The sequence below is a fragment of the Neotamlana sedimentorum genome, from assembly GCF_000943565.1.
Taxonomy (GTDB): Bacteria; Bacteroidota; Bacteroidia; order Flavobacteriales; family Flavobacteriaceae; genus Neotamlana; species Neotamlana sedimentorum.
Genome location: NZ_JTDW01000004.1, coordinates 230,686 through 346,028 on the forward strand (window position 1 = coordinate 230,686; position 115,343 = coordinate 346,028).

Annotated in this window: 94 protein-coding genes, 1 tRNA gene, 1 pseudogene and 1 CRISPR repeat array (2 of these 97 only partly in view); of the genes and pseudogenes, 56 read left to right on the top strand and 40 right to left on the bottom strand. The window is 32.1% G+C overall.

Annotation, left to right across the window (positions count from 1 at the left end):
- The 4 genes from PW52_RS05945 to PW52_RS05960 form a co-directional block, all read right to left on the bottom strand.
- On the bottom strand, window positions 1–1,101 hold the beginning of the coding sequence (locus PW52_RS05945) for a T9SS type A sorting domain-containing protein (RefSeq protein WP_044632011.1). 1,437 nt of this gene lie to the left of the window's left edge; only the first 1,101 of its 2,538 coding nucleotides appear in the window; its start codon is at window positions 1,099–1,101; its stop codon lies off the left edge, out of view.
- A 104-nt stretch (window positions 1,102–1,205) separates the two neighbouring features.
- Window positions 1,206–1,958, bottom strand: coding sequence for a LytR/AlgR family response regulator transcription factor (locus PW52_RS05950; protein ID WP_044632012.1), 753 nt, complete (start codon window positions 1,956–1,958; stop codon window positions 1,206–1,208).
- A 6-nt stretch (window positions 1,959–1,964) separates the two neighbouring features.
- On the bottom strand, window positions 1,965–4,781 hold the full coding sequence (locus PW52_RS05955) for a sensor histidine kinase (protein ID WP_240475152.1): 2,817 nt from the start codon (window positions 4,779–4,781) through the stop codon (window positions 1,965–1,967).
- A 211-nt stretch (window positions 4,782–4,992) separates the two neighbouring features.
- Complete coding sequence (locus tag PW52_RS05960) at window positions 4,993–5,355, bottom strand: DUF4870 domain-containing protein (RefSeq protein ID WP_044632014.1); 363 nt, start codon at window positions 5,353–5,355, stop codon at window positions 4,993–4,995.
- A 205-nt stretch (window positions 5,356–5,560) separates the two neighbouring features.
- Here PW52_RS05960 and PW52_RS05965 point away from each other — a divergent pair, with 205 nt between their 5' ends.
- The 4 genes from PW52_RS05965 (at window position 5,561) to PW52_RS05980 (ending at window position 8,986) form a co-directional block, all read left to right on the top strand.
- The gene (locus PW52_RS05965) at window positions 5,561–6,316 is read left to right on the top strand and encodes a T9SS type A sorting domain-containing protein (RefSeq protein ID WP_082050850.1); all 756 of its coding nucleotides are present in this window, start codon (window positions 5,561–5,563) and stop codon (window positions 6,314–6,316) included.
- A 318-nt stretch (window positions 6,317–6,634) separates the two neighbouring features.
- A complete protein-coding gene (locus tag PW52_RS05970) occupies window positions 6,635–7,402 on the top strand; it encodes a DUF3108 domain-containing protein (protein ID WP_044632247.1) in 768 nt (255 codons plus the stop codon).
- Window positions 7,403–7,406: 4 nt separating this feature from the next.
- Complete coding sequence (locus tag PW52_RS05975; RefSeq protein WP_205618121.1) at window positions 7,407–7,916, top strand: FUSC family protein; 510 nt, start codon at window positions 7,407–7,409, stop codon at window positions 7,914–7,916.
- 65 nt (window positions 7,917–7,981) lie between these two features.
- Window positions 7,982–8,986 carry a M28 family metallopeptidase gene (locus PW52_RS05980; protein WP_205618122.1) on the top strand — a complete coding sequence of 335 codons (1,005 nt, stop codon included), beginning with the start codon at window positions 7,982–7,984 and terminating at the stop codon, window positions 8,984–8,986.
- Window positions 8,987–9,105: 119 nt separating this feature from the next.
- Here PW52_RS05980 and PW52_RS05985 read toward each other — a convergent pair.
- A tRNA-His gene (locus PW52_RS05985) sits at window positions 9,106–9,181 on the bottom strand.
- A gap of 72 nt (window positions 9,182–9,253) precedes the next feature.
- Window positions 9,254–9,976, bottom strand: coding sequence for a bacillithiol biosynthesis deacetylase BshB1 (bshB1, locus tag PW52_RS05990; protein ID WP_044632017.1), 723 nt, complete (start codon window positions 9,974–9,976; stop codon window positions 9,254–9,256).
- Between the two features lie 298 nt (window positions 9,977–10,274).
- On the opposite strand from bshB1, the gene PW52_RS05995 reads away from it, so the two are divergent.
- Both PW52_RS05995 and PW52_RS17075 read left to right on the top strand, forming a co-directional pair.
- Window positions 10,275–12,113 (top strand): SLC13 family permease, encoded by a 1,839-nt coding sequence (locus tag PW52_RS05995; RefSeq protein ID WP_044632018.1) that lies wholly within the window; start codon window positions 10,275–10,277, stop codon window positions 12,111–12,113.
- Window positions 12,114–12,124: 11 nt separating this feature from the next.
- The gene (locus PW52_RS17075) at window positions 12,125–12,814 is read left to right on the top strand and encodes a DUF2490 domain-containing protein (RefSeq protein ID WP_052823402.1); all 690 of its coding nucleotides are present in this window, start codon (window positions 12,125–12,127) and stop codon (window positions 12,812–12,814) included.
- Window positions 12,815–12,817: 3 nt separating this feature from the next.
- On the opposite strand, the gene rlmF is transcribed toward PW52_RS17075, so the two are convergent.
- A complete protein-coding gene (rlmF, locus tag PW52_RS06005; RefSeq protein ID WP_044632019.1) occupies window positions 12,818–13,696 on the bottom strand; it encodes a 23S rRNA (adenine(1618)-N(6))-methyltransferase RlmF in 879 nt (292 codons plus the stop codon).
- A gap of 103 nt (window positions 13,697–13,799) precedes the next feature.
- Here rlmF and PW52_RS06010 point away from each other — a divergent pair, with 103 nt between their 5' ends.
- The 3 genes from PW52_RS06010 to PW52_RS06020 all read left to right on the top strand — a co-directional run bounded on the left by PW52_RS06010 (window position 13,800) and on the right by PW52_RS06020 (window position 16,050).
- The gene (locus PW52_RS06010) at window positions 13,800–14,459 is read left to right on the top strand and encodes an HAD family hydrolase (protein WP_044632020.1); all 660 of its coding nucleotides are present in this window, start codon (window positions 13,800–13,802) and stop codon (window positions 14,457–14,459) included.
- A 184-nt stretch (window positions 14,460–14,643) separates the two neighbouring features.
- Entirely contained in the window at window positions 14,644–15,402 is a 759-nt protein-coding gene (locus PW52_RS06015; protein WP_205618123.1) for a GIY-YIG nuclease family protein, read from the top strand.
- Between the two features lie 33 nt (window positions 15,403–15,435).
- A complete protein-coding gene (locus PW52_RS06020) occupies window positions 15,436–16,050 on the top strand; it encodes a class I SAM-dependent methyltransferase (RefSeq protein WP_044632022.1) in 615 nt (204 codons plus the stop codon).
- 17 nt (window positions 16,051–16,067) lie between these two features.
- On the opposite strand, the gene mscL is transcribed toward PW52_RS06020, so the two are convergent.
- On the bottom strand, window positions 16,068–16,514 hold the full coding sequence (mscL, locus tag PW52_RS06025) for a large conductance mechanosensitive channel protein MscL (RefSeq protein WP_044632023.1): 447 nt from the start codon (window positions 16,512–16,514) through the stop codon (window positions 16,068–16,070).
- A 149-nt stretch (window positions 16,515–16,663) separates the two neighbouring features.
- Here mscL and PW52_RS06030 point away from each other — a divergent pair, with 149 nt between their 5' ends.
- A complete protein-coding gene (locus PW52_RS06030) occupies window positions 16,664–17,263 on the top strand; it encodes a SatD family protein (RefSeq protein WP_044632024.1) in 600 nt (199 codons plus the stop codon).
- The gene (locus tag PW52_RS06035) at window positions 17,260–17,976 is read left to right on the top strand and encodes a DUF3307 domain-containing protein (RefSeq protein ID WP_044632025.1); all 717 of its coding nucleotides are present in this window, start codon (window positions 17,260–17,262) and stop codon (window positions 17,974–17,976) included. Before PW52_RS06030 ends, PW52_RS06035 begins: the two co-directional genes overlap by 4 nt.
- Here PW52_RS06035 and PW52_RS06040 read toward each other — a convergent pair.
- The 3 genes from PW52_RS06040 to PW52_RS06050 form a co-directional block, all read right to left on the bottom strand.
- Window positions 17,973–18,701 carry an FkbM family methyltransferase gene (locus PW52_RS06040; RefSeq protein WP_165586763.1) on the bottom strand — a complete coding sequence of 243 codons (729 nt, stop codon included), beginning with the start codon at window positions 18,699–18,701 and terminating at the stop codon, window positions 17,973–17,975. The genes PW52_RS06035 and PW52_RS06040 overlap by 4 nt on opposite strands.
- A 131-nt stretch (window positions 18,702–18,832) precedes the next feature.
- Window positions 18,833–22,027 (bottom strand): cytochrome c biogenesis protein CcsA, encoded by a 3,195-nt coding sequence (gene ccsA, locus PW52_RS06045; RefSeq protein WP_044632027.1) that lies wholly within the window; start codon window positions 22,025–22,027, stop codon window positions 18,833–18,835.
- Window positions 22,028–22,181: 154 nt separating this feature from the next.
- Complete coding sequence (locus PW52_RS06050; protein WP_044632028.1) at window positions 22,182–22,571, bottom strand: group III truncated hemoglobin; 390 nt, start codon at window positions 22,569–22,571, stop codon at window positions 22,182–22,184.
- Between the two features lie 58 nt (window positions 22,572–22,629).
- Here PW52_RS06050 and PW52_RS06055 point away from each other — a divergent pair, with 58 nt between their 5' ends.
- The 12 genes from PW52_RS06055 to PW52_RS06110 all read left to right on the top strand — a co-directional run bounded on the left by PW52_RS06055 (window position 22,630) and on the right by PW52_RS06110 (window position 34,412).
- Window positions 22,630–23,397 (top strand): Rossmann-like and DUF2520 domain-containing protein, encoded by a 768-nt coding sequence (locus PW52_RS06055; RefSeq protein WP_044632029.1) that lies wholly within the window; start codon window positions 22,630–22,632, stop codon window positions 23,395–23,397.
- Window positions 23,378–23,908 carry a KdsC family phosphatase gene (locus PW52_RS06060; RefSeq protein ID WP_044632030.1) on the top strand — a complete coding sequence of 177 codons (531 nt, stop codon included), beginning with the start codon at window positions 23,378–23,380 and terminating at the stop codon, window positions 23,906–23,908. The genes PW52_RS06055 and PW52_RS06060 overlap by 20 nt, the downstream gene beginning before the upstream one ends.
- Window positions 23,909–23,911: 3 nt before the next feature.
- Window positions 23,912–24,229: a hypothetical protein gene (locus PW52_RS06065; protein WP_044632031.1), complete on the top strand. Its 318-nt coding sequence runs from the start codon at window positions 23,912–23,914 to the stop codon at window positions 24,227–24,229.
- A gap of 3 nt (window positions 24,230–24,232) precedes the next feature.
- Window positions 24,233–25,147 carry a geranylgeranylglycerol-phosphate geranylgeranyltransferase gene (locus PW52_RS06070; RefSeq protein WP_044632032.1) on the top strand — a complete coding sequence of 305 codons (915 nt, stop codon included), beginning with the start codon at window positions 24,233–24,235 and terminating at the stop codon, window positions 25,145–25,147.
- A complete protein-coding gene (locus PW52_RS06075; RefSeq protein WP_044632033.1) occupies window positions 25,147–25,737 on the top strand; it encodes a Maf-like protein in 591 nt (196 codons plus the stop codon). Before PW52_RS06070 ends, PW52_RS06075 begins: the two co-directional genes overlap by 1 nt.
- 26 nt (window positions 25,738–25,763) lie before the next feature.
- A complete protein-coding gene (locus PW52_RS06080; protein WP_044632034.1) occupies window positions 25,764–26,702 on the top strand; it encodes a hypothetical protein in 939 nt (312 codons plus the stop codon).
- Window positions 26,703–26,712: 10 nt separating this feature from the next.
- The gene (locus PW52_RS06085) at window positions 26,713–27,252 is read left to right on the top strand and encodes a mechanosensitive ion channel domain-containing protein (protein WP_044632035.1); all 540 of its coding nucleotides are present in this window, start codon (window positions 26,713–26,715) and stop codon (window positions 27,250–27,252) included.
- Window positions 27,253–27,282: 30 nt separating this feature from the next.
- Window positions 27,283–28,350: a magnesium/cobalt transporter CorA gene (corA, locus tag PW52_RS06090; RefSeq protein WP_044632250.1), complete on the top strand. Its 1,068-nt coding sequence runs from the start codon at window positions 27,283–27,285 to the stop codon at window positions 28,348–28,350.
- A gap of 84 nt (window positions 28,351–28,434) precedes the next feature.
- The gene (locus tag PW52_RS06095; protein WP_044632036.1) at window positions 28,435–28,902 is read left to right on the top strand and encodes a hypothetical protein; all 468 of its coding nucleotides are present in this window, start codon (window positions 28,435–28,437) and stop codon (window positions 28,900–28,902) included.
- Window positions 28,903–28,995: 93 nt separating this feature from the next.
- Complete coding sequence (locus PW52_RS06100) at window positions 28,996–31,521, top strand: PIG-L family deacetylase (protein ID WP_044632037.1); 2,526 nt, start codon at window positions 28,996–28,998, stop codon at window positions 31,519–31,521.
- A gap of 118 nt (window positions 31,522–31,639) precedes the next feature.
- Complete coding sequence (locus tag PW52_RS06105) at window positions 31,640–33,445, top strand: sodium:solute symporter family transporter (protein ID WP_044632038.1); 1,806 nt, start codon at window positions 31,640–31,642, stop codon at window positions 33,443–33,445.
- Window positions 33,429–34,412 carry a Gfo/Idh/MocA family protein gene (locus tag PW52_RS06110; protein WP_205618124.1) on the top strand — a complete coding sequence of 328 codons (984 nt, stop codon included), beginning with the start codon at window positions 33,429–33,431 and terminating at the stop codon, window positions 34,410–34,412. The genes PW52_RS06105 and PW52_RS06110 overlap by 17 nt, the downstream gene beginning before the upstream one ends.
- A gap of 6 nt (window positions 34,413–34,418) precedes the next feature.
- Here the strand turns inward: PW52_RS06110 and PW52_RS06115 are convergent, their stop codons facing one another.
- On the bottom strand, window positions 34,419–35,972 hold the full coding sequence (locus tag PW52_RS06115) for a bifunctional ADP-dependent NAD(P)H-hydrate dehydratase/NAD(P)H-hydrate epimerase (RefSeq protein WP_044632039.1): 1,554 nt from the start codon (window positions 35,970–35,972) through the stop codon (window positions 34,419–34,421).
- Between the two features lie 336 nt (window positions 35,973–36,308).
- On the opposite strand from PW52_RS06115, the gene thrA reads away from it, so the two are divergent.
- The 3 genes from thrA to thrC all read left to right on the top strand — a co-directional run bounded on the left by thrA (window position 36,309) and on the right by thrC (window position 41,050).
- The gene (gene thrA, locus PW52_RS06120) at window positions 36,309–38,753 is read left to right on the top strand and encodes a bifunctional aspartate kinase/homoserine dehydrogenase I (protein WP_044632040.1); all 2,445 of its coding nucleotides are present in this window, start codon (window positions 36,309–36,311) and stop codon (window positions 38,751–38,753) included.
- A 74-nt stretch (window positions 38,754–38,827) separates the two neighbouring features.
- Window positions 38,828–39,751 carry a homoserine kinase gene (locus PW52_RS06125; protein WP_205618127.1) on the top strand — a complete coding sequence of 308 codons (924 nt, stop codon included), beginning with the start codon at window positions 38,828–38,830 and terminating at the stop codon, window positions 39,749–39,751.
- Between the two features lie 6 nt (window positions 39,752–39,757).
- Complete coding sequence (gene thrC, locus PW52_RS06130) at window positions 39,758–41,050, top strand: threonine synthase (RefSeq protein WP_044632041.1); 1,293 nt, start codon at window positions 39,758–39,760, stop codon at window positions 41,048–41,050.
- 69 nt (window positions 41,051–41,119) lie between these two features.
- Here the strand turns inward: thrC and PW52_RS06135 are convergent, their stop codons facing one another.
- Complete coding sequence (locus tag PW52_RS06135; RefSeq protein ID WP_044632042.1) at window positions 41,120–41,770, bottom strand: SDR family oxidoreductase; 651 nt, start codon at window positions 41,768–41,770, stop codon at window positions 41,120–41,122.
- A gap of 324 nt (window positions 41,771–42,094) precedes the next feature.
- Between PW52_RS06135 and gcvT the strand changes: the two genes are divergently transcribed.
- The 7 genes from gcvT to PW52_RS06170 all read left to right on the top strand — a co-directional run bounded on the left by gcvT (window position 42,095) and on the right by PW52_RS06170 (window position 50,037).
- Window positions 42,095–43,177 carry a glycine cleavage system aminomethyltransferase GcvT gene (gene gcvT / locus PW52_RS06140; protein WP_044632043.1) on the top strand — a complete coding sequence of 361 codons (1,083 nt, stop codon included), beginning with the start codon at window positions 42,095–42,097 and terminating at the stop codon, window positions 43,175–43,177.
- On the top strand, window positions 43,177–44,091 hold the full coding sequence (locus tag PW52_RS06145; RefSeq protein WP_044632044.1) for a glutaminase: 915 nt from the start codon (window positions 43,177–43,179) through the stop codon (window positions 44,089–44,091). Before gcvT ends, PW52_RS06145 begins: the two co-directional genes overlap by 1 nt.
- 26 nt (window positions 44,092–44,117) lie before the next feature.
- Window positions 44,118–44,942 carry a sugar nucleotide-binding protein gene (locus PW52_RS06150; RefSeq protein WP_044632045.1) on the top strand — a complete coding sequence of 275 codons (825 nt, stop codon included), beginning with the start codon at window positions 44,118–44,120 and terminating at the stop codon, window positions 44,940–44,942.
- Window positions 44,943–44,992: 50 nt separating this feature from the next.
- The gene (locus PW52_RS06155) at window positions 44,993–45,283 is read left to right on the top strand and encodes a 4a-hydroxytetrahydrobiopterin dehydratase (RefSeq protein WP_044632046.1); all 291 of its coding nucleotides are present in this window, start codon (window positions 44,993–44,995) and stop codon (window positions 45,281–45,283) included.
- Window positions 45,284–45,356: 73 nt separating this feature from the next.
- Window positions 45,357–46,097 carry a YebC/PmpR family DNA-binding transcriptional regulator gene (locus PW52_RS06160; protein WP_044632047.1) on the top strand — a complete coding sequence of 247 codons (741 nt, stop codon included), beginning with the start codon at window positions 45,357–45,359 and terminating at the stop codon, window positions 46,095–46,097.
- A gap of 253 nt (window positions 46,098–46,350) precedes the next feature.
- Window positions 46,351–47,337: a Gfo/Idh/MocA family protein gene (locus PW52_RS06165; RefSeq protein ID WP_044632048.1), complete on the top strand. Its 987-nt coding sequence runs from the start codon at window positions 46,351–46,353 to the stop codon at window positions 47,335–47,337.
- A 102-nt stretch (window positions 47,338–47,439) separates the two neighbouring features.
- Window positions 47,440–50,037, top strand: a complete 2,598-nt coding sequence (locus PW52_RS06170; protein ID WP_044632049.1) for a zinc-dependent metalloprotease — start codon at window positions 47,440–47,442, stop codon at window positions 50,035–50,037.
- A 156-nt stretch (window positions 50,038–50,193) separates the two neighbouring features.
- Here PW52_RS06170 and PW52_RS06175 read toward each other — a convergent pair whose 3' ends face one another.
- Genes PW52_RS06175 through PW52_RS06205 form a run of 7 tightly spaced genes read right to left on the bottom strand, consistent with a single transcriptional unit; the run spans window position 50,194 to window position 55,962 of the window.
- On the bottom strand, window positions 50,194–50,745 hold the full coding sequence (locus PW52_RS06175) for a 1-acyl-sn-glycerol-3-phosphate acyltransferase (RefSeq protein ID WP_044632050.1): 552 nt from the start codon (window positions 50,743–50,745) through the stop codon (window positions 50,194–50,196).
- Window positions 50,746–51,828: an iron-containing alcohol dehydrogenase family protein gene (locus PW52_RS06180; protein ID WP_044632051.1), complete on the bottom strand. Its 1,083-nt coding sequence runs from the start codon at window positions 51,826–51,828 to the stop codon at window positions 50,746–50,748. It abuts the gene before it with no gap.
- A gap of 45 nt (window positions 51,829–51,873) precedes the next feature.
- The gene (locus PW52_RS06185; RefSeq protein ID WP_044632052.1) at window positions 51,874–52,491 is read right to left on the bottom strand and encodes a CatA-like O-acetyltransferase; all 618 of its coding nucleotides are present in this window, start codon (window positions 52,489–52,491) and stop codon (window positions 51,874–51,876) included.
- 1 nt (window position 52,492) lies between these two features.
- Window positions 52,493–53,197 (bottom strand): HAD family hydrolase, encoded by a 705-nt coding sequence (locus tag PW52_RS06190; RefSeq protein ID WP_044632053.1) that lies wholly within the window; start codon window positions 53,195–53,197, stop codon window positions 52,493–52,495.
- On the bottom strand, window positions 53,188–53,916 hold the full coding sequence (gene kdsB / locus PW52_RS06195; RefSeq protein WP_044632054.1) for a 3-deoxy-manno-octulosonate cytidylyltransferase: 729 nt from the start codon (window positions 53,914–53,916) through the stop codon (window positions 53,188–53,190). Before kdsB ends, PW52_RS06190 begins: the two co-directional genes overlap by 10 nt.
- Window positions 53,917–53,955: 39 nt before the next feature.
- Complete coding sequence (locus PW52_RS06200; RefSeq protein WP_044632055.1) at window positions 53,956–54,531, bottom strand: DUF4126 domain-containing protein; 576 nt, start codon at window positions 54,529–54,531, stop codon at window positions 53,956–53,958.
- A gap of 3 nt (window positions 54,532–54,534) precedes the next feature.
- Window positions 54,535–55,962: an ATP-dependent DNA helicase gene (locus tag PW52_RS06205; protein ID WP_044632056.1), complete on the bottom strand. Its 1,428-nt coding sequence runs from the start codon at window positions 55,960–55,962 to the stop codon at window positions 54,535–54,537.
- Between the two features lie 130 nt (window positions 55,963–56,092).
- On the opposite strand from PW52_RS06205, the gene PW52_RS06210 reads away from it, so the two are divergent.
- The 3 genes from PW52_RS06210 to rsmD are packed head-to-tail and all read left to right on the top strand — an operon-like array spanning window position 56,093 to window position 58,183.
- Window positions 56,093–56,830 carry a hypothetical protein gene (locus tag PW52_RS06210; protein WP_205618125.1) on the top strand — a complete coding sequence of 246 codons (738 nt, stop codon included), beginning with the start codon at window positions 56,093–56,095 and terminating at the stop codon, window positions 56,828–56,830.
- Window positions 56,814–57,641, top strand: coding sequence for a DUF3822 family protein (locus PW52_RS06215; protein ID WP_044632057.1), 828 nt, complete (start codon window positions 56,814–56,816; stop codon window positions 57,639–57,641). The genes PW52_RS06210 and PW52_RS06215 overlap by 17 nt, the downstream gene beginning before the upstream one ends.
- Window positions 57,641–58,183, top strand: coding sequence for a 16S rRNA (guanine(966)-N(2))-methyltransferase RsmD (gene rsmD, locus PW52_RS06220; RefSeq protein ID WP_044632058.1), 543 nt, complete (start codon window positions 57,641–57,643; stop codon window positions 58,181–58,183). Before PW52_RS06215 ends, rsmD begins: the two co-directional genes overlap by 1 nt.
- 326 nt (window positions 58,184–58,509) lie before the next feature.
- Window positions 58,510–59,315: a CRISPR direct-repeat array (repeat unit 46 nt; unit sequence GTTGTGAATTGCTTTCAGTTCTTTATTTTTATGGATAATTCACAGG).
- A 175-nt stretch (window positions 59,316–59,490) separates the two neighbouring features.
- On the opposite strand, the pseudogene cas2 reads toward rsmD, so the two are convergent.
- From cas2 to PW52_RS06245, 5 genes and pseudogenes are all read right to left on the bottom strand, one after another.
- Window positions 59,491–59,834: pseudogene (gene cas2 / locus PW52_RS06225) on the bottom strand (CRISPR-associated endonuclease Cas2).
- 175 nt (window positions 59,835–60,009) lie between these two features.
- The gene (gene cas1, locus PW52_RS06230) at window positions 60,010–60,903 is read right to left on the bottom strand and encodes a type II CRISPR-associated endonuclease Cas1 (RefSeq protein WP_044632059.1); all 894 of its coding nucleotides are present in this window, start codon (window positions 60,901–60,903) and stop codon (window positions 60,010–60,012) included.
- Window positions 60,896–65,218, bottom strand: a complete 4,323-nt coding sequence (cas9, locus tag PW52_RS06235; RefSeq protein ID WP_044632060.1) for a type II CRISPR RNA-guided endonuclease Cas9 — start codon at window positions 65,216–65,218, stop codon at window positions 60,896–60,898. The genes cas1 and cas9 overlap by 8 nt, the downstream gene beginning before the upstream one ends.
- A gap of 620 nt (window positions 65,219–65,838) precedes the next feature.
- Window positions 65,839–66,186, bottom strand: a complete 348-nt coding sequence (locus tag PW52_RS06240; protein WP_044632061.1) for a VOC family protein — start codon at window positions 66,184–66,186, stop codon at window positions 65,839–65,841.
- A gap of 7 nt (window positions 66,187–66,193) precedes the next feature.
- A complete protein-coding gene (locus PW52_RS06245; protein WP_044632062.1) occupies window positions 66,194–66,814 on the bottom strand; it encodes an L-threonylcarbamoyladenylate synthase in 621 nt (206 codons plus the stop codon).
- A gap of 44 nt (window positions 66,815–66,858) precedes the next feature.
- Here PW52_RS06245 and PW52_RS06250 point away from each other — a divergent pair, with 44 nt between their 5' ends.
- On the top strand, window positions 66,859–67,722 hold the full coding sequence (locus PW52_RS06250) for an alpha/beta hydrolase (RefSeq protein WP_044632063.1): 864 nt from the start codon (window positions 66,859–66,861) through the stop codon (window positions 67,720–67,722).
- A gap of 7 nt (window positions 67,723–67,729) precedes the next feature.
- Here the strand turns inward: PW52_RS06250 and PW52_RS06255 are convergent, their stop codons facing one another.
- The 3 genes from PW52_RS06255 to PW52_RS06265 all read right to left on the bottom strand — a co-directional run bounded on the left by PW52_RS06255 (window position 67,730) and on the right by PW52_RS06265 (window position 72,539).
- Complete coding sequence (locus PW52_RS06255) at window positions 67,730–68,410, bottom strand: hypothetical protein (RefSeq protein WP_044632064.1); 681 nt, start codon at window positions 68,408–68,410, stop codon at window positions 67,730–67,732.
- A 98-nt stretch (window positions 68,411–68,508) separates the two neighbouring features.
- Entirely contained in the window at window positions 68,509–70,845 is a 2,337-nt protein-coding gene (locus PW52_RS06260; protein WP_044632065.1) for an ATP-dependent helicase, read from the bottom strand.
- 149 nt (window positions 70,846–70,994) lie between these two features.
- Window positions 70,995–72,539, bottom strand: coding sequence for a DUF748 domain-containing protein (locus PW52_RS06265; RefSeq protein WP_131453980.1), 1,545 nt, complete (start codon window positions 72,537–72,539; stop codon window positions 70,995–70,997).
- Window positions 72,540–72,612: 73 nt separating this feature from the next.
- On the opposite strand from PW52_RS06265, the gene PW52_RS06270 reads away from it, so the two are divergent.
- The 3 genes from PW52_RS06270 (at window position 72,613) to PW52_RS06280 (ending at window position 75,948) form a co-directional block, all read left to right on the top strand.
- Window positions 72,613–74,178 (top strand): FMN-binding glutamate synthase family protein, encoded by a 1,566-nt coding sequence (locus tag PW52_RS06270; RefSeq protein ID WP_044632067.1) that lies wholly within the window; start codon window positions 72,613–72,615, stop codon window positions 74,176–74,178.
- 128 nt (window positions 74,179–74,306) lie between these two features.
- Window positions 74,307–75,311, top strand: a complete 1,005-nt coding sequence (locus PW52_RS06275; protein WP_044632068.1) for a T9SS type A sorting domain-containing protein — start codon at window positions 74,307–74,309, stop codon at window positions 75,309–75,311.
- Between the two features lie 115 nt (window positions 75,312–75,426).
- Window positions 75,427–75,948: a DUF7935 family protein gene (locus tag PW52_RS06280; RefSeq protein WP_044632069.1), complete on the top strand. Its 522-nt coding sequence runs from the start codon at window positions 75,427–75,429 to the stop codon at window positions 75,946–75,948.
- Window positions 75,949–75,951: 3 nt separating this feature from the next.
- Here the strand turns inward: PW52_RS06280 and PW52_RS06285 are convergent, their stop codons facing one another.
- Entirely contained in the window at window positions 75,952–76,860 is a 909-nt protein-coding gene (locus PW52_RS06285; RefSeq protein ID WP_044632070.1) for a patatin-like phospholipase family protein, read from the bottom strand.
- Window positions 76,861–77,047: 187 nt separating this feature from the next.
- On the opposite strand from PW52_RS06285, the gene PW52_RS06290 reads away from it, so the two are divergent.
- Both PW52_RS06290 and PW52_RS06295 read left to right on the top strand, forming a co-directional pair.
- The gene (locus tag PW52_RS06290) at window positions 77,048–82,858 is read left to right on the top strand and encodes a T9SS C-terminal target domain-containing protein (RefSeq protein ID WP_044632071.1); all 5,811 of its coding nucleotides are present in this window, start codon (window positions 77,048–77,050) and stop codon (window positions 82,856–82,858) included.
- A gap of 10 nt (window positions 82,859–82,868) precedes the next feature.
- A complete protein-coding gene (locus PW52_RS06295) occupies window positions 82,869–83,870 on the top strand; it encodes a PorP/SprF family type IX secretion system membrane protein (protein ID WP_044632072.1) in 1,002 nt (333 codons plus the stop codon).
- On the opposite strand, the gene PW52_RS06300 is transcribed toward PW52_RS06295, so the two are convergent.
- Window positions 83,871–85,853 (bottom strand): M1 family metallopeptidase, encoded by a 1,983-nt coding sequence (locus PW52_RS06300; RefSeq protein WP_044632073.1) that lies wholly within the window; start codon window positions 85,851–85,853, stop codon window positions 83,871–83,873.
- A 72-nt stretch (window positions 85,854–85,925) separates the two neighbouring features.
- Between PW52_RS06300 and recG the strand changes: the two genes are divergently transcribed.
- The 3 genes from recG (at window position 85,926) to PW52_RS06315 (ending at window position 91,281) form a co-directional block, all read left to right on the top strand.
- On the top strand, window positions 85,926–88,082 hold the full coding sequence (gene recG / locus PW52_RS06305; RefSeq protein WP_044632074.1) for an ATP-dependent DNA helicase RecG: 2,157 nt from the start codon (window positions 85,926–85,928) through the stop codon (window positions 88,080–88,082).
- A 115-nt stretch (window positions 88,083–88,197) separates the two neighbouring features.
- Window positions 88,198–90,366: an endonuclease MutS2 gene (locus PW52_RS06310; RefSeq protein WP_044632075.1), complete on the top strand. Its 2,169-nt coding sequence runs from the start codon at window positions 88,198–88,200 to the stop codon at window positions 90,364–90,366.
- A 21-nt stretch (window positions 90,367–90,387) separates the two neighbouring features.
- Window positions 90,388–91,281, top strand: a complete 894-nt coding sequence (locus PW52_RS06315) for a polysaccharide lyase family 7 protein (protein WP_044632076.1) — start codon at window positions 90,388–90,390, stop codon at window positions 91,279–91,281.
- Between the two features lie 69 nt (window positions 91,282–91,350).
- Here PW52_RS06315 and PW52_RS06320 read toward each other — a convergent pair whose 3' ends face one another.
- Window positions 91,351–92,907: a thiol-activated cytolysin family protein gene (locus tag PW52_RS06320; protein WP_044632077.1), complete on the bottom strand. Its 1,557-nt coding sequence runs from the start codon at window positions 92,905–92,907 to the stop codon at window positions 91,351–91,353.
- A gap of 308 nt (window positions 92,908–93,215) precedes the next feature.
- Between PW52_RS06320 and PW52_RS06325 the strand changes: the two genes are divergently transcribed.
- The 3 genes from PW52_RS06325 (at window position 93,216) to PW52_RS06335 (ending at window position 96,929) form a co-directional block, all read left to right on the top strand.
- Complete coding sequence (locus tag PW52_RS06325) at window positions 93,216–95,096, top strand: tetratricopeptide repeat protein (protein ID WP_044632078.1); 1,881 nt, start codon at window positions 93,216–93,218, stop codon at window positions 95,094–95,096.
- Between the two features lie 18 nt (window positions 95,097–95,114).
- Window positions 95,115–95,534: a thiol-disulfide oxidoreductase DCC family protein gene (locus PW52_RS06330; protein ID WP_044632079.1), complete on the top strand. Its 420-nt coding sequence runs from the start codon at window positions 95,115–95,117 to the stop codon at window positions 95,532–95,534.
- A gap of 210 nt (window positions 95,535–95,744) precedes the next feature.
- Complete coding sequence (locus PW52_RS06335; RefSeq protein ID WP_044632080.1) at window positions 95,745–96,929, top strand: hypothetical protein; 1,185 nt, start codon at window positions 95,745–95,747, stop codon at window positions 96,927–96,929.
- A gap of 10 nt (window positions 96,930–96,939) precedes the next feature.
- Here the strand turns inward: PW52_RS06335 and PW52_RS06340 are convergent, their stop codons facing one another.
- The 3 genes from PW52_RS06340 to aroC all read right to left on the bottom strand — a co-directional run bounded on the left by PW52_RS06340 (window position 96,940) and on the right by aroC (window position 100,354).
- On the bottom strand, window positions 96,940–97,746 hold the full coding sequence (locus PW52_RS06340; RefSeq protein ID WP_044632081.1) for a sulfurtransferase: 807 nt from the start codon (window positions 97,744–97,746) through the stop codon (window positions 96,940–96,942).
- 6 nt (window positions 97,747–97,752) lie between these two features.
- A complete protein-coding gene (locus PW52_RS06345; protein WP_044632082.1) occupies window positions 97,753–99,078 on the bottom strand; it encodes a dicarboxylate/amino acid:cation symporter in 1,326 nt (441 codons plus the stop codon).
- Between the two features lie 214 nt (window positions 99,079–99,292).
- Window positions 99,293–100,354: a chorismate synthase gene (gene aroC, locus PW52_RS06350; protein WP_044632083.1), complete on the bottom strand. Its 1,062-nt coding sequence runs from the start codon at window positions 100,352–100,354 to the stop codon at window positions 99,293–99,295.
- Window positions 100,355–100,538: 184 nt separating this feature from the next.
- On the opposite strand from aroC, the gene PW52_RS06355 reads away from it, so the two are divergent.
- Window positions 100,539–101,411: a UDP-2,3-diacylglucosamine diphosphatase gene (locus tag PW52_RS06355; RefSeq protein WP_044632084.1), complete on the top strand. Its 873-nt coding sequence runs from the start codon at window positions 100,539–100,541 to the stop codon at window positions 101,409–101,411.
- On the opposite strand, the gene PW52_RS06360 is transcribed toward PW52_RS06355, so the two are convergent.
- Entirely contained in the window at window positions 101,400–104,312 is a 2,913-nt protein-coding gene (locus PW52_RS06360) for an FAD-binding and (Fe-S)-binding domain-containing protein (RefSeq protein ID WP_044632085.1), read from the bottom strand. The genes PW52_RS06355 and PW52_RS06360 overlap by 12 nt on opposite strands.
- Window positions 104,313–104,448: 136 nt before the next feature.
- Here PW52_RS06360 and PW52_RS06365 point away from each other — a divergent pair, with 136 nt between their 5' ends.
- The 3 genes from PW52_RS06365 (at window position 104,449) to PW52_RS06375 (ending at window position 107,383) form a co-directional block, all read left to right on the top strand.
- Complete coding sequence (locus PW52_RS06365; protein ID WP_044632086.1) at window positions 104,449–104,952, top strand: outer membrane protein; 504 nt, start codon at window positions 104,449–104,451, stop codon at window positions 104,950–104,952.
- Between the two features lie 78 nt (window positions 104,953–105,030).
- The gene (locus PW52_RS06370; RefSeq protein WP_165586764.1) at window positions 105,031–105,639 is read left to right on the top strand and encodes a hypothetical protein; all 609 of its coding nucleotides are present in this window, start codon (window positions 105,031–105,033) and stop codon (window positions 105,637–105,639) included.
- A 10-nt stretch (window positions 105,640–105,649) separates the two neighbouring features.
- Window positions 105,650–107,383 carry an FAD/NAD(P)-binding protein gene (locus PW52_RS06375; protein ID WP_044632087.1) on the top strand — a complete coding sequence of 578 codons (1,734 nt, stop codon included), beginning with the start codon at window positions 105,650–105,652 and terminating at the stop codon, window positions 107,381–107,383.
- Here the strand turns inward: PW52_RS06375 and PW52_RS06380 are convergent.
- From PW52_RS06380 to folE, 3 genes are all read right to left on the bottom strand, one after another.
- The gene (locus tag PW52_RS06380; protein WP_044632088.1) at window positions 107,380–108,906 is read right to left on the bottom strand and encodes a GH3 family domain-containing protein; all 1,527 of its coding nucleotides are present in this window, start codon (window positions 108,904–108,906) and stop codon (window positions 107,380–107,382) included. The genes PW52_RS06375 and PW52_RS06380 overlap by 4 nt on opposite strands.
- 68 nt (window positions 108,907–108,974) lie before the next feature.
- On the bottom strand, window positions 108,975–109,238 hold the full coding sequence (locus PW52_RS06385; RefSeq protein ID WP_044632089.1) for a hypothetical protein: 264 nt from the start codon (window positions 109,236–109,238) through the stop codon (window positions 108,975–108,977).
- Between the two features lie 52 nt (window positions 109,239–109,290).
- Window positions 109,291–109,878 (bottom strand): GTP cyclohydrolase I FolE, encoded by a 588-nt coding sequence (gene folE, locus PW52_RS06390; RefSeq protein WP_044632090.1) that lies wholly within the window; start codon window positions 109,876–109,878, stop codon window positions 109,291–109,293.
- A 145-nt stretch (window positions 109,879–110,023) separates the two neighbouring features.
- Here folE and PW52_RS06395 point away from each other — a divergent pair, with 145 nt between their 5' ends.
- Window positions 110,024–110,683, top strand: a complete 660-nt coding sequence (locus PW52_RS06395; RefSeq protein WP_044632091.1) for an ABC transporter ATP-binding protein — start codon at window positions 110,024–110,026, stop codon at window positions 110,681–110,683.
- A 59-nt stretch (window positions 110,684–110,742) separates the two neighbouring features.
- Window positions 110,743–111,948, top strand: coding sequence for a GAF domain-containing sensor histidine kinase (locus PW52_RS06400; protein ID WP_044632092.1), 1,206 nt, complete (start codon window positions 110,743–110,745; stop codon window positions 111,946–111,948).
- Window positions 111,949–112,080: 132 nt separating this feature from the next.
- Here PW52_RS06400 and PW52_RS06405 read toward each other — a convergent pair whose 3' ends face one another.
- Complete coding sequence (locus tag PW52_RS06405) at window positions 112,081–112,884, bottom strand: hypothetical protein (protein ID WP_044632093.1); 804 nt, start codon at window positions 112,882–112,884, stop codon at window positions 112,081–112,083.
- 208 nt (window positions 112,885–113,092) lie between these two features.
- On the opposite strand from PW52_RS06405, the gene PW52_RS06410 reads away from it, so the two are divergent.
- The gene (locus PW52_RS06410; RefSeq protein WP_052823403.1) at window positions 113,093–113,563 is read left to right on the top strand and encodes a hypothetical protein; all 471 of its coding nucleotides are present in this window, start codon (window positions 113,093–113,095) and stop codon (window positions 113,561–113,563) included.
- A gap of 41 nt (window positions 113,564–113,604) precedes the next feature.
- A complete protein-coding gene (locus PW52_RS06415) occupies window positions 113,605–114,378 on the top strand; it encodes a TIGR02757 family protein (protein ID WP_394331356.1) in 774 nt (257 codons plus the stop codon).
- A 50-nt stretch (window positions 114,379–114,428) separates the two neighbouring features.
- On the opposite strand, the gene PW52_RS06420 is transcribed toward PW52_RS06415, so the two are convergent.
- A protein-coding gene (locus PW52_RS06420) for a M61 family metallopeptidase (protein WP_044632094.1) crosses the window boundary here: on the bottom strand, window positions 114,429–115,343 show its 3' end. 981 nt of this gene lie beyond the right edge of the window; only the last 915 of its 1,896 coding nucleotides appear in the window; its start codon lies beyond the right edge, outside the window; the stop codon is at window positions 114,429–114,431.

The window sequence follows — 115,343 nt, forward strand, 5'->3', positions numbered from 1 at the left end:
AACGGTTAGTATACAATTTTCACTATAACTTGATTGATTATCTTTAGTCCAACCAGCATCATACTGACTGCTGTTTGCTGGTGGTGAAAAGCCTGCATCAACTTGAATACAATTTAAATTTGGATTACTGTACGCTTTCATATAGATGAAATTGCTATTATTTCCGTTTGAGATTAATAAGGTATCTAATGGACTATTTTCATAACAAAACAATTCATTAATACTTGTATTTAAACGAATATCTAAACTTGTTAAATTATTAAAACCAACATGCAAACGTGTTAATGATAAATTATTACTAACATCAATAGTAGTTAAGCTGTTACTAGGCACATCTAAACGCGTTAAATTAGTAAAAGCTTCAATACCTGTTAAATCTGCAATACCAATACCGTTCATAATCAATTCGGTAGTAGCTTGTGCTTCAGCCACTGTAATTTCAGTATCATTATTTAAATTGATACTACCATCGTTTACTAAAAAACTTTTAAAATTAGCATCTGGAATGTTTACAATTTGGTTTAACGTAGCACAGTCTTCACTATAAAATGCGGAGTTACCTTTGGTCCATCCTTGACTGTAAATACCAGCTTCAGCAGGAGGTGTGATACCAGCATCTATTTGAATGCATGATAAGCTATTACCATAGGCTTTCATCCAATTGATATTAACGTTATTACCATTTGCAATATTTAATTCATATAAAACACCATTATTATGACATTGAATATCTGTAATTTGTGTATTTGCACTAATATCTAGAGTTTCAATTTGATTAGCAGCACAGTGAAGACGTGTTAAGGCAAGGTTATTACTAACATCTAAAGCTGTTAAATTATTGCTATAACAATCTAAACGTGTAATATTTACAAAGGCTTCAATACCTGTTAAGTCTGAAATTGACAAACCATTAATTAATAATTCTCCTGTAAAAGCCTGTGCTTCAGCCACAGAAATTTCTGAATCACTATTAGTATTAATTGCTGTATCTCCAACAAGATAAGCTTTAAAATTAGCATCGGGAATATTAACATTTTGTGCATGTGTACTAAACCATGCAGTTGCCATTAAAAAGGAAAATAAGAGTAATTTTTTTTTCATTGTAGTTGAGATTTTTATGATTAATCAACTACAAAACAAACGCAATACGTAAGGTTTTTAATTTGCTTTTTTCTGAATAGCTCTAATTTCTTTCTGAATGAAAATCACATAAACGTTTCCTTTATTACCTCTAAAAATTGGTCGCGTTTAGATCTTGAAATGGGGATGCGTTTTTGATTGTTCATTAGCAAATAATCGCCATCGTCTTTAACCAATTCATCTACATATTTTAAATTGATTAAATATGATCTGTGACATTTAAAAAACATCGCGTTGCGTTCTAATTGCTCAACAAAATGTTTTAATGGTTTACAAATCGTTTTTTGTTTTCCATTAATAAGTTGTACGTTGGTATACATACCATCTGCCTCAAAATATACTATATCGCTATGTGAAGCGAATAGGATACCTTTTGGTATTTCTAATGCAATTTTATCTATGGAAAGTTGTTTTAAAGAGTCGCGTAACTTATTTAACTGGTCATTTAAATTATTGGCTTTTATCGCTTCTTCGGCTTTAGTAACTGCTTCTTTTAACTCGTTGGTATCAACTGGTTTTAATACATAATCTACTGCCGATAATTTAAAAGCTTCAATAGCATATTGATTATAGGCTGTTACAAATATAATTTTAAAGTCTATGATGTTAGGAAAGTATTCTAAAATATCTAAACCTGATTGATTTGGCATTTCAATGTCTAGAAATACTACATCTGGTTTTAATGTTTTTATTACATCTACTCCAGATGCTAAATCTTGAGCTTCATTAATAGAGGTAATACTTGTGCAATGTTGGGTTAACAAATTAGACAGTAAATGTCTGGCGCGTTTTTCATCGTCAATAATTATCGCTTTCATATATTATTACATTGGCATCATTATAATTACTCGAGTGCCTGATGGTATATTTTTGTCTGTAACTAAATCTTTTGTGATAATGGTAATATCACGTTTTAGTTTGTTTTTATATAAATATACTCGTTCTTGGTTTGCCCGAGTAGCAAAAGGTTTATGCTGTTTATTAGGGCGTTTTAATTTCTCTGATTGTTCTCGCCCAATACCATTATCTGTTACCGTTATTTGCAACCTATTATCTAAAATAATTTTTGCTTCAACCTGTAATTGCCTATTATTTGGTTTATGTAACAAACCGTGTTTTAAGGCATTTTCTACATAAGGTTGAATAAACAATGATGGTACTTTTATTTGTTTTGTATTCAACTGATTATCGACAGATATTTTGTAATCTAACTCATCTTCAAAACGTACTTTTTCTAATTCTAAATACAGTTTTAATGCATTTAGCTCTTCTTCTAAAGAAATTTCGTTTTGCTGACTGTAATCTAAATACATTCGGATTAATCGGCTAAACTTTACTAAATACGAACTTGCTAATTCTTTTTCGTTTGAAACAATATAATCTTGAATGGAATTTAAGGCATTGAAAATAAAATGCGGATTCATTTGCGAACGCAGATTTTCTAGTCTTAAATTCGTTATTTTTTTATCGATTAAAATTTTATCAATTTCTAAAATGCGCTGTTTTTCCTTTTGCTTTAAACGATTTATAAAGTACAGCCATATTAAACCAAAAATTGACAACATTATTAAACCATAAAACCAATACGTTTCCCAAAAAGGTTTGCTAATTATAAATGTTATTGGCGATGCATAAACATAACCTTTGGCGCTACTATTTTTTGCTTTAAGCTCGAACGTGTAACTACCATTAGCCAAACTATTAAAATTAACAAAATGTGTGTTTTTGGGTATATTTTGCCAACTCGTATCTAGTTGTTTAACCCTGTACTTATAATTTACTAGTTGGTTAGATTGAAAACCATTAGAATTAAACTGAATTTCAATTTTATTTAAATCATGTGGTAATTTATAGGTTGGTTTAAGTAGTGTATCTCGGTCATTTATCTTTACGCTTTCTATTTTTACTCTTGCTGTTTTAAATGATTTAAATAATCCTTCATGTTTTGGAAGCAAATAAAACGACGTTGGCAAAGTAACTACTATTTTGTTTTTAAGTATTAAAAAGTTATTTACGGCAGTATTTAAACCATCTTGAGCACTTAAAAATTTTAATGTTTTTGTGTTTATATTGTACTGAAACAGTCCAGAATCTGATGAAATCCACAATAAATTATTATCATATTTTAAATTATTTATATGAAGGTTTTTGGGTAAACCAATTTCTAATTTTGATAGTGTATTATTTTCAAGTTTAAGCAAACCATTGTGCTGTGTAGCTAACCAAATTATTTTTTCGTTATTTGATGCAATAGCGTTAACTAATAAGTTTTTAGAATTATAGTTTATTTCTTTTGATTTGAAATTTTCTAAATTATAAACAAAAAATCCATCAATATAAGATACAAACAGACTATTCTTACAAACTGCAGAGGCTTTTACTCGACTTGAACGGAGCTCTTTTTTGTGATCTAAACTATATGGTTTTTTATAAACAATACCTTGCCGGTAGTTACCGTAAAACAAAGTACTATCATTAATTTTAGAAAAGCTCTTTGCTACAGAAAAGGTATATGTTACATCTTTTATTTTAAAAGACTTTAAATTCACAATAAACGATTCTGATGAATTTATGCTTACAATTAATTGTTCGGTTTTATCATCAAAAAATAAATTTCCTATAATTTTTTTTCCAGGTAATTGAATGGTTTTATACAGTTTATCTTTGTTATAAAACAACAGCTTACTATTGTTTGTACCTAACACAAAATTATTATCGTGTAAAGCAGCAGATGCAGTTACTTTATTTTTATGTTCTACTTGCCTAATATTTAAATTTGGTGATACAAAAACACCATTATCTAAAGTTGCAAACCAATAATTTTTATTAAAATCTATTTGAATGTCTGTAATAGATTCTGATTTAAAAAGCTGTTCTTTAAATATTAATGATTTTCCTGTTAATTTAAATATATGCACACCAGAATTAGTTAAAAACCAGTACTCATTGTTAAAACTTAAAACATTATAAATAGTTTCATTTTGCAACTGTTTTGGGGTTTCTATCTTAGTGTAAGAGTCATTTTGTTTATCAACTAGGTATATTACATTACCATTAGAACTTTTATGTGTAAAAAACACAACATTGTTAAAAGCAAAAAGTTTTGGTGATTGAATGAGTTTTGAAGTAGTTATTTCAATAATTTTTTTAGCTATTCCGTTTTTAAATTTATAAACTCTATGACGTTTTAAAGCACCCTCTAAATTAATAACAAACGTATAGTTCGCATCATTTACAGTTGCATTACTAATACACATGCCATTAAAAACTGGTGAGATATTTTTAGAATCTTTATTTATATCATAAATACCTGATTCTGTGAATATACGAACACTTTTTTCTAAAACCTGATAAGAAGCTAATTGACCTTTAACGAATTTACTAGCATCGAAAAATAATTTTAAACTATCGTTTTCAACATAAAAAAATTGTCCGTAAATGTTATTACACCAAAGTTTTCCTTCGTGATCAAATTGTAGTTGAAATATTGAATTTGATTTTTTTTTAGGGTTATCAAAATTATGATATGTTTTTCCGTCATATCGATACAATCCTTTATCTGCTGCTAACCATATGTAATGGTCTTCATCTTCAGCAATATCATAAAATTCAAAATCTGGAAGTTGAGAAATACTTCCCATATTTACAGATACCGGATTTTGAGCCTGTAACACAAAGCAAAAAAAACAAACAAGTATATAGTTAAAACAATAGCGCATAATTACTAAACAACAAACTTAACATTTATGTAAATACTGGTACTTGCATTTTGCTGTAAGTCCTTATTTTTTTTCTAAATACAAAAAACGCCTACAATTGTAGGCGTTTAATATCTCTTAATATAAAATAACACTAACTAATAAAATTAAAAGATAATGGGTAGCTAGGTAATTCGCCGTTACTAGCTTTTATGGTGTTTATAATTGGCATAACAAAAGCCAAAATGCCGATAAAAATAAATGTTAATATACCTAAACCAAATAGTAATATTAAAGGAATACTTAATACAGAATATACAACAATGCTTAACTGAAAGTTAATTATAGATTTTCCATGAATATCTAAACCTTCTACGTTATCTTTTTGTGTTGCCCAAATTATTAAAGGTACAATTAACCCTCCAAATCCAGTAAAGCAAGTAAGTAATTGAGATAAATGTGTTAATGCTAATAATTGGTTGTCAGTTCGTTTTAAAGTATAATAGTTCGTTTCCATGATTAATTTGTTTTATATCAATATGACGTATAGATATATTTTTTGTTACATTTTTTTTAAATTATAAAAATAATAACTGGTTAAGTACAGTTTATCGATAATTTATATACTATAAATCTTACAAAACAATTAATTTTTTACATTTTATCGATTTTTTAAACATTTTATCGTTGTTATTTTATATTTTCGTATAAAATCTAGCGATATGTCCCAAAATATATATGTCTACATAATTTTTGCCTTTATAAGTACAACCAATATGTTTGCTCAGGCAAATAGACAAGATAATAGAATTAAAATGTGGCTTTCCTTTACAGACCCGAACCAATATATGCGAATAATTGGTTTAGGTTATATAAAAAATACAACACATGATTATGATAATGGTTACGACGCTAAAGCATTTAACGATCATAAGAACGAAATGTATTGGGTTATGAATAATGATAATTTATGCATAATGGCTTTACCTGAATTTGATGAAAACGAAACATTACCTTTAGGCGTAAACATATATACTTCTGGAAATTTCAAAATTGGACTAAACAAAACGGAAAACTTCCCTAAGAATATAAATGTGTTTTTAAAAGATAATGCAACTAATTTAAGTTATAATTTATCTGAATCACCCGCAGAAGTTTGGATTAACGAAACAATTGATGTGTCAAGATTTAGTATTTCGTATCAAGAAAAAAGTTCTCTCTTAAATGTAGTTACAAATGAAGATATAGAAAATATTGACTTAATATATTTAAAAGATGAAGCCGTTTTACAAATACAAAATATTGAAAAACAAAGTTTTAAACACTTAATTATTTACAATACTAGTGGGCAAAATGTTTTAAGTGTTAACAGCAATATTACTTCGCGTATACCTATAAATACATTAAAAAATGGTCTTTATATTTTAAATATAGGGACTCCTATTGGCACAAAACGCTTCAAGTTTATTAAACACTAATAATTATGAATCGTTATTTTTTATAAATTATATCAAATAAATATCGAATATTTTCGAATCATACAAAAGATATTTATTCTTTAAGCAGAGATTTAATTAAACATATTGTTAATTAAATTTACTTGTATTTCTTACATTTATAAAACCATACATTTATAACCTTTAAGCAAAAAAACAAGAATATAAGAATCGTTACAAAACTTCTTTATAGTAAAATACTTTATTCTTTAAATTAAAAATTAGATTATTTATCTTTTGCATTGTATTTTCGGCACAATAAATGTGTTAACAACCGTTATTAACCCTAAAATGTACTTTATGTTACGATTATCTTTTATTTGCCTATTTATGTTTACCATTGCCGTAAATGCCCAAAATACAGCAGTTGGTTTTAACGAAAAATTAGTATATACGGCTTCTTATAACATGTCTGGTATTTTAACCGATTTGGCTCAAATTAACATGGAAACTAGTCCTGTTAAAACATCGAAAGCAACTTTATTGCGCTTAAAATGTACAGCTACCACTTACAGCAAATGGGATAACTTTTTTAAAATTAGAGATTTATACGAAAGTTATGTAAGCCCTAAATCGCTTACACCATATTTATATAATCGTTCTATAAACGAAGGCGGCTATTTCAAAAAAATGAAATACACCTTTAGTCATAAAACAAAAACGGTTAAAACAGTTCAAACCAAAAGTAAAAATAGAGTAGAAAACAAAACCGTATCGATTAATTCTGGAACTAAAGATATTATTTCAACACTTTATTCTGTTCGCTTGCTTGATTATGCATCTATGGCAAATGGCAATACAATAACACAAAATATTATTTTCGACCGAAAAGAATATAATGTTCAAATAACTTATTTGGGTAAAGAAACTATTTCTACTGCTATTGGCAGTAAATCGTGTTATAAAATTGCAATAGGATCTGCTGACAGCAACGTTTTACAAGGAAAAAACAGTAATGTGTTATGGTTAACTGCCGATGCTAACAAAGTGCCTGTTTACGGAAAATTTAAAATCCCTGTGGGTAATGGTGAATTAAAAATTAAATCGGCATCGGGCTTAAAAAATTAAGATAATGAAAAAACTACTAACCATCTTAGGCTTAATTGCCGCCATTTTTACCGTTATTTTTTCGGTGTTACCAATTTCTAATTTAGCTGTAATTCCTGGAATTATAGCACTCGCATTAGTTGGTTTTGCGTACTATTTGTCCAAAAAATCGGGTGAAATAAAAAAAATTATACCATTTACGTTAATGTTAACCGGTTTAGCGTTAATATTAACTATATATAAAGCGATCTTTACCGAAACAGTTATAGAAGACACCAAAGTTTTAGAAGAAACAGAAATTAGACTTGAAGAAGAGGCTATTGAGGAATTAGAAGAACTCGATATTGAAGAGTTAGAAATTGATGAATCTGAACTTGAATCTATTAATATTGACGAAAGCGACATTGAAGTTGAAGCTGAAGATCTAAAAAATATTAATATGAATGAAAATGTTGATATAGATGAATTGGAAACTATAGAATTCGAAGACGTTGAAATTGATGAAACTGAGCTAGAAAATCTCGAAATTGAGTAACCCGCAGCCCATGTTTTATTAATGTATTGTTTATTTATGATATATTTGCATAAACCTTTATAATATTGAAAAAAATAGCACTATTTGCATTTATTGCATCGACTATAATCTCTTGTAGCTCTTCACAAAACAAGACAAAGAATGTCCACCAAGTTGAAACTTTTGCCAAAACCATAAGTGCAGAAGAATTAAAAGAGATGCTTTACATTTATGCGTCCGATGAATATGAAGGACGAAAAACAGGAGAACCTGGACAAAAAAAAGCCATCGAGTTTATAAAAAATTTTTATGTTGAAAATGGTATTCCTTCGCCTATCTCCGAAGATGACTATTTTCAAGAAATTCCAGAATCATATTTTCACCATGGCATTAAAGCTTCAGAAAATGTTTTAGCATACATTGAAGGTTCCGAAAAACCAAACGAAATTGTTGTAATTTCGGCACATCTAGATCACATTGGTATTTCAAGCGATGGCGAAATAAACAACGGTGCCGACGATGATGGCTCTGGTACAGTTGCGGTTTTAGAAATTGCTGAAGCTTTTAACGAGGCTAAAAAAGCAGGAAATGGCCCAAAACGTTCCATTTTGTTTTTACATGTTACCGGAGAAGAACTTGGACTTTACGGCTCTAGTTACTACACCAATGTCGATCCTGTTTTTCCTCTAGAAAACACTGTAGTTGATTTAAATATTGATATGGTTGGTCGTGTAGATGCTAAACATGAAGGTGGTGAAAATTATTTGTATTTAATAGGGTCTGATAAATTAAGTACAGAATTGCATCAACTTTCCGAAGAAATTAACAAAAAGTACTTTAATTTAGAATTCGACTATACGTATAATGCCATAAACGATCCTAATCGTTTTTATTACCGATCAGATCATTATAATTTTGCGAAAAACAACATTCCTGTTATTTTCTATTTTAATGGTACTCATGCCGATTACCACAGACCAAGTGATACTCCAGATAAAATTAATTACGAATTTTTAGAAACAAGAACGCGTTTAATTTTTACAACCGCTTGGGAAATTGCAAACAGAGAAGAACGCTTAAAAGTAGATTAACTTTATTACTTAAAATAAGCAAAAGCCTTTTATAATTTTTATAAAAGGCTTTTTTTACGTTTTTACTGACTCTTATAAACAAAAGAAGCCCCTCCAAAAAAGGAGAGGCTTTTTAATTTGGGTGGAAGATCGGTCTCGAACCGACGACCTCCTGAACCACAATCAGGCGCTCTAACCAACTGAGCTACAACCACCATTTAATCGCATTATTTAATGCGAGTGCAAATGTAATTTATTACTTTGTATCTACAAAAAAAATTTCCAATTTTATTTCAAATTGTATAAACTATTTACAGCAACGTAGCGCTCAACTGTAAAGCCTTCTGCGTGTTCTACTCCTATTAATCTTCCTAAGTCTCTTGCTCTATATATCACACTATCAGTAAAATTCTTGCTAGAAATAGGTGTTGCAGGCTCTTTGCTGTTAGCGTTAAAAAATTGTGTTTTATAAGCTAAAACAGCTTCCATTTTTTTATCAATAAAATTTGTTACATCCACAACAAAATCGGGTTTAATATCCTTCCATTGTATATAATGATAAACGTGTTTAGGTCGCCAAGGCTTTTGTACTTCGTTTTCTTCATCAAGTTTAGTTTCTATTTTTACTAAACCACTTAAAAAGCAGGCATCACTAACAAGCTTACTGCCTTTGCCATGATCAATATGACGATCATCAATAGCATTACAAAGTACAATATCGGGTTTGTACTTTCTTATCATTTTAATTATTTCAAATTGATGTTTTTTATCGTTAATAAAAAATCCATCAGCGAAAGCTAAATTCTCTCTAATTACAACTCCTAAAATATTTTTTGCATCTTCTGCCTCCTCTGCTCTAGTTTTTGCTGTACCACGAGTTCCTAACTCTCCTTGAGTTAAATCTATAATCCCTACTTTTTTACCTTCAGAAATTTCTTTTGCTAAAGTTGCTCCGCATCCTAACTCAACATCGTCAGGATGTGCTCCAAAGGCTAAAATATCTAACTTCATATTCTTATTTTTAAACTTGGTATGCAAAATACAAACATGTACACTTTTAAATAACAATTTAACTTAAAAATAAACAGAATTTTAACCTCTTATAATTTATAATATTTTTTCTTTTGATTTAATTAAATTAAAAATGCTCAAAACTAAAACGTAGTAGTTTTAATAATCTTTAATTTAATCACCCTAAAAACATTAATAATTTAAAAATTAAAGCTTTTAACAAAGCATGATATTAGTCAGTTTTAATACAAACTCTCTATAGTAATTTTACCCTGTAATTAATACAAAAATTTCAGGTATGTATTTAATGTTGTTTATTTTAGTTGTAACTATTAGTTTGTTTGTTTGGGGAAAATTTACGCCAGATATTGTGGCATTAATTTCCATGATAAGTTTATACCTTACAGGTATTTTAACTCCTAGTGAAACGCTAAGTGGCTTTAGCAACCCAACGGTTATTATGATTGCTGCTCTTTTTATTATTGGTGAAGGTATTTCGCAAACAGGATGGACTGCCGTTGCAGGTAAAAAGTTTATTGAATGGGCAGGTAAAAGTGTTCCTAAATTATTAGTTATTGTTAGCTTAGGCGCTGGTGTATTATCTGGTTTTGTTAGTAATACCGGTACTGTTGCTACATTAATGCCACTTACAATTTCTTCGGCTTGGAGTATTGGTACACTCCCCTCTAAAATGCTTATGCCTGTTGCTTTTGGATCTAACACTGGTGGGTTATTAACTTTAACAGGAACACCTCCAAATATTATTGCTAGTAATGCCTTAGTTGAAAATGGATTTGAAGGCTTTTCGTTTTTTGAATTCGCCCTTATTGGTTTACCTCTATTAATTATTGCTCTAATTTATTTTAGATATGTAGCTTACAAGATTTTACCAAAAAACAAAACCAATAATAAGCCTGTAAATATAGAGTCTACTTTACACAACTGGATTAAAGCCTACCAAGTTAACGATGCTTATTACAGACTTAGAATTCGTTCTGTTTCTCCTTTAATCGACACTAAACTAAAAAAATGGAAATTAGAGAAAAATTATAACGTATCGGTAATTCGTTTAAAGCGCAGACATCCAAATATGCTTAAAGGCATTCCGCAATACGAGGAATTTCCAGATTTAAATACAAACTTGAAATATCATGATATCATTACTGTAAAAGGAGATACTGAAGCTATTAATAAATTAATGATTGAATTTAGTTTAGGATTATTGCCTCTAGAGCCAGAAACCGATGAGTTAAAAAACAATTTAATTAATCAAGAGGTTGGTATGGTTGAAGTTATTGTAAACCCAAACTCAATTTTTGTTGGAAGAAAATATAAACTAGGCGATTATTTTAATCGATTTGGTATACAATTATTAGCAGCTTCTAGAAACAATAAGCCACTTACCAAAAAAGAATTTACTGTTGAGGCTGGCGATTCATTTATTTTAAGAGGAAGTTGGGATAGTATTGAAGAATTAAAAAACCAACATGGAAATTTAGTTATTTGTGGAAGCCCTGAAGGTATGGCAAAAAACGTTGAAAGTCTTAATCACAAATCTTACATTGCGTTAGGTGCGCTATTATTAATGATAGTTTTTATGGTTTTTAAAATTGTACCAGGATCTATTGCTGCTTTAATTTCGGCAGGAATAATATTACTAACAGGTTGTATTCCTATGGCAAAGGCCTACAAAGGTATTAGCTGGATTAGTGTTGTAATGATTGCTGCCATGATACCAATGGGTATTGCACTACAAAAAACAGGAACCGCACAAGTAATAGCAAATGCTTTAGTAGATTATTTGGGAGCCATTCACCCTGTTGTTTTACTAGGTGGTGTATTTTTATTAACAACTACATTTAGTCAAGTTATTAATAACTCTGCCACCGCTGTATTAATGGCACCAATTGCAATTCTTGCAGCTAATTCTTTAAACTTATCACCAGAACCTTTTATGATTGTGGTAGCTATAAGTGCTTCAACTGCATTTTTAACACCAATTGGCACAACAACAAACGCTATGGTAATGACGTCTGGTGGTTATAAATTTATGGATTATTTAAAAGTTGGGGCACCTTTATTATTAATATTCTTAATTATATCTATGCTATTAGTACCTGTTATTTGGCCATTTTAACACCCCTAATCATGAAAAAACATATAATTTTAAGTGTCGTATTCATTACGATAAGCACAACTTTTGCCCAATCTCCAGTAGAAGACAAAATAGGGTCTTGGTTTACCTATGGCGCTAGTTACAGACTTACAGACAAAGTTAGTATTAGCAATGTGGTTCAATCTTGGCATTATGAAATTCCTGATAATTTCAACTTTTTGTTTACCAGCTTAGTTTTTAACTATCATGTAAATTCAAAATTAACAGCTTCGGCTTCTTATGGTTTTAATGATATTGATAGCGGATTTAACAAACCTGGAACACATACCTACGAAAATAGATTTTACGAACAATTAGGATACAAACAAACTATTGCAAAATTACCTTTTGATTTAAGAATTCGTCTTGAACAACGTTTATTAAATAAACCTGAACCAACTGAAAATGTTTTACACCACAGAACACGTTATAGATTAGGCACTAAAATAAAATTAAATAACACCTTTTTTATACGATTACACAACGAGTTTATTTGGACTATACAAACCAATAAAAATGATGGCTTTACAGAAAACAGAGCCTATGGGGCTTTTGGTGTAAATGTTTTTAAATCGGCAAATGTACAAGTAGGTTATTTAAACAGAAAAGTAAAAGGGCTAGATTTACACCGTTTACAATTAGGATTTTTTTATAAAATAGATTTTAGGAAAACCAATAATTAAATTTTATTGAAATGTCCACGCTATAATTCTAGATAATTTATGGCCTTGTCCCATATTAATAATTTTTACTTGAGTAGCTTTTATTTTTTTTAAAGAAATTTCTAAACCCTTAAGTAACTCTTTTTTAGATACTAAAGATGTAAACCAAATGCAATTATCTTTAAAACCTGTACTCTCATAAATATAATTATGAAGAAAAGCCTTTTCGCCACCTTCATACCAAAGTTCGTTATGTTTACCCGAAAAGTTTCTCGTTAATTTCTCTTTTGTAGTCTTTAAATTATTTTGCTTTCTTGTGGTAGCATCAATAGCTTCTTTTTCTGATTTGTAAAAGGGCGGATTACACATAGAAACCGAAAATCTATCTGATGGCTTTATTACACCATCAAGAATATGCTTTACTTCCTTTTGATACCTAAAGGAAATTTTTTTTGATAAATTGTTTGATGCAACAATATGTTCCGCACTTTCTAAAGAAGATTTATCAATATCGGTTCCTACAAATTGCCAATTATATTCCGCATAGCCTAACAATGGGTAAATACATGTTGCTCCAGTACCTACATCTAAAACCAAAATATTTTTAGTAATGTTATGGCCTATTAATAAATCATTTAAATAATGAATATAATCAACTCGTCCAGGAATTGGCGGGCATAAATTATCATCTGGAAATTCCCAATATTCAATATGGTAACCGCTAATTAATAAGGCTTTATTTAAAAGTTTTACAGCCTTAGGATTAGCAAAATCTATAGTTTTTTTATTGTATTTATTTACATAAACAAAAGTGTTTAACTCCGGACAAACCAAACATAAAGCATCTAGATTATAACCAGCTTTATGCTTATTATTCTTATGTAATTCTGTTTTCGTTTTAATTTTTTAAAATATTTATTGGCTAAAGTGCTTATATAATTTTAAAACACCAAAAGAAATTTAGGAAGCCTTTTCAATTTCATATATATTCGTTAAAAAAACTATTATGCTTAAAGCCGTAATTTTTGATATGGATGGTGTTATTATTGATAGCGAACCTTTACACCATAAAGCTTACCATAAAATGTTTAATGATGTTGGCGCCAATGTATCTAAAGAGTTATACGAATCGTTTACAGGACAATCTACACTTAACGTTTGCAAAAAAGTATGTGAAGTTTTTAATTTAAATGAAGCTCCAGAAACACTGGTAAAGCTTAAGCGAAAACATTACAAAAATATTTTTGAAAATGATGACGCACTACAACTTATCGATGGTGTTTTAAAGCTAATTAAAAATTATCATGCCAATGGTTTAAAGCTTGTTTTAGCTTCTTCGGCATCAATGCCAAGTATAAATCAAATATTTGAACGTTTTGATTTAAATCAATACTTCTCGGCTAAATTTAGTGGTGCCGATTTAAAACAAAGCAAGCCACATCCAGAAATTTTTATAAAAGCCGCAGAGTCTACAGGTTTTAAAAATGAAGAGTGCCTAGTTATTGAAGATTCTACTAATGGCATAAAAGCAGCTAATGCTGCAAATATTTTTTGCGTTGGTTACGATAGTTTACATTCAACAAACCAAGATTATAGCACTGCCAATTTAGTTGTAACTAGTTTTGATGCGATTGCTTTTGAGAAGTTACGTGAGGTTTTGGATTGATTTTTATAACTTTAACTTAATTAAACTATTTTTTCAGTTAATTCATTTTATCTAAAATTCATAAATGGGAAAAAAATTAACAGTTTATATGATTGATGGAACAGCATATGGTCCACGATTAAGTGAAATCGGAAATTGGGTTGGCAAAGCCATTTACAGTCCACGTGCATCAGTTAATAAAATAATGAACAGAAGTGAATTTGATAATCCTGGTATTTATTGTTTAAAAGGAGATCCTACAGATGATGCTTTTGATGAGAAAATTTATATTGGAGAAGCTGAGAACATAAAAACTCGTTTAAAACAACATTTAAGTGATCCAAATAAAGATTTTAAAGAGCTTATATTTTTTGTAAGTAAAGATGAATTGCTAACAAAAACACAGATAAGATATTTAGAATCTAGACTTGTACAATTAGCAGTTGAAGCTAAAACCGCACAAATTGATAATGGAAATTCTCCTAGTTTACCAACTTTACATGAGGCAGATATTTCTGATATGGAATATTTTCTAGAACAAATCAAGTTAATCCTTCCCGTTATGGGATTTAAGTTTCTTATATCATCCACAATTAAACAATCTACTGAGGCTGAAATTGAAAAATCTAAGTTCACTCATGAAACCTATTACATTAAGACAAAAACCTTTAAAGCTTCTATGAAAGAAACCGACCAAGGTTATATTGTTCTTAAAGGAAGTGAAGCTAAAAAGAATCTATCTAATTCTTGTACCGAAACTTATAGAAACATGAGAAGAAAATTAGTTGAAACTGAAATAATGCAAGAACATAAAGATAAATTAATTTTTGTTGAAGACACCATATTTAATAGTCCTAGTGCTGCCTCTAATATGATTTTAGGAAGAAATTCGAATGGATTTACTGAATGGGTAAATGCAAAAGGACAAACATTTAGAGAAGTTCAGGAAATTACTAATGCTTAAAAAAGTTAACCAAAAAGGTTAGGAAACTATCACATGGCAGAATTTTGGGAATCCATTTTTAAAAATAACGATAAAATGTGGGGCGAAACACCTACAGATAACGCCAAACATGTACTCAATATTCTGGAGAAGCATAACGTAAAAAGCTTACTAATTCCAGGGTTTGGATATGGTAGAAATGCTAAAATTTTTTACGATAAAGGTATTAATGTTACTGGCATTGAAATTTCTAAAACTGCCATTAAAAGAGCTCGTAAATATTTTGAAAATACTACAATTATACATCATGGCTCTGTTACTAATATGCCGTTTGATAGCATACTTTATGATGCCATATATTGTTACTCGCTCATTCACCTTTTAAATGAAGCTGACAGACTAAAGCTTATAAAGGATTGCTACACACAATTAAAACCTAGCGGTATTATGATTTTTGTAGCTTTATCTATTAACGATAAGCGATTTGGTTTGGGTGAAAAAATATGCGAAAACACTTATTTTTCACCCAATGGTTTAAATTTATATTTTTATAACGAAGACTCTGTAAAAGAAGAATTTGGGCGTTATAATTTATTAACGGCCAAAGAAATTAATGAACCCGTTATAAATCCAAATGAAAAACATTGGATGATAATGTGTAAAAAATAAAGCCATCTTCTACGTTTCTACTTTTTACTTAGTTTCAATAATTTATTCTGCTCCTCCATTAAATCCGTAAGTTTAGATAATAACTCAATATCTTTTGGAGTAACCACGGTTTTATCTTTAGTGTCTTGTGCTTTATTTCTTAATTTATTTAAAAACTTTACAATTACAAAAACAGTAAATCCAATTATTATAAAATCTATAATGGCCTCACCAAAAGCACCATAACCTATAGCTACTTCTTCGGTTTTTATTGTTCCATCTACATTATTTACGGCATCTTTTAATATAATACGCTTATCTTGGAAGTTTACACCATCGGTTAATAAAGATAAAGGTGGTAAAAATACTTTTTTAACTAAAACATCTACAACTTTGTTAAAGGCGGCACCTATTATTATACCTATGGCCATATCCATCATATTTCCTTTTACAGCAAATTCTTTAAACTCATTAAATAACTTCATATACTTATATTTTAATTTATTATTTTAAATATAAAAATTCATTTTAAAATATCTGTTAAAAAAAAGATAATATTAAATATCTTATAATTAAAGGATATTTTTGTTTATCTGATAAAAATAATATATTTTTGAATAAATAATATTTAAAAATGATAGCTATAATTACTGGTGATATTATAAATTCAAGGCAAAGTGAACCTGAACAATGGTTAAATTCACTTAAAACTTGCCTACTCTATTTTGGTAAAACCCCAAAAACATGGGAAATTTTTCGTGGTGATAGTTTTCAATTAGAAGTTAAACCTGAAGATGCTCTTTTTGCCAGTTTTTTAATAAAATCCACTATTAAACAATATAAAAATATTGATGTTAGACTTGCTATCGGCTTAGGTGAAAAAAATTATGACTCTTATAAAATTACAGAATCAAATGGATCTGCTTTTATAAATTCTGGTGAATGTTTTGAAAGTTTAAAGAAAAATACTTTGGCTATTAAATCTAGGTTTAAAAATTTCGATATAACTTTAAACCTTATGTTAGAACTAGCACAACTTACCATGAATAACTGGACTAGTATTTCATCATTAATTATAAAAACGAGTTTAGAAAATCCTAACATGAAACAAAACGAAATAGCCGAATTACTAAAAAAATCGCAAAGTAATATTAGTGAAGGGCTTAAACGTGGTGGTTTTGATGAAATTTTAAAACTTCTAGACTATTACAAAAACCAAATACAACAACTATGATTGCCTTAGCCATTAAATTAATTTTAGCTCATTTTATTGGTGATTTTTTACTGCAACCACAAAAATGGGTTACGCATAAGGAAGCTTATAAGCATAAATCTAAATACCTATATTTTCATATTTTAGTTCACTTAGGCGCTTTACTTTTTGTGCTTCAAGCGAATTTCAAATATTGGTTAGGAATTTTAATAATTATTGTTAGTCATTATATAATTGACGTTATTAAACTCAATTTAAAATCTAAAATAAATTCAAGAATTCTTTTTGGTTTAGACCAATTGGCGCATATTATAATTTTAGGTCTTGTTTTAAGAATATACGAACCAGTAACCTTTAGTTTTAAACTATTTTACAAAACAGAAATTCTATTATTCGTTACATCTATTATTGGTATAACCTATGTATCTTCAATAATTATGAAAACCATAATCTCTAAATGGGATTTAAAGGAATATACCGAAGAAGCTTCGTTAGAAAAAGCTGGAGCTTATATTGGCATGCTCGAGCGTTTATTTGTATTTGCATTTGTAATTACCCAACACTGGGAAGGTATTGGATTTTTAATTGCTGCAAAATCGGTGTTTCGTTTTGGCGATTTATCTAAGGCAAAAGACCGAAAATTAACCGAATATATTTTAATTGGAACCTTACTTAGTTTTGGGTTAGCCATAATATTTGGCATTACTTTTAGCTATATAAAAGACTTAATTTAAACAATTAATTTATTAAAATGTCTTAGCTTTTGTTTAGGCACCATTACATAATCACAATCATTAATATTTTCATGAATACCAATAACTTCAACTTGTTCAAATTTTAAAAGTCTCTTTTTTTCTTTAACTACCCTAAACATAACATAATCTAAATTTAAAACTAACTCTTGAACACTGTTCTGTCTTTTTATTCTTAATTCATTTTCTATGTTATAAACCGGTAAGATTTCAATAATAATAATTGGAGAATATTTTTTTAAATCTTTTTCGAAACTCCGCAAAACCTCTAACTCTGCTCCCTCAACATCTATCTTTAAAACAGAAATATTTTTAAAATCAAATTTGTGTTTTACATCTGACCATGTAGACAATTGAATATCAATTTGTTTTTTAATTTGATTTTTTTGACGAAAACCATCAATTATTGAAGCTGAAGGGTCCGTATCATTATTATTAAACAAATATAAAATACCGGAATTAGTTTTATTAGAAATTCCTAAAGGCAAGACTTTAACTGAGCTAAGCTTATTTAATTTGATTAAGTTTTCAAGATAATTAAAACATACTAAATTAGGTTCGAAACCCAGATAATAACTATTTGGGAAAATACTTTTAAATTTTAATAAAGTTTGTCCAATATTTACTCCCACATCAACAAAAGTAGAAGTTATTAATGGTGAGAGTGTTTTAAGAAGGTCTAGCATCCATGGCTCTGGGTTAGACAAATGTAACTGCCCTACATCATTATTTATAGGAATTATAAATTTTTTATTATTAAGGTTTATGCTTTTATTTAATTTTAAATATTTAAAAACCTTTAGTTTACTTAAAACCTTAATAACCTTGGAATGCATGATTATTTTTTATAATATTTTGTATAGCCTCTGTAGCTAACAAAACCTAAAATAGCAACTATTCCACAAGCTATACCAATAAATTTTAAACTTACAATTTGATCGCCACTTGCGTAACTGTGTAAACCTGCTAAGTAGAAATTAACACCAAAATAAGTCATCATTATACTAGCAAAAGCCACAATAGATAATAAGTTATAAATCCAACGGCCTCGTAAACCAGGAACCAAACGCATGTGTATTACAAAGGCATAAACCATAATACTAATTAAAGCCCAAGTTTCTTTAGGGTCCCAACCCCAGTAACGTCCCCAACTTTCGTTAGCCCACATACCACCTAAAAAGTTACCAATAGTTAGCATAACTAAACCAACAGTTAAAGCCATTTCGTTAATTATAGTAAGCTCTTTAATGTTTAAATCCATTTTAACTTTATTATTTTTATTGGTAAATGCCATTAAAAATAGTGCCACAACACCTAAAATCATAGCTAAAGTAAATGGACCGTAACTAGCAACTATAACCGCTACGTGAATCATTAACCAATAACTATTTAAAACTGGTTGTAGATTAGCAATGGCAGGATCCATCCAATTCCAGTGTGCAATCATTAAAATCATTGAAGTTACAAATGCTGTTGAAGCTAAAGTTAAATCGCTTTTTCTACCAAAGGCTAAACCAAAAAACATAGTTGCCCAAGCTACATAAATCATAGACTCGTAAGCATCACTCCATGGCGCATGTCCAGATATATACCAACGTGCAATTAAGCCAGCTGTGTGTAAAATAAAAACCCCATAAATTATGAACTTAAAAATATTAACCGATAGGTTTAATGCTTTGCTTTTATCTTTAAATATTTGAATTATAATTAAAATAAACATTAATGTACCAGCGTACATATACCAACTAAACAGCTTCTTAAAAATGTCGTATTTGTTATAAAGTATTTCCGTTTTTATTTTTTTATCACTTAACATAACTTCTCCGCCATACTTTTGCTGAGTTTTTTTAAAGGACTCCACAATTTTTGAAGCTTGAGAAAAATCGCCTGTTTGTTTAGCCTGATTTAAGGTATATAAGTATACCTCTAATCCATTTTTTATAAAATTGGCATAAAGCGAATCTTGTATAGGAACTGCACCTAATTTGTATTCGTAAGAAGAAATCCATTTATTGTTTTCATCCTCTGGTATTGGAAATAATTTTAAAGACGCGCCTTGAATGGTATTATAGAGTAAAGTAACACGCTCGTCTGTTTCTTTTATTTTTTTTTGATATCCGTTAGGAATAGCAGCACTGTAAGTTTCTTCTAAATATGGACTTAATTTATATGAACCATCTTCGTTTATAAAATCGCTTAAAGCAAAATGTTTTCCTTCTTTAGGTACACCAATTATAGTTCTTAAAGAATCCGTTTCCATTGGACGCAAATAAATAATGGGCACATTGTACCAAAATACCGGGCTTTCTTGCATTGAAAGAAATACTTGATCTGCAGATAAACCTTCGTATGTATCGCTTTTACTTAACTTTCTTAATAACTCTGAAGCATAAGTGTTAACAGGCATCATACGGCCGCTTAAATCTTGAATTACTAAATGTCCAAACTCATTAGCATGACCTTTTGGAGAAACATTAGCCTTTAAAAGCGAATCAATTTGAGCTTTACTTGATTTTTGTGGCGTGCTGTGATTATGTCCATCGTTAGCAGAATGTTCTTGAGCTAAACCATGTAAACCAACAAATAATAATAAAATAGTGGCGGCTTTTATTTTTTTGGATTTAACCTTATCTAATTGCTTTTTTAAATCGCCAAAACGCGAACTTTTAGTAAATAAAATAGCCATTAAGCCTAAATACAACATTAAATAACCAAAATAGGTTATCATAGTTCCCCAATAATCATGGTTTACAGATAGTATTGTTCCTTTTTCGTCTGGATCGAAACCAGATTGAAAGAACCGATAACCTTTATAATCTAAAATGTTATTCATAAATATTTTATAGTCGAAACTTTCGGCTCCCTCATCAATAACAGTAACTTCGCTTGAATAAGCAGAATAGCGCTTTTCGGTTCCAGGATATTTTTCAGCTTCAAAATCGTTTAGCTTTACAGAAAATGGCAATTCTAAAACTTTCGAGCCGTAGTTTAAAGCAATTTCTAAACCTCCAACTTCAATTTGCTCAAATTTACTATTGGTTCCCATGCCTCCTATTAATCCCACCTTTTTGGTTTCTCCGTTTGCAGTAACATTTAAAACCACACCATCTTCATCGTTTTTAAATAACTCCGATTTTTTAACCACATCGAACACCCCCTTAACTACAGGTTTAGGAAACACCACTTGCATATTACCAATTACATATCTTGCTCTTAATGCCAATGGTTGTATGGTATCTTTAATTAACTTACCCTGTGCCATAGTTGCCATAACCATATACTCACCTTCGAAAGGAGAATTAATAGTTAAAGAGTCTCCATAATTTGTAATATTTATGGCACCTGGAGTTGGCTTATTTAATGCAAAAAGTATGTTGTGTATACTTGCTACTTGACCTTCTTTTAAAAAATGATTATGTGGCCCGTTTTGTCCAGCTTCAACTAGCTTTAAGTAAGATTCTCCCGTTTCATCTGGCACAATATCTTTTTCTGCACCAACAACAAATTTTTCTAGCTCAAAACTTACTGGCTGATTGTTGTATTTAGTTTCAATACTAAAATTGTTATCCATTCTTCCTGAAAAATCAACTTTATCTTGAACGGTTAACCTTTGGCGAACACCATCTATTTCATAATCACCATCAATAAAGGCAGTAATATATGTTTCTCTTGATAAAAATGAACTTTCTGTTGCTCCTTCTCGAATGGCCATCATACCTTCGAAACCCGTGTAACGTGTTACAAAAGCACCCAACAAAATAAAAATGAACGCTATGTGAAGAATAAAAGTAGCCCATTGCTCCTTTTTATAAAGTTTGTAACGCTTAATGTTACCAACAAAGTTGATTACAAAAAACACCATAATAGCTTCGAACCACCACGTGTTATAAATTAAATTTCGTGTATATGGCGTTGGAGATGTTTCTTGTCCGGCATCTAAAAATGTACCTGTTGCCATTGCAGCGGCAAAAACAATAAATAAAATGGCGGTAAGACGTGTTGAAAAGAGAATTTTGGCTAGTTTATTTTGCATAATTTCACCCTTTTTTTAAAGGTTTTGCAAATTTAACCAATTATGTTTATTTGCGGGTGTTAAATTTAACTTAATACGGCACTTAATTGTAGATAAATAAACACTTTGATGTACTAAAAGTAAATTTTTTAATTACTATTGGTAAACCTCTAAATTACTTTACCGTTCTAGCTTCAAAAATTTTCATGTAAAGAAATGTACTCATTTTTCGGGCTCTATTTTTGGCTATTTCTGCATATTCACCTTCAAATAACTCATTAACAGTTTCTAACCATAAATTTAGCCATAAACCAAAATGTTCTTGATTTATAACATGCTTATTATCTTCATCAATTTGAATATGCGTTTTTAAAGGGTTGCCATAATATTTCGTTTTTAAAAACAAACTCGACTCCCAAAAACTGGTTAAATTTTCTAAATGATCATCCCAATCATTAATTACATGAAAGAAAGGCGCTAAAACTTCATCGTTTTTTACTTTTTTATAAAACGATGACACTAATAAATACACATCTTTTCTATTTTGCAAATCGGGTTTATCCATATTAAACAAAGATACAGGTTTTGTATAGTTATTATTCTTTTATTTCTATTTTTGCTTTATGATTTCAGTAGTAATTTTAGGTGCTGGCAACGTAGCCACACATTTATTTAAAGCTTTACAAAACAGTAAAGAAGTTATTGTAAAACAATGGTATAGTAGAAATTTAAACCATATTAGTTCGTTTAAAAACAATGTAAATATTATAGACGATTTAAAACAACTTGATAAAGCAGATGTATACATTCTAGCTGTTAGCGATGACGCTGTAGCGGAAGTATCATCACAATTACCCTTTGATAACCGATTAGTTGTGCACACCTCTGGAAGTGTAAACATTCACGATTTAGATAAAAAACATAAACGCGGTGTATTTTACCCTTTACAAAGCTTTAGTAAAGATGCTAAAATAGATTTCGCAAACGTACCTATTTGTATTGAAACCATTGAAAAACCTTGTTATCACACCCTAAAAGCTATTGCTATAAGTTTAGGTAGCCCAACCAAAAAAGTAAATAGTAGCCAACGTAGTGTTTTACACTTGGCTGCCGTTTTTGTGAATAACTTTACCAATCAATTATATCGTGTAGCTCATGAAATTACAGAAAGTGAAGGTGCCGAATTCGATTTACTAAAACCACTAATTTTAGAAACAGCTTTAAAAGTGCAAGACCACTCGCCTTACATGGCGCAAACTGGCCCTGCAAAGCGTGATGATAAAAAAACCATAAAAAATCACTTAAAACTATTAAGTAACGAGCACCACAAAGGCATTTATAAGCTCTTAACCGAATCTATTCAAATAACACATGGAAGAAAAAAGCTATAAAGAATATTTAGAACATATTACTACTTTTATTTTTGATGTTGATGGTGTTTTAACCAACAGCATGGTTTTAGTTACCGATGATGGCGAATTACTAAGAAGTATGAATGCCAAAGATGGTTACGCCATTAAAACCGCCATAAAAAATGAGTTTAATTTTTGCATTATTACTGGAGGAACTAACCAAGGTGTAAAAAAACGTTTAGAAGGTTTAGGTGTAGAAGATATTTACTTAAATGCACACGAAAAAATTAATCAGCTAAATGATTATCTTGTTAAAAAGAATATAAAACCCGAAAATGTACTTTATATGGGTGATGATATGCCAGACATTCCTGTTATGGAAGTTGTTGGCTTACCATGCTGCCCACAAGATGCTGTGCCGGAAGTTAAAAATGTAGCAAAATACATTTCTCATAAAAAAGGTGGCAAAGGCGCTGCTAGAGATGTTATCGAGCAAGTTTTAAAAGTACAAGGCAAATGGGCTGGAAATTTCTCGGCTAAAAACGATTAAAATTTGAAAAGAACTAGCAGACGCATAGGTAATGGTTTTGGTTATAGTGGCTTTGGCAACAATCAAAGTGTTTTTAACCAAAGTTCTAGGCGTGCTTTTTCTAGTTTAAAAGATAAATTAAATAGCGAAACTCATTTACATTTTGAGCTAGATTTTCTTCATAAAAAGCTTACCAAAGAAGAAAAAGAAACTATTAAGAATAAAATTAGAAAATCTGAAAAACGAAAGAGTATTAGAGTTTATATTCTTGCCAGTTTTTTACTTATTATTTTCTTAGTTTTTTTAAAAATTCTTGTCACCAACATTATGGATAAAGCTTAAATTATGGCATTTTTAAAACTTGTACGCTATAAAAATTTAATCATTTTAATTTTAGCACAACTGTTAATTAAATATGCATTTTTACAACCTTTTGGTGTTTTAACTAGCTTGAATACATTTGCTACTTTACTACTAATATTAACTACTATTTTAATTGCTGCGGCAGGTAATATTATAAATGATATTTATGATGTTAACACCGATACAATTAACAAACCAGAAAAAGTAATTATTGGCAAAATTATTTCTGAAAAATGGGCTTTTAATGCCTTTGTTATACTTAATATTTTAGGTGTTTTATGTGGCTTTCTTGTATCGTATATTGTTAATAAACCTCCTTTTTTTTCATTATTTATAATTATATCGGTATTACTTTATTTGTATTCCACATACTTAAAACAATTACCAATTATAGGAAATGTGATAATTTCTGTATTAGTTGGCTTTAGTATTTTAATAGTTGGTATTTTTGAATTACTTCCGGCTTTAACTCCAGATAACAAGGTTATTCAAATAGCCTTTTTCAAAATTATTTTTAAATATTCTGTATTCGCATTTACTATTAATTTATTAAGAGAAATAGCTAAAGATATTGAAGATTATGAAGGCGATTTAAATCAAAACATGAAAACACTTCCTATAATATTAGGTAAAAAAAACACAAAGTATATTTTATCAATTTTAAATTTTGTACCACTTTTACTTATTATTATTCATATTAATAACAGGCTATATAAACATACTTTTGCAGTTATATATTTTTTAGTTTTTGTAGTAGCTCCACTACTCTACATTTGCATAAAAACTTTAAGCGCACAAACAAAAACAGATTATACTCACCTTAGCAATGTATATAAAATAGTCATGGTTTTTGGTTTACTTTCATTACTTTTATATAAGTATGTAATTTTAACATAATGCTTTCAGATAAACTTAAAAACCATAATATTATACTTGCTTCTGGCTCTCCTAGAAGACAACAATTTTTAAAGGATTTAGGAATAAATTTCGAAATTCGTTTAAAACCCATAAAAGAAGAATATCCAAATCGATTAACTCATTTTGAAATTAGTAATTATTTAGCAGAATTAAAATCGTTACCTTATAAATCGGAACTCGGTCCAAATGATATTTTAATAACTAGCGACACCATTGTTTGGCATAACAACAAAGCATTAGGTAAACCCAGTGATGCCAGTGAAGCGTTTAGCTTAATAAAATCATTAAGTAATACAACTCACGAAGTTATAAGCTCAATATGTTTTACAACTGCTTCATCTCAAAACACACAATTCGACTGTACGAAAGTTACATTCAAAGCACTATCAAATGATGAAATTAATTATTACATAAAAAACTATAAACCATTTGATAAAGCAGGGGCTTATGGCATACAAGAGTGGATTGGGCAAATAGGCGTTACGAAATTAGAAGGTTCTTATTTTAATGTTATGGGGTTACCAGTACATCTTCTTTATAAAACGTTAAATGCTATGGTTGAAGATTAATTATTCGTAGTTTTAAATAAAAAATTATGCTTTTCACTTTAAATATACGGCACAAATTGCTTTTAAGTTTTATTTTCCTTTCTGTTATTTTAAAATCCTGTAAATCTGAAACTAAGAATAACGCAATATTAACCGATAATGTAAATAATGAAAAATCAAAGGATTTTAAAAATCATATTGCTAAGCCTAAACAACCACTTTCACAAAATTTTAAGGCTTATTGGTATGCCGGTGAAGCTGAAATATCATCTTACAGATTACAACAATATCGTTATGGTGAACTTCGAGAAGGTACAGCTGTTTTAGTTTATGTAACCGAAGACTTTCTGCCTATTAAACAAGTTAAAGCAGATAAGCAAAATTCTAAAAACATACCGGTTTTAAAACTAAATGCTACTAAAAACTTTATAACAGGAATTTACCCTTATTCTATAATGCAAAGTACATTTTACCCTGTTGCAAACAATCAACATGCCTTAAAAGTTTCAGCCTCGATTCAAGAATGGTGTGGACACGTTTACACGCAATTGAATAATAGAAATAATTTTGAAATAACAACGCATTCGTATTTTGAGAATGATGCTGATTATAACTTGGTTTTAGATAAAAATTTTTTAGAGAATGAATTGTGGACACAATTACGCATAGCTCCAAGTTTATTACCTACTGGCAATTTACAAATTATTCCATCTCTAGAAACCTTAAGACTTCATCACTTTAAATTAAAAACTTACGCAGCTTATGCAACCCTTGGTCCTAATACCTATAAAATTAATTATCCAGAATTAAATCGTACTTTAATTATTAATTTTAATCAAAATTTTCCTTACGATATTCTTAGTTGGGAAGAAACAGTAAATAATAACACAACCAAAGCCATTAAACTAAAAACAATAAAAACTAATTACTGGAACAAGAAAAGTATACAAAACGAAACACTTAGAGATACTCTTCTGTTAAACTAAACTTATTCTTATGCTATTTGTTGAATATAAAAACGAACTCATAATTTCGACTATTGTAATAGTCTCAATAATTTTTATAAAAATAATTGTAACCTTCGGGGTAACTAAAATCGCTAAAAAAAATGGAATTAATGATGCTAGAATTCGCTTAATCCAGCGCTATATTACGGTAGCACTATTTTTATTATTACTACTTATTGAGGCGGTTATTTTTACAAATTTTAAAGATTTAGCCTTCTTTTTCTCATCTGTTTTTACCGTAATTGGTATTGCTTTATTTGCTATTTGGTCTATTTTAAGTAACATTACTTCAGGTATTATTATGTTTTTTAATTTTCCATATAAAGTAGGTGATAAAATTAAAATTCATGATAGCGATTTTCCCGAAATTGTAATTATAGAAGATATAAGAGCGTTTCAACTTATTTTACGACTAGAAAATGGAGATTTAGTTACATATCCTAACAATCTCATGTTACAAAAAGCGGTCACTTTAATTAAAAAAGATGCCATAGTAGAATTGCATGAAGACGATGGCGATGCTGTTTAATTTATATATTGATAAACGTTTATGATGAAAATGGCTAAAAAAACACGAAATCTTTTTTCTAAAAAGAGCATTGGTCAAATTCCTGGAAGTGTTATTTACACAGGTAAAAAAACAGACCAAAAACTATTTATTGAATCCTTTGACTACAATAAAGAAACTTGTATAGAGAAAGAACTCACAAATGTTGATGAGTGTTTTACTTTTGAAGCTGGTACTATTACATGGATAAATGTTAATGGATTAAACCATGTAGATACTATTGAAAAAATTGGTGAGCATTACGAGTTACATCCGTTAGTTTTAGAAGATATTGTAAATACGTCGCAACGTCCAAAAATTGATGAGTATGATGATTATATATTCGTAGTATTAAAAATGCTCTATTATGACTCGAACGATATTATAATATCCGAACAGGTGAGTTTTATTCTTGGTGAAGATTACGTGCTCAGTTTTCAAGAATCCGAAGGCGATGTATTCGATTCGGTGAGAGACCGGTTAAGACATGCCAAAGGGCGTATTCGAAACATGCAATCAGACTACTTACTTTACACATTAATGGATGCCATTGTAGACCATTATTTTAGTGTAATAGAAGTTTTAGGCAATAAAATTGAAGATTTTGAAAGTGCTATTTTTTCAGGAAATGTGAAAGACGACACCAGCCAAAACATTCAAAATTTAAAACGAGAAATTTTAAGAGTGCGTCGCGCTATTTTTCCATTACGTGAAATTTTAAACCGCATAGAGAAAAACGAAAACACCTTAATACAACCTAAAACAATAACCTATTACAGGGACATTTACGATCATTTAATTCAAGTTTCCGAAAACATCGAAATTTATCGAGAAATGGTTTGGAGCTTAATGGATATGTACATGACAACCATTAGTAATAAAATGAACGAAGTTATGAAAGTTTTAACCATTATGGCTTCTATTTTTATTCCATTAACTTTTATAGCAGGTATTTATGGTATGAATTTTCAATACATTCCAGAACTTCAATTTAAAAACGGCTATTTTGTAGTTTGGGGCGTAATGATAGTTATATTTCTAGGAATGATGTATTATTTTAAACGTAAGAAATGGCTTTAATTTTTTAAAAACTGACATAATTTCATTTGGTATATTTTTTGAACTATCTTTTTAAAAATTTGTTTAATTTAAAATGTACAGATAATGAAAACACTTAAAGTTATTCCAATTTTATGTTTATTATGCTTAAGCTGTTCTGGCCAAGAAAAGCAAGAAAATAAAACCGAGCCTAATATTAAACCCAACGAAAACGTACAGGTTAATAAAGAATACGACGAATATGGTAATTTAATTAAATACGACTCCATTTACTCTTATAGTTATTCTTCCAAAAATAGTTTAAACGATAGCTTGAAATTTCAATTTCAAGAACATTTTAAAAATCATTCAATATTTAGCGACTCATTTTTCGATGATTTTTTTAAAAGTGATTCACTAACTAGTGGTCTTAATCATAAAAACTTCTTTTTTGATGGGTTTACAAATCAAGATCAACAAATTAAAAACATGATGAAAAGAATGGATTCCATACAGGAACTATTCTTTAAAAAAAATGAACCGTTAATTCCAGTAGAACCCCAACAAGAAAACATAAGCTATAAGCGTATTTAATAATTAACGTTATAAATCGTTAAAGAAAATTTAAAACCAGCTATTCTGCTGGTTTCTTTTTTATATTTGATAGCTATCAAACCAATCAACCTTATGCGCAAGCTTATTTTATTAAGTATTATTTTAATGTTTTCGGGCCAAATACATTATGCTCAAAAACCTGCAAAACCTAAATCTTCAAACATTTACGAAGCCATACAAAAACTTAATTTTTTAGGGTCGGTTTTATATATTGCAGCACATCCAGACGACGAAAACACAGCTTTAATTGCCTATATGGCAAATCACGAAAAAGCCCGCACCGCTTACCTTTCGTTAACTCGTGGCGATGGCGGACAAAATTTAATAGGACCAGAAATACGCGAACTTTTAGGTGTTATGCGCACTCAAGAGCTTTTAGCGGCACGTCGTATTGATGGTGGCGAACAAATGTTTACTCGCGCTAACGATTTTGGTTACTCAAAACACCCAGACGAAACTCTCGAAATTTGGGATAAACAAGAAGTTTTAAGTGATGTTGTTTTAGCTATTAGAAAATTTAAACCCGATGTTATTATTAACCGATTTGACCACAGAACTCCAGGGTCTACTCATGGCCACCACACCAGTTCTGCCATGTTAAGTGTTGAGGCTTTCGATTTAGCTGGCGATGCTTCGGCATTTTCAAACTTAAACAGTATCGCAAGTCCGTGGCGACCTAAACGCTTGTTTTACAACACCAGTTGGTGGCGATATGGTAGCCAGGAAGCATTCGATAAAATTGATAAAACTAATATGCTTGCTCTGGATGTAGGCGTATATTATCCGCATAAAGGACTGTCTAACAATGAAATTGCCGCGATTTCAAGAAGTCAACACTTATGCCAAGGTTTCGGGCGACCGTCTAGCAGAGGAACTAGTAAAGATTATATCGAATTTTTAAAAGGCGAACCGTTACAGGGTTCTAGTTCTATTTTTGAAGGCATCGACACCTCTTGGAATCGTATAAAAGGTGGCGAAGCTATTGGAGCCATTTTATATGAAGTAGAAAACAACTTCAATTTTAACAATCCTTCACAACATTTACCACAACTTATTGAAGCTTATAAACTACTTCAAAACATTGAAGATAAACATTGGAAAACCCTAAAAACAAAAGCATTAAAAGATATTATACAAATGTGTGCAGGTTTGTATTTAGAAGCTTCGGCAGACACCCATTGGGCAACACCAAACGGTTTGGTTAAAATGAGTTTAGAAGTTTTAAACCGAAGCAACGCAGCAATAAATTTGGTTAGTATAAAAAAGGATAATTCGGTAAGCATATCAAAAAACATTCAGTTAAAAAACAATATTGCATACCGTTTTAAAGAGGTTTTAAAAATAAACGAAAATCAAGAACCAACAACACCATATTGGCTCACCGAAAATGGTACTTTAGGCATGTATAAAGTCAACGATCAAAACCTTATTGGCTTACCCGAAACGCCTCGTGTTTATAATATCGATTTCAATTTGTTAATTGAAAACACACCAATTACCATTACAAAACCTGTAATTCAACGTTATGCAAAACCAGATAAAGGTGAATTATACAGACCCTTTGAAATTATTCCTGAAGCTTCAGTAAAAATACCTGAAAAAGTAATAATTTTCACTACTTCAAATCAAAAAGAAATTCCTGTAGTTGTAAAAGCAGGCACGAACAACATTGATGGTTATTTAGAACTTAATTATCCAGAAGGTTGGAGCGTTTACCCGAAAAAGCAAAACGTTTCAATTAAGAATAAAGATGAAGAACAAACGCTTGTTTTTACGGTAATTCCTCCGCAAAATCAAAATGAAGGTTATATTTCTCCTATCCTTCATTTAAATAATAAAACGTTTAGCAAAGAGCTTATAGAAATTAACTACGATCATATTCCAAACCAAACTGTATTATTGCCAAGTAAAAGTAAAGTGGTTCGATTAGATATTAAAAAACGTGGTGAAAATATAGCTTATATTGAAGGTTCTGGCGATGTTGTTCCCGAAAGCTTAAAGCAAATTGGTTACCATGTTCGCATTTTGAAACCAGACGAAATTACTGCCGAAATCTTAAGCGGTTTTGATGCGGTTATAGTTGGAATTAGAGCATATAACACACTTGAAGATTTAAAATTTAAGCAAGAAACCTTATTTAATTTTGTTGAAAACGGAGGCAATATGATTGTACAATACAACACAAGTCATCGTTTAAAAACCGACCATATTGCACCTTATAGTTTAGAACTTTCGAAAGATCGTGTAACCGACGAAAATGCAGAAGTTAAATTTTTAGAACCTAACCACGAGATATTAAATACACCTAACAAAATTACAGCAAAAGATTTTGAAGGTTGGACTCAAGAGCGTGGGTTGTATTTCCCTAATAAATGGGACAAGGCCTTTACTCCTATTTTTTCGATGCACGATAAAAAAGAATCGGCTAAAAAAGGAAGTTTACTTGTTGCTAAACATGGAAAAGGCTATTACATTTATACCGGTATAAGCTTTTTTAGAGAGTTTCCCGAAGGCGTTTCGGGAGCTTATCGACTATTCGCAAACATGCTTTCACTAGGAAAAGATAATATTGAAAACAATAGTAAACTAAACGACTAATGACCCCAGAAAACGAGAACAACACCAAGCAACCTTGGTTAAAATTATACTCCATAGTTTTAATCGCTAATTTGGCATATCTTGTTATTTTTTACTTAATCATGCGAGCTTTTTAATTATGCATAGTTTAAATTGGATAGATTGGGCTGTTCTTATTGTAACCTTATTAACTATTGTTGGTTATGGAACTTGGAAAACCCGCGGAAGCAAAAGCGTTCAAGATTATGTAAAAGGCGGTAACAGCACCCAATGGTGGACCATAGGTTTATCGGTTATGGCAACACAAGCTAGCGCCATTACTTTTTTATCAACCACAGGTCAAGCCTTTTCCGATGGTATGGGATTTGTCCAATTTTACTTTGGTTTGCCTATTGCTATGGTAATTATTTGTTTGGTTTTTATTCCCTTATATCATCGGTTAAAAGTTTATACGGCTTACGAATTTCTCGAAAATCGTTTCGATTTAAAAACCCGAACTTTAACGGCAACCTTATTTTTAATTCAACGTGGTTTAGCTGCTGGTATTACCATTTTTGCTCCTGCCATTATTTTATCGATTGTTTTAGGTTGGAACATTGTAACACTTAACATCATTATTGGTGTTTTAGTAATTATTTACACCGTTTCTGGAGGTACAAAAGCCGTTACAGTCACCCAAAAGCAGCAAATGTTCGTCATTTTTGCTGGTATGCTCGCTGCTTTGTTTATTATTTTAAATTTAATTCCAGACGATGTTTCGTTTACCGATGCGCTTGAAATTGCGGGTGCTAACAATCGTATGGAAATACTCGATTTTTCGTTCGATTTAGAAAATAGATATACGGTTTGGACTGGTTTAATTGGTGGAACATTTTTAATGCTCTCTTATTTTGGTACCGACCAAAGCCAGGTGCAACGTTATTTATCTGGAAAGAATAAAAAAGAAATGCAAATGGGATTAATTTTTAATGGTTTACTAAAAGTTCCTATGCAATTTTTTATTCTTTTAGTTGGCGTTATGGTATTTGTATTTTATCAATTTAATCCGTCACCATTAAATTTTATTGATACTTCAACTAAAAAAGTATTGGCTTCGGAATATGCTTCGGAATACAAAAGCCTTCAGCAACAACAAAATGATTTATTTAATCAGAAAAAAAGTTTAAGTATTGCATATGCTGAAAAAAAATCGGAAGTAACCAAACAACAATTAAATAAATTAGATAGTATTGACAAAACCTACCGTTTACATTCTAAATTTTTAATAAAGCAAGCGGTAGATACCAGTTATGCTAGGCAATACCAAAAACTTACATCAGAATTAAATGCATTAAATTCAAATTCTGAAGCTTATAAAACTAAAAAAGAAGCACTAACCGCATTTTATAAAGCATCTGCAAAAGACACCCAAACCAACGACAGAGATTATATGTTTATAACCTTTATTTTAACCAACTTACCTAAAGGATTAATAGGCTTGCTATTAGCAGTAATTTTAAGTGCTGCCATGTCGTCTACTGCATCCGAGGTTAATGCTTTAGCCACCATTACATCTATAGATTTGTACGGTAGAAATTACAAAGGCGAAAAAGATGAAAACCACATGGTGAAAATGACTAAAATTTTTACTCTAGTTTGGGGTGTCGTAGCTATAATTATTGCTTGTTTTGCAAATCTTGCCGAAAATTTAATACAACTGGTAAATATTATTGGATCGATATTTTACGGTAATGTTTTAGGAATATTTTTACTGGCCTTTTTTACAAAATCTATAAAAGCAAATGCCGTTTTTACAGCCGCAATTATTACTCAAATAATAGTGATTTTTGGTTGGTGGTTTAACTGGATGCCTTATTTGTGGCTTAATTTATTCGGCTGTGTATTGGTCATGTGTATTGCATATTTAATTCAAAAACTAAACACAAAAGATGTTGAAACAAGATAAAAAAAATGTTAAATGGGGAATAATTGGCTTAGGAAATATAGCCCATAAATTTGCCAAAGATTTACTTACAATTCCCGATGCCGAATTATACGCTGTGGCTTCTAGAACTCAAGAAAAAGCCGATGATTTTGCCAATACATACCAAGCAAAAAAAGCCTATGCAAGCTATGAAGATTTAGCACACGACAGCAATATTGATGCCGTTTACATTGCCACACCGCACGTATTCCATAAGGAAAATACAATGATGTGCTTACAAAAAGGAATTGCCGTTTTATGCGAAAAGCCTTTTGCCATGAATGCCAACGAAGTTGAAGATATGATAGCCTGTGCAAAGGAAAATAACACTTTGCTCATGGAAGCACTTTGGACAGCATTTTTACCGCATTATCAATTTGTGTTAAACGAAATAAAAAACGAGACCCACGGCAAGTTGTTAAACCTGAAAGCCGACTTTGGCTTTTCAAGACCATTTGATGAAAGCAAACGTTTATTTGGTAAAAACCTTGGTGGTGGAAGCCTTTTAGATATTGGCATTTACCCTATTTTCGTCGCACTATCAACTTTAGGAATTCCAGAACATATTAACGCCGATGCTACCTTTTTTGAAAATGAAGTAGATGCTTCGTGCTACATGACTTTTCATTATAAAAATGGTGTTGAAGCACAGTTAAAAAGTTCTATTAAAGAAGTTTTACCAACAGAAGCTATTTTTACTTTTGAAAATGCCACTATAAAAATAAACACCATGTTTCATCAACCGTCAACGGTAACCATAACAAAAAATGGCATAGAAGAAACAAAAGATTTTGGCTACACAACCATTGGGTATAACTTCGAAACCATTCATTTTAATCAACTTATAAAATCTGGAAAAACCGAAAGTGATATTATGACTTTCGATTTTAGCAGAAAATTAATTGCATTACTCGACGAAGTTTCAAATAAAATTGGCTTAAGCTACTAATTGTAATTATTGTGCCTCGGGAGCTTGTTGAGCCACTTCTTGATGTTCTGGTTGCGCAAATAAATCAACAATAGCTTTTCCAATGTTATTTATAACATCGCTTGCTAAAAGGCTTTCATAACCAGTATCATCAACAGCGATATCGGCCGCTTTTCCATGCAAATACACGCCAAAAATAGCAGCACTTAAAGGATGGTATCCTTGCGAAATTAAACCCGTAATTATCCCCGTTAAAACATCGCCACTTCCGGCAGTTGCTAATCCAGGATTTCCAGTTGTATTTACAAACTGCTTATTATTAAAAATAGTAATAGTATTTGCGCCTTTAATTACTAAAATTACTTTGTGTTTTTCGGCGAAAGCTTTGGCTTTATCTAACTTTTCAAAATCGTTTGTCCACGATCCAATTAAACGTTCTAATTCTTTTGGATGTGGTGTTAAAACAGATTCTGGCGGTAATAATTCTAATAAGCTTTGGTTCTTAGATAAAATATTAAGGCCATCGGCATCAATTACCAACCGTGTTTTATTCGTTTTTAAAAAGGTTTCAAACGCTTTTACTGTTTCTGTGTTTTGTCCAACACCTACTCCAAATGCAATTACTGTTGGTTCAATATCATAATCAATTGCAGTAATCCTTTCTTCAGAGGCATCTGTAATTACCATAGCTTCAGGAAAAGCTGTTTGTAAAATTTGATAACCGCATTTTGGCACATAATTAGTTACTAAACCAGCTCCAGTTGTTAAAGCAGCTTTACTGGCCAAAGTAACTGCACCTATTTTACCGTAACTTCCTCCTATTATTAAACTGTGTCCAAATAGGCCTTTATGCGAAAATTTATCGCGCGGTCTGTAGTTTGGTAATACTTCGTATTTACTAATAAGTTCGGTTTCGGTTTGTGTAATAAATGTGTATTCTTGATCTAAACCAATATCTAAAATTTCCCATTGTACAGTGTATTTGGCCGTTTCAGGTAGAAAGAATACTAATTTAGGCGATGCAAAACTAAGTGTAAAACCGGCGTAAACTACGGCATCTTCATCTTCTACGGGCTTGTCGACAAATAGTCCAGATGGAATATCGATAGACAAAGTAAAGGCTTTACTCGCTTTAAAATGCATGAATAACGTTTTTACCCAACTTACAACAGGACGGTTTAAACCAATACCAAAAACGGCATCAACTATAATATCGTTAGGGTTAATTTCAGGTAAACTTTCGGCATCTGTTAAAAGTAAAGGCCAATCTTTTGTAGTGTTTTTAATTCGTTCATAATTCACTAAAAAATCTTTAGAACGTTTATCGCTATAATTAATAATGTACGTTTTTACACTATAGCCATCAAGTATTAAATGACGCGCTAAAACAAGTCCGTCGCCGCCATTATTTCCAATACCACAAAACACATGAATGGGTACTTGAGCACCTTGCATTCTGGCATGCATCCAATTAAAAATTTGGGTACCTGCACGCTCCATTAAATCGGTTGATGTGATATTTTGGCGTTCCGCAGTTAAACGATCGCCTTCGTATATTTGTTCTTTAGAGAAAATCTTCATTAGGGTATTATCAATTTTTCAGTTCAAAATTATATTCGCTAAAAATATTAAACGAAATTAACTTCAATATAAGAATACTTTAAAAAAAAGCATTTAATTTTTTTATTAAGCTAAAAGTAATACTTTTGAAATGTATAATTAATACAATGAATCATTTAAACCAAAATACAATTATTTCTACACCTTTTGCTTCTGTAAAAGGAACATTTACTATTGGTTTAACTACAATTACCACTACCCTTTGGGGTTGTTAATTATATATACTTCAAGCAGATTTTGTAATTTTTTTAATTACAGCATTTTTAATTTTATTTTTAATTATTCATTTAAAAAAACATGAAAGTTTTAAAATTTGGAGGAACATCTGTAGGTTCTTCAAAAAACATAAATAATGTAATCAGTATTTTAGAAGATTATTCTAAAAAAGAATCGGTAGTTTGTGTTGTTTCGGCTGTTGGTGGTATTACCGATAAATTGTTACTCGCTGGTAAACAAGCTCAAAGTAAAGATTTAGCTTATGTTGACACATTTAATTTTATTAGCGAAAAGCATTTAGGTATAATTAACGAATTAACACCTTTAAAAGGACAAAGTATTATTGCTTTTGTAAACCAAAGACTTAATGAGTTAAAAAGTTTATTAGATGGTATTTACTTAATTAACGAATTATCGCCAAAAACATCGGATAAATTAGTGAGTTATGGAGAAATATTATCGTCTTTCATTATTGGCGAAACCTTAGTAAAACGTGGTTTATCAGCAGCTTGTAAAAATTCGCAAGAATTAATTATTACGAATTCTAATTTTACAAAAGCCGAAGTAGATTATACTATTACAAATAAAAATATTAGCGATTATTTTTATGCTGCTCAAAATAAAATTACCATTTTACCTGGTTTTGTATCCAAATCTAAAAATGGCGAACAAACTACATTAGGACGTGGTGGATCGGATTTTACAGCCGCCATTGCTGCTTCGGCTTTAAAAGTAGATTCTTTAGAAATTTGGACCGATGTAAGCGGTATGTTTACTACCAACCCGAAACTGGTAAAACAAGCCTATCCTATTAAAAAAATATCCTATCAAGAAGCGATGGAATTGTCTCATTTTGGTGCAAAAGTTTTATATCCACCAACGGTACAACCTGTTTTAGACTTAAATATTCCTATCCATATAAAAAACACATTAGAACCTAACGCAGCTGGAACCGTAATTTCGAGTGAAGAAGTTAACTCATCGCAACCGGTAAAAGGTATTAGTAACATTTCTAAAGTTTCTTTATTAACCTTACAAGGAAGTGGTATGGTTGGTATTCCTGGGTTTTCTAAACGATTGTTTGAAACGCTTTCGCAGGAAAAAATAAATGTAATTTTAATTACTCAAGCATCTTCCGAGCATTCTATTTGTTTAGGAATTAACGAAAATGAAGCTTTAAAAGCTAAAACAGCTATAGACGATGCTTTTAGCAACGAAATTGCGCTGCATAAAATAGACCCAATTATAGTTGAAAACGATTTATCGATTGTTGCTTTAGTTGGCGATAACATGAAAAACCACCAAGGCATAAGCGGTAAAATGTTTAGCACGCTGGGTAAAAACAATATAAATATTCGTGCTATAGCTCAAGGAGCATCAGAAAAAAATATCTCTGCTGTAATAGCAGAAAAAGATGTTAAAAAGGCACTTAACACCTTACACGAACAATTTTTTGAAGCTAAAACAAAACAACTAAACGTATTTATTACTGGCGTTGGTAATGTTGGTGAAAAGTTGGTTGAACAAATTAAGCAACAACACGATTACTTAAAAACGAATTTAAAAATTAATCTTCGTGTGGCTGGTTTATCGAATTCTAGAAGAATGATTTTTAACGAATCTGGAATCGATTTATCGAACTGGAAAGAGCAACTTGCACAAGGTGAAAATGCATCTTTACAAGGCTTTTTCGAAAAAACTAAAGACTTAAATTTACGCAACAGTATCTTTGTTGATGTTACTGCAAATTACGACGTAGCTAAGCTTTACGAAAAATATTTACGCGAAAGTATTGGCGTTGTAGCTTGTAATAAAATTGCTTGTGCGAGCGATTTTGAAAACTATAAACTACTAAAAACTTTATCGTTAAAATATAACGCACCTTATTTATTTGAAACTAATGTTGGCGCAGGTTTACCAATAATCGACACCTTAAATAATTTAATTGCCTCTGGTGACGAAATCACATCTATTCATGCCGTTTTATCTGGAAGCTTAAACTTTGTGTTTAACAATTTTAACGATAAAACAAAGTTCTACGATGTTGTAAAACAAGCTGGAGCCGAAGGTTATACAGAACCAGATCCAAGAATTGATTTAAGCGGTGTGGATGTGGCCAGAAAAATTTTAATTCTTGCTCGTGAAAGTGGTGTTGAAATGAATTTAGAAGATATTAAAAACGATCCGTTCCTTTCTGAAGCTGGTTTAAAAAGCGACACTGTTGATGATTTTTATGACACATTAATTGCAGACGAAGCACATTACCAAAGTTTATATGCTTCCGCGAAAGCGAATAACTGCCAATTAAAATATGTAGCACAATTTAACGAAGGAAAAGCGAGTGTTGGTTTACAAGAAATTCCAGAAGGACATCCGTTTTACAACTTACAAGGAAGCGATAACATCGTTATGTTTTACACAAAACGCTACGCCAACCAACCTATGATAATTAAAGGTGCTGGCGCTGGTGCAGATGTAACGGCTTCTGGCTTGTTTGCAGATATTATAAGAATTGGAAATGATTAATTTTGCGTATGGAATTGCATAAACCAAGCGATATTTCTTGCTCTTGTGCCGCCGAAAATTATTTAATTGAAATGATGAATGAAATAAAGATTTTTTCACCAGCTACTGTTGCAAATGTGGCCTGCGGATTCGATGTTTTAGGCTTTTGCTTAGATAACGTTGGTGACGATATGGTAATACGTAAAGTAGATAAAAAAGGCATTAAAATCACCCATATTGAAGGTTTCGATTTGCCTTACGAAGCCGAACAAAATGTTGCTGGTGTTTCGGCATTAGCCATGTACGATACTCTAGATATAGATTTTGGTTTCGAAATTGAAATTTATAAAAACATAAAACCTGGTAGCGGTATTGGTAGTAGCGCTGCCAGTGCTGTGGGAAGTGTTTTTGGTATGAACGAACTTTTAGGAAGACCATTTAACAAAACCCAATTAACCGAATTTGCCATAAAAGGTGAAGCTTTAGCAAGTAAATGCGAACATGCCGATAACCTTGCTCCTGCTATGTTTGGTGGTTTTACTTTGGTTAAAGGAATCAAGCCTTTACAAATTTTGGAAATTCCGAGTCCAGATGATTTGTTTGCAACTATTATTCATCCGCAAATAGAAATAAAAACATCAGAATCTCGTGCCGTTTTACCAAAAGAAGTTTCGTTAAGCGATGCCATTGCGCAATGGTCTAACGTTGGGAGTTTAATTCATGCCTTGCATACTAGCGATTACAATTTAATTAAAGATTCGCTTCACGACGTTATTATAGAACCGCACAGAAGCAAACTAATTCCGCATTATGAAGAGGTTAAAAATAGCATGCTAAATGCTGGAGCCTTAGGCGCTTGTATTTCGGGTTCTGGCCCCTCAATTTTTTCACTTTGTAAAGGAGAAGAAACTGCAAAAAAGGTAGCAGGAGCCATTAAAAACGTATACAACTCTACTGGAATTGATTTTGATATTCACGTATCGAAAATTAATACAAAAGGGATAAAAATATTGAACTAAACAAACATGAACTACTATTCATTAAACCATAAAGCACCAAATACAACTTTTGAAAACGCAGTTGTTAAAGGCTTAGCACCAGATAAAGGCTTATATTTTCCTGAAAGTATAACGCCATTACCAAAGGCATTTTTCGATAAAATTGATGAACTTTCAAATTCTGAAATTGCTTTTACCGCAATAAAACAGTTCGTTTCACCAGAAATTCCTGAGGATGTTTTAAAGACGATTGTTGAAGAAACATTATCCTTCGATTTCCCTGTTGTAAAACTAAACGATAACATTTCAACTTTAGAATTGTTTCACGGCCCAACTATGGCCTTTAAAGATGTTGGCGCACGCTTTATGGCACGCTGTTTAGGCTATTTTAATAAAAACAACGATAACGAAGTAACGGTTTTAGTGGCAACATCGGGCGATACCGGTGGTGCTGTGGCCAACGGATTTTTAGGTGTTAAAGGTGTAAATGTTGTAATTCTCTACCCTAGCGGAAAAGTGAGCGACATTCAAGAAAAACAATTAACCACACTTGGGCAAAATATTAAAGCTTTAGAAGTTAATGGTACTTTCGATGATTGTCAGGCCATGGTTAAAACCGCTTTTTTAGATGAGAGCTTAACCAGCAAAATGCAATTAACCTCTGCAAACTCAATAAATGTGGCGCGTTGGTTACCGCAGTTATTTTATTTTATGTTTGCCTATAAGCAACTTCATAAAAAATATAATGATATTGTTTTTTCTGTACCAAGCGGAAATTTTGGTAACATTTGTGCAGGAATGATGGCACAACAATTAGGTTTACCAATTAAGCATTTTGTAGCATCAAACAATGCGAATAATGTGGTTACACGTTACTTAATTTCTCAATTATACGAGCCAAAACCGTCGGTACAAACTATAAGTAATGCTATGGATGTTGGTGCGCCGAGTAATTTTATCCGTATTGAAGAAATTTATAAAAACAACTTCGAGGCTTTAAAAGAAAACTTATCGTCTTACAGTTTTACAGATGAAGAAACCAAAGCTGCGATGTTAGAAATTTATAAAAACTACAGTTATGTTGCCGATCCGCATGGCGCTGTTGGTTATTTAGGTTGTAAAAATTATTTAAAAGAAAACCCAGAAGCACATTGCGTGTTTTTAGAAACGGCACATCCAACTAAATTTTTAGATGTAGTTGAAGAGGTTATAAAAGAAGAACAGCCTTTACCAAAGCAAATACAAAGTGTTATGGGTAAAGAAAAAGAAGCGACAGTGATATCGACTTACGAAGATTTAAAAGGATTTTTATTAAGCTAATTCATTGTTTATGTATACAAAAAAAGCTACCACAAATGGTAGCTTTTTTTATTTCGCAATGTTTATAATTTAAACTTCAACCTCGGTTAAAGCTAAACTAAAAACAGCTCTTTTTATAGGTGTTGAACCTTCTAAAATTTCAAAAGTGATATTGTTTGGCACATCATCATCCAAACATTGTACTAAGGTTTGGGCTACATCTGCTCGTGTAATTTCACCATGTCTTTCAAAATGATTTTTTAATTCAATTTTTCCAACAGCATCGTCATTTTTCAAACTTCCAGGACGAACAATAACATAATTTAAATCGCTGGCTTTTAAATGTTCATCGGCATTGTGTTTTGCTTTTAAATATTCTTGTATTTGCGAATGTATTTCAGGATTATCCGCCCCCATAGAACTAAGCATCACAAACTTGCTTACATTATTTGTTTGTGCCGCATCTATAAGCTTTTTTGCACCTTCTTGGTCTACACCTATTACATTTTTTCCTCCAGAACCTGCTGCAAACAGCACTTTGTCAATGTGCTTTGTAAAAGCATTGGTTACATCTTGTTCTAAATCGGCAACAACAGTTTCAATTCCTTTATCTTTAAAATAAGCGACTTGTTCCTGTTTTCTTACCATAGCTATTGGCTTATAATGGTCAGATTTATTTATTAAGTTTACTATTTGTTTTCCGGTGGTGCCATTAGCACCTGCTATTAAAATATTTTCCATTCTTAAATTTACAAAACTTAATGTCCTTATCCGTTTCATTTTAAGTGTTTAACGATAGTTTAGCACAAAGTTTAAAAGAAAAGTTAAATGCACAGCGCAAACTTTTAACAAACCATTAAATCCTTCCGCGAAAGCGTTATTACAAAATTCTATACATTTGCTTTTGTAACAATGGAAGATATTTTAATTGGAATAATAAAATTCTTTGGTAATTTTATCGAAGATATTATGTTTTCCTTTAAAGTAAAAAAGGCTTTATTAATTGGTTTTATAATACTATTAATTTGTCTCGTTGTACTTTATATTTTAACCAAAGATTTTTAAATGAAAAACACCGCATTAACCGAAACTCATACTGCTCTTGGCGCTAAAATGGTGCCGTTTGCTGGCTACAACATGCCTGTACAATACGAAGGCGTAAACGCCGAACACGAAACCGTAAGAAATGCTGTTGGTGTGTTTGATGTTAGCCATATGGGCGAATTTTTAATTGAAGGCGAACATGCTCTAGACTTAATACAAAAAGTTACTAGTAACGATGCTTCTAAGCTAACAATTGGTAAAGCACAATACAGTTGTTTACCTAACGATAATGGTGGTATTGTAGACGATTTAATAGTGTATCGCATAAAAGAAAACACCTATTTGCTTGTGGTAAATGCTAGTAATATTGAAAAAGATTGGAACTGGATTTCGAGTAAGAACGATGTTGATGCTACCATGCGCGATTTAAGCGAAGACTATTCTTTACTGGCTATTCAAGGGCCAAAAGCTGTTGAAGCCATGCAAAGTTTAACAAGCCACGATTTAGCTAGTATTAAATTTTACAATTTTATAGTTGGTGATTTTGCAGGTATTGAGCATGTTATTATTTCGGCCACTGGATATACTGGTAGTGGTGGTTTCGAAATTTATTGCAAAAACAGTGAGGTAAAACAAATTTGGGACAAGGTTTTTGAAGCCGGCGCAGATTTTGGTATTAAGCCAATTGGTTTAGCCGCTCGCGATACATTAAGACTTGAAATGGGATATTGCCTTTACGGAAATGATATTGATAATACCACCTCGCCTATTGAAGCTGGTTTAGGGTGGATTACAAAGTTCACAAAAGAGTTCACAAATTCTGAAGCCCTAAAAAAACAAAAAGAAAACGGTGTAGATAGAAAATTAATTGCTTTTGAATTAGACGAACGCGGCATACCAAGACAAGGTTATGATATTGTAGATAGCAATGGTAATATAATTGGAAATGTAACTTCTGGTACCATGAGCCCTAGTTTAGGTAAAGGTATTGGTTTAGGCTATGTGCCAACAGTTTTTGCCGATGTTAATAGCAAAATTAATATTCAAATTCGTAAAAAAACCATTCCAGCAACGGTTGTAAAACTCCCTTTTTATAAAAATTAATGCGCGACTTTAAATCTATTTTAAACTTTATTTACAACGAAGCTATTAGTCAAACTGAAAAAGGTAAAGTAGCCACTTATATACCCGAATTGGCTAAAATAGATATTGATAATTTTGGTATTTATTTAAAAACCATGACTGGCGAAAATTATGGCGTTGGTGACTTTAATACCCCCTTTTCAATACAAAGTATCTCTAAAGTTTTAGCCTTAGGAAAAGCGATGGAACTTATTGGAGAATCTGTTTTTAAACGTGTTGATGTAGAGCCTTCTGGCCACCCATTTAATCAACTAGCCTTGTTAGAGGTTGAGAATGGTATTCCTAGAAATCCGTTTATAAATTCTGGTGCTATTGTTATTGCAGATATTTTAATTTCTAATTTAAAAAATCCGAAAACCGATTTTTTAAATTATGTACGAGATTTATGTGCCGATAAAAATATAAACTATAACAACGCTGTAGCTAAATCTGAAAAAGATACTGGTTTTAAAAACTTTGCTGCAGCAAACCTTTTAAAATCTTTTAAAAACCTTAATAATGATGTTGAAGAAGTTTTAGATTTCTATTTTCATCAATGTTCTATAGAAATGACTTGCAGTCAACTATCTAACGTATTTTACTTTTTAGCCAATGATGGCTACTGTATTAACAAAAAGCTGCATTTAAGTAACTCGCAAGTAAAACGTATTAATGCTTTAATGCTAACCTGCGGCTTTTATGATGAAGCTGGAGAATTTGCCTTCGAGGTTGGTTTGCCTGGTAAAAGTGGTGTTGGCGGTGGTATTGTTGCTCTTTTACCCGATCATTTTATTATAACAACTTGGGCACCAGGACTTAATAAAAAAGGGAATTCGCTGTTAGGGATGAAAGCATTAGAGCAATTTACAACCAAAACAAATCTATCTATCTTTTAATTTTAGAAAAAAACTAATTATTATTTATGCGTGAAATAAAACATAATATATTAATTCTTGGTGGCAGTGGCTTTTTAGGTCATGCTATTTATAGAGAATTATGTTCTTATTTTAACACATTTGCTACATACAATTTTAACAAAAGCTTCGAGAAAAACCATCATTTTTTTGAGTATAATTTTGAGGAAGATGACATATACGAAATTCTCAACACTGTAAAACCAACTATAATTATTTCGGCCTTACGTGGCGATTTTTCGAAACAAGTAATGCTTCATAGGCACTTAAGCGATTATATTTTAGAGAAGGATACCAAACTCATTTTTTTATCTTCTGCCAATGTTTTTGATGCTTACAGTAAGTTCCCAAGTTACGAACAAGACAAAACGTTAAGCAACAGTGTTTACGGCCATTTTAAAATAAAAATTGAGAACATGCTTTTACGCTTGCCTCAAAAAAAAGTATGTATTTTAAGATTACCGATGGTTTTTGGTTCGCAATCACCACGAATACTAGAAATAATTAATTTTATAAAAGCTAAAGAACCTATTGAAATTTTTCCAAATTTAATAATGAATGTTACTACAGAAAGTAAAATAACACAACAAATTCATTATATAATTAACCGAAATAAACATGGTGTTTTTCACCTTGGAAGTAGTGATTTGGTTCATCACGACGATTTTATAAAAGAAATTACAAACAAATTAGGCTTAACCAATAAAGCTTTGTTTAAAAGGGTTTACACAACTAATAACGACCGCTATTTAGCAGTGCTACCTAAGTACAATTTATTACCAAAAAACTTAAACATTTTAAGCGACGAAATTCTTGGTGAATTAAAAGTTTAATTTGATTATAAATACCTAAATCTGTACATTGTAAAAAAAATAATTTACTTATGAGTGTTTTAACCCAAGAAGAAATAGAAACCAAATTACTACGTTTTCCCGAATGGGAATATTACGACAATGCATTACATGCAGAGTTTGAATTTGAGAATTTTAAAGATTGTTTCAGCGCGATGAGCCGCATTGCATTCGAGTGCGAAGCCTTAAACCATCATCCAAATTGGAGCAATACTTACAATGTGTTAACCATCTCATTATCAACACACGATGCTGGTGGCGTTACCAATAAAGACTTCAAATTGGCCGAAGCCATAGAACACATTGTAGAACCCGAGGAATAATTTGTTTTTAAACACCAGGTTATTAACTTTGTGCGATTAAAATTTCACCTTAAAAAATTAAATATATAGAATTATGGGAAGAGCTTTTGAGTTTAGAAAAGCAAGAAAAATGAAACGTTGGTCTGCCATGAGTAAAGCCTTTACTCGTATAGGTAAAGACATTGTAATGGCAGTTAAAGAAGGTGGCCCAGACCCAGATAGCAATTCTAGATTAAGAGCGGTAATACAGAATGCCAAGTCTGTAAACATGCCCAAAGATAATATTGAGCGTGCCATAAAACGCGCTAGCGATAAAAGCCAAGGCGATTATAAAGAAGTCCTTTTTGAAGGCTATGCACAACATGGTATTGCTATATTAGTTGAAACAGCAACAGATAATAATACAAGAACGGTTGCTAATGTGCGTAGTTATTTTAATAAATGTGATGGTAGTTTAGGCACATCAGGTTCGGTTGTTTTTATGTTCGATCACACTTGTAATTTTAAAATTAAGGGTGAAGGCATGGATTTAGAAGAACTTGAACTAGAACTTATTGATTTTGGTGTTGAAGAAATATTTGAAGACACCGACGAAGATGCCGACGGAAATGAAGTAAATAGTGTAATGATATATGCGCCTTTTGAAAGTTTTGGAAAAATTCAAGCCTATTTAGAAGAAAATAATATTGAAATTTTATCGTCAGGTTTCGAACGTATTCCACAAGTAACAAAAACTCTTAATACAGAACAAGTTGCCGATGTTGAAAAACTAATTGAAAAGCTTGAAGAAGACGACGATGTACAAAACGTATATCACACCATGCAAGAAGCTTAGTCAAGCTTATTTATTAGTTTAAGCTAGCATTTTCAAAGTGAAGCAATGCCTTTATATAGTGCTAGAAAATTTTTAAATTAACAAGAATAAAAAAAAGTGGTTAAAGTACTAACCGCTTTTTTTTGGCTTAAAAATAAATTTATTTAATAAAACACCTACTTAAGAAGTTTCTATAAATGTGGTTTTAAATTTATGTTTTTTTATAATAGATATTATACTTTTGAATTTAATAAAATATTAAATAGGTTAAATCATGCAAAGAGAACAAGTAAATTGGGGTATTATAGGCTGTGGAGATGTAACTGAAGTTAAAAGTGGGCCTCCATATTACATAATTAAAGGTTTTAATCTTAAAGCTGTTATGCGTCGAGATAAGGAAAAACTACAAGATTATGCCAACAGACATAATGTTGAAAAAACCTACACCAATGCCAATGATTTAATTAATGATGCAGAAATTGATGCTGTTTATATTGCAACACCACCTGATACGCATAAATTATATGCTTTGAAAGTTGCGGCTGCTGGAAAACCATGTTGTATTGAAAAACCAATTACTCCAACTTATAATGATGCATTAGAAATTATTAATGCTTTTGAATCAAAAAACTTACCATTATTTATTGCATATTATAGACGTTCGTTACCACGTTTTTTAAAAATTAAAGAATGGTTAGATAATAAATTTATAGGTGAGATTAGGCATGTTTCTTCTCATTTAAGTAAACCTCCCAGTCAAACTGATTTATCCGGCAATTACAATTGGCGTACCGATAAAAAATTAGCCTCAGCTGGTTATTTCGACGATTTAGCAAGTCATGAATTAGATCTATTTACTTATTTGCTTGGTGATATTTCTACCGCAAAAGGTATTGTTACAAATCAGCAAAATTTATACACTGCTCTAGATGCTGTTACAGCATCATGGCTTCATAAAAATGGTATTACGGGTTCTGGAACATGGAATTTTGGCTGTAATGACCATGTGGATAAAAAAATAATTTATGGAAGCAAAGGAACTATTGAGTTCTCAGTGTTTCATGAAAATCCTATTATTTTAAAGTCTGAAACAAAAAATGAGGAGCTATTTATTAAAAACCCGAAACACATTCAACTCCATCACGTAGAATTAATGCGTAATGATTTAATTAATAATACAGACAAACATCCATCAACAGGTAAAACTGCCTTACATACTAGTTGGGTTATGCATAGTATATTAGGGCAAATTAACAAATAGTTTAATATTTAACTTTTTATTCAATATATAAAAACTATATATTTAATACATTTACTGCATTAAATTCAATGAGAATTGATTTTTTCTCTAAAAAATGTATTAATGAAACTAAAAAACCAAAACCTCAAGTTTTTATCAGTGCTGCTATTGGCATCCGCTTTATTCTATGCTCCTATTATAGAGGCGCAAAATAAAAAGAAGAAGAAAAGCAAGGATAAAACAGAAGCAGTAGCATCTGCTCCAAAAAAATCAAAAGAAAAAACCATCATAGATTTAGTAAAATCTAGTAAAAAAATTGACGGTCTATTTCCTGTTTATCAAGACACTATAACAGGATCATTACACATGCTAATCTCTGAAAATCAAATCGGAAAAGAGTTTATTTACTTTAGTCAAATAGCCGACGGTGTTATGGATGCTGGACGTATTAATAGAGGATCATACCGTGGATCAAAAGTTTTTCGAGTTGAAAAATATTTCAATAAAATTGAATTTGTAACACAAAACACATCATTTTATTTCGACCCAGAAAGCCCTCTATCTAAATCAAAAGATGCAAATACCAGCCAAGGTAATATGGTTAGTTTAAAAATTGAAGCTTATAATAAAAAAGACAGTTTATACTTAATTAAAGCAGATGATTTGTTTTTAAAAGAAACATTTTCTCAAATAAAACCTGCAAACCGTCCTGGGACTCCGCCTACTTCATTTAAACTAGGAAATTTAGATAAAGGAAAATCTAAAATAAAAAGCATAAAAAACTATCCAGAAAACACCAATTTGGAAGTAGAGTACGTATACTCATCACCTTCAATTTTAAATAAAGGGTCCAATGCGGTTTCAGATGGACGTCATGTTAGTATAAAAGTATTTCATAGCTTAATCGAAATGCCTGAAAACGATTATGAAATATTGCTGGAAGATCCACGCGTTGGATATTTTACAACACAAGTTGAAGACCAAACATCTACAACCTCTACACCGTATCGTGATTTGGTACATCGTTGGCATCTAGTTAAAAAAAATCCTGAGTTAGCAGTGTCTGAACCTGTTGAGCCAATTACTTGGTGGATTGAAAATTCGACACCATTAGAATGGCGAGAAACTATTAAACAAGGCGTTTTACAATGGAATACTGCTTTTGAAAAAGCTGGGTTTAAAAATGCCATGGTAGTTAAAATTCAGCCAGATGATGCTAATTGGGATGCTGGTGATATTCGTTACAATGTTTTACGCTGGACGTCTTCACCACGACCTCCTTTTGGCGGTTATGGTCCTAGTTTTGTTAACCCAAAAACAGGCCAAATTTTAGGCGCCGATATTATGTTGGAGTTTGTGCATTTTACAAATCGTGTATTATACGATAAACTTTATAATTTAGCAGCCGAAAATGAATCGTTTGAAAATGAACATACTCATGAAACTGATTATAAATATTGTTCTTTAGGACACTTAATGCATCAAGATGTTATGTTCGCAAACGCCGTGGCTTCGGCAACAGGCGCATCAGATTTAGAAATGGAACGCATTAAGAAAGAGTCGATGTTGGCCTTAATTATGCACGAAGTTGGGCATACTCTAGGACTTAATCACAACATGAAAGCGAGCTATTTATATTCTCCAGAACAATTGGCTACGCCAGAATTTATTGAAGGTAAATGTTTAACAGGTTCTGTAATGGATTATGCTACTTTAAACATTACAAAAGACAGAAGTAAACAAGGACAATATGACGATGTCGCTGTTGGACCTTACGATGCTTGGGCCATTCAATTTGGTTACACACCTTTTGAAAATGAAAATGAAAAGCAGGTCTTATTAAGCCAATCTACCAAACCTGAACTTATTTTTGGTAACGATGCAGATGATATGCGATCTCCTGGAAAAGCTATAGACCCTAGAGTAATGACTAACGATCAATCTAACGATCCTATCACCTACTCGATTGATAGAATTGAACTATCTAACGACTTAATGAAAACAGCAAAACAACGTTTTATAAAAGATGGTGAATCTTATCAGGAATTGCGTCGTGTTTATTATTTACTAAGCAGTCAAAAAGCTGGAGCTGCAAACATTATCTCAAGACAAATTGGTGGTGTTTATGTAGAACGTGCAATGGCAGGTCAAGAAAATGCAAAACAACCATATACTCCTGTTAGCTTAGAAGACCAAAAAAGAGCTATGGCTGCTTTAAACAAATATGTTTTTGCACCCAATGCATTTAATGCGCCAAACGATTTATACAACTATTTAGCGCTTCAACGTCGTGGTTTTAATTTTTTTAGTGGCCCTGAAGACCCTAAAATTCACGAGCAAGTTTTAAGCTATCAGAAAAATGTTTTAAATCATTTGTTACATTATAACACGTTACAGCGTATCACAGATTCAGAACTTTATGGAAACGAATACGTGCTTTCTAAATTTATGAGCGATTTAAACAATGCTATTTTTAAAGCAGATATTTACGGAAATGTTAATTCGTTTAGACAGAATTTACAATTAGAATACACCAATATGCTTATCAATATTTTAACAGGTAAACAAAGTGGAAGTTATACTAATAATGCGAAATCAATGGCATTGTATAACCTAAAAATTATTAGAAATATGGCATCAGTTAGTGGAAATATTTCTACCAAAGCACATAAGCAGCATTTGCGAACATTAATTGATAATGCAATAAAAGAGATAAAATAATCATAAATGTTTTCTCGAAACAAAAAAGCTACTTTTAAAAAGTAGCTTTTGTTTTTTTATTCATGTTTCTTTTTAGGGACAAATACTTGTTTACTTTATGTTTCACGAATCTGTTAATTAAAAAACAAAAACAGTGCCATACTATTTGATTTTAATTTAATACGAATATTTATCAACCTTTCCTTTAACTCCTTTAAAAAAGTTCTCCATAAACTTAAAATCAGCTTCTTTATTTTCTGTTGGATAGAAAGGTTCTGATATTTTATTTTGTTTATCTTTAAAATTGAAAGTAACCATAATTATAGGGACATTCGCCATTTTAGCTATGTAATAAAAACCTGAACGCCAATTCTCTACTTTTTTCCTAGTACCCTCTGGGGCCAAAGTGATTCTAAATTCTTCTTTGTCTTCGAAGAGTTTAGCCATAGCTTCAACTTTATTTTCGTTACTTGTTCTATTAACAGGAGTGCCACCCATAACTTTAAAAAAGAGTCCGAAAGGAAAAATAAATAGTTCTTTTTTTCCGACAAAGCTAATTTTAATATTAATAACGCTTCGAAGTAAAACGCCTATATAAAAGTCGTGCCAACTGGTGTGTGGTACCGCTACTACAACTGCCTTTTTAACATCATTTTTAGACATATTAGTGTTACCTACAATACGCCAACCTAAAAGTTTGAAATAAATAAATTTGGCTAGTTTTTGCATCTACATCTTTTCGTATAGCGAACGAAGTCTTTCTGGTGTAGCAATGTTTTGCCAATTTTTACCAAGTGCATTTTCCCAAAGAGGCTCTAACCCTAAGGCAACTTTTATCATGGTATTGAAGTCATTATCCGATAAATTAGCACATATTCCTTGAGGTAATTCAATATCATGTTTGGCTTTCATTTTTTTAAAAAGGGCTACACCTTCTGGGTAAAAATCTTCTAAATGATCAAATACTATACAATTTCCAATACCGTGTTTAATGCCTAATAAAAATGCAAGTCCATAACTTAAAGCATGCGCCACTCCTACTTGAGAGTATGCTATACTCATACCACCGTGCCATGAAGCCATCATAAGTTTTTCTTGTGAATCTCTTTTCGATAGAGTATCATCTAAAAATATTTGTTTACACAATTCGAATGCCTTTTCACCGTAACTTTTACTAAACTCATTTAAAAACGTTCCCGTTAACGATTCGATACAATGAATATAACAATCCATACCAGTATAAAACCATTGTTCTTTTGGAACATCCTTAGTAAGTTCTGAATCTAAAATAACTTGGTCAAAAGGCGTAAAATCGGAGTTTATTCCTAATTTTTTTTCCGGCCCAGTTAGTACTGTTGTACGTGAAACCTCTGCTCCTGTTCCTGAAATTGTTGGAATACCAACATGGTAAATAGCGGGATTTTTAACCAAATCCCAACCTTGGTAATCTTTAGCTTCACCACTATTAGTTATCATAATAGCAACCGCTTTTGCAATATCTAAAACCGTACCACCACCAATACCAATAATTCCCGATGGGCGCTCTTTAGCTTGTAATATTATTTCTTCAACTAAGGTGTCAATCTGTTCGGTTTTTGGTTCTTCTTTTGTTGGAATAAAAATAATTTTATCGTCGTATGCTAACTCAATTCGTGACGTTAACCATGGGTTACCACGAAACACATCATCTATTAAAAAAATAAATGGCGCATTAATGCTTTTGCGTTTTGGGGCTAAAACATCGTTTATTTGATTAAAACTACCTCTGCCAAAAATAACTCTTGGCACCATTGGAAAGTTCTTATAATTCATTAATAATTTTGTTTTCTAATGGTAAAAATACCATTTATTTAATTTCTATTGGTTTAAAAACTGTTGAAATTTCTTAGCAAATAACCCTACATGATATCCATCAACTAAAGCGTGATTTACATGAATAGATACATTCATGATATGCTCTCCATTTACATTTTGTGCTTTCCCAAAAGCAAATTTTGGTACTGAATCTGGTTTACCCGAAACAGGTTGTTTCTCTCCTGTGAAATTTATCCATGGTATTGCAGACGAATGTATGCAATCTAGAGAATTTGTTGGTGGAAACAAATCATTTGATTGATTTATACGTTGTTTTTCGGCTTCAAAATTTTTAATAAAACTATTTAAATCTTCATTAAACTTTATAAATGAGAATCCATACGTTTTGTTTTCGCGCATAATGGTTGTTGAACCATGAATAACCTGGTACTTCACCACTTTATGATCAACAATTCTATATTTTAAGTTTTCTACCAAATTTATAGCTTTTAAACAATCGTGATAATATTTTACAAAAAAACTTACCTCATTATTTTTCGCATAATGATATGCTTTTGTTACATTAAATGGTATTGTAAGTCCAAAATAAGGATCGATAAAACTTGAAAAATGCTCGAAAACTTGTTTTCGTTCCCACGTATTTGTATCAATAATCTCCAAATTAGTTTAAAATATTTAATAATTGGGTTAACGATTTAATAGTTTTATATTCTTTTCCAGTAGTTTCGCTTGCCGTTACTTGCTCGTGTGCCCATGTGGTATGAAAAGGAACATGTATAGCTTTTGCTTTTAGATTTACTAATGGTAAAACATCTGATTTTAAAGAATTTCCTACCATTAAAAATTCAGATGGATTAATATCCAAATGATTTAAAAGTTTTGAATAATTCTCTTCTTTTTTCTCACTTAAAACTTCTATGTGATGAAAATAGTTGGTTAAACCAGACTTTTCTAATTTTCGCTCTTGATCTAACAAATCGCCCTTTGTAGCCAAAATAAGTTTATATTTTTTCGATAATATTTCTAAAACTTCTTCTACACCATCCAATAATTCTACAGGTTGATTAAGCATTGTTTTACCAATATTTAAAACCTTTTCTAAAGTTTTAGGTTTAACATTATAATTAGAAAGTTCTAGAGCCGACTCAACCATTGATAATGTAAATGCCTTTACGCCGTAACCATATAACCCTAAGTTTTCTATTTCTTTTTTAAAAAGCTCTTGTTCTAGTTTATTTGGTGTTTCATATTCCGATAACAACTTACCAAATTCAGTTTCGGCATCACGAAAATACGTCTCGTTTACCCAAAGGGTATCATCGGCGTCAAATCCTATAACTTTAATTTTATCGTAATTTATTTCCATTGTTTATTTGCTCGAATTAAATCTTCTGGTGTATCAATCTCTATACCTTCAATATCGGTTTCTACCATTTTTATACGTTTTCCATATTCTAAATAACGAAGTTGTTCTAATTTTTCTGAAGCTTCCAAAGTTTGCATGGGCAAGTTGTAAAAATCTAACAAGGCTTGCTTTCTAAACGCATAAACCCCTTTATGTTTAAAATACTTAACGTTTACATTTTTATCGCGCGGATACGGAATTGGACTTCGCGAAAAATATAGAGCAAAATCACTTTGATCTATTACAACCTTTACCGTATTGGGATTATTAATTTCGTCTTCGTTTGTAATATGTACCATTAATGATGCTAAATCTACTTCATTTTTAGTATCATTTTTAAACACGTTAATGAGTTTTTTAAGCGATTCTTCATCTGTAAAAGGTTCATCGCCCTGTACATTTACTACCACATCAATATTTAAATTTTCAACTGCTTCGGCAATTCTGTCGCTACCACATTCGTGTGCTTTATTGCTCATAATTGCTTTTCCGCCATTATTTACAATTTCGTTATAAATAATATCGCTATCGGTAACTACAAAAACATCATCGAATAATTTCGTTTTAACAGTAGCCTCGTAAGTTCTGCGAATTACTGTTTTTCCACCTAAATCTTGCATTAACTTCCCTGGAAAACGCGATGCGCTATATCTTGCGGGAATCATTGAAATAATTTTCATTTGAAATTAAAAATATTGAATATCAAAAATACTTAAATTTTAAGAGGTTTTAGCTACTGGTTTCTTAAACTTTTTATAGATTTTATAAATGATGAAGAAAATAACGACTACTAATACCAAAGCTAAAAAAGGAAGAAAAATTGAAACCACCGACATCACCACCGAAGTTCCTGTTTCTACTACAGCCACTAAAGGATTGGCTAAACCTGCTGTTGTTGCTGTTGATGCCAACCGTGTTGTAGACGAAGAACCCGCAACTATCGAAGCTGTTCCGCCACCTGCTATAATGGCTAAAGCCCAAGTAATAACAGGACTTAAATCGGCTACTGTAGACAGCATAACAGCGGTTCCTGCCAAAGCAGCTAAAGGTATGGCCATGCTATCAAGTAAATTATCAACATAAGGTATAAAATAGGCAAACACTTCAACCAAAGTAGCTACACCAAGTGTAACTAATGCTGGCGTACTGGCTACCCATTGCCAAGATTCGTTTAATGCCCAAACATCGAAATAAGCGGCTAAACTTAAAGCAAATAATGGTAAAAATACACGAAACCCTACCGATGCTGATAAACCAATGCCTAAACAAATACTAATTACGGTTTCTGCTGTCATAATTTAATCTTCTTCAAAAAATTCGTTTTTAAAACCAATAAGATACAATTTTTCTTTGGCACGTGTAACGGCCGTGTACAACCAACGCATATAGTCTTTATCTGGGCCATTTGGTAAATACGGTTGCTCGATAAAAACGGTATTCCACTGCCCACCTTGCGATTTGTGACAGGTTATTGCGTACGAAAACTTAACTTGTAAGGCATTAAAATATTTATTGGCTTTAACTTTTAAAAACTTTTTATACTTAGCGGTTTCTTCCTCATAATCTTTCATTACTTCTTGATATAACCTATTAGAATCTTCGTAAGGTAACGATGGTGTTTCAGCATCAATAGTATCGAGAAGTAAAACGGTTTCAAAAGGTTGCATTTTTGGATAATCTACCATGCGTACTTTTACCTCCGCGAAACGAAAACTATAAAGAGACACAATACTGAAAATTTCTAGCACTTCAATAATATCGCCATTGGCAATAAATCCGGCTTCGGTGGTTGGTTTAATCCAGAAATAATTATTTTTTACCACCATTAAGTAATCTCCAACCGTAATTTCGTTTTCATTAAATAAAATACGGTTTCTTATTTGCTGGTTGTACAAGTTTGCGCGTTTATTGCTTCGTACAATTATGGCGGTATCCTCTTTACCATGATCGCTATACGAATCGTTAATGGCATCCATAATTTCATGGCCATCAATTAAACGTATAATATCATCAAACGGTTCTATATTAAATTTAAACTCATCGTAAAAATCGTGAGCTAAATGGTCGCGTAACACTGTGGCATTGGCCAAAATTCCAGAACCTTGCTCCTGCCGAACAACTTCATCTAATTCCATTTTAGTAACGTCCTTATTGTAATTTAGCGCCAAAGTATTTTCGTTTAACGCAGGACTAATATCTAATTTTACAGGAGGTAACTGTGCCGTATCACCAATTAATAACAGTTTACATTGATGTCCGGCATATACGTATTGCATTAAATCGTCGAGCAAAGAACCGTTTTCAAATAATTTAGAATCACCAGGCGTATCCGGAATCATAGACGCTTCATCTACAATAAAAATGGTGTTTTTATGCTTATTAGGTTGTAGCACAAACTTAACCCCACCACCACGATCTTTTTTAGGAAAATATATTTTTTTATGAATTGTAAAAGCTTCCTTTCCAGAATAATTTGCGATTACTTTTGCAGCCCTTCCTGTTGGTGCCATTAGTACAGCACTTTTTTTAGCTTTCCATAAATTAGTAACAATAGTACCTACAATTGTAGTTTTTCCCGTACCTGCATATCCCTTTAAAACATATAATGCATTATTGTTTTTGTTAAAAATAAACTCTGCAAGCTGTTGTAATACAATGTCTTGTTTTAAGGTTGTTTTAAACGGAAAATGTTGTTTTAGAAGCTTGTAGAATTCTGGAGCGGTCATTTAATACGAGAACGTTTTATAAATTATTCAAAGATAAAAATGATTTTTACTCCTATTAGCTTTTACGATTAAAAAAAAATTGTAGATTTGCTAAACACCAATTAATAATTTACAAAATTAAAAACATATTATGTTAACATTCATTCTTATTGCAGTTGCAGTGATTTTAGGTACAATTGGCTTAGTTTGGTTAATTGACAAATTTATCCCCTCAAAATTAAAACCCTTTATTAACATACTGCTTTGGATTTTAATTGCCTTTTTAGGTTATAAAACGTATATGTCGGTTTACGAACCAATTAAATTTAACAAAGAAAAAAATAAGCGTTACGCTGTTGTAATTGAAAGTTTAAAAGATATTAGAGATTCGCAGTTGGCACATAAAACGGTAACTGGTAAATTTGCTGATAATTTTGATGGCTTAATTAAATTTATAGATACCGCGCAATTTACTATTACTCAACGTCGTGATTCTTCAGTAATTGATGAAGTGTTAACAAAGCAGTTTGGAGTTGATATGAAAAAATCAATTGTATTAATTGATACTTTAGGTTATGTACCAGTAAAAGATTCTTTATTTAAAAACTCTAATCGCTATAAAACCATGATGAATGTACCTGTTGGTGAAGAAGGCGCTAAGTTTAAAATGGAATCTGGCTTTTTAATGCAAAACAAAATTAATATCCCTGTTTTTGAAGCATCGGTTTCAAAAGATGTAATTTTATTCGATCAGGACAAAGATTTATTAGTTCAAGAAAAACAAGTGGTTTCGGTTGATGGCGTTAACGGAGACAAGTTAAAAGTAGGTTCTATGGACGAGGTTAAAACAATTGGTAACTGGCCTAAAACTTATGGCGCTGCAGAATAAGAAAATAACCAAATTAACAAATACAGAATTGTCCATTCAAATAAGTTTGAGTGGACTTTCTTTTTGTATTCTAAACCGAGACACTAATACCGTTACTTTTTTAAAGGATATAACATTTGCAAAAAAACAAAATCCTTTTGGCGTTCTGGACGCTTTAAAAAATGAGTTTAATACAGAAGCTGCTTTAAATGGTTCTTTTTCTGGGGTTTCTGTAATTCATGACAACGAATTGTCAGCATTAGTACCAAAACCATTATTTAATGAAGACTACTTAGCTGATTACTTAAAATTTAACACTAAAATTTTAAAATCAGATTTTATAACCTTTGATGATATAGATGTGAACGATAGTGTTAGTGTTTATGTGCCTTACATAAATATTAACAATTTTATTTATGATAAGTTTGGAAAATTCACCTATAAGCATATTTCTACCATCTTAATTGAATCTATTTTAAAAACTGATGTAAACTATTTAGTGCCAAAAGCATATGTTAATGTAAGTAAAGACCATTTTGAAATTGCCATTGTGCAAAATAAAAAATTACAACTTTACAATTCTTTTTTTTATAACACTAAAGAAGATTTTATTTATTACATTTTGTTTTGTTTAGAGCAATTACAATTAAGTCCAGAAACGGTAAACCTTATATTTTTAGGCGAAATTGATGCCTATGATGATTTATACGTAATAGCCTACAAATACATCCGATTAATATTTTTTGGAGACCGAGAAGACGCATATAGATACGCCATCGATGCACAACCAAAACATAAACATAGTAACTATAGTATAATTTCCAGTTTTTAATGCGAATTATTTCCGGACAATATAAAAGCCGCAAAATTATTGCGCCAAAAAATTTACCTGTTCGCCCTACTACAGATATGGCGAAGGAATCTTTATTTAATATTATTAACAATAATTACTATTTTCAAGATGTTGTTGTACTCGATTTATTCGCTGGAACAGGTAACATTAGTTACGAGTTCGCCTCAAGAGGAACAGAACACATTACTTGTGTAGACCAAGATTTTGGTTGCATAAAATTTATAAATCAAACAGCTAACAAGTTCGATATGCCTATAAACACCATTAAAAGTGATGTGTTTAAGTATTTAGAAAAAGCTTCGGGCAGTTACGACATTATTTTTGCCGATCCTCCTTATAATTTCTCCGATGAAGACTTCGCCAAAATTCCAGAGCTAGTTTTTGCAAATAATTTACTTAGCGAAAACGGCATGTTAATAGTAGAACATTCAAAACACACCAAGTTAAATAACGTTGAAAATTTTAGTTATTTAAAAAGTTATGGTGGTAATGTGTTTAGTTTTTTTGAGGTGGAAGGTTAAGTTTTAAAACAATTAACTAATAAATAGATTTCTTTAATGATATCCGTATTATTAATGATTGATTTATTCAACTGTGTTCTTTGAAATTTTACATTGGTTAGTAGCTGCGATTGGTATTTTTCTTATTTTTATGAATAATTCACAGGTAATGGTAACACGCCAAGTATAAGGTTTGCGTTGTGAATTGCTTTATTCACCAATATTATTTTGAATTAATGTGTTCATCGGTCGCTACGCTTGGTCAGTTCTTTAAGCTTGTCCTGAGCGCAGACGAAGGGTTATGGATAATTCAAAAGTTAAAAAGTTTGAGTTCTGGACGTAGAATAGTTGTGAATTGCTTTCAGTTCTTTATTTTTATAGATAATTCACAGGATCATTGTAAAGAATGTATGACTGCTTATAGTTGTGAATTGCTTTCAGTTCTTTATTTTTATGGATAATTCACAGGAAATAAGATTGAAAGAATAATTACTAACAAGTTGTGAATTGCTTTCAGTTCTTTATTTTTATGGATAATTCACAGGTCGATGGGAATGATTAAAGAACATATACAAGTTGTGAATTGCTTTCAGTTCTTTATTTTTATGGATAATTCACAGGTGCTTGAGTTCCTTCGCGGTTAATTTTTAAGTTGTGAATTGCTTTCAGTTCTTTATTTTTATGGATAATTCACAGGGATGCTGCGTATAACGAAAGCAACGACTCGGTTGTGAATTGCTTTCAGTTCTTTATTTTTATGGATAATTCACAGGCCTGTAACTTTATGTAAAGTAAATGATTTAGTTGTGAATTGCTTTCAGTTCTTTATTTTTATGGATAATTCACAGGCAAAGCGTTACAAAAAACAAATTGACGAAAGTTGTGAATTGCTTTCAGTTCTTTATTTTTATGGATAATTCACAGGATACCGTTAAGCGAAATATTATAAGATTCTGTTGTGAATTGCTTTCAGTTCTTTATTTTTATGGATAATTCACAGGCAAAACCTAAATCGATTAATTGGTCGTTATGTTGTGAATTGCTTTCAGTTCTTTATTTTTATGGATAATTCACAGGAGCATCTACACCTAACATCGTATGGCTTTGGTTGTGAATTGCTTTCAGTTCTTTATTTTTATGGATAATTCACAGGATACTTTATGTAACATTCTGGTATTCTGTTTTTTATCCATATCAATAGATTTGCATATCTCTAGCATTTATTAGGATTACTTCTCTTGTGCTGTAGGTTTATGAGATGCTGAGTTACTGAAACAAGTTCAGCACAAGCAAGTTCAACATGACATAAACTAGTTACGCTAAACATATTAAAACAATTCCAGTTGTTGGTTCGGTGTTTCCTTTTCTACTTCTTTTTTGCCATGAAATAGCTCCATCATCCCAAATTGCTTATCGGTTATTTGCATAATACAGACCTTTCCTTTTTTGGTAATGCATTTTTTGTACGCTTTATATGTACTACTGCATTTTCTCTACTTGGGCAATGGCGCATATAAATACTAAACTGAAACATATTAAACCCATCGTTAAGCAAGTTTTTTCTAAATCTTGCGGCTACTTTTCGTTCGGTTAATGTTTCGGTTGGTAAATCAAAAAATACTAAAACCCACATGCAACGGTATTGGTTTAAACGGTTTAATCGGTTTTTCATATACCAATTATTAGTTATTACAGTGATTATTACTTTATAATCGCTTTTTGTTTCTTTAATTACACTTCGACTGCGCTTAGTGTGATTTTATAACATTTTATAAAATATATTAGTTTTTATTTGGTTGTTATATATTTAACACCTCCCTTAATCCCTCCTTATGAGGAGGGAAACTTTAGAACTCTGGATAGAGTATTTTGCGGCGCGAACCTTCAAAACATTCAAATAAACTGGCCGTGGTTCGGCTCATGGCATTCATTAATGGGCTTTGTTTTCCATCTATCATTACATCTATTGCCGGAATAGCTAATAATTCCGATTTTAAATTGGTGTTTAAATCTTCAATATTACCCCCACTTTCAACAATATCGTAAACCACAGCATCTACATAAGGCCGATAGGGTTCCATAACATCATCTGCTAAACAAAAGGCATTGTATTTATTACGATGAAAAATACCTACACTAGGCAACATGCCGCTACTTACCAAGGCTCTTGCAGTTACCGCTCTTAAAATAGCATAACCGTAATTAAGTAAATTATTAGGTGCAATACCTTTTTGGTTGCGACTAAACTCTGGAATATCGAACAAATTTTGAAAATAATGCGCTGCTGCTAAGGCTTCTTCATTATTTAAATCACCACTCTTTACAACTTTAGCATAGCGTTTTAACCGCAAGGCATTTTTTCCTAAATTTAAAAAATGATTGGCTTGGTTATCTATTTTAGCCGTTACAGTTTGTTGCCACAAATTCTTTTTTAAAGGTAAACTAGCATTTAATTGGTAGCGTATGCGCTCGGTCTGCTCACTATGCCCTACCAAAGGTTGTAAAAACCCACAAGGTAAATGCTGTTTATCGCAGGTTATAACCGCTGTTTTGTTTTGCACCAATTTCATAAGTAAACCATTAGAAATGGTTATTTGCGAATGTTCCAAAACCAAATACCCTAAATCTTCAATAGGTATGGTTTTTTCTGGTTTGTCCTCTTCAGGAAAATTAACAACCATTTGCTCGTTTTTAGTGCTGAGATAAGCAGGATTTCCAAAAAATAGAGTGCGTTTAATCATTTTTCAGCCAAATTAATTTACCTAATATCGAAACCTTAAAATCATAATTTTCATAAAGAAAGTTCCAATTATTATTTGAGATTTTTAAAAAAGATGGAATTATGTTTTCTGGAAATGACGAATATTCTGTTTGATAATTATTAATCATCTTTTTCACTTGCGTTTTTTTTAACTTGTTAGAAACACTCTCGATCTTATTTAACCTATCGTTAAAATTGTATTTTCGTTTTTCAAAATCTTTCTTTCTATCAGCTAAATTCGTTATACTGGTGTTTTCTAGTATTTCAGATATGCCCATTTTCACCTCTTCACTTGTTAATATTTTGTGTTTTTGTTCATTAACATTTTTTCTTACATCTGTTATAGCTTGAGCCTCTAAATGATATTTAAGCATAATCCTTTTTCCATCATTTGCGAATTGGGTTATACGATAGAGTCTGTTCTTTTGAAACTCCATATCTTTTCTTTGTTCAAACTCACTGTCGTCATTCAACATCAAAACCTTTTGTCCAACTTTTAACAATTTAGTGTCTTGGTAACCACTTAAATTTGGATGAAACATTTCCAAATACAACTCTAGTGAGAACTTTTTATGTTCCATAAACACCTTAGAAACCTCAAAAGAAGCCACTGGAATAATTTTTCGTTCAATCTTATCATTTATGTTTTTTTGAAGCATTACTGCATAAGGAATTGAACCTGCTGCTGAATAATAGTAGTTCTTATACTCATGTTTCGAACGGTAATTGACACGTTGCTTTACAACTTGTCCTGCTTTTGATTTTACCCTAACATGTCTTATTTTATTACCTTGAGGGTCTGTTGCTTGACTTTTTTGAGTTCTTATTATTTCCCTAATGACAGGATCTATAATATCATCCACTTTAGAAAGCACATCTTTTAATGGTTTACGTTCGGTAAACAAAAATTCATCTTCACCAGTTTTGTATTTCCATTCTCCGTTTTCACGTATTGGTTGTCCGTCGGGATAGCGTCCTACATCTCTTATTTTCCCTATAAATGTTTGCTTATACAAAGTACTTCTAACAGTATCTCCTTGTGATTTTTTTATGATTTTTTCTCCTTTTTCATCTGTTACAAAATTTCCATATTTGTCTTTCACATACTGTAATTTGCCACGCTTTCTTACATTTTTTACAGTCTGTTGTAAGATTTTATCCTTTTCGTAATTAACAATAAGCGTCTGGCTTTCAATAACATTTATTAATTCTTGTGAATTAAATAAATCGAAAGGTTTGGTGGAAAATTGCTTACCTTCCCTTTCTTCCATCTTATACATTTTATCCAACAAGGCATCCCTTCGGCTACTGTTCACTGGTATAAGTGTAAGCACAGCAGCATCAATAGCATGGTGTGTATGCTTATTCCTGCTTTTTATCTTATCGGTTTCCTGAAAACCATATATTTTTCTAAACTGAGCAGTTACCTCCCCTTTTTGTACCGCTACTTTTTTAAAATATGTCTTTAAAAACTCTCTTGCATACTTACTTACCATTTGCGTATCTACCAACTGTCTTCTAGCCCAACTATCTTTTACCTCATCAGTTGTAAATCGCTCTACTTTATCCTTCCAGTACTCATAATGCATCCTGAAATAATGTTTTTCTTGGATACGTTTGTTCTTTTTAGCCTCATCCTCATTTCCAGTGGATTTTAGCCTGCTTTCAAATAAGGACTTGTAATTATCCATAGTTTTTTCCCATTCCCTTAAACGTGGTTTTATGGCTGTACCAATACCCGCTAAATCTTCTTCATAATTTTCGCAAAAGAAAGGCATTAATTTTCCTTTATTTTCCCTATTGTATTTGGCATAGCAAACTGTAAGGTTTGCCATTGTATTATCTGGTAATAGACTTCTTGGAATTGTATGCTCCACATCAATATCGTTTGAAAACAATTGAGCAATGGGAATCATTTTTCCTGTATACATACATTGTCCTTTTTGCTCCATCCATAATTCATATCGTCTAATAGCTTTTTTTTCGCTTAAAATCTCACTGTTTTTCTTGTTAACAATTTTCTTTCCTGATTTATCAAAAGTCTCTTCAAAGGATTGTTCACACCACAATTCAAAATCACGAATACGCTCTTCCACATTAAATGATTTGTTTTCCTTAGTCTTAAACTCTTCTAGGAAAGCTCTAATTTTTTCTCGTTTTTTTCGTCGTTCATTTTGATAACGTTCAATAGCTACTCTCTTATTGTTATCATTCAGCTCTCTTGCCACTTCAACCACCACTTCAGTATCTTTATCTATTTCCCCTTTTAGAATAAGCTCATTAACCAAACGTCTTAAAATGCTCATTGATTTATTAAACATTGGGTTCTTTATACTGTCAATCAAAGGTATAGGCAGTATATCTTTGCCTGTATTTTTATCGGTTACTTTAGTACCATATATATTTTTTCTGGTGGAATGGTGGTATAACTCCCCACTTAGCTTTATACCGTTTACAGATAATGTTTCAAAAAACAAACTGGTTAACGTGGGCATTTCCCGATAAACTCTTTTAGAATCGAAGAAAAATTCTTGGTATTCCTTTCCTACTTCACTGATGATAGTTTCTTTATCCTTTCTTTTATCCCAAGAAGTTTCGCCAAAATAACCAATACAGGCATTGATGACTTCTCTTTTATCATCCTCGGTGAGCAGGTACCCAAAATCTTTCCATGCTTTTACTGACTTTCCGGTTTCCCGCCAATCCTCTACTTCGCCTTTATACGCATCAATCAAATTATTGGTAATCCCAACAATTATCCTACACCAGTTGTATGTTTCTTGGCTGCTTTTAGCCAATTTTAGGATGTCTTCTTTTTGAGATTCCCATTCATTTCCCATCAATTTCGGAAGTTTGGCCAACATAACAGCGTCATTGTATAAATAGCCTTGTTTTAAAAACGGAATGATTTTTTTTAGTGCCTTTACGCTTAAATCACCATAGCCTACAGTTAACTTATTTTTTAAAATTACCAACGGTGATAACGATACTTCTTTCTTGTTGCGCTTTACTGTCGTATTTTCAACTTTAAGTTTTTCATTCGTAAATGCTTCTAGGTATTCTTCATCAAAATCAAAAACAGCATGCCAAACATCTAAAATGGAATAGCCGTTTATAATTTTTGGTGCATTCCCTATATTGTATTTTTCAATATTCATTAGAGAATCATAAGCTACGTCTCCTAATATTTTTATTATTCCGTTGCAAAAGGGCATACCCGAAACACTTGTTTCATACTTTCCTGTTTTTTTACTTAAAGGGTAATTGTATTTTGTTTTTTGCTTAAATTTTTTGTCTAAATACCTTCTTATATCTTCAAACTTAAAATTGTCCTTTTTTATAAAAACATCATTAAAAAGCAATTCTTTTAAATCTTCGGGCAAGTTTTGTTTTTCATCATCTTTATCATAATACTTTATGGTATTTATGAATTGCCAAGCTCTTGAAATCTCAAAAATTGGATGAGAGACAGGACATCTTAATTTTGAAGGCTCTAACGTACATTTTCCAATGGCTCCTTTCTGGGAACGTAATGGACGTTGCCAAACAATGGATTTCCACAAGCTCAGTACAAATTGGTCCTGATAGTCATATTTGCCATCTCTGGAAACATTATACCCTTGTGCTTTACAAATTAATTCAAGTTCGTTTTGGTATTCCTCTCTGTAAGGATATTCATTTCTTGCTCTAATACCTTTGTCTAAAAATTCGTTTTTTAAGGCTTCAGCAATGGTTCGGTTATTATCAAGTGCTTTTTGAAACCCACTTTCACCTCTTCTTTTAATTTGACTTTCGGTCTCTTTATCAGATTCCCCAATGTCCTTATATCCTCTTCTTTGGACGAGATGATATAAAACCCTTCCAAATTCATGCTTGGTTAAAGGCTGGTCTAGTGCCTTCACTCTCAATTCATATGGATTTTTGTACATTTCGCCCCCTTGATAAGAAAAATCACAGGACAACCATCTTAAGAATTTTTCATTTTCAGGAAACATTCTTGCCTGCCCTTTTTTATACTTGCTCCAAGATTCTAACTGTAAAATATTTAAAGGCACATATTCACTATTTTTACATAGAATTTCAAGTAACTTCCATTTCCTGTATTTTCTAGCCCTAATAAGATTTCGTTTAGAACGTGCTTCTCTTCTATCTCTCGTAGGCGAGCTATACCCACCACCTTGTCCCTTGACCATTCCTGAGGGAAATGTAATCACTCCTTTTTTAGAAATTTCGTCCCCATCTCTAATTGCCCAACCTAATGAAGAGCTTCCTAAATCTAAACCCAATTTTGCCATAATATATTTTTTTCTTAATTTAGTGTCACTGAAAGACAATTCACAACAAGGCTTAAAAGCCACAGAAAATTCTAAACGACTGCCTAGGTAGTCGTTACTTTTTTTAAAAGTATCCCATCATATCATTTTTACTTTCCGGTTTACCATAATAAGCAATTCACAATAAGGATTATTCCGTTGTGAAAACATTTAAAGCGGCATAGGTTTATTCTTATGTCGTTTTCTTTTTTCTTTAAATGGCTTCACGAGCTCAATCCCATCAATTATTAAATTTGCGAGTAAAACATTTAAGCCGCCTCGACTTCCAATTCGGGGCATTTTTTTGCTTAAACATTACTTTAGTTTTTTTAAATGTATTTATGCTAAGTGCTGCAACAATTAATACTTTGTTGCATATTTAATTATTTAAGGAGATTTTAAATATAAGAAAATTATATTATTACGAAGACGAATTTTCGCGTTAGGGATTGCAATGGCATCCTTTTTTTGAGGTACGATAAAAAAGATATAATGTAAAGCCCGCTAGAACGCCCTATTAAAATAACGTTAAAAATTTCAGTTATTTAAAAAGTTACGGTGGTAATGTGTTTAGTTTTTTTGAGGTGGAAGGTTAAAACTCACTAATTTTTTTCGGCACACCAAACCGCCAATTCATTTCCAGAAGGATCTAAAAATTGAAAGCGTTTACCGCCAGGAAAAGCAAAAATATCGACTGAAATTTGTCCGCCATGTTTAAGTACTTTGGCTTTTACTTCATCTAGATTATTATGATGTAAAACCACCAAAACACCATTTACTATTTCTGAGTCTGTTTTTTCAAAGCCTCCTTCTACACCACTATTTTTAAAAGCGATGTATTGATCGCCATAATCGGTAAACGCCCAATTAAAACAAGCTGTATAAAAGGTTTTTATATCGTGTAAGTTTTTGGCTTTAAATTCGATGTAATTAATTGGTGTATGTTCCATTAGCTTTTTAATATATATCGGGATTCCCTTTACCTTCTCGCACTAAAACAGGTTCGCCGTCGGACAAATCGATTACTGTTGATGGTTCGTTACCGCCATAACCGCCGTCGATAACCAAATCGACTAAATTATCCCATTTTTCAAGAATTAATTCTGGATCGGTGGTGTATTCAATAATTTCATCTTCGTCATGTATAGAGGTTGAAATTATTGGATTTCCAAGACCTTTTACAATATCTAAAGCTATATTGTTTTCTGGAATACGGATACCTACTGTTTTTCGTTTTTTAAACGGATTTGGTAATTGTTTCGAGCCTGGTAAAATAAAAGTATACGCCCCTGGCAAGTTGCGTTTTAATAACTTAAAAACCGATGTGTCAATTTGTTTTACATAATCGCTCAGGTTACTTAAATCGTGACAAATAAAGGAAAAATTAGCCTTTTCGAGCTTAATACCTTTTATTCGAGCAACACGTTCTAAAGCTTTTATGTTGTTAATATCGCAGCCTAAACCATAAACAGTATCGGTTGGATAAATTATTAATCCACCACGTTTCAACACGTTAACAACCTTTGCTATTTCACGCGGATTTGGGTTTTCTTCGTATATTTTTATAAAATCAGCCAATTTTTGTATCTTATTATACGTTTAAAAATAATACAATTTTAGTTATGAAGCTTGTTTTTAAATTTTTCTGTCTTTTTTTTATTGCTGTTTGTGTACAAAATTGCAGTTCTAATACCTCAAACAATAATGAAGATGGATTAGATCCTAGCTTGTATTACGAAGCATTAAATGTTTCTTATGGCAATGAAGACCGACAAAAGTTCGATTTATATTTACCTGCTAATCGCTCTTTAAATACTAAAACGGTTATTTTAGTTCATGGTGGCGGATGGATTTCTGGAGATAAAAGTGACATGAATGCGATTAAAGATTTAATACGAATCGATTTTCCAAATCATGCTATTGTAAACGTAAATTATCGGTATGCTAATGAAAAAAACAAACCTTACCCGATGCAAACTGACGATATTACCAGTGTTATCAATCATTTAAAATCTAACAGCTCTAATTATACAATTTCTGATAATTTTGGATTTATTGGAGCAAGTGCTGGCGCTCACTTATCGCTGTTATGGAGTTATGCACTCGATACCGATAAAAATATCGATATGGTTTGTAGTATTGTTGGGCCTACGAATTTAACCGACCCTGAATATTTAAATAATTCCAACGAAGACTTACAGGAGTTACTGGATATGTTTGGCGAATTTCCTGAAACTTCTTATTTAGAAGAAGCTAGCCCATTGCACCAAGTTACAACTGATGCACCACCTTCCATTTTATTTTATGGTGGAAAAGACCCATTGATTCCTACTTCTCAAGGTATCGATTTAAAAAATAAACTCGCAGACCTAAATGTGGTTCACGAGTTTACTTTATATGAAAATGAAGCTCATGGTTGGGAAGGCTTAGCTTTAATAGACACTTGGCTAAAGTTAAAAGCTTTTATGCAAACCCATTTAAATTAGCAAAGGTTTAAAAGCCTCCACCCATCATACCGCCACCTCCTCCTTGACGGCCACCTTGTCTGCCTCCTCCTTGCATACCAGAATCGTTACGCTCCGGACGTTTCGGGTTTAATTCTTCTTTAATTTCGGCTTGATAATCTAACCATTTGTTATATTTTTTTTCATCTAATAACGTTTGCATTTTTTGGTTAAGCTTATCTTCTTCTTTTACAACCAACGCTTTTACAGGTTCGGTTTTTTCTTTTACCAACTCCATAACTTTAAATCTAGGATCGTCTTCCCTATCTTGCTCACTACGATCGAACGATTGGTTTTGGCCACGATTTGCTTGTTGCGATTCGCGCACCGCTTTAACGTAAACATTTAAGGTATCGAAGTTATCTTTATTTAAAAGTGCGATTTCATTAACCCTAACATTATAAGTGTTTATTGCTTTTCTAACCTCAAGAGTAAGGCTTTCTTCTTTCTTTTTAAGTTTAATTTTTTTTAAAACTTCGGCGTCATCATAATTAAAAATACCTGCGACTTTAGCTGCATCGAATTCTGGCATTTCTTGGCGTTCTTGGTTTTGTTGTCCGCCTTGGCCACCACCACGCATACCGCCGCCGCCCATCATGCCACCACCACCAGGTTGGGCTACAACGAATTCAAAACTTAAAATTAATACTAGTGATAATAATGCTTTCATACCTATTGTTTTAATTGGTTACTCTTTTAATTAGATGCAGAAACCAAATAAAACATTCGCTCTTAACAACTATTTAACAGTTTTTAAATAATTATGCTCTAACCTAGTACTTCTAATTTTGCAAAGCGTAACAGTAATTTTTTTACACCAACTTGAAACTTAATTTCGGCTTTGGTATCTGGACCAGTGCCTTCAATTTTTATAATTTCTCCAGTACCAAATCGGTTGTGTTTTACCATATTACCAACAGCTATTTTATTATCGAATAAATTAGGACTACCCGCATTTGCAGAACTTTTAGCTACAGGTTTTAAATTTTTAGGTGTTGGTGCTTGGTATTTTTCTGGAGACTTTTTTGTTTTTCCTTTATCGAATTTTGGTTGTTTTGCTGGCTTAAATCTAACTTTGTTAGGTTCTACATCGCCAAAAATATCGGCAGAAAGCATTGGATTTATTCGGCGTTCTTCAATAGGTGTTTCTATTTCTAAATATTCTTCATCTATTTCTTCAATAAAACGACTTGGTTCTGAATCTACTAATTTACCCCAACGATAACGCGATAACGCATAGGTTAAATACGCTTGCTTTTCGGCCCGTGTAAGCGCTACGTAAAACAAACGGCGCTCTTCTTCGAGTTCGCTTCGCGTATTCATACTCATGGCACTTGGAAACAAATCTTCCTCTAAACCAACAATATACACATACGGAAACTCCAAACCTTTGGCTAGGTGAATCGTCATTAATGCGACTTTATTGCCATCGTCTTTATCGTTATCCATATCGGTAGAAAGCGCTACATCTTCTAAAAATTCGGCTAAAGATCCTGTGGCATCTACTATTTCTTTTTGACCTTCAACAAAGTCTTTCATACCATTTAAAAGCTCCTCGATGTTTTCCATTCTGGTAACACCTTCGGGCGTTCCATCTTTATTAAGCTCACGAATTAAACCACTTGTTTTGGTAACATATTCGGCAAGTTCAAATACATCGGCTGTTTGATTCATTACCTGAAAACTTTCAATTAAGGTAACAAAATTTAAAAGCTTTGTTTTGGTTCCGGAGTTAACTTTAACATTGGTTTTATCAATGTTTTTCATCACCTCGAAAATCGATCGGTTATAACCATTGGCAGCTACCATAAGCTTATCGACTGTAGTTTGACCAATACCTCGCGGCGGAAAATTAATAACGCGCTTTAAAGCTTCTTCATCTTTTGGATTAATTATTAATCTTAAATACGATAAAACATCTTTTATTTCTTTACGCTGATAGAAGGATAAACCGCCATAAATTCTGTATGGAATATCGCGTTTACGCAAAGCATCTTCAATAGAACGCGATTGTGCATTGGTTCGATATAAAATGGCAAAATCGCTGTTTGGTAATTGATGATTCATTTTAGTATCGAAAATAGTACTGGCTACGTAGCGACCTTCATCGGCATCGGTTAACGAACGATGAACTATTATTTTACCGCCATCATCATTGGCTGTCCAAACCACTTTATCGAGTTTAGTTTGGTTTTTATCAATTACCGAATTCGCAGCATTTACAATGTTTTTTGTTGAGCGGTAATTTTGCTCTAATCGAAATACTTTTACATCGAGGTAATCTTTCTGGAAATTTAAAATATTGTTGATATTCGCCCCACGGAAAGCATAAATACTTTGTGCATCATCACCAACAACACATATATTTTGAAACTTATCGGACAAAGCTCGAACTATTAAATACTGCGAGTGGTTGGTATCTTGATACTCATCAACCAAAATATATTTAAATCGGTTTTGGTATTTTGCTAAAACTTCTGGAAAACGTGTTAAAAGCTCGTTGGTTTTAAGCAATAAATCATCAAAATCCATGGCTCCAGCTTTAAAACAGCGCTCCACATAGGCTTTATAAATATCTCCCATTTTGGGGCGACGCGCCATAGTATCGGCTTCAATAAGTTCTGGGTTTTGAAAATATGCACGAACAGTTATTAAACTGTTTTTGTAAGATGAAATTCTAGAACGAACTTGTTTATACTTATAAATATCTTTATCCAAGTTCATTTCCTTAATAATATCGCGTATTAAACGATCGGAATCTTGGGTGTCGTAAATAGTGAAATTACTTGGGTAGCCCAATCTATCGGCTTCAATGCGTAAAATTTTAGCAAAAACCGAGTGAAAAGTTCCCATCCATAAATTTTTAGCCTCACTTGATCCTACTATGCTCGCGATACGCTCTTTCATTTCGCGTGCGGCTTTATTGGTAAAAGTTAAAGCTAGAATATTAAAAGGATCGATGCCTTTGCTCATCATATAAGCTATTCTAAAGGTAAGCACACGCGTTTTGCCAGAACCTGCGCCAGCAATAACTATCATTGGGCCATCTATTTGTAAGGTAGGCGCTAGTTGTGCCTCGTTTAACTGACTTAAATATTTCTCCAAAATCTACTAGTAATTTAAAAGCGTGAAATTAACCATTGTTTCGCTTTTAATTAAAGGGATTTATTAATATTTATAAACAAATTAGGCTGTAGAAGTTTTAAACAATAAACTCTTAACTAGATTTTATAAAAACGAAAATTAACCTAATATTAATCTCTTTTTTCACTACCGGTCATGGCTGATAACAATCCTTGTTTAACATTTATCCAAACATAATTAAATACAGATTTATTTTTATGTCGCATTATATTTTCTGCTTTTCCATAACGAAAATTATCATCATTATAATTGGTGTTATTTAAAACAAACCAATTAACCAAAGTAGATAATAGTTTACGTTTTTCTTTGCCGTTCTCTTTTAAAACAGAAACTTCAAAATCATCATACTTAATTTTTAAATCTGTATTCGAAATGTTGTTATTACCATAAACAGAAAAATACGTTTGTTGTAATTCACCCTTTAGTTTTACTTTTAAGTTAGGCTCAATAAATTGATTTATTTTTGAGGCATTTAAGTTTTTTAAATCTGCCTTAAACACAAATGCATCTGTAGTATCTGCTACTTCAAAATTCCAATCTATATGGCAATTAGAATCTTCCATAAATAGCGCATCAACAGTAATATTAACAGGTGTTTGTGTATTAACATTTCCTAAATTATTTATTTCTGCATTTAAGTTGTTAAATCTAATTGTTCCGGGTTTTTTATTGTCGTTATTAACTTTTTCAAAATAAGATATTTGTCCGTCGTTAATTTTTAACTCATCAATATTAAGTTTAAAATTTAAATCGCGTAAAAGTTTAGAATAAAGCGGTTTTGTTTTAAAATCGTCTGGCAATAACTTGTTTCTAAAAATTTCAATATTAGGTAGGTTTATTTCACTCGATTTTGATGATAAACTAAATCCATTATTAAAATTGAGATCTAATGCTTGTAAACGAATTTCTTTAAAATTCACCTTTACATGATCGCGTTCCTGCTCTAAAATCGATGATAATTGGGATTTAGAATATTTTGTAAATAAATCTACGTTAATAAATGCCATCGTTTTATTTGAAATATTAAATTCTGATATATTTAAATTTTCAAACTTATTTACAGCTAAAAACAGGTTGTTTCCTCCTACCGTAAAACTGTCATAGACAAAAACGCCTTTATTAAATTTCAATTCTTTTACAGTTGAATTTAATTTAGAAATGCTAAATATTATAGAATCATTTTCTATATTCTTGGTTAAAATATTCGCTTCATTAAAAATGACATTATGAATTACAAAATCATTTTTTAAACCTGTTGTAGCTTCCTTTTGGTAACTATCTTCTTGTAAATTAAAATTATAAAACATCTCCGATACCGAATTGCTTAAATCGATAGTTTTTATATCAATTTTTTCTTCTAAAAGATACTTCCAAATACTAAATCCTTCTAAATTAAACGCTTCAGCTTCAGTTTTTAATAATGTTTTATCTGTGGTTTGTCCTTTAACAACAATTACTGGATGTTTTACGCTAAATTTCCGTAACCAAATATTCGAACTTATAGCATCATAATTCACTATAATATGGTTTGGTAATTCTGCTAAAGTTGCTTTTAATTTATTCGAAATAAAAACATTTAAAATAACTGTACATACTACAATTACACTTATTAATATAACAAGAACTATACTCGTTTTTTTTACATTTAATCGCATTTTATAAAGATATGTTTTCGTTTTTTGGGGAACAATTTTATTTAAAATATCTTTACTTTTTAAAAATAAAAAAATGACCTCTATTTTAAACTTTTTATCAAACATGCCATGGTGGGCTTGGGTTTTAGTTGTATTAGTTATTGTTGCTTTTCGCGATATATTTATTCAAAAAAAACACACCATAAGTCATAACTTCCCTATTGTTGGGCATTTACGATATTGGTTAGAAAGTATTGGCCCAGAAATGAGACAATATTTTGTAGCAAATAACAGAGAGGAATTACCTTTTAACAGGATTGAAAGAGGTTGGATTTACGCTTCATCAAAAAACGAAAATAATTATGAAGGTTTTGGAACCGATCGCGATATTTATGCGCACCAGCATATTTTTGTTAATAATGCCATGTTTCCGTTTAAAATTGATAAACAGCACCCAAATAGTATAGATAAAACCTTTTTACCTTGCGCTAAGGTAATTGGTGAATTTAATAAAAGAAAGAAGCCTTACAGACCTGCATCTGTAATTAATGTTTCCGCTATGAGTTTTGGTTCGTTATCTGCTAAAGCTATAGAATCTTTAAATAAAGGTGTGGCATTGGCCGATGCCTATCATAATACAGGCGAAGGCGGACTATCTCCATACCATAGTAACGGCGGAGATGTTATTTTTCATATAGGAACTGGTTATTTTGGAGTAAGAGCAGATGATGGTAATTTTTCTTTAGAAAAATTAAAGGCTTTAGTTGAAAAAAATCCTTTTATAAGGGCTATTGAAGTTAAGTTATCGCAAGGCGCAAAACCAGGTAAAGGTGGTGTTTTACCCGCAAGTAAAATAACAAAAGAAATATCGGAAATACGCCATGTACCAATGGGAGAAGATGTGCTTTCTCCACCAAACCATTCTGCTTTTTCTAATGTAAAAGAAATGTTAGAATTTATTGAATTATTAGCCGAAGAAACGGGATTACCCGTAGGAATAAAAGCTGCCATAGGAAAATTAGACCAATGGAAGGAACTGGCCGATTTAATGAAAAAAACAGGAAAAGGACCAGATTTTATTACTGTTGATGGTGGCGAAGGAGGAACCGGTGCTGCGCCTCCTAGTTTTGCAGACCATGTTTCCTTACCTTGGGTTTATGGTTTTGGCGATTTATATAAATTATTTAAAGACAAAGACTTAACCGACCGTATTGTTTTTATTGGTAGTGGGAAATTAGGGTTTCCAGCAAAAGCTGCGATGGCCTTCGCTATGGGAGCAGATTGTATTAACGTGGCTCGTGAAGCAATGATGAGTATTGGATGTATTCAAGCCCAAGTTTGCCATACCAACCGCTGTCCTGCAGGTATTGCTACCCAAAGCAAGTGGTTGCAACAAGGCATAAACATTCCGTTAAAGTCAGAACGATTAGCGCAGTACTTTAAAACCTTTAAAAAAGAGTTTATTGAAATTACTCACGCTGCAGGTTACGAGCACCCATGCCAATTTACAATGGACGATATTGAAGTTAATGTAGACGACCACAATTTATCGAAACAGCTAAGTAATACCTATCAATATAACAAAACACAAGTACCATTTAGCTCTATGCAAGATTTGAAAGATTGTGAATTTTTAGGAGGAATTAAAAGCCAAAATTAAAGCTTTAATATTTTATTAAGCTTAATTTACATTATTCATATAAATAACTTCAATTCTGTAAAAAGTAAAAATTTAAATAGCGTATTTTATTAAATTTGAGATAATTAATCTTTTAAATTTTTTAATGTATGAAGAAAACATTACTCTCAATTTTCACTTTTACTTTGGCCTTAATTTCTTATTCTCAAAATGATATTTTGTTAATTACGGATAACGATTTTAATACCGACCACAACACGAGTATTCACAATGCCATTTTAGCAACATCGTATACAAATGTTACTGTGCATGATGCCGTTGCAAATGGAGTTCCTAATTTAACAACCTTAAGTAATTACGATTTAATAATTTGGTTTACTGGAGATGATGGTGTTGGATTAAGTTTTTGGAATAATGGCACCGCAGGAATTGAAGATTTAAGAACTTATCTAGATAATGGTGGATATCTTTGGTTAATTGGCACCGATTTAATTTATAATATGTACGGAAGTGCCCCTGCCGATTTTGCTTCTGGCCAATTTTTATATGATTATGCTAAAATTGAATCCTATGATATGCAATCGTATATAGATGATAGTAATGCTGGAGTTGCTCAGTTAGACAGGTCTTCTACTGCAAATACAAGTTATCCTACTCCTATTTCATGGATTTATAGTACCATTTGGTATATTGATGCTGTTACACCAGCCGCTGGAGTTGAATCTATTTATGAATTTGGTCCTGAAATTTACCCACATTCTGGTGAAACTACAATGACTAATTATAAAGGATCGACCTATCGCGTTATGGCTTCGTTTTTTAACCCTAGTAACTTTGACTCTACAGACAATAAAATAAACACCTTTTTCGGTGCTGCTTTAGATCAACTTTTCGAAACAGAATTATCAACAAATAGTTTTGATAATAAACCTCAACTTGAAGTTTATCCAAACCCGAGTACAGATTCTTTTAAAATTTCTATAACTAATCAATCCTTAATTAATAAACCATATAGCGTTTATAACATGTTGGGTAAAGAAGTTTTAAATGGCACCTTAAATAGTTTAACAACCGAAATTTCAACCAAATTTTTATCAAGAGGAAATTACTTTTTAAAAATAGATTCGGAAACTAAAAAATTAGTCAAAATTTAATTTTGACAAAAAATTATTTAAAACCCTTCGATACTTTTTGAAGGGTTTCTTTTTATCTATCAGTTTTATTTGTACAGTAATAGCAAACCCGTTATGTTTGTAAATAAAACTAATTATGGAAATTGAAAAAATAATTGACTTATTTCTTTACACCGTTCCAACTATTGTAACTGGTTTAATTGCGTATTATTTTTTTAAAACTCATATAAAAAATGAAGACGGCCGCCGACGCTTTTTATTAAAAAAAGACTTACAGGTTAACGCGCTTCCTACACGATTACAAGCCTACGAACGAATGGTTTTGTTTTTAGAACGTATTTCGCCACCTAAATTATTAGTTCGTGTTTCTCCTATAAGTGAAAATAAAGAAGCCTACGAAAGCTTATTAATACAAAGTATAGAGCAGGAATTTGAACATAATTTGACCCAGCAAATTTATATTACCGATAAATGTTGGAATATTATTACGGCCGCAAAAAACGCCACAATTCAACTTATTAGAAAAGCCAGTTTACTTGAAAAGACCGATACTGCAAATAAGTTACGTGAAGTTTTATTAAATGAAATGATGGAACGTAAATCTCCAAGCGATGCCGCCTTAGCTTTTGTTAAAGACGAAGTTTCAAGTATTTGGTAAATTTTATTCGCGTAATTCGTTCGATTGCGCCTCAGAATATTTGTGTTTGGCATATTCAAATCCTTGTTCCCACCATTCTTTCATGAGTTTTTTGTTAAAGATTAACGCATTTTCGGTTAAGCGCGATGGCGTATAAAATAAATTCAATTGTACATTTTTATTTTTTGCAGCCAACTTACCTATAACAATATCACTGCGCTCAACTTGATCGAGTAAGTGTCCAAACAAATTAATAAGCAACGAAAACGGGTTTTTACCTAATATTTTGTTGTAAACAAGTTTTTCGGTGTCTAAAATAATTGCATCAACCTCGGTTGCACCACGTAAAATAGCCTCTCTAATAGGTACTACACAGCCCAAACCACCATCGGCATACTCAAAACCATTTCGTTTTACTAAAGACATAAATGGAATATAATTACACGAAATCCAAATCCAATCGCAGAATTCTTCATATGTAAAATCATTTATAGATTTATATTCCACACAATTTTTAGACAAATTTGAAACCGTAACAACAACATCTTCTTTAGTTGCTTTAATTAATTCATAATCCCCTTGAGTAAAATGTCTTTTAATATGTTTTCTTAAGGCTTTACTTTCTCCAAAAGTGCGTTTCATTTTAATGAATTGCCATAAAGAATTTAAAAAATCGATAGAAACAAACTGTCGATCTCCTTTTTTTCTGATAACAAACGGATTGACACTAAAAATATCATTTTGATTTACACTGGTATAAACCTTATGAATTTCATCAAGTTTTCCTGCGGCTAAATGAGGTATTAACAAACTGCCTGTCGATGTTCCTAAAAACAAATCATAATTGCGTTTTTGCTCTTTTATTAAATATTCGGCAACGCCACCCGCATAAGCGCCTTTACTACCTCCACCTGAAATTACTAGTGCCTTCAATTATTTAAATTTTATTGTAAATATATAAAAGTAAAATGGGCTAAGTATATTTCAAACTTTTAAAGCTGTAAATAAATACCCAACAATGGGTATTTTATCCAAAAAAAGGACACATATATCTTGTAATTGCACCAGTTTAAAAAAAGAATATCTATTTTAGTTTCAGCTATTAACAATTATATTTTCTATGAGAAAAACCACTTTTCTTACAGTACTTGCGTTTCTAATAATTAGTGTTTCTTTTTTCGCTCTAAATAAAAAATTCCTGTTAGAAACCCCTAAAAACATTAATAGGTCGACAGAAGTTTCTGCGCCTCCAACAATCGATTTTACATTTAATAATAGTGGTGCTTGTTCTGGTACTCAAGTAGACTTTAGCTCCGCAGTTTCTGGAGAGGCTCCATTTAGTTATTTATGGACCTTTGGAGATGACGGTAGCACAAGTACAAGCCCAAACCCATCGCACACTTTTAATGTTGTTGGTTGTGGCACACAAAGTGTAAATGTTACCTTAATAGTTACCGATAAAAACAACGAGACCTCAACCATAAACAAACAAGTACCTGTTTTACGTAAACCAAATCTTAACTTCTACGATATTGATGCAGAAGCTAATTTTACACCTCAATTTGATAATTGTGGAAATAACACCACCGATCCAAAGTACACAATTAATGTAGGTAACAGGTCTAGTGCGGGTTGTATCTCAACATACGATATTAATTGGGGAGATAATACTACCACAACAAATGTTACTTTTCCGCTATCACATACATATGATCAATTGGGTTCGTATAATATGACTATTACAGCACATGGTACAGATTGCGACAACAAAATAACTTATTTAGTTAAAAATTCAAGTAATCCAAAAGGAGCTGTAGTTAGTCCAGGAAACACAGTAAACTTGTGTACACCTGTGCAAGCCATAGATTTTGTTATAACGAAATGGGGAGACAACCCTCCAGACACTTATTATTACTTAAATTGGGGAGATGGTAATACCGAAGTTTATACCCAGCTACAGTTAGAAGCTTCTCCTTATTACAACAGTGCAGATCCAATTAATTCACCCGATTACCCAATTCCTTATGTGTATACAGAATCTAATTGTCCTGATTACAGTTATCAAGTGGTATTAGATATTGTTACCTCTTGTGGAGTAACAAACTCGGTAGCAGGCCCAATTATTATATTAAAAAAGCCAGAGGTATCCTTTACAAACGACCCAAATGGTTGTTTAAATATGCCGGTGCAATTCACCAATACTTCAAAAACAGGTTATAATCAAAATTGTGATACTTCTGCTGGTTATTTTTGGGATTTTGGTGATGGCACAACCTCAACATTAAGCGATCCATCGCACACTTATACAAGTCCTGGTGTTTACACAGTTTCCGTATATGCTCAAAATTTTTGTGGCGCTACAGATACTGTTACAAATACTATTTGTATTGAACCAGAATTAATAACCGATTTCACTTTAAATACTGACAATGGTTGTTCTCCTCTAGATGTACAAGTCACAAATACAACCGATTTTGCTCAAAGTTGTGGTGGTGAAACTTACCTTTGGGAAGTAGATTACACCCAAGGACTTTGCGGAACAACAACGCCTCAATGGAGCTATACTAATGGAACAGATGAAAATTCCGCAGCACCTTCTTTCGAATTCACAACAGCAGGAACATACACGCTTACTTTAACAACAACCAACGCTTGTGGCGAAAGTGAACATACTGAAACTGTAGAAGTAAAAGAACCTCCACAGGTCACAATTAACGAAATAGATGATTTTTGTGGCATTGCCTCATTCAATCCTGTTGCTTCTGTTAACACATGTGCTCCAACTTCTGAAACAGTTACTTACTCATGGAGTTTCCCTGGCGGAAATCCTGCAACAGCTAACACTTTAGATCCAGGTACTATTAATTACGACACACCTGGAGACTACACTATAACCTTAGAAGTTACAAATAGCTGCGATATCGTAACAGCAACATACGATTTTACAATAAACCCAGTGCCAACTATTACTAATACGGATTTAGCACAAACTATTTGTTCGGGAACCGACACCAACGAGGTTGTTTTAACATCCGATTTAAGTGGCTCAACATTTTCTTGGACTGCAGCTGCTCCTATTACCGTTACTGGATTTTCAACCTCGGGAACAGATACGATTCCTGTACAAACTATTTTTAATTCGGGAACAACAGCAGAAGATGTTACTTACACAGTAACACCAACACTTAATGGTTGCGATGGTGTACCAGTAATTTTCACCGTAACTGTAGAGCCTGCACCAGAATTCACAACTCAACCTCAACCAGAAACAGTTTGTTTAAATGGCCCTATTACTCCTTTAACAGTTGCTGTAAATGGTTCTGGCACTCCTAGTTATCAATGGTATAGTAATACTATTGATGACAACACTGCTGGAACAGAAATTACAGGAGAAACTACAGCGAGTTACACACCTCCAAACGATACTATTGGAGTTGTTTTTTATTATTGTTTGGTATCTTTTAGTTCTTCTGGAGCAGGCTGTAATGAAATAGCCTCAACAACCGCAAGAATTGAGGTGGTTGAAGGTGTGCAAATAGATACTGAGCCAATCAATACACAAAGTCTTTGTGTAGGTGGCGAATTAAACAACCCTTTAACCGTTGCTCATTCTGGTGGAACCGGAACAGTTAGCTACCAATGGTATAGTAATACTGTAAATACAAACACCGGTGGGACCGCTATAACCGGAGCTACTAATGCATCATTTACCCCGCCAACTTTTACAACTGCTGGAACGTATTATTATTATCTAGTTATTTCTTTAAATGGAAGTGGTTGTGGTGATATAACTAGCGCAGTATCGGAAGTTATTTTAGTAGCAGCACCAACAATTTCAACCCAGCCATTAGCAACACAAACACTTTGTCAAAGAATTACACCACAAGACTTAGAAGCTGTAGTTTCGGGAGGTATAGGAACAACATACACTTACCAATGGTACAGCAACACAACTAATTCAAACACTGGTGGTACTTTAATTACAGGGGCAACTAGCAGTACTTATACACCTCCAACGACTACTGTTGGAACGCTTTATTACTACTGCGAAATTACTCAAACCGAACCAGGGTGTAACACTACTAGTGAAACCGCTGAAGTTAACGTAAATGCAGCACCAAATATAACCAACCAACCCACTTCTGAAACCATTTGTTTTGGTGAAACTTTTAATACTTTATCTGTGAGTTATACAAATGGTGTTGGTACAGCAAATTACCAATGGTATAGTAATTCGAGTAATGATGCCACAACAGGAATGCCAATTTCTGGAGAAACCAATGCGACATTTACACCACCTTCAAATACTGTTGGAACCACTTATTACTACGTAATCATTACCTTTTCATCTGGTGGATGTACTCAAATTACATCGAATGTGACGGAACATATTATTAATGAAACACCAAGTATTAGTGATTTCGATTTAACGATTTGTAGTGGTGTTGCTTTTGATATTTCACCTAATGAAACAAACGGTGATACCGTACCGAATAACACGCTTTACACATGGGATGCTCCAACCATTGCTCCTGCTGGTTCTGTTACTGGCGCAACTAGCGAAACAGTTAGCGCAACTAATATTAGTCAATTATTAACAAATACTACAATAAGTCCAGCCACAGTAACTTATACTGTAACGCCTACTTCAGGAGATTGCGTTGGTTTACCTTTTACAGTAACTATTACGGTTAACCCTTCGATTAGTGTTTCTGAAACTATAATTAATAGTACCTGTTACAATTCGCAAAGCGGATCAATAGATATTTCTATTACTGGAGGCGTACCATTTACAACAGGTAATTTATATCAAGTCGCTTGGACTGGTCCTAACGGATTTACAAGCTCAAATGAAGACATAAGTAATTTAGATCCTGGAAATTACTCTGTAACCATTAACGACGATGGCGGTTGTCCTTATAGCAACACCTATACCATTACAGAACCAGAAGAACTTATTTTTAGTGATGTTGTTTTTGATGCCGAAACCATTTCTTGTTTTGGTGCAGATGATGGCTCTATTGGTATTGATATTTCTGGTGGAACAACACCCTACACTTATAACTGGACATTAAACGGAACGCCATATAGTACAGACGAAGATTTAACCAATTTAGGCCCTGGAAACTATGAAATTACAGTAACCGATGCCAATAATTGTCCGAGTATTTCTCAACCATTTCAAATAATTGAACCCGCAGAACTACAAGCATCCTTAGCATCTAAAGTTGATGTTATTTGTTATGGGGATGCTACAGGAGAAATTTATATTGATGTAAATGGAGGACGACCAACCGAGGTGAGCACAGGAGTTTTTGACTACACCTATTCTTGGACTGGTCCAAATGGTTATACGAGCACCAATCAAAACATTACTAATTTATTCGCTGGTACATACACGGTTACAGTTACCGATAAATCAAATTGTACCGATACGCTTCAAGTTATAGTTAATCAAACCGATGAAATTATAATAGATTATTCCGCAACCGAAATTAAATGTTACGGCGATAATGATGCTGTAATTACTATAAATTCGATTACAGGTGGTGTAGCGCCATATACCGTTACATGGAGCAACTTAGGTTCGGGCATGGTACAAGATAATTTATCACCAGGCACTTATGTTATTACCGTTACTGATGATGCCAATTGTGTAAAAGAAGCGACTATTGTTATTGAAGAACCTCCACTTTTCAGAATTACGCCAACTATAAGCAATGTAAGTTGTTATGGCGCTATGGACGGACGAATTACTCTTAATTTTGAAGGAGGTATTGATCCTGTTACCTTGGTGTGGGACGATGACCCTACAGCAGGCGTAGAACGTAACAACATTGGTCCAGGCACTTATTCTGTTACTATTACTGATGGTACACCATGTACAATTACCGAAACCTTTACCATTACAGAACCATCACAATTAAGTTTATCGGCAAATACGACCGATGCTTTAGATTGTGATAATGCCGAAAGTGGCGCCATAAATCTTATTGTGACTGGTGGAACAATGCCTTTTACCTTTTCATGGTCCAATGGTACAACTGTAGAAGATTTAAGCAATATTCCTCCTGGAGATTATTCGGTTACTGTAACCGATGCCAATAATTGCGATGTTTCTGGTAGTTGGAGTATCAATCGATTTGAACCTTTAGTAGTTGACGTTGAAACACACACCATACATGATTGTGAAACTCGCGAAGTCAATCAAACTTTTGAAGCCAAACCTAATGGTGGTGTTCCTCCGTATAATATACAATGGTCTAGCGGAACAGTTTCTGGTTCGAACAACCAATTTATGAGCACCAACCAAAATGGTTTAACAATTATTGAAATTTCCGACAGTATGGGATGTTCAATTTCGTATTCATATCAAGTTGAAATTCCTGTTTTGGGTTATCCCGATTTTACCCAAACCTCAGAAAGCTTCCAAAATTTTGGTTTTTATTCTAAGTTAATTCCTATTGAATTTACGAATCAATCTACCGGCGAGTTTGTTGCAGTTTCATGGAATTTTGGTGATGGCACTTTTTCTTCCGATGAAAATCCGATTCATAGTTATAATAACGAAGGCACTTATACCATAATTCAAACGGTCACTTATCCTTTTGGCTGTGTTTATACAAAAGAAATCATTTTAACTATAGAAAAAGGCTACAGCCTCATGGTGCCAAATACATTTACACCAAACAACGATGGTGTTAACGATTATTTTGTTCCTAAAACTAAGGCATTAACCGATATGACCTTTAATATTTTTAACACCTGGGGCAGTTTAATTTTTTCTGAAACCGGTGATGCCTTGCAAGGTTGGAACGGCACGATAAAAGACTACGACACCGAAAACGGAAACTTTTATTATACACTATCGGCTAAAACGCTGTACGGTGAAACTATTACTAAAAAAGGAGCATTTTCTGCATTAAAATAAATTCTTATACATGAGGAAAATAAAACTATCTATCCTAATAATTTTAAGTGGTCTTTTTTTTAAAGCTGAAGCTCAAGATCCTGTTTTTACACAATACTTTTTGGTTCCAGAAACGCTAAATCCAGGATTTTCTGGTTTTGAAGATGCCACGTATTTTGGTGTTTTGCACCGCACGCAATGGCCAAGTTTAGATTTACGTATAAATACGCAATACGCATTTATTAATACGTGGATTGAAAATTTAGATAGCGGCGTTGGCTTTAGTATTTTAAATCAGCATGAAAACAACACCAATTTTAACCATTTACAAGCCAATGTTAATTACGCTTATATTGTGCGGTTAGGTAACGATTGGGCGTTTAGACCCGCTGTAGAATTAGGTTTTGGAACGCGATCGTTCGATTTTAGTGGCATTGTTTTGGGCGACCAATTGAATATTAATAGCGGTACAGTTAGTAACTCCTCTTCCGATCCGTTTGCCATGAACGCTAACGATAACAAAACGTTTTTCGATTTTACAGCTGGCTTTGTCTTCGACCAACAGAATATTTACAACGACACCGATTTATGGTTTGGTTTTGCCATAAAACACCTTAACCGACCAAATATTTCGTTTGTAGAAAATAGTCATGCGCCTTTAGATATTTTTTACACCGTACATGCTAATTATAAATTCCCGTATTTAGACCGTAATAAAATACAAGTGTCTCTAAATTACATGCAACAAGGTGAATTTAACCGATTAGATATTGGAACAAACATAAAACTTAGTAAATTATTTGTTGGTGCAACGGCAGTAACAAACCCGAATAAAAACCATTCGCAAAGTCATTTACTCACATCTGTCAATACTTTTATTGGTTTAGAATATGAAAAATTACGCTTTGGTTTTTCTTACGATTTTAATACCACAAACATTGGAAATACCAACGGTGTTTACGAAATTTCACTAACCTATTTAGCAGGATGTTTAATTTGTAGAGACCCTGCTAGAATGGAGCGTAGAAAGTAGTTATTTGGGTTTTATAACACTCAGCATTTGTTTAGCAAACTTTACCAAACGCCAATTATGATGCGTTGTTGCGTGCTCTAAATTACGTATACATTCAGCATTACAAGCTTCTATTTGATGTAAATACTGGAATGCATTCATTCGGGTTTCGTATCCGTAATTTTTACTTGTATAATTTGTTAGCTCGTTTAAGTATTTTGCTTTGATTTCAGGTTCGTAGTCTTCGGTAACTAATGCCAAGGTTAACCATAAAAGTCTAACATTTTTATCGTTAAAGCCTACTATTTCTTTCGTTTTATTCAAATAATTTTGGCGCTGCGCCGGAAAATTTCTCCATAAATTAAACAAAGCCGCTTCAATAGTTACATACGATTTATCGTCGAGCAAACTTTCATAATCCGTTTTTATTGATGGCGAAATATTAGTCACATATTTTGCAATGGCTTGACGCACTTTTAAAGGATTCTTAAAATCGGCAGCAGTAATTTTATCTGGAATTTGCGATACTACTTTAGCTTTAGCTTCATCGGAAGCGTAATACTTCAAATAGTCTACACATTTTGAGCTATAAACCTCGCAATCTACCTTGAGATACTCATTTATATAAGTCGATTTTTTTAAGCTTAGTAAAGCATCATCATAATTAAAGGTTTCAGCTATTAACCAAGTTTCTACAAACTCCGATAAATCAGTTTTACTATATTTTTCAACTTCAGTTATAAAATCATTCGTTTCAACATTTTCAAATTTGTGTTTCTTTAAATAGCTTTTAACTGCTTTTTTAAAAGGCTTATCCCCTACTTTTTCTCGTAAGGCATGCAATACCCAAGCACCGCGTTTGTAAAATGTTGTACTACTCGCTTTTGGATTTAGTAAAGATGTTCCTGCTCCTGCTTTATCTTGCTCGTATAATTCTTGCGCATATTCGTAAAGTTGCCAGAAATAATGGTTTTCTCCAAACACATCTTTCTCCGCCAATAAAGCATAATACGTCGCAAAACCTTCTTGCAACCAATGGTGTGTTCCCGAAGTTTCGGTAACTAAATCACCAAACCACTGGTGTGCAAGTTCGTGCGCATTTACATTAACATAGTTTTTATCTACAAAACCCACATTATCAACCATAAAAGCATCAGAAAAAATAGTACAGCTTGTGTTTTCCATACCGGCATACAAAAAATCTTTTACAGGCACTTGCTTATAGTTTTGCCAAGGATAGGCAACTCCAATTTCATCTTCAAGAAAATCGAACATCTGCTTGGTGTAACGGTATGTTGGTTCTACTTTTAAAGTATCATTAGGGTAATAATACATTTCTAAAGGAATACCGCTTTTAGCAGTTTCAACGTTTTTCTTATACTTACCAACAGCCAAAGCCACTAAATAACTACTCATGGGTTTGCGCATATCGTAATGCCAAGTGGTTTTATTAAGACGCTCTTCTTTTCCTATTAACTTTCCATTGACTATAACTTGATAATCCTTGTCGAATGTCACGTTTAAATCGAACTCTATTTTATCGTTCATATCGTCAATACTTGGTAGCCAATTACTGGTGTATTTACCTTGTCCTTGCGTCCAAATTTGCGGACTTGTATTCGTCATACTGAGAGCAGTCGAAGTATCACAATCAATGAAATACATGGCTTTTTTAGGTGAAGTTTCCCAAACTATTTCTAGTTTGTGTCTTGTTTTTGCTTTGAATTTATGTTTTACAATAAAATGTTTACCATCGTATAAATGGCCTTCAATAGCATCATTTAAAATATATTTAATTTCTGAAAAATGTTGAGCATCTAAAAAAATTGAATCGGTGTCTTTTAATATTTTCAACTCGTAAATCGCTTTTCCTTTTACTTCTTTATTTTGAAGGTTGCCAAAGGCAATTGAAGCTCTGCAAGATTTAAAATCAACGTAATCAGTTTGTTGCGAAAAACCAAACCAACAAAAGCATCCAAAAACAAAATACAGTACATTTTTCATAACATAACTTCATCAAGTATAAGACCAAAATAGCACTTTTAATCTTAAACGAAATAACTTAAATTCGCTTTTATGTCTGTTAACCTTCAAACACCCATAGATTATTTAAAAGGCGTTGGGCCTAATCGTGCTACTTTGCTAAAAAGCGAATTGGGTATTTACACTTATCAAGATTTAATTAACTTATTTCCAAACAGATATATTGACAGAACACGTTATTACAAGATTAATGAGCTGCAACAAACCAATGCCGATGTACAAATTATTGGAAAAATTACAGGGTTTAAAGAAGTAGCTCAAAAACGTGGTAAACGACTTGTTGCTAATTTTCAAGACGACACAGGTATTATGGAATTGGTTTGGTTTCGTGGCCAAAAATGGATTCGAGACAACCTTAAAACCAACAAACCTTATGTTGCTTTTGGCAAAGTAAATTGGTTTAGCGGTAAATTTAACATGGCGCACCCTGAATTAGAGTTGCAAGAAGAACATGAAAAAAACATTCGTTCGGCTATGCAACCTATTTATCCTTCAACAGAAAAGTTATCAAATAAAGGCATTACCAATAAAGTGGTTAACAAAATAATGCAACAACTTTTTATTGAAACGAAAGGCCGTTTTGTTGAAACTTTATCGCAACCTATTTTAAATGAATTAAAGTTAATTAATAAATCTGAAGCCCTTTTTAACATTCATTTTCCTAAGAGTAGCGAGCTACTTCATAAAGCACAATTTCGATTAAAATTTGAAGAATTATTTTACATACAGTTACAATTAATCATTAAAAATTTAATGCATAAAAAGAAAATTAAAGGGTTGCCATTCGAAAAAGTTGGCAACTATTTTAATACCTTTTTTAGCGAGCATTTACCCTTTAATTTAACCAATGCACAAAAGCGTGTTTTAAAAGAAATTCGTGCCGATTTAGGTAGTCAAGCACAAATGAACCGACTATTGCAAGGCGATGTGGGTTCTGGCAAAACCATAGTGGCGTTAATGTCAATGCTCATGGCGCTTGACAACGATTACCAAGCCTGTTTAATGGCGCCAACTGAAATTTTGTCAGTTCAACATTATAATGGATTGCTTGAGTATTGTAAAAAACTGAATATCAACATAGAAATACTAACTGGTTCAACTAAAACTTCAAAACGAGTAAAAATTCATGAAAGTCTTGAAAATGGCGAATTACAAATATTAATTGGAACTCATGCCTTACTTGAAGACAAAGTAAAATTTAAAAATTTAGGGCTCGCTATTGTCGATGAACAACATCGATTTGGCGTGGCACAACGTAGCAAATTATGGAAAAAAGGACCAACAAGCCCTCCTCAATCCTCCCATGTAGAGGAAGCCAAAAATGATATGACCGTCATCCCACCCCACATTTTAGTGATGACTGCAACTCCAATTCCGCGTACCTTGGCTATGTCTGTTTATGGTGATTTAGATATTTCAATAATCGATGAATTGCCTCCGGGGCGTAAACCAATTAAAACCGTACATCGCTATGATAAAAACAGACTTAATGTTTTCCGATTTATTCGAGATGAAATAAAAAAAGGCCGACAAGTGTATGTTGTATATCCATTAATTCAAGAAAGCGAAAAAATGGATTACAAAGATTTAATGGATGGTTACGAAAGTATTTCTAGAGATTTCCCCATGCCCGAATATCAAATTTCTATTGTTCATGGGCAAATGAAGCCCGACGATAAAGAATACGAAATGCAACGTTTTATAAAAGGCGAAACACAAATTATGGTGGCAACAACCGTTATTGAAGTTGGTGTTAACGTGCCAAATGCCTCGGTAATGATAATTGAAAGTGCCGAACGTTTTGGTTTGTCGCAGCTACACCAATTACGCGGACGTGTTGGGCGTGGAGCAGAACAGAGCTATTGTATTTTAATGACTGGACATAAACTTAGCAACGATAGTAAAACCCGTTTAGAAACTATGGTACGTACCAATGATGGTTTTGAAATTGCCGAAGCCGATTTAAAACTACGCGGTCCTGGAGATTTAATGGGTACACAACAAAGTGGTGTTTTAAACCTTAGGATTGCAGATATTGTAAAAGATAATGCTATTTTAAACAGTGCCAGGCACTATGCGAAACTAACCTTACAAAACGACAACAACTTATCTGCTCCAGAAAACCAAGTCATTTTAAACACATATAAACAACTCGCTAAGTTTAAAAACATTTGGAATTATATTAGTTAACTAAAATTAAACTCCTTTTAATTAGCATCTTAACGAGAACTTTAAAGCACCAATTAAACTTGCCAAGTAATTGCTTAAATTTGCTGCTTTCAATAAACATGTCTTAACAATAAGAATGATTCATATTCACGAAAAAACATTACAAGATTTAGAATTCCCTAAGGTTTTACAACAAGTAAGCGAACATTGTATTACCGAATTAGGTAACACCAAAGCGCTGGAAATTTCACCTTATAAAACTAAAGAAGAACTGTTTTTCTCGTTAAATCTAACCAACGAATATGTCGCGTCATTTACCAACGAAAACCGCATACCAAATCATGGTTTCGATGATATTACAAAAGAGCTTAAGCTTTTAAAAATTGAAAACACTTATTTAGAAGTACATAGCTTAAAAAAAATTGTAGCTATATCATCCACAGCAAACGAAATTGTTGTATTCTTAAAAAAGTTCGAAGAGTATTATCCAACACTTTGCGCTTTTGCTTCTCATATCGAGGTTACAAAACTTATTATTGAAAAAATAAACAGTATTGTAGACCGTTTTGGTGAAATTAAAAACAATGCTTCTGCGCTTTTAGAGCAATTAAGACAAGCTATAAACATTATAAAAGGTAAAATTAATGCCAGTTTTACTTCGGCATTAACAACCTATAATAATCTAGATTATTTAGATGATATTCGCGAAACTGTAGTGGAAAACCGCCGTGTTTTAGCCGTAAAAGCCATGTATCGTCGTAAAGTTAAAGGCTCCATAATGGGCAGTAGTAAAACAGGAAGTATTGTTTATATTGAACCAGAAACTACATTACAACACACCAGAGAATTAAGCAATTTAGAATACGAAGAAAAAGAAGAAATTATTCGCATTTTAAAAGAAGTCACCAATTATATTCGTCCGTTTTTACCGCTTTTAAAAGATTATCAAGCCTTTTTAATTGAACTTGACGTAATTTCCGCGAAAGCGAAATACGCCCAATCTTTAAACGCTATTTTACCGCATTTTTCGGAAGATAAAAGTATGTTTTTACGCGATGCTTACCATCCGCTACTCTATTTAAACAACTTAAAGAAAAAGGAAGTTACCTATCCGCAAACTATAACATTAAAAGCAGATAGCCGCATTATTGTAATTTCTGGACCAAATGCCGGTGGAAAAAGTATCACCCTAAAAACCATTGGCTTACTTCAAGCTATGTTGCAAAGTGGCATGTTAATTCCGGTACACGAACGTAGTTCGGCGTATATTTTCGATAGAATTTTAAGCGATATTGGCGATAATCAATCCATTGAAAACCATTTAAGTACTTACAGTTACAGGTTAAAACAAATGAATTACTTTTTGCGTAAGTGCAACAAAAACACATTGTTTTTAATTGATGAGTTTGGAACAGGTAGTGATCCTGAATTGGGTGGTGCTTTGGCCGAAACTTTTCTTGAGGAATTTTACCATCGTGAAGCTTTTGGAATAATAACAACCCACTACTCTAACCTTAAAATTTTAGCCAACGAATTACCACACATGTTAAACGCCAACATGTTGTTCGATGAGCGTACTTTAGAACCTTTGTTTAAACTGGTTATCGGTCAAGCCGGAAGTAGTTTTACGTTTGAAGTCGCCCAAAAAAACGGCATTCCATATAGTTTAATTAATCGAGCTAAAAAGAAGATAGAGCGCAGCAAAGTACGCTTTGATGCTACTATTGCTAAGCTTCAAAAAGAACGATCGAAGCTTCAAAAAACAGGAGAATCGTTAAAGGCAAACGAGAAAAAGAAAAGCGAAGAAGCCGATAAACTTGAAGAAATTAACGGGAAAATTCAGAAGAAATTAGAAAGCTATCAAGAATTATACGATAGCAATCAACGTTTAATTTACTTAGGACAAAAAATTGACGATTTAGCCGAAAAATATTTCAACAACAAACAAAAACGCGAGTTAATGGGCGAGCTTTTTAAACTGGTTCAAATTGAAAACTCTAAGCGTAAACGTAAAACAGCGAAACAAAAAAAGGTTGAAAAAGCTAAAGAGCAAAAAGTAAAACAAGAAGTTGAAAAAAAGGTTGAAGTCATTCGAACCAAAAAGAAAAAAGAAAAAGAACTTAAGGCAAAACAACCACCAAAGCCAAAACCTATTTTAAAAGTTGGCGACCGTGTACGTTTAGAAGATGGGCGATCGGTTGGCTCGATTGATAAAATTGAAAAAAATAAAGCTGTTGTAAACTACGGCATGTTCACCACAAATGTTAGCATCGATCAATTAGAATTGGTTGAAGCTAAAAAATAAATTTAGTATATTTCAAATAAAATGAAATTGATTACCAACTACACGCTAAGCCTACTAATCTGCTTTTTATTTAATTGCAGTTCGTCTGAAACCATAACCGAAAAAGAAGAAGTTATAAAAGATGAAATGCTAGATGATGAAAACGATGATAATGAGAATGATAACAATAACGAAGAAAATGTAATTTGGAAAAACTGGTATTTATCTGTGCCTATAAATCGCGGTGATGGTAGCGCAACTTCAATTTTTTATGAAGCTATTGAAAACGATAATTTAACAGCTGATCAAAAAGAATATTTTTATAAAAATGATGATGGCAGTTACACCATGTATACCAAATTTACAGGTTATACAACGTCTGGCGAGTCTGAATTAGGTGATAAATATTGCAGGACAGAACTTCGTGAATATTGGCAAGGAAACCAAACTACTACCGATAATTGGTCGATGGAAACCGGAACTCATATTTTAGAAACCACCATGAAGGTTGATTTTGTAGAGGGAAACGGAAGAACCATTATCGCACAAATACACGGAAAGGAATCGGCAGGTATTTCAGGAAATCCGGCCACCGTAAAAATTAGATGGAACAGCGGAACCATTCAACTTGATTATTATACAAAACCAGATGCTGGAGAGGCATGGACAAGTGCTTTCGATGATAAAATTGATGTTGCCAATGTTGGAAATGATATTTTTACTTTTAAAATTAAAATTGAAAATGGTAAGTTTTACTATGCCTTAATTTGCGAAGCGAAAAGCATAAATATTGATTATACATTTGTTTACGATTATGTTGCCAATGGTTACGTACACGAAAATTATTTTAAAACAGGAAATTATTTTGGTTGGCACGACGATTATGAAAAAGCCGCACAAGTTACGCTGTACAAAGTAGTTACCGAGCATAATTAAAGCAACAGCCAACACCAAGTTGAATCCCAACTTAAGGTGCCAGCTGTTTTATTAATCAAAATTTAGTATTTAAATTTCTTTTACGGAAACTTCGGTACAAAATCCTGCGAAGGTTTTAGAGCAATAAGCTTCAAAATAGTAGTTTTTTGTTACATAATCTAAATCGAATTCTCCCATGGTTTTCCATGTTAAATCCCATAATTGAAACTGTACTTTTATATCGTGCGCTCCATTTGGTGGACTTTGCGAGTAGTTTACTTTCTGGTCTTTTAAAGTGGTCCAACCAGAATACTTACGGTCGTCGTCGTCATTTGCACCGAAATAGGAATATCTAAATCTTATGCTGTAAAGTCCAGTTGTACGTTTTGCATAAACGTTTTTATGATTGTACGGAAATTCTCCACAAGTTTCAATTTGATAATCGGTGTTATAACCCATTTTTGCAATGCGGTTGTCTTTTAAATATTTAATAGTGTAACCTATTGGCGCACCTGGGTTTTGGCGGCTATAAAGGGCATTTTCGGTGATTACATAATTTAATCCGCCTTCGGTATTTTCTTCAATGCTATCGCCTGTAATAACGCTTGTTGCTACTTCGGCATTACCACCAATAGTTACCACATTAAATGTAGATTTCGAAATTACTTTTTTATAACTTGCCGATAATGTTCCATCGTAATCACCAGCACCCGTAGCGTAAGATAGTGCGGCTTCCAAACTAACGTCGGTTTCGGTATCGGTGGTTTCCATTCTTATCATTATTATGCGGCCGTATTGCACAGAGTGCACATAAGCTGGTGGATTATCGCTATTCATCGCCGCTTCAATAGTTTCCAAATCTGCATTACTACCAAACACAGCCGATGGTGTTTCTGGCGTATCCATAGTAACTTCGTAAAAAATTTGTCGGTATAACAATGCTGCAACTCGTTTTTCGGTTGTTTTATTATAGCTGAAACTAGACTCAAAACTAGATCCAGAAGCCCATTCGCCACTAATGCCTAAATCTAAACTCATTTGTTCAGATGAGTGCGCTTCTGTTTTTTCAAAATAAGTATCGGCATCAATTTCGTAACCTTGTGGTTGTACGTTTGCATTCCAATGCTCCAAAGCTTTATCAATTCCAGCTTGCACATTTGTGTTTTGCCCAGGATTATCAATGGTAATATTTCCATCTTCTCCTATACCAGGTAAATCTACTCTTAAACTTACTGCAGCGCGCGGAACTTGTAATGGCTGTGGCGCGCCTCCTAGCATATCGCTGTTACCTATTACCAATGCTCCAGGATAAATAACGCCATTTCCAGGATCGAACATAACAACATCTTCAAAATTTGAACGAATATTGTAATATTGCGTAATACACTGGTTTACCATACCTTGGTATCTGCTAGACTGTTCTGATGAGTTATAGTTATTTTTACCCGTAGTGGTTTGTACATTTAACAAATCGTCTGGATTGTAGTTTAAATTTGTTAAATAATCTTCAATTGCTTCGGCAGTTTCGCCAGAAACACTTTTACCTATCTCATCTATAGTTTCTTTACTACAACTAAAGATGCATAAAAACATAACTAAGCAGGCTAATTTTAATTGGGGAATTGTTGTTAATAGCTTTGTTTTCATAATATTAGTTTTTGTGATTCAACACTTCAAAATTACAAGACACACAAGCTGTTTTCTAATTTTAGACATGGACAAAGTATGGACAGTTAATAGGATTTTACCTAAAATACACCATGGACGCTTCATTTTTCACAAAGTAATACCCAATATTTAAATCGCTAAAAATCAATCAATTAAATCAAAATAAAGCATCTAAAATTGTGCTTAAACTATAGATTTTATATGGACAAGCACATTTTGAGTAACGGACAACCATTTATTTTGAATTGATTTTATAAGTATCTTAGTGCTAGCTAATAACCATAATTATGAAACCGTTACACTACGCCTTATTCATTATCTTTTTTGCTCAAATAGGTTTTTCTCAAAACACAAAACTTATTGATAGTTTGAAACTATCATATAAATCACCTTTAAGTATTATAGATAAAATTAAAACAGGGAATTTAATTGTTCAAGAATTGAAACATAAAAATCCTGAAGAAGCATATAATTATATTGATGACATGCTAAGTGCCTCAAAAGAAAACAAATACAAAAAAGGTATTGGAGTAAGCTTAAGAAACAAAGGGTATTATTTTAGATTTAAACCAAATGCAGATTCTGCAAGATATTATTTTAAAAAATCTCTAAAAATTTTAAGTGAAAACGATAATAGCTTAGAAGCAGCCAAAACCTGCGAAGAGTTTGCAACGTTTGAGTGTGTTCAAGGGAACTATAATAAAGCAATAGAAATTTCAGATATAGGCTATAATCATGCTAAAGCAAATAACAATGGTGAATATATGGCTGTTGCTCTTAACAGAAAAGTAACAACTCTTATGGATAAAGGTGATTTTAAAGAGGCAACTATAATTAATCTATTATCACTAAGTATAATTGATTCTTTAAAACGTAAAAAACCTCTACTAAAAGCTGTATCTCTTGGTCATAAAGCGAGAATAGAAATGTTAAGAGGGAATTATAAACTTGTACTCGAACCATTATTAGAATCGATAAAAATTCTGAAATCAATAAAAAACACAAAGTGGCTTGCCGTTAATTTTATGGAAATTGGAAATGCTTATTGGTATTTAAACGACTATGATAATGCCTTAAATAGTTACACGACAAGTTTAAACTATTCTAAAGAAATAAATCGTAAAGACTTCATTTCGATGAATCTTTCAAATATTGCATCATTGCAAATAAAAAAAGGTAGTTATAACGAAGCATTAAAAACACTTTTAAGTTCTGTTCCTATTGAAAAACAAATAGGTTCAAAAATCAATCTAACAATTGCTTACAATAGTTTAGGAGAAGTATATTCTCTTAAAAAAAATTATGCCGAATCGCTAAAATATTATAATCTAGGAATACAGCTAGCTGATTCAATAAAAGCCACAGATGTAATTCTTGATAGTTATTTTGGGCGTGCTGAAACTTATGAAAAGCAAGGGAACTACAAAGCTGCATTGGCAGACAGAAAAAAATTTCAAGTTATAAATGATAGTATTTTTAACAAGACAAAATCAAAACAAATAGAAGAATTAAAAACCATTTACGAAACCGAAAAAAAAGAAGCCCAAATCGCTTTACAAAATGAAGAAATAAATACTTTAAATGTTCAAGCAGAAAACGATAAACTTATAAAAACCCTTTATGCCATTGGCATGTTTTCGTTGTTAGCTATTGCTGGTCTGCTCTATTTCGGATTTAAGCAACGCATTAAAAAGAATAAACTAGCACGCGAAAAACAAGAAGAAATTTACAAACAAGAAATAGAATTCAAACAAAAAGAACTCGCTAGCCAAACTTTGCATTTGGTACAAAAAAACACGTTTATACAAGAACTTAAAGAGAATTTAGAGAAAATTAAGCAGTCGCCAGAATTGTTTAAAGTAGAATTTAGGCGCTTAGTTATGCTGCTTAAAAAAGAAAGTGCCGAAGATAAAGATTGGGAGGTTTTTAAAAGCTACTTCTCTGAAGTACACAATAATTTCGACAACAAACTAAAAGCCATTTATGCCGATATTTCGGAGAAAGAAATACGATTAGCCTCGTTTTTGCGCATGAACCTATCTACCAAAGAAATTGCATCGATGCTTAATGTTTTACCCGAAAGTGTTTTAAAAAGTAAATACCGACTTAAAAAGAAACTAAAACTCGATAAAGAAACAGACCTTGGAAGTTTTTTAAATGGTTTGTAAAAGACCTACCTTTGTAATATGGAAATACCTATTCCAGATAACAAAAAACTAATACTCTTTGATGGTGTTTGCAACCTATGTGATAGCTCGGTGCAATATATTATTAAGCACGATAAAAGCGATGTGTTTCGATTTGCCGCTTTACAAAGCGAAATTGGAATGCAAATTATTGAAAAGCATAACATTGATACAAAAAAAACCGATTCAATTTTACTTTACGTACCCAACAAAGGCATTGACTATAAAAGTACGGCAGCTTTAAAAATTGCGTTTCATTTAGGTTTTCCTATTAATTTAATGGCTCTATTTTTAATTGTACCTGCCTTTATAAGAAATTGGGTTTACGATTTTATTGCCAAAAACCGCTATAAATGGTATGGTAAAAAAGAGGCTTGCATGATACCAACCCCAGAACTTAAAAGTAAATTTTTAGACTAATTTTAAGGGTGTTTTCCATATAAATTTGTAATTATAATTAAGTACTTATACGTATTGTAAAATTATATTTTTTACACTAATTTTACAGTAACAAATTTAACAACAATTACTTACATTGTGTTTCATTGTTTTCCTTCCCTTTAGAATTTGGACCATTCAATAACAAACTGCTGTTATTGGTATTAAACTTTACCACTAAACCAAAACGTTATGAAAACCAAAATTATAACGGTATTTTTAATTTTAATACTGCCTATTTTTACTTTATTCTCACAAGATTCAACCAAAGTAAAACAAACGCCTCCTTTAAAAACTCAAATTGAAGAAATTATAGACGATAATTACATTCGGATTCCTAAAAAAGATTTCGATACCATTTTAGAAAATAGACTGTCGAACCTAGTAAACTCAAAAATCAATACGCTGATTGGTATAACCGCCGGATTAATAACTTTGCTAAGTTTATTTTCTATTTTTCAATTTAATAAATCGAAAGTATCCAACGAAAAACTCATTCAAGCTGAAGTTAACATTGCAGCTAAAGAATCCATAGTTGAAATTCAAAAGTTCTACAAAGAAAATATTGAAAGTAAATTATCGGAAATAGAAAAACGATTTGAGCAAAACATTGAACTTTTAAAAAAAGAAAATAAGAGCAGCCTAAACCAAATCCACGAACAAATTGAAAAGGCCAAAACTCAAGTAAAACGCGCTGAAGATTATATTACAAACCTAGAAATTGAAAGCTTAACAAAACTTATTGTAAACGATAATAAATACGAAGTTCCAGAAGATTTAATAAGAACACAAAACCTTTTAAATGATGTTGAATCTACAAACAACACCTTTCAAATACCAAGTGTTGTAAACCTTTTAAGTTATATTTATTATGGTCAAAAACAATACAATGAGGTTAACGAATTAATCTCTAAATACGAAAAAGAATTTAAATTAAAATCTACAACTTATATAAACGGAGCTTTAACAGCTTTTAACGATTATCACAATTACAACTCTATTAACCAAAGGTTTAAATGTATGGAATATTTAGATAAGTCTTTAGAGTTAACACAAGGTTACGGCCAAGCATTAGCTCTAAAATTAGAAGTTTTAATGATGGATATTTTAAGAACTGAAGACGAATTAAAAAAACAAGACATTAAAGCCAGTGCACAAAAAGTTATAAAAGGCATCCTGAATAGTGAAAATAAAGCTCCTGCCTACGAAACTTTTTCGAGGTTAGAACGTGATGCTAAAAACCTAAATTTTAAAAAATATGTATCTCAATTGTTCATTGAGCTACCTAATGATATGGATCTTATATTTATAAAAGCCAACGAAGCCGCAGATATTTTAAAAACTAAATACTTTATTCTCAATGACTTTATAAATTGAAATGAATCTTTTAATCAACCAAACTGCCCCACTCTGTCCAAGAGCCATCATAAACCGAAACGTTTTTATAACCTGCAATTTCTGCTCCTAAGGCCAAAACACAAGCTGTAATTCCAGACCCGCAAGAAAAAATTATAGAATCTTCTGGTTGTGCCACTTTACTGAACTCAAATTTTATAGCTTCTTTAGACTTTAAAAGTCCGTTTTCTATTAAATTAGTGAAAGGTAAATTAACCGAATTCGGGATGGTTCCAGACCGTAAACCTTCACGCGGTTCTGGCACTTCACAATTAAATCGCCCTGCCGAACGAGCGTCAATAATATTATGAGTTTTATTTTCTGAAACGGTTTTAACATCATTAAAAAACTGCATAAAACCGGGTTGAAGTTCTGCATCGAAATCACCAATTATTCCAGAATAAAGTTTTGATGATTCTATGGGGTAATTTGACTTTAACCATTCTGGTAATCCGCCATTTAAAATAGCAACATTATTAAAGCCAAAAGCTTTGAATAAATACCAAACTCTTGCTGAAGAATAAATGCCTTTATCATCATAAACTACAATGGCACTACTATTCTTTATTCCTAAATTTCGAGCTTCTTCTTGAAATTGGGTTTCTGAAGGAAATGCGCTTGGAAAATCGTTTGTAGTATCGCTAAACTTTTGTTTAATATCGAAAAACCTTGCAGAAGTAATTTGCGGTAAATCTGCACTTGGTGTTTTAGCTATTGTACCATCTAAAACCACTAAGTTTTCATCATTTAAATTATCATTTAACCAATTAACTGAAACTACAGGTGAATTTAATTGCATTATATTTTATTTTACTTCATCATAATGATCATCCCATTCTTTGGGTTTTGGCTCATGTATTTTTCCTAATGATTTAGCTACTAATAAAGATACTGTAGCATCGCCAGTAACATTAACTATGGTTCTGCACATATCTAAAGGTCTGTCTACAGCAAAAATTAAAGCAATACCAATTGGTAAAAACTCTGCAGGAAACCCAATAGTTTCAAGAACAATTACAAGCATTACAATACCTGCACTTGGCACAGCGGCACTACCAATAGATGCTAAAACTGCTGTTCCAATAATCATGATTTGGTTTGGTAACGTTAAGCCTTCTACCCACAAAACTTGCATTATAAAAACAGCGGCAATACCTTGGTATAAACTTGTACCATCCATATTTACAGTAGAACCAATTGGCAGAACAAACCCTGACACTTCTTTATCTACACCTAAATGTTCCTCTACACGCTCCATAGTAACTGGTAAAGTGGCTGCAGAACTACTAGTTGAAAATGCTAAAAGTTGCGCTGGACTAATTTGTTTTAAGAACCAAATTGGCGATTTTTTCGCAAAAACAGCCACCAAAACTAAATAGAAACAAATCATTAAAAGCAAACCAAATAAAACACAACCTGCATAATATAACAGTTTCACTAAAATCTCTACATCATCAAAAGCAATAATAACATTAGCTAAAAGTGCAAAAACGGCGTACGGAGCAAAAAGCATAATTAAATCGACCATTTTCATGACGACTTCGTTTAGCGAATCGAAAAACTTAACTAATGGTTTTGCTTTTTTCTCACCAATTAGCAGTAAACAAATACCAACAAATAAAGAAAAGAATATTACTTGAAGCATAGATGCATCAGCAAAGGCTTTAAAAATATTACTTGGAAAAATATCGACTAATGCTTGCAGTGGTCCTGCATCTTTTTGTACTGCGGCTTTACTAATTTTATCGGTTACGCCTGCATCGTTAGCATATTTTAGCTTTATTTTCTCGATTGTTTCCTGGGGCATTCCATTTCCTGGTTTTACAACGTTTACTATTGCTAAACCTAATAATACTGCTACAACTGTGGTTGCCATATAAATTCCTAAGGTGCGAAGCCCCATATTCCGTATTTTAGATATGTCTTTTAAGTCGGCTACACCTTTTATTAGTGAGGCAAGAATTAACGGAACGGCTATTAATTTTAATAGATTAATAAATATGGTTCCGAAAGGAGAAATCCAATTAGTAACAAATTCTTTTCCATCACTTATTGAGTTCATGATAAATCCGAAAATGATTCCTAAAACCATTCCAATAATAATTTTCCAGTGTAACGCGAGTTTCTTCATGTAGTTAGTTATGAGTTATTCGCAAACAAGATAAGTATTTTTAGGCTTTTGTTGAAGAATTCGTAAGCATTTTAGCCCCGATTGAAACGGCATCCTTTTTAATACTTTGATTTGTAACTCTTTATTATTTAAACAAAAACAGGACAATTAATAAAAATTATCCTGTTTATATATGGTGTTTTAAAAAGATATAGTTGAAAGCGGGAAAAAGCTACTAATTATGCATTTTATTTATTAAATAAAAATCTGCTAAAACTAGTGCTGCCATAGCTTCTACTATAGGTACGGCGCGTGGTACTACACATGGGTCGTGGCGCCCTTTACCGTGCATTTGTACAACTTTACCTTCTTTATCTATGGTTTCGTATTCTTGAATTAAGGTTGCTACTGGTTTAAATGCTACACTAAAATAAATATCCATACCATTGCTTATACCTCCTTGTATTCCGCCCGAAAAGTTTGTTTTTGTTGTGCCATTTGTGTTAAATGCATCGTTGTGGTCGCTACCAAACATGGTGCTTCCGTGAAAACCACTTCCGTATTCGAAACCTTTAACGGCATTTATTGATAGCATGGCTTTACCTAACTCGGCGTGTAACTTATCGAAAACTGGCTCGCCTAAACCAACAGGTACATTTTTAATTACACAGGTTACTATACCGCCAACAGTATCGCCTTTACTGCGTACTTCTTTTATAAATGACTCCATTTTTGTTGCCATCTCTGTGTCTGGACAACGCACAATGTTAGATTCTATGTTATTTAAATTAATATCGGTATGTGGTTTATTTAATTTAATAGGGCCGACACCAGAAACATAAGCTTTTATTTCAATGTTTTTTAGTAGTTGTTTTGCTATGGCTCCTGCCACTACTCTACAAGCTGTTTCTCGTGCAGAACTACGACCACCACCACGATAATCTCTAAAACCATATTTTTTATCGTATGTGTAATCGGCATGACTTGGCCTGTAGCTATCTTTTATATGGGAATAATCGTGTGATTTTTGGTTGGTATTTTCTATAACAAAACCAATTGGTGTTCCGGTTGTTTTTCCTTCAAAAATACCTGAATGAAATTTAACCGTATCGGGTTCTTTACGCTGTGTTACAATTGCAGATTGTCCTGGTTTTCTACGGTTTAATTCGTTTTGTATAAAATCAAAATCTAATTCAATTCCAGATGGGCAACCATCTATTACACCACCAAGAGCGGGACCATGAGACTCACCGTAAGTTGTTAGGTTAAAAAGTTTTCCGAAAGAATTTCCAGCCATAATACAATTTTGCTGCTAAGGTAATTCTATTCTTAGAAATACTGAAATAAATTTATTTTGAAAACAACTTTATACTCAATTTTGATAACCTTAAGTTAACAAAAATCTGATATACAAATAATTATTACATAATGGTTTAATAATATTAGAATGTGTTATTTGTATTCATCAAGACCAATTAACATTGAAAATAAAAAGAAAAGTAGAAATTGCCGTAATATCTGATGTTCATCTTGGAACTTACGGGTGTCACGCTAAACATTTATTGACTTACTTAAATAGTATTGAGCCAAAAAAACTAATTTTAAATGGCGATATTATTGATATTTGGCAATTTAGTAAGCGTTATTTTCCTAAACCACATTTAAAAGTTATTAAAAAAATAATGGACTTTGCCTCTGAAGGTGTTGATATTGTTTACATTACCGGAAACCATGATGAAATGTTACGTAAATTTAGTGGCACATCTATTGGCAAAATTTCAATTGTAGATAAATTGGTTTTAAATTTAGATGGCAAAAAAGCTTGGTTTTTTCATGGTGATGTTTTTGATGTTTCTATACAAAACGCTAAATGGCTTGCTAAATTAGGTGGTTGGGGTTACGATTTGCTTACATTATTAAATCGAGGCGTTAATTGGTATTTAGAAAAACGTGGAAAAGAGCGCTATTCGTTAAGTAAAAAAGTAAAAAACGGCGTAAAAGGTGCTATAAAATATATTAATGATTACGAGAAAGTTATTTCTGAAATTGCTATTGAAAATGGTTACGATTATGTAGTTTGTGGACATATACATCAACCAAAAATGGAAATTATTGAAAACAAAAGCGGGCAAACTACTTACCTAAATTCAGGTGATTGGGTGGAGAACTTTACGGCCTTAGAATACCAATTTAAGCGTTGGAAAATTTACAATTACAACAAAGACAAATTGGCTCCTTTTGTTGTTGGAGATGAATTTGAAAATCTAGAAATCAACGAATTAATTGCTGCAATCACCATTGTAGAACAAGAAAAAAAGAAAAAGAAAAAGAAGAAAAAAAAATTAGACGATTAAAGCTTCATTTAAAATAGTTACAGGATGCTTTGCTATTTTTTTTGTTCCATCTTTTATTTGATGTCTACAACTTGTTCCGTTTGCTGAAATTATAACCTCATCTAATGCATTTTGAACTGCCGGAAACAAAGTTTGACTGCCTATTTCCATACTTACGTTGTAATGCTCTTTTTCGTAACCAAAACTTCCAGCCATACCACAGCAACCACTTGGTATAATGGTAACTTTATAATTTGTTGGTAAATTTAATACTGCAAAACTAGATAATTGATTGGTTAATGCTTTTTGATGACAATGGCCATGGAATTTTACAACTTTTACTTCAGTTGTAAACTGTTCTGCTTTTATATACCCCAATAATATTTCTTGTTGTAAAAATTCTTCAATTAAAAACGTGTTTTGGGCAATCGCTTCCGCGGAAGCGTTATCATCTGCTAATTTTAAATATTCATCTTTAAAAGTTAATATTGCTGATGGCTCAATGCCTATTAAAGGTGTATCTGCAGTAATTTTATCTTTAAATAATGCTATATTTTTGTTGGCTACAGTTTTAGCTTGTTTTAATAAACCTTTTGAAATGAATGCTCTACCCGATTCAAAATTATTTAAAATTTCAACTTTATAGTTTAAAGCAGATAATAGTTGTAGTGCATCTTGACCAATTTCTGAGTCTAAAAAATTTGTAAACTCATCATTAAACAAATACACCGTTTTTATATATTTTTTTACTTCAGAATTTTTATTAAATGCTTTATAATAGTTTTTTAAGCTAATATTAGAAATTAAAGGTAAACTTCGTTTTGCCTCCACACCACTTGCCTTCTTTATAATTGATGATGTAAATTTATTTGTAAACATGGCATTTGAAACCCTTGGAAACATACTAGCATAAGTATTTAACTTATTGTTGTATGCAAACAACTTTGTGCGCAAGCTAACGCCATTTGCTTTTTGATATTGGTATTGAAACTCCGCTTTTAAACTAGCTACATCTACACTACTTGGGCATTCACTAGCACAAGCTTTACAACTTAAACATAAATTAAAAACGTCTTTTAATTCTGAGTTATCAAATTTATTAGCTTTACTCGAATTGGTTAAAAACTCACGTAACGCATTGGCTCTTGCTCTTGTGGTGTCCTTTTCGTTACGCGTTGCCCTATAACTTGGGCACATAACACCACCAAATTCTGGTGCTTTACGGCAATCGCCAGAACCATTGCATTTTTCGGTTTCTCGTAAAATACCTTCTGATTTAGAGAAATCTAGAAAAGTTTCAATTTCCGGTTCTGCTCTATTTGCAACGTAACGCAAATTTTTGTCCATAGGTAAAGCATCAATAATTTTACCTGGATTAAAAATATTATCGGCATCAAAAACTTGTTTAATATGTTTTAAAATGTTGTAATTGGCTTCACCAATCATTAATTTAATAAACCCCGACCTTACAATACCATCGCCGTGTTCACCACTCATTGAACCGTTGTATTTTTTTACTAAATGGGCTACATCGGTAGTTATTTTTTTAAAAAGCATTACATCTTCTGCTTTTTTTAAATTTAATACTGGTCGTAAATGTAGCTCTCCTGCTCCGGCATGGGCATAATAAATTGCTTCCTGATTGTAGCCATCCATTAAATTTGTAAAATCTGATATATAACTAGCTAAATCTGCTACAGATACAGCCGTATCCTCTATACATGCCGCAGATTTTTTATCACCAATAATATTCCCTAACAAGCCTAAACCTGCACTTCTTAGGTTATTAGCTTTGTTTATATTAGGCCCAACAAGTGTGGGGTACGCATAACTTAAACCAGTCTCCTCTATATCTGCAATTAGTTTTTCAGCCTGTTTATTTACATCGTCTAAGCTATGAGACCGTAGCTCACACATTAAAATGGCTTTAGGATCACCTTCAATAAAATACCGGTTTTCTTGTTGGGTTTTGTTATGCTTTGTACAATCTAAAATGGTTTTATCCATCATTTCACAGGTGTACAAATTATGCTTCATGGTCATGGCAACACTGCGTAAACAGTTTTCTATGCTATTAAAATGTGCTGCTACCATAATGCTTTTCTCTGGAGGCAACACATCTAGTTTTAATGTAATTTGCGTGGTAAAAGCTAATGTACCTTCGCTACCACAAAGCAGCTTACATAAATTAAACTTTTGTGAAGATGTATTAAACAATTCAGATTTTATTAACTCATCTATAGCATAACCTGTATTTCTTCTATGAATTTCTGGTTTAGGAAAATTTTCTTGAATTTGCTTTTGTACAACTTCGCTATTTAACTCTGAATAAATGGTGCGGTATATATCGCCTTCTAATGTCTTTAATTCTAGCTTTTTTTGAAATTCGTTTTTAGAAAGCTCACCAAAAACCACCTCACTTCCATCGCTTAAAATAGTATGCATTTCCAAAACTTTATCGCGAGTTACACCATATTGAATTGATGTTGTTCCAGAGGAATTATTACCAACCATTCCTCCAATCATACATCTATTTGAGGTAGATGTATTGGGGCCAAAAAAGAGACCATAAGGTTTCAAATAATTATTTAAAGCATCTCTAACCATGCCTGGTTGTACAGTTATTGTTTTTTCTTTTTCATTAAAATTTATAATTTTTGTGAAGTGTTTAGATACATCTACAACAATACCATCACCTACACATTGTCCAGCTAAAGATGTTCCTGCAGTACGCGGAATTAAAGATGTTCTATTCTGTTTAGCATATGCAATAAGCCATTTAATATCTTGAATATCTTTAGGGTAAGCTACAGCTTCTGGCAGAATTCTATATACAGAAGCATCGGTAGCGTATATAGCTTTTAATAAATTATCGAAGTACAATTCTCCGGATAAATTTGATTTTAATTGTTTTAAAGACATGTTGTAATTTAAACTTCTAAGAGGATAAATATAAATACATTTTTAGCGTTATTATTGCAAAACCAAATTTTAAAATTTACTTAACATCTATTTTGATTAACAATTCGTAAATTACATTAAACAAAAAAACAACTTTATGAAAAAATTATTTTTATTATCATTAACAATTTTAGGTTTTGCCACTACAATAAATGCACAAAACATTGCTGAAAACGCTATTGGTTTACGCCTTGGAGGAAGTGATGGTTTAGGCCCAGAAGTATCGTACCAACGTGCTTTGTCTGATAATAATAGACTTGAATTAGATTTAGGATGGAGAAGCGCAAGAGATTACGATGGTTTTAAACTTACAGGTTTATACCAATGGGTTTGGCCTATAGAAGGGGATTTTAATTGGTATGCCGGTGTTGGTGGTGGTTTAGCTGCTTACGATTATGATGCTCGTTATTTTAACGACCTTGATGAAGATGATGGTGAAACATTTATTTTTGCTGCTGGAAATATTGGTATTGAATATGCCTTTGATTTCCCGTTACTACTTTCATTAGATTTTAGACCAGAAATAGGTTTTGGTGATGATTTTTATGACAACAATGATTTAGATTTTGATATAGCACTTGGCGTGAGATACCAATTTTAAATAAACGCTAAATAAAACTTAAAAAGCACCCAAAATTGGGTGCTTTTCTATTTTATTCTTATCTTAATATATATGAAAATGAAATATTTAACCATCTTTACATTATCATTAATTACGTTAGTGTATGTGATAAACAAAAACCATATGTTGAAGGATAAAATTATACCTGCAAGTATAAAAGAAGAAGTAGAAACTGCATTAGAGTATTACCCTGAATTAAAAGACACACATATAGAATTTAAGTTTAAAAAAAATATTAAAAAATCTACAATGCAAGCACAACCTAAATTAAGTAGTTTTTTTAAAACTAAAGCCCATCGTTCTTATGTAATTTTAATTAGTGAAACGTTTAAAATATCCGATAAGAAATTTTTTACCAAGAACATTCCGTCTGATATTTTAATAGGTTGGATTGGGCATGAACTCGGGCATATAAAAGATTACCAAAACCAAAGTACTTTAAATTTAATTGGTTTCGGTGTTAAATATCTATTTTCAGACAATCATATCGTTGAAGCTGAACGAGCTGCCGATACTTATGCTGTAAAACATGGAATGGCCAGATACATTATTAAAACCAAAAACTTTATTTTAAATAATGCAGATATAACAACAGCTTATAAAAACAGGATAAAAAAATATTATTTGTCTCCAGAAGAAATTATGGAAATTGTAGAAACTAACTAAACAACTATTCATGATAAAAATTGCAATTGTAGGTTTTGGCCCAAGAGGATTACATGCTTTAGAGCAACTATTATTGAATTTGAGTAAACATGGCTTTAAAAGGAAATTTGAAATATCAATTTTTGAAGTTAATACAGAGTTAGGAACAAGCTTTGTTTGGAATACACACCAACCAGATATAAACTTAGCAAATATTTCTAATAAACATTTAAAAGAGTTAAATGGACGACCAAAAATTGAAATAAATAATATTACAATTCCTAATTTCCCTAATTATAACCAATGGAATAAAAATAAAAATACCGAAAATAACATTGCAAACATTGAAACGTTCCCATCTCGTAACTACATTGGAAAATATTTAAGTGAACGTGCAAATACTTTAATAAGCATCTTAAAAAATGCTAAAATTGTTACTGTAATTAATTCTTGTGTTACAGCTATAAATTTAAATGAAGACAAATTTAATGTAACTACCCAAAACACAGACTATTTTAATTTTGATGAAGTTTTATTAACCGTAGGGCATCAACCAACTAAAATTGATGCTGATATTTTAGAGTATGAAACCCAATTACCTTCTTCTACTTTTAAATGCTTTTCTGAAACATATCCTATTAAAAATATTATAGATTCTCATGACATAAATGAAAACCATAATGTAGCCATACGTGGGATGGGGTTAGCAATGTTAGATGCTATGAGAGCCTTAACCGTAGCAAGAGGTGGTTGTTTTAAAATTGAAGACAACCATACTTTAAAATGTAACTTTTCTACGTCGTATAAAGTACCCCAAAAAATAGTTTTATATTCACTTGATGGTTTAATAATGGCTCCAAAGCCACTAAATGAAACTATTGATAAATTATTTGAAATAAATGAAAAGCAAGCAGACTATTTTAAAAACAAAACACAAGCTGCCGCAAATGGATCTTTATCTGTAAACGATAATTATTTTTTAAAGCAAATAATTGCTGATATTGCAACTGAAGTATATTTAAAAATAGAAAATCGTTATGCTCCTGAAATAAATGATACAGATACTATTAAAACGTGTATTATTCATTGGTTAGATAATCAAAAATATAACCATGAATTGATTGAAAGCACAGATAATAAGCCAGAATTAATTATTTCGAATTTTGTTGAAATGGCTTGTAATCGGCATGCTGTGTCTTTAGATTATTGTGTTGGACAAGTTTGGAAACATTGCCAACCAATTTTGTATAAAACATTTTCGCATGCCAAAATATCGGAAGAAGTAATAGCTTCGGTTATTTTATTAGATGAAACATTAAAGCGATATTCCTACGGGCCGCCAGTACAAAGTATGCAACAACTTTTAGCTTTGCATAAAAGTAATATTGTGTCGTTTCAATTCTGTGATAATCCTAAAATATCAACAGAAAAAAATGAGCTTATTTTCACAAAACAAGTAGATTCTACAACCGTTAATGTTTTAATAAATAGTGTTTTAAGTAGCCCAAAAATTAACGAAGTTACCACCTTAGTTATAAAAAACTTATTAAGAAACGATTTAATACAACCTATACACTCTAAATTAGGAATTCACACAAATAAAGATGGTACTGTAATATCTAAAAACACATCTAAACCAATTAATATATCTGTTTTAGGAAGACTTGCCAAAGGCAGTGTTGTTGGCGTTGATGCAATTTTAGAATGTTTTGGCTCCAGAATTAACGATTGGGCAATTGGTGTTATAAAACGAATCTCAAATTAATTTTTATTAATAAAATTTTCCCAAGTTTCAAATTTATCTTCACCCATTACGCGTTCCATTTTTATTTGGCCACCTTTCTTCTTGTTTTCGGCATTCCACTCATGAAACATTTCAGGATTTATAATTTTTACTTTAACACCATGTAATGCTTTACTTCTGGCTACTTTGTAGTTTTTATTAGCTTCTTTTAGTAAATTATCTAAAGCTTCAGCCACTTCATCTTCATTTAAATTTTGATTATCTGCTCCTATGTACCAAAAATGATAAAATTCGTCATCTTCTCCCCTTTTGGCACAAATAGTATATTCTGTAATTTGGGTATCAAATCTTTCTTCTAAGCCCTTCATTGCATCATCCATTTTATTAACTGAGAGTTGAGACCCAACAGTGTTTAAAAAGAATTTTGTTCTACCAGTAATTTTAATTTCTGCACGCTCAACATCAGTAAATTCAATTGTATCACCAATTAAATAGCGCCATGCACCACTAACAGTACTAATTATTAAAACATAATCTTGATTTAATTCTACATCGCTTAAAGTAACCACTGGCGCATCTTGAGATAAAGAACCGTCTGGATTTATATATTCTGGTTTAAACGGCACAAACTCAAAGTAAATACCTTGTTCTGTATTTAATTGCATCGCATCGGTTTCTGGACGCACTTGTGTAGCCATATAACCTTCGGAAGCTAAGTAAGTATCTATAACCGTAACAGGTTTTCCCATTAAGGCATGAAAACTTTTTTCGTAAGGCCCAAAAGCAACGCCACCAGAAGTATAAACGGTTAGATTAGGCCAGATTTCGTGAATGTTATCTAAGTTATGATAATCTATTACTTTTTGAAGCATTAACTCAATCCAAGACGGGATACCACTTAACGCGCCAATATCCCAATCTTTAGCACGTTCTGCTATACGCTGAACGCGATCATCCCAATCGTCAATTTTGGCAATATTTTCTCCTGGTTTGTAGTAACCTTTAAACCAAAACGGAATGTTACTTGCGCTTATTCCGCTAATTTCACCTTCAAGAAATTCATTGTTCTCTTCTAAATCGGTGGAGCTACCAAGCATCATAATTTCTTTTTCAAAAAAATCTGCAGGAAAATCGAAGTTATTTAATGATAATACTTGTTTTATTCCTGAACTTCTAATGGCATCAACCATGTCGTCAGTTACAGGAATACGCTTACTTGTTTTCCCTGTGGTACCAGAACTTAAGGCAAAATATGATAACTCTCCAGGCCAAGTTACATCAGTTTCGCCTTCATGTAATTTATGCCACCATGCATCGTTAATTTGGTCATAATCGAAATAAGGAACAGCATCAGCGAAAGCTTTTTCTATATTATCAGCATTTAAAATTGCTTCAAAATTATAGTATTTACCAAACTGCGTGTCTTTCGCTTTATTTAATAATTTTTTTAATTCGTTATGTTGTGTTTCAACATGATTTACTTCTGAAGAAAAAACGCCTTGTAAATCGATTATACCTTTAATTATACTACCTAATATTGCCATTTATGTTTTTTCTTATAATTTACATAAATCGACAATCAACGAGAGTTTAATAAATGTTAAATGTATGCTTATTTTTTGTTAAACACATAGGTATAAATCCACATTAACGTAAATGTTGGTATAACATCAAAACCTGGTAAAGCCTCTTCAACTACAGAAATTAAACCTGCTATTTTTCCTGGTTTACCTTTGTAAAGCTTCGTCATTAACCAACCAGAAACTGGTGCCCAAATAATATCAGAAAATTCGCCAACTCCAGGAATTATAAACGATACATAACCAAGTGCATCTAAAACTAGGCCTATTAATAGTTTTTTGTATTTATCTTTCATTTAATAAAATTTAATAACATACTATAAACAAGAAGTGTACCGTTTTAAACAATTATTTCCCAATGAGTTTTAAAAATTCGTTTCGCGTTTCAATTTTTTCGAATTGACCACGAAAACCAGATGTTGTAGTTGTTGAGTTTTGTTTTTGTACTCCACGCATCATCATGCACATATGGGCTGCCTCAATTACCACAGCAACACCTTGAGGTTGTAAAGTATCGTTAATACAATCTAGAATTTGCTCGGTTAAACGTTCTTGTACTTGTAAACGTCGCGCAAAAACATCGACAATTCTTGGTAATTTACTAAGCCCAACAATATGGCCATTTGGTATATATGCAATATGTGCTTTTCCAAAAAAAGGTAAAATATGATGCTCGCATAATGAATATAACTCGATGTCTTTAACAATCACCATTTCGTTATAAGACTCTTTAAACATGGCGCCTTTTAATATTTCTACAGGATCCTGCTCGTAACCTTGAGTTAGAAACTGCATAGCTTTTGCGGCTCGTTCTGGCGTTTTTAATAGGCCTTCACGTTTGGTGTCTTCTCCTAAATCATCAATAATGTGCTTGTAACGTGCTTTTACATCGTCGGTTACCTTCATATTGTATTCTTCAAACTTATTATATGGCATAATTGTAATTTTTTCGACAATAAAAATACAAAATACTTGTTTGTAAAACTTTAAACAAATTCCTCGTTATTAAAAAAAAGAAAATAAAGGGATTATTGTAGATAAGCACATAAAATAGTAATTTCACGAATAATTAAAGTTTATAATGGTCGAGGCAAAAAACATTCATAAATATTATGGCGATTTACACGTATTAAAAGGTGTAAATCTTGAAATAAAAAATGGTGAAATTATTTCAATCGTTGGTGCGTCAGGGGCCGGTAAAACAACCTTACTTCAAATTTTAAGCACCTTAGATAAAGCCTCAAAGGACATTGATTTTCAGCTTAAAATAAATGAACAAATTGTTCATAATTTAAACGATAAAGCTTTAGCAAAATTTAGAAATGAAAACATTGGTTTTATTTTTCAATTTCATCAATTACTACCAGAATTTACAGCCCTAGAAAATGTATGTTTACCAGCTTTTATTAAAGGAACCAAAAAACCTGAAGCCGAAAAAAGAGCCAAAGAACTTTTAGATTTTTTAGGATTATCGCATCGATATAATCACAAACCTAATGAACTTTCTGGCGGAGAACAACAACGCGTTGCTGTTGCAAGAGCTTTAATAAACAATCCTTATTTAATTTTTGCTGATGAACCTTCTGGAAATTTAGATAGCGAATCGGCCGAAAACCTACATAATTTGTTTTTTAAATTACGTGATGAATTCAGACAAACCTTCGTGATTGTAACACATAATGAAGAGTTAGCAAACATGGCAGATAGAAAACTAACCATGGTTGATGGTAAAATAATTTAATTTTAATACAATTTTGTTTAATTTTTTACTATTTTAGTTAAACACAAACTTAACAGTAAATGCAGCTATTGAAACTTCCTTTAAACGAACCACAGAGACTTTTAGCTGTTAAAAGCTATCATTTACCAAAAAACCAAAACGATGTAGACTTTAACAATATTACTGAATTAGCCTGTTCTATTACCAATTTACCCAATGCCTTAATATCGATAGTTGATGAAAAAGAAGTATGGTTTAAGTCGGCAAAAGGTATGGACATATGTAGTACGGATAGAAGTTTATCCTTTTGCAGTTATGCAGTAGCTAGCGAAAACGACGTTTATATTATTGAAAATACTAAAAAAGACTCCAATTTTAAAAACCATCCATTTGTAAAAAATAACGAACCTATTATATTTTATGCTGGCGTATGTTTAAAAGATAACAACAACCATAAATTAGGTACGCTTTGCGTTATAGACCATAAAGAAAATAAGCTAAATAACGAACAAATTGAGTCGCTAAAAATACTTGCTAAACAAGTTGTAAAACTTATTGAACTTAACAAGAGCAACACAAAACTTAAACAAACTAAACGTAAACTAATTAAGAAAAATAAAATGCTTAAAGGCTTTGCTTCGCAGGTGGCACACGATATGAAAATGCCTTTAGCTAATATGATTTTAACCACCGATATTTTAAAATCGAAATACAAAACTAACATCGACGAGAAAGGTACTGGCTATTTAAACAACATTAAAAACGCGTCATTATCGTTAAGCAGCTATATAAACAATCTTCTTAATTATTACGAAAACAGTAGTGTCGACAAAAAAAATGTAAGTTGTTTTTCTTTCAATCAACTTTTAGAAGAAGTGATTGATATTTTAAATATTAAAGTGAATTGCACTATGAACTTACCAGACAAAGATTTTGATATTGTTACCAATCGTGCTGCTCTAGAACTTATTCTGCTTAATTTAATTACCAATAGTTTAAAGTACAACAACAAAGCAGAAACCATTATAGATGTTACTTTAAACACCGAAAATGACGACTTCAATCTTGTTACTGTAAAAGATAATGGTATTGGAATACCTAAAGAAAAGCAAAAGAAAATATTTAAGCTATTTTCAATCGCCGAAGAGACCGATCGTTTTGGGCAAAGAGGTCATGGTATTGGACTTTCAACCGTAAAAAAGTTAGTTACTAAATTAGGTGGAACTATTAGCGTAAAATCTACTGTTGGAGCAGGTAGTGCTTTTAGTTTTTCAATAAAAAAATAAAGCCAACGAAATCATTATTTTCGTTAGCCTTATTTTATTTGATCTTGTTAAATTATTGAAATTATCCCGATTTATTAAGGAAAAAACATTTCATTTAAGAAGCTGCTCTTTTATACTTATTGGTTTTAAAATTTAATCTCCAAAAGGATAAGAAACTCCTAAAATGGTAATTGTAGACTCGGCATAATCAATTTTTATTCCACTAAAAACGCCTAAAGTAACATCAAGGATACCAGATTCTATATTACGCGGTAATAAGGTAAAATGCAAAGCTTCATCGGTAGTTAGGCTGTAATTTACACCTTTAGAACTTATTCCAGATTGAGAACCTTCAAACAAATATTCGTCGTCCCAAATATTAAGAGGTGTTGTTTCGCCAGCTATCCAAGTTCTTATCACATTTTCGGTATAATGTATACTTTCGTTTTCTAGATTTGTAATTTTCCCATTAGTAATAGTCACTTCAAACTGTAAATTTTCATCATCATTTTCACCTAAATTTTCTGCAACATGTATACCTTCAACTTTATAATCGTTATGATAAAAATTAGTAAATGTTGTGGTATGAACACTACCTTCAATGCGATACCAATTTGTAGAAATAATCGTAATAATTCCTTTTCTGGTAATACCATCTCGTCCTAAAACACCTTCGCCATAATCAATAGTAATTGTTTTTGGAAAAGTGCTTAAATCGAAAGGCTCAATGGTTACAATCGCCTCATCTTTTGTATTTGATGATTTAGCTGAAGCTGAAGTTTCGGCAGTTAAAACATTATCTCCGCTATTATTTCCAACATCTTGAAATACTTTATTAACCGTTACATATTCTGTTAAAGCTTCAACCGCAGCAGTAGAATCAGTCACATTGCTAATACGCTCATTATCACAACTAAATAATACTATTCCTAAAATAAAAAATAAACTTTTATACATCTCTTATTGTTTTTTTACGATATGAAAATAACGTAAAATGAAAATTATATTGTAGTAAAACAGTAAATAGTTGATTGTTTTTGAATTAACTCGTATTTCATCGGTAATTTTAGGCAGAATTATATTTTTATATAAAAACATTATAGTTACAATCTTACATTTTTTTCGTAAATTACAAGTAGTACCAACTCACTAAAATCACCACATTATGAGACTATTTATTACTGCCGCATTAGTTTTTTGTTTGATTTTTTCATGCAAAACCGACTCTAAAAACCAACACATCGACGCGCAAGCCGCAAAAAAACAGCACACCTTAATTGGCGTTTGGGAAATGGTTGGCTATTACAATTACAGAAACAATAAAATTTTAGATTCGTTTATGAGTAGCGATTCTTATAAGCAAATCAAAATTTACACACCTACAAAGGTTATGTGGAGTCGCTTAAACAAACTAGATTCTACTGATTATTTTGGTTATGGCGATTACAAAACCACAGACAGCACATTACACGAAAATTTAGTTTTTGGCTCGAATGTGGTTAATAAATTTATTGATGGCGATCATGGTCATCATTTCTATTTTGAACTTGAATTAGATAAAAATAAGTTTAGCCAAATTGAACTAGACGAAAACGGCGACAGAATTTTAGCCGAAAATTATATGCGTATTGAATAACTGTTTTATAAACTGTTGTTATTTTTGAATAAAAATTTACATTGAATAACGATATCTCTATTTTAGATTTAAAAGATTTTTTAGACGAAAAGGTTGAAACCTACAACAACCCTAAATTTATTGAAAGCGACCCAATACAAATTCCTCACACGTTCTCTAAAAAGGAAGATATTGAAATTGCTGGTTTTTTAACAGCAACAATTGCTTGGGGTAACCGAAAAAGCATCATCAATAACGCAAAAAAACTAATGGCTTTGTTAGATAATGCGCCGCACGATTTTGTTATAAACCATAATGAAGCCGATTTAAAAAAACTGGAACCTTTTGTGCATCGTACGTTTAACGGTATCGATTGTATAACTTTTATTAGTGCGCTTCAAAATATCTATTTGAACCATAACGGATTAGAGCATTTATTTTACAAATTAAACCAAAACAACCTGCAAATAGCGATTTCAAAATTTAAGACTGTTTTCTTTGAGGTTGAACATTTACAACGCACCCAAAAACACATTAGTGATCCGTTAAAAAAATCGGCAGCTAAAAGAATTAACATGTATTTGCGCTGGATGATTAGAAAAGATAATGCCGGTGTAGATTTTGGTATTTGGGACAGCCTCTCTCCTAGCGAACTATCCTGCCCGCTCGATGTACATTCTGGAAACGTTGCTCGTAAATTGGGCTTGCTAAGCAGAAAACAAAACGATGCTAAAGCACTTAACGAATTGGATGTGAATTTAAGAATACTCGATAAAAACGATCCTGTTAAATACGATTTTGCCTTATTCGGCTTAGGAGTTTTTGAAAAATTCTAATAAAAAAGACTGGTAAAACCAGTCTTTTTTATTAGAATTTTTAAAAGAAATTACCCTTTTAACCAAGCTTTACGTAAAGTTTTTTGAGCTTCGGTAGCATCTGCTTTTTCCATTAAGCCTTCACCTGTTGTATAAGTTTTAGTAACTTTTGTTTTTATAACAATCTCTTCACCATCTCTAACTAAAACAATTTCAACATCGCTTCCTGGTTTCCAGCTAAATATTTGTTGTAAAATGGCATTAGCGTTTAGCATTGTTAACGCTGTTCCTCCAACACTTTTAATAATATCGTTTGGCTTAGCTCCATTATCGGCCCAGAAACTATTTTTTTCAACAGCTTCGGTAAAGAAAATGGTACCATTTTCTGGGTTACCACTTACAATTGGTGCGTTATTCATTAAAATATAATTAGTTTCAACTTTGCCTTCAGCAATTTCCAAACCTACTTTATTAAAAAATTCGATGTAATTAATTGGTGTATCTCCAACAACATGAGTGTTTAAAAATGCTCCAATACTTGGGTAAGTCATGGCCGTAATTTCCTCAATTAACTTATCGTCTTCAAATGGTTTGCTTTTACCATATTTATTCGATAATTCTTTCATTAATGATAAAACACCTCGGTTTCCGTTGCTTGCTTCTCGCATTAAAATATCAACACACATACCAATTAACGCTCCTTTTTGGTATACGTTAGCATATTGATCTTTATAAGGGTTTTTCAGTACATTTTCACTCATTATGGTAAAACTCATCGCATCATTATAACGTTCCTTAGATAACTGAATTTTTTCATAAATTTTATTGTAAAAATCTGCTTCACTCACCAAATCTTGATCTACCTGAAATAAGGTTGCAAAATATTCGGTAATACCTTCATACATCCATAAATGTTTTGAGAAAGTTGGCTTGTTGTAATCGAAATAATGTACATCTTCAGAATGCACACTTAATGGCGTTACAAT

Coding starts and splice junctions, on each gene's coding strand:
- PW52_RS06180 (WP_044632051.1), bottom strand. CDS start 51,828: ATGAATTATAAGAACTTTCCAATGGTGCCAAGAGTTATTTTTGGCAGA.
- rsmD (WP_044632058.1), top strand. CDS start 57,641: ATGCGAATTATTTCCGGACAATATAAAAGCCGCAAAATTATTGCGCCA.
- kdsB (WP_044632054.1), bottom strand. CDS start 53,916: ATGAAAATTATTTCAATGATTCCCGCAAGATATAGCGCATCGCGTTTT.
- PW52_RS05975 (WP_205618121.1), top strand. CDS start 7,407: ATGAAAAAACTACTAACCATCTTAGGCTTAATTGCCGCCATTTTTACC.
- PW52_RS06035 (WP_044632025.1), top strand. CDS start 17,260: ATGATTGCCTTAGCCATTAAATTAATTTTAGCTCATTTTATTGGTGAT.
- PW52_RS06270 (WP_044632067.1), top strand. CDS start 72,613: ATGACCTCTATTTTAAACTTTTTATCAAACATGCCATGGTGGGCTTGG.
- PW52_RS06165 (WP_044632048.1), top strand. CDS start 46,351: ATGCAAAGAGAACAAGTAAATTGGGGTATTATAGGCTGTGGAGATGTA.
- PW52_RS06325 (WP_044632078.1), top strand. CDS start 93,216: ATGAAACCGTTACACTACGCCTTATTCATTATCTTTTTTGCTCAAATA.
- PW52_RS17075 (WP_052823402.1), top strand. CDS start 12,125: ATGAAAAAACATATAATTTTAAGTGTCGTATTCATTACGATAAGCACA.
- PW52_RS06150 (WP_044632045.1), top strand. CDS start 44,118: ATGCGTGAAATAAAACATAATATATTAATTCTTGGTGGCAGTGGCTTT.
- PW52_RS06265 (WP_131453980.1), bottom strand. CDS start 72,539: ATGCGATTAAATGTAAAAAAAACGAGTATAGTTCTTGTTATATTAATA.
- PW52_RS06105 (WP_044632038.1), top strand. CDS start 31,640: ATGCATAGTTTAAATTGGATAGATTGGGCTGTTCTTATTGTAACCTTA.
- PW52_RS06160 (WP_044632047.1), top strand. CDS start 45,357: ATGGGAAGAGCTTTTGAGTTTAGAAAAGCAAGAAAAATGAAACGTTGG.
- PW52_RS05965 (WP_082050850.1), top strand. CDS start 5,561: ATGTCCCAAAATATATATGTCTACATAATTTTTGCCTTTATAAGTACA.
- PW52_RS06175 (WP_044632050.1), bottom strand. CDS start 50,745: ATGCAAAAACTAGCCAAATTTATTTATTTCAAACTTTTAGGTTGGCGT.
- corA (WP_044632250.1), top strand. CDS start 27,283: ATGGCTAAAAAAACACGAAATCTTTTTTCTAAAAAGAGCATTGGTCAA.
- PW52_RS06330 (WP_044632079.1), top strand. CDS start 95,115: ATGGAAATACCTATTCCAGATAACAAAAAACTAATACTCTTTGATGGT.
- PW52_RS06125 (WP_205618127.1), top strand. CDS start 38,828: ATGAATGAAATAAAGATTTTTTCACCAGCTACTGTTGCAAATGTGGCC.
- PW52_RS05960 (WP_044632014.1), bottom strand. CDS start 5,355: ATGGAAACGAACTATTATACTTTAAAACGAACTGACAACCAATTATTA.
- PW52_RS06095 (WP_044632036.1), top strand. CDS start 28,435: ATGAAAACACTTAAAGTTATTCCAATTTTATGTTTATTATGCTTAAGC.
- PW52_RS06365 (WP_044632086.1), top strand. CDS start 104,449: ATGAAAAAATTATTTTTATTATCATTAACAATTTTAGGTTTTGCCACT.
- PW52_RS06290 (WP_044632071.1), top strand. CDS start 77,048: ATGAGAAAAACCACTTTTCTTACAGTACTTGCGTTTCTAATAATTAGT.
- PW52_RS06020 (WP_044632022.1), top strand. CDS start 15,436: ATGGCAGAATTTTGGGAATCCATTTTTAAAAATAACGATAAAATGTGG.
- PW52_RS06155 (WP_044632046.1), top strand. CDS start 44,993: ATGAGTGTTTTAACCCAAGAAGAAATAGAAACCAAATTACTACGTTTT.
- ccsA (WP_044632027.1), bottom strand. CDS start 22,027: ATGCAAAATAAACTAGCCAAAATTCTCTTTTCAACACGTCTTACCGCC.
- PW52_RS06055 (WP_044632029.1), top strand. CDS start 22,630: ATGATTTCAGTAGTAATTTTAGGTGCTGGCAACGTAGCCACACATTTA.
- PW52_RS06400 (WP_044632092.1), top strand. CDS start 110,743: ATGCAGCTATTGAAACTTCCTTTAAACGAACCACAGAGACTTTTAGCT.
- thrA (WP_044632040.1), top strand. CDS start 36,309: ATGAAAGTTTTAAAATTTGGAGGAACATCTGTAGGTTCTTCAAAAAAC.
- PW52_RS05950 (WP_044632012.1), bottom strand. CDS start 1,958: ATGAAAGCGATAATTATTGACGATGAAAAACGCGCCAGACATTTACTG.
- PW52_RS06075 (WP_044632033.1), top strand. CDS start 25,147: ATGCTTTCAGATAAACTTAAAAACCATAATATTATACTTGCTTCTGGC.
- PW52_RS06100 (WP_044632037.1), top strand. CDS start 28,996: ATGCGCAAGCTTATTTTATTAAGTATTATTTTAATGTTTTCGGGCCAA.
- PW52_RS06410 (WP_052823403.1), top strand. CDS start 113,093: ATGAGACTATTTATTACTGCCGCATTAGTTTTTTGTTTGATTTTTTCA.
- PW52_RS06300 (WP_044632073.1), bottom strand. CDS start 85,853: ATGAAAAATGTACTGTATTTTGTTTTTGGATGCTTTTGTTGGTTTGGT.
- PW52_RS06215 (WP_044632057.1), top strand. CDS start 56,814: ATGGCGCTGCAGAATAAGAAAATAACCAAATTAACAAATACAGAATTG.
- PW52_RS06255 (WP_044632064.1), bottom strand. CDS start 68,410: ATGAAAGCATTATTATCACTAGTATTAATTTTAAGTTTTGAATTCGTT.
- cas9 (WP_044632060.1), bottom strand. CDS start 65,218: ATGGCAAAATTGGGTTTAGATTTAGGAAGCTCTTCATTAGGTTGGGCA.
- recG (WP_044632074.1), top strand. CDS start 85,926: ATGTCTGTTAACCTTCAAACACCCATAGATTATTTAAAAGGCGTTGGG.
- PW52_RS06135 (WP_044632042.1), bottom strand. CDS start 41,770: ATGGAAAATATTTTAATAGCAGGTGCTAATGGCACCACCGGAAAACAA.
- PW52_RS05955 (WP_240475152.1), bottom strand. CDS start 4,781: ATGGGAAGTATTTCTCAACTTCCAGATTTTGAATTTTATGATATTGCT.
- PW52_RS06085 (WP_044632035.1), top strand. CDS start 26,713: ATGCTATTTGTTGAATATAAAAACGAACTCATAATTTCGACTATTGTA.
- folE (WP_044632090.1), bottom strand. CDS start 109,878: ATGCCATATAATAAGTTTGAAGAATACAATATGAAGGTAACCGACGAT.
- PW52_RS06190 (WP_044632053.1), bottom strand. CDS start 53,197: ATGGAAATAAATTACGATAAAATTAAAGTTATAGGATTTGACGCCGAT.
- cas1 (WP_044632059.1), bottom strand. CDS start 60,903: ATGATTAAACGCACTCTATTTTTTGGAAATCCTGCTTATCTCAGCACT.
- PW52_RS06030 (WP_044632024.1), top strand. CDS start 16,664: ATGATAGCTATAATTACTGGTGATATTATAAATTCAAGGCAAAGTGAA.
- PW52_RS06280 (WP_044632069.1), top strand. CDS start 75,427: ATGGAAATTGAAAAAATAATTGACTTATTTCTTTACACCGTTCCAACT.
- PW52_RS05995 (WP_044632018.1), top strand. CDS start 10,275: ATGTATTTAATGTTGTTTATTTTAGTTGTAACTATTAGTTTGTTTGTT.
- thrC (WP_044632041.1), top strand. CDS start 39,758: ATGAACTACTATTCATTAAACCATAAAGCACCAAATACAACTTTTGAA.
- PW52_RS06370 (WP_165586764.1), top strand. CDS start 105,031: ATGAAATATTTAACCATCTTTACATTATCATTAATTACGTTAGTGTAT.
- PW52_RS06335 (WP_044632080.1), top strand. CDS start 95,745: ATGAAAACCAAAATTATAACGGTATTTTTAATTTTAATACTGCCTATT.
- PW52_RS06345 (WP_044632082.1), bottom strand. CDS start 99,078: ATGAAGAAACTCGCGTTACACTGGAAAATTATTATTGGAATGGTTTTA.
- PW52_RS05970 (WP_044632247.1), top strand. CDS start 6,635: ATGTTACGATTATCTTTTATTTGCCTATTTATGTTTACCATTGCCGTA.
- PW52_RS06240 (WP_044632061.1), bottom strand. CDS start 66,186: ATGGAACATACACCAATTAATTACATCGAATTTAAAGCCAAAAACTTA.
- PW52_RS06275 (WP_044632068.1), top strand. CDS start 74,307: ATGAAGAAAACATTACTCTCAATTTTCACTTTTACTTTGGCCTTAATT.
- PW52_RS06170 (WP_044632049.1), top strand. CDS start 47,440: ATGAAACTAAAAAACCAAAACCTCAAGTTTTTATCAGTGCTGCTATTG.
- PW52_RS06405 (WP_044632093.1), bottom strand. CDS start 112,884: ATGTATAAAAGTTTATTTTTTATTTTAGGAATAGTATTATTTAGTTGT.
- PW52_RS06340 (WP_044632081.1), bottom strand. CDS start 97,746: ATGCAATTAAATTCACCTGTAGTTTCAGTTAATTGGTTAAATGATAAT.
- PW52_RS06380 (WP_044632088.1), bottom strand. CDS start 108,906: ATGGCAATATTAGGTAGTATAATTAAAGGTATAATCGATTTACAAGGC.
- PW52_RS06080 (WP_044632034.1), top strand. CDS start 25,764: ATGCTTTTCACTTTAAATATACGGCACAAATTGCTTTTAAGTTTTATT.
- mscL (WP_044632023.1), bottom strand. CDS start 16,514: ATGAAGTTATTTAATGAGTTTAAAGAATTTGCTGTAAAAGGAAATATG.
- PW52_RS06295 (WP_044632072.1), top strand. CDS start 82,869: ATGAGGAAAATAAAACTATCTATCCTAATAATTTTAAGTGGTCTTTTT.
- PW52_RS06145 (WP_044632044.1), top strand. CDS start 43,177: ATGCGCGACTTTAAATCTATTTTAAACTTTATTTACAACGAAGCTATT.
- PW52_RS06395 (WP_044632091.1), top strand. CDS start 110,024: ATGGTCGAGGCAAAAAACATTCATAAATATTATGGCGATTTACACGTA.
- PW52_RS06375 (WP_044632087.1), top strand. CDS start 105,650: ATGATAAAAATTGCAATTGTAGGTTTTGGCCCAAGAGGATTACATGCT.
- PW52_RS06310 (WP_044632075.1), top strand. CDS start 88,198: ATGATTCATATTCACGAAAAAACATTACAAGATTTAGAATTCCCTAAG.
- PW52_RS06360 (WP_044632085.1), bottom strand. CDS start 104,312: ATGTCTTTAAAACAATTAAAATCAAATTTATCCGGAGAATTGTACTTC.
- PW52_RS06210 (WP_205618125.1), top strand. CDS start 56,093: ATGTTAACATTCATTCTTATTGCAGTTGCAGTGATTTTAGGTACAATT.
- aroC (WP_044632083.1), bottom strand. CDS start 100,354: ATGGCTGGAAATTCTTTCGGAAAACTTTTTAACCTAACAACTTACGGT.
- PW52_RS06205 (WP_044632056.1), bottom strand. CDS start 55,962: ATGACCGCTCCAGAATTCTACAAGCTTCTAAAACAACATTTTCCGTTT.
- gcvT (WP_044632043.1), top strand. CDS start 42,095: ATGAAAAACACCGCATTAACCGAAACTCATACTGCTCTTGGCGCTAAA.
- PW52_RS06385 (WP_044632089.1), bottom strand. CDS start 109,238: ATGAAAGATAAATACAAAAAACTATTAATAGGCCTAGTTTTAGATGCA.
- PW52_RS06200 (WP_044632055.1), bottom strand. CDS start 54,531: ATGACAGCAGAAACCGTAATTAGTATTTGTTTAGGCATTGGTTTATCA.
- PW52_RS06320 (WP_044632077.1), bottom strand. CDS start 92,907: ATGAAAACAAAGCTATTAACAACAATTCCCCAATTAAAATTAGCCTGC.
- PW52_RS06115 (WP_044632039.1), bottom strand. CDS start 35,972: ATGAAGATTTTCTCTAAAGAACAAATATACGAAGGCGATCGTTTAACT.
- PW52_RS06050 (WP_044632028.1), bottom strand. CDS start 22,571: ATGGATAAACCCGATTTGCAAAATAGAAAAGATGTGTATTTATTAGTG.
- PW52_RS06250 (WP_044632063.1), top strand. CDS start 66,859: ATGAAGCTTGTTTTTAAATTTTTCTGTCTTTTTTTTATTGCTGTTTGT.
- PW52_RS06315 (WP_044632076.1), top strand. CDS start 90,388: ATGAAATTGATTACCAACTACACGCTAAGCCTACTAATCTGCTTTTTA.
- PW52_RS06015 (WP_205618123.1), top strand. CDS start 14,644: ATGAACAGAAGTGAATTTGATAATCCTGGTATTTATTGTTTAAAAGGA.
- PW52_RS06060 (WP_044632030.1), top strand. CDS start 23,378: ATGGAAGAAAAAAGCTATAAAGAATATTTAGAACATATTACTACTTTT.
- PW52_RS06110 (WP_205618124.1), top strand. CDS start 33,429: ATGTTGAAACAAGATAAAAAAAATGTTAAATGGGGAATAATTGGCTTA.
- bshB1 (WP_044632017.1), bottom strand. CDS start 9,976: ATGAAGTTAGATATTTTAGCCTTTGGAGCACATCCTGACGATGTTGAG.
- PW52_RS06010 (WP_044632020.1), top strand. CDS start 13,800: ATGCTTAAAGCCGTAATTTTTGATATGGATGGTGTTATTATTGATAGC.
- PW52_RS06070 (WP_044632032.1), top strand. CDS start 24,233: ATGGCATTTTTAAAACTTGTACGCTATAAAAATTTAATCATTTTAATT.